Source organism: Ruegeria sp. S84, assembly GCF_056583445.1.
The window spans coordinates 115,343-230,685 of record NZ_JBWPVF010000001.1 but is presented as its reverse complement, the minus strand read 5'-3'; the positions used below and the strand labels follow the sequence as shown (position 1 = coordinate 230,685).

Here is a 115,343-nt window from a genome sequence, read left to right as displayed (position 1 = left end):
GGTGCATACGTGGGCCTTTGCCATTGGTGAAGGCCATATCATGCACCCCACCCTTGCGGTGCATCCACGCGGCCCACAGTTTCTTGCTGTCTTCGTCTTCCGTATACTCGGTCACGCGGAACCCGAAATCACTATAAAATGCGACACTGTCATCGACATTGGTCGAGAAGCAGTTGAAGTGATCGATCCGCAGCGGTTTCACACCACGATAGAGTGCGTATTTCTGATGGATCGGCTCCAGGCGATCCATCTTGTGATAGAACTCCAGCGGTATGCCCATATTGTCCGAGGTTAACAGAGTCCGGCCCTGATAGGGGCGATCAACCCATGAGGTCGGTCGGCCTTTGGATATAAAATACGCCTCGGCCCGATCTAAATCATCCTCGTCGAATGTTTTGAAGCCCATGACCTCGACAGTCGCCGGCTGATCGGATTTCTGCAGGATCACACAATGATGTCCACGTTCCTCCATAGCGCGCAGGTAGACATGTGTGTCGCTTTCGTCCGAGACCTGCAAACCCAGAATATCCGAGTAGAATTTGCGCGAAGCAACAAGATCGCTGACGTTCAGGCAAACATGGCTCAGCCGGATCGTGTTGAAGTCGGGGTACAGGTTGGGGGCTGGAACGGGCATTGAAACCTCCTGTTAAACGGGGAAGATGGCGTTGGTCTGACCAGTGCCGGAGCTTGGGAAATACTCGGTCACAACCTCGCATTTTTTGTCATAGGCGTCCCAACCCAACGCTCCGTAGAGCATCGACGTGTCATGCATCGAGCCTTCGCCGCAGCAGAAATAGGCATAGTCGCCCAGCATTTTCAGGAACGTGGCGTGGTCGCCGTTCTTCCACATCTCAAGCACATGCAAGTCCATCTGACGGTTGAATTCCGAGCTGATGGTGAAAGTGCCGTTATTGGCGGCATAATCCTTGTTCGCCCAGATCTTGTGCGACAACGAGCCTGACGCGACCAACAGCACCTTTTCATTGCTGGCCTCAACCGCTTCACGGATGGCCTCACCAATGACCCTGCTTTCGTCATGGCTATGCACCGTGGCCCAGGCCGCGACTGAGACGACTTTCATATCATGCTCGCGGCTCATGAAGCGCATCGGGACCAGCGTACCGTATTCCAGTTCGAGACTGTCCAAGTGATGCGCTAAAGTGTAGACGCCTTTGTCCGACGCGATCTTTGCGATGGCATCACCCATTTCAGGATTGCCCTCATAGGAATAGGGCAGGTCCTGAATGAATTGCGGGAACTCGTTCGACGTGAACAGGCCTTCGAACTTCTCATTGGCGTTGATGTGGAACCCGGCATTGATCACCCAATGGGTGTCACAGATGATCACCGTGGTCGCCCCCAGTGCTTTGGCGCGGCGCGCGATCTCGCGGTGGCCATCAATGGCGGGCTGACGTTTGCCTTTAACCGGGCCTTCCTGCTCAGACATGAGCAGAGTCGGTACATGGGTCATTTTGGCGGCAAGAACGATTTCTCCCATGGTCTCCTCCTGGAGTTAAGGTTTTTCGCGCGATTGTCGTTTGAGGGGCCGCTATAGCTTACCCAACTGCATGATTTTGTGCTGGCCTGTGGCAAAGCCGACATGCTTTTGTTCCATGTAGAACTCAAAGCTCCAGTCGCCGCCGTCGCGCCCGATGCCGGATGCTTTGACCCCGCCAAACGGTGTGGGCAGATGGCGCACGTTTTCCGAGTTCACCCAGATCATTCCGGCCTCAAGCTTGTCCGTGAAACGTAACGCGCGGGTCAGATCGTTGGTCCAGACATAGCCGGTCAGACCATATTGCGTGTCATTTGCGATCTGCAGCGCCTCCTCCTCAGTCGAGAACGGGATCACGGTCAGGACAGGGCCAAAGATTTCCTCGCGTGCGATGCGCATTTGATTGTTAGCGTTAGTAAACAGGGTGGGCCGTACAAAGTACCCCTCTTCGCCCACCTTGACGCCACCGGCCGCGACGGTCGCGCCGTCTTCTTTGGCGATGTCGAAATATGAGGTGACCTTGTTGTAATGCTCTTCCGTTACAAGCGGGCCAATCTCGGTTGCAGGGTCCAACGGGTGCCCGACCTTGATATTGTTCACGCGCTCGATCAGCTTGGCTTCGAACTCTTCCTTGATCGTATCCTGTACCAGCAGCCGCGAAGAAGACGTGCAGCGTTCGCCGTTGATCGAATAGATCATGAAGATCACCGCATCCAGCGCGCGATCCAAGTCGGCGTCGTCAAAGACGATGACCGGGTTCTTACCGCCCAACTCCAGATGCATCCGTTTAAGCGTATCTGCGCCTTGCTTGGTAATGATGCTGCCCGTACGGCTTTCACCGACAAAGGCAATGGCTTTGATCAATGGATGTTCGGTCAGCCGTTTACCGGCGTCTGGACCGAAACCGTTGACAGTGTTTAGCACACCCTTGGGCAGACCGGCTTCTTCCGCGATTTCGACCAATAGCCGCGCAGACAGCGGTGAATCTTCAGCTGGTTTGTGGACGACCGTACAGCCAGCGGCCAGTGCCGGAGCGATCTTCCATGTCGAAAGCATGAACGGGGTGTTCCACGGCGTGATGACACCAACGGGCCCGATTGGGACGCGGGTGGTTATGTTCATCAGTGTCGGTGATTTCAGGTGTTGACCATCCCGCGCCTGAACCACCTGATCGGCAAAATAGCGAAAATTCTCAGCCCCTCGCAAAGCGGCTTTGGACATAAAGCGCAGGGTCTGACCGGTATCCCAGCATTCGCACAGCGCGATCTCTTCGGCTCTTGCCGCAATGCCATCTGCAACTTTAAGCAATATCCGGCGGCGCTCAGTAGCGGGCATGTCGCGCCAGTCTGCAAAGGCATTATGCGCGGCCTGTGCCGCCGTATCGATATCTTCCGCCGTGCCATGGGCAACGTCGCAGATCACCGATTTATCCACCGGAGAGATCGACTGGAACACCCCTGCTGACCCATCTTGATCTTCTCCTGCGATCCGGTTCTTTATCCCAGTCCTCTTGAAACGGGCAAGGAAACCATCAAGCCGTTCAATATTCTTGTGCAGGTCACTCATGGTCAGGCCTCCAGATGGTCGCGGATCGTACCGGTTTTGGGGGAGAGGTCGGGATCGATGTCGCGCATCTCAAGCGACAGCGCGATGGAATGCTGGCTCATGGCGGATTCCAGATAGGTTCGTGCCGCCTCGAAGATGCGCTGCGTTGCGTCCTTCTTGACGGCCTGCGAACGACCGGCCCGCAGCCGGATCGAGATATCGATGAACCCATGCTTTGGATTTCCGTCTGCGATGGCATAGTGATCAACACGGATCGCTCGGACGCGAATGCCTGCTAGCGGAAAGGTGTCAATCTCAGCGGCCGTTGCACGGATGCAATCGCACAGACCGCCCATGTCGATCCTGTCTTCCAGATTCCCGGAATATTCGACGTGAAAATGCGGCATGATTCCTCCGTTATTAATTAACATGTTTAGCATTATGAGATTATGTCGTCAAGAAGTTGCGTTGTTAATCTTTGCATTTCCTAGGGCAGCACACTAGAAGGCGGCATGAACACTCAAAGCCATACCAAGAGCACCTCAAGGTCGCTTCCCATTGCATTATTGCGCGCCCGCGAAACGATCATGGCCCCCATCAGGGACATGCTGCAGGATATACAGATATCCGAGCAAAAATGGCGCGTCCTGCGCGTGCTGGATGAACTTGGCGAGGTCGAACAAAGCGCCATCGCCAAAGAAGCCTGTCTGTTGCTGCCCAGTCTGACCCGCATTTTGCGCAGTATGGAAGCCGATGGGCAGGTCACACGTCGTCAGGACAGCCAGGATAAAAGGCGGACGATGGTGATGATTACAGATGCGGGTCGGCAGATTTTGAAAGACAACCTTCAAGCGTCATTGGCCATTTCAAATAGTATTGAGGCGCAGATGGGGCGAGAGAAGCTTGATGAGCTACTGGACCTACTTGAAGAGCTGCAGGCTGTTAAGGTTTGACCCCGCCAGTTGGCAAGCGGGGTCTGCGCGACGACTACAAACTCGACAATCCTGTATCCAGCGCTGACAGGATCTTGGCAACATCGTCGGATGTGACAATCAGAGGTGGGGAAATGATGATGTTGTTGCCAGATACGCGCACCATCACACCATCCTCATAAGCTGCCTTTTGCACCTGTATTGGCAGTTGTTTGGCAATCGGTGCTTTGGTTGCGCGGTCCGAGACCAGTTCCAGCGCGCACATAAGGCCCTCGCCCCCTCGGACGTCACCGATCACCTCGTGCTTTTCAGCCAGTTTCTTCAAGCCCTCGAACAGCTCATCCCCGCGTGCTGCAGCGTTTTCCCAAATCCGCAGACGATTGATTTCTGAAAGAGCCGCCAGTGCCGCCGCCGCGCCGACGGGGTGACCGGAATAGGTGTATCCCTGATCAACGGATGCCAACCCGGTTGTGTCATTTTCAAATACCTCGGCAACTGCCCCCGAGATCATCGCGGCGCCAAACGGGAAATAACCATTGGTGATCGCCTTGGCCGTCGTCATGATGTCAGGCTGGACGCCCCAATGTCTCGCTCCGCTTTCACTACCGGTTCGACCAAACGCCGTGATGATTTCGTCTGAGATCAGCAGAATACCGTTCTTCGAACAAACCTCACGCACCATGGGCATAAAGCTTTTGTGCGGCGGAATTACGCCGCCTGCGCCCAAAATCGGCTCCATGATGAAGGCGGCAACCGTGTTGGCCCCCTGGAACGCAATCTCGGCTTCAAGCGCTTTGACGCAAAGCTGAGCCAGGCGTTCAGGGTCGGTTTCGTCAAACGGATTGCGATAGGTCCAAGGTGCGGGCACATGAAAGCAGCCGGGCATCATGGGTTCATACACGGCGCGGAACTTCTGATTGCCGTTAACCGAAGCGGCAGCGAAATGGGTGCCGTGGTATCCCTGCTTGAGACTAATGAACTTGGTGCGACCGGCCTCACCCCGAACTTTGTGGAACTGACGCGCAAGCTTTAGTGCGATTTCCACAGAATCCGATCCGCCCGAGGTGAAAAAGGCGCGTGTCAGCCCATCAGGAGCAAAGAACTGTGCCAACTCGTAAGACAGCTCGATCGCCTTGTCGTTGCTCGTACCCCGGAAGGTCGAATAATACGGCAGCGCATTTAGTTGATCAGTGATCGCCTGTTTCACCGGATCGCAGGAATAGCCCAGATTGACGTTCCAAAGGCCACCCACGGCGTCGATGGCCTTGTGCCCGTCCACATCGATGATGCTAACCCCTTCCCCACCGGTCAGAATGGTCGGAGGGTTGTTCCGGCTGTCGGCCGGGTGCGCCATCGGATGCCAGAAATGGCGGGCGTTGTTCTCCTTAAGAAAGTTGGAGTCTTTCATGTTGCGGTTCTCCGGGGGTTGTCCACTTTCGCTTATGGGTGGAACTCGGTTGGAAAGGCCTCGGGCATTTGGCCGCCGAAATTTGCGGTCAGATCGCGCGAGAGGGATTGAAGGGATTTCAAGATCAAGGGCAGGCGCTCATGAGTGGCTCTAATCTCGGGCACGGCGATCGAAATGGTTCCAAGGGCGATTTGATCGATGCCAAAGATTGGCGTTGCAAAACCAAAAACACCTTCTTCGTAGCTGCCGTTGCTGTTGGCCCAGCCAGCCCGCTGGATCAGAGCAACTTTTTCCTTGATCAGATCCGGGTCTGTCAGGGTGGATTCGGTGAAACGTACCTGCGCTTCCTGATCCAGACGATCCAGCAGGAAAGGTGGGCCAAAGCTGAGCATACATAGACCCGCCGCAGTCGCGTTGACCGGGATGATCTCGCTTGGATCAAGGCTGACGCGAACGCTGTGCTTGGTCGTCTCAACCACGATGGCGGTTTGCAGGCTGCCCTGTTCCAGCAGCGTTAGGTGCAGGCTTTCGCCAACCTCCTGCATGGCCAAGTGCATTTTCTGGCGCGCGCCTTCAAGGCCGGGTTTGGCAATCTCGCGCAGTGCCGCAAGCCGCAGCGCAGCCGGTCCGATGGTATAGGTTTTGGACTGCGGGTTTTGTTCGATCAACCCGAATTCTTCAAGCGCTCGTAGGTGACGCAGGGCTGTCGCCTTGTTCAATCCTGACAGGCGCGCGGCCTGACTCAGGCCGATTTCGGCCATCGTGTTTGAGAATAAGTCCAGCATTTTTAGCGCATTAAGTGCGGCACCCATGTGTTTTGCCTCCTTCCCCTGAGGTTATCCTTGACAGAATGAACTTAACAAAGCAAGATTATTATTGTTAACACGGTTCAAATAATGAACCATACACTGGGAGGTGTAAATGAAAAAGTTTATTGCGGCAGCCGTGATGGCCGCCTCTGCAACGGCCGCTTTGGCAGAATACCCCGAAAAGCCGGTATCCTTTGTGGTTCCTTGGCCTCCGGGTGATCTTGAAGATGTCCTGACCAGAATGATCGCAGATGAATTTCAGGCGATGTACGGGGTACCGGCAGCTGTTGTGAACAAGCCCGGCGGCGGTGGCGGTCCTTTCCCCGGCGCAGTTGAAGTCGCCACAGCACCGGCGGATGGCTATACGATCGGGTCGTTTGTGATTGGTGTTCCAGTCATCGGGCCCGAGATTGGTATTCCTGAATTGAACCCGAACCCGTTTGAACCGATCGGCATCTTCCTGACCTACCCGTTCGTAATCGCGTCGAGCAAAGACGCCCCGTTCCAAAGCTGGGATGAGTTGGTGGAACACGGCAAGTCAAACGACGTGGCACTCGGCCACTTTGGCTCGGTTCTGCCACCCACGCAGGTTACTTTTGCCGCCGCTGTCAGCAGCGGTTTCGACTTTGCCAGCGAAGCCGCGTTCGATGCGCTGGACTGCAACACCTTGGCGTCCGGTGACGTTGATGTCATCAACACCACGCTCCAGCTTATTCTGCCCTGTCTGGATGAAGTGAACGTGCTGGCCAGCATCGGCGGCGACCGGATCGCTCTGGTACCGGATACGCCGACAGTGGTTGAGCTTAACCCAGACCTGCCATTGGCACTGTGGAACGGATTGTTTGTTCACAAAGACACGCCGCCCGAGGCTCGCGAAAAAATCACCGCCGCAGCCCAAAAAGCACTGCAATCGGACAAGGCTAAAAAGCTTGCCGAAGAAACCGGTGCGCTGATCTATTGGCAGGATCCCGATGCTTCGAATGCCCAGATCGAGCAAGATAAAGCGTCATTCGCCAAAATAGAAGAGATTCTAGGCGAGTAACACCCCGGATCGAGGCGCGGGCAGTGATTTCCGCGCCTTCTTCATAGGGCTGGGAGGATGAAATGATCGCAAGAACGCTTCAGGACATGTTCAAACGGTATCGCCGTCCGGGTGATATTGTCTTTGCCGTATTGTTCCTGGCTTTCTCGGTGTTTCTGCTGTCTCAGCTTGGGGAGCAGACGCAGGTCGTCAAGCGGACCAAATGGTTTGCTCAACCCGGTCTGTGGCCCACCGTTGCCGTGTGGTGCATGGTCTTGTTCAGCTTTTTACATTGGCTCAGCTCTGCCTTATCCGATCGGATCGATGGTCGTTGGGCCGAGGTCGGGTTTTGGGTCCGGTCTCTGGAATATGTGGCTTATTTCCTGATTTATGTCCTACTGGTGCCACAGCTTGGCTATCTGCCGTCCACCATGTTGTTCGCGGTGTTTCTGACGCTGCGCTCAGGGTTTCGAGGCTCGGGCGCGATCGGCATCGCAGCCCTGTTCGGCTTCGTCGTCACCATCGTGTTCCGAGCGTTTCTGCAAGTCAAAATCCCGGCAGGGGCTGTCTATGAATACCTTCCCGACTCGATCCGCGCCTTTGCGCTGACATATTTGTAGGGAGGTACGTATGGATACCCTTCTGTCCGGTGTTTCAATCCTGCTGCAATGGCAGGTCATCGTGGCCTTGTTCATCGGCTCGATCGGTGGTGTCATCATCGGCGCGCTGCCCGGTGTGGGCGCTGCCGTTGCCATCGCCATCCTGTTGCCCGCAACCTTTGCCTTTGAGCCCATCGTCGGTCTGACCTTGTTGTTGGGGATTTACGGATCATCCATGTATGGCGGCGCGATCCCGGCCATCCTGATCAACACGCCCGGCACGGCGGTCAATGCGCTGACGACCTATGATGGCTATCCAATGACCAAGCGCGGCCAAGGCCACAGGGCGTTATCGCTGGCTTATTCAGCTTCATTCTTCGGGGGGTCTTTGCCATCATCTGCCTGATGGTCCTCTCGCCCGTGTTGGCCATGATCGCCCCGCATTTTGGCAGCCGCGAGATTTTTTTGGCCGCGTTGTTGGGTATAGTTCTGGTCGTTTTAGCCCATCGAGGACAGATCTTTGCAGCAGGTATGCTTGCTGCATTTGGCGTCTTTTTGAACACGGTCGGACTGGAGCCCGTCAAATATACGCGCCGCTATACATTCGATCAAAGTTGGCTGGCGTCAGGCGTTGACCTGATCGTGGTTGTGCTGGGCCTGTTTGCGCTCAGCCAGGCTTTTCTTTTGCTGTTGGAAAAGAACCACGCTCCAGAGGACACCCATGTCAGCGGGAATATCTTTGCCGGATTGAAGGAACTGTTGGGCCTAAAACGGATCGCCACCGTTTCTTCAAGCATCGGGGTATTTATGGGCATGGTGCCGGGAACAGGTGAGTTCACTTCGCAGTTTCTGTCCTACACTTATGCTCAGAAAAGCTCGAAAAATCCCGACAAATTCGGCGATGGCTCGCCCGAAGGGTTGGTGGCATCCGAAGCCGCGAACAACGCCGTGCCGGGGGCAGCGATGATCCCCCTACTCGCCCTCGGTATACCCGGCGAAGCGCTTACGGCGATGATGCTGTCGGTCTTCTATGTTCATAACGTGATCCCCGGCCCGCAACTGTTTGAGAACCAGATGGATTTCGTCATGGCCCTATATATGGCGCTGATCCTGCTGAATGTGATCGTTCTGGTCTTTCTGCTGTTTTCGACAAACCTGCTGTTAAAGATCATTCAAATCCCCACACGCTTCCTCGGCGTGATGATCCTGATCCTTGCTTTTGTCGGAGTATACAGCCTGCGCAATTCGATCACCGATTGCGCGATCGCTGCGGGGTTTGGCGTCTTTGGTCTGATCCTCAAACGGCTTGATCTGCCGATCGTCCCGATCATCCTGGGCATGGTACTGGGTGGAATCATGGAAACCAAGCTTCGCAGCGCAATGGCTCGGGTCAAGACGCCGCTGGACTTCATCGACCGGCCCATCGCAGCCATTCTGTTCGGCCTGATTGTGCTGATCCTGATCCTGCATTTCCGCACGCTGTACTACGAGTTCAAAAACAAGCTGCGCCCCGAACCCCATGTCCCAGCCGTGGATTCCGACCACCCGAACCAACAAGGATAGCTTTCATGGATCAGTCTTCCATCGATGCCTTGCGCGTGCAGGAGATTGCCACACGCGGACACTTTATCAATGGCGATTTCCGTGCCGGTGAAACTGGCGCCCTGCATGAGGTGCTGTCGCCCATCGACGGCCAGCCTCTCGCTCAAATCGCCGAGGGCAGCCCGGCGGATGTGAATGCAGCGGTGCGCGCCGCGCGGACCGCGTTTGAGGATGGCCGGTGGTCGCGCATGGCCCCTGCAGGACGCAAGAAGGTTCTGCTGAAACTGGCGGATCTAATCGAATCCCGTGCGCTTGAAATCGCGGTACTGGGTGTGCGTGACAATGGCACAGAGATTAACATGGCGTACAAGGCCGAAGCGCTCTCGGCTGCCGCCACCTTCCGGTATTATGCCGAAGCCATCGACAAGGTTTACGGTCAGGTTGCCCCGACCAGCCATGACGTTCTGGGCCTCGTGCATAATGCGCCTGTCGGTGTTGTCGGGGCGATTGTGCCTTGGAATTTCCCGCTGATGATCGGCAGTTGGAAAATCGCCCCTGCCCTTGCAGCGGGCAACTCCATCGTCTTGAAACCGGCAGAAAGCGCATCGCTCAGCCTGTTGAAAATCGCTGAACTGGCTGCCGAAGCCGGAGTTCCGGATGGCGTCTTCAACGTGGTGACCGGGCGTGGTTCGGTCGCGGGCGAAGCTTTGGCCTTGTCGATGGATGTGGACATCATGGTCTTCACGGGATCCGGCGCGACAGGTCGGCGACTGCTGGAATACTCGGCGCGGTCCAATCTGAAACGCTGCTATCTGGAATTGGGCGGCAAGTCTCCGAATATTGTTTTCGCTGACGCGCCCGATTTGGCGGAAGCTGCAAAGGTCTCGGCCGCCGGGATTTTCCGCAACTCCGGACAGGTCTGTATCGCGGGCTCGCGCCTGCTGGTGCAGCAGGACATCTACGAGGATTTTGTCGCCGAGATCACGCGCTACGCCGCAGCCTTTCGCGTTGGTGATCCGTTGAACCTGAACAGCCAGATTGGTGCCGTGCACAGCCTGCCCGAGTTAGAGGCCAATTTGGAGTTCGTTACCAAGGCCGAAGCTGAAGGTGCCGAACGTCGTACTGGCGGAAACCGCATTCTGCCCGAAACCGGGGGTTACTATATGTCCCCTACAGTAATGGCAGGTGTCAAAGAAACGGATCATCTGTTTCAGAACGAAGTCTTCGGCCCAGTCTTGGCCGTGACCCCGTTCAATGACGAAGCCGAGGCGATCCGGCTTGCCAATGCCACAGTCTATGGGCTCGCAGGCGCAGTCTGGACTTCAAACCTCAGTCGCGCGCATCGCATGGTGGCCGAAGTGCGGACCGGGGTCATGCATGTGAACACCTATGGCGGCTCGGACCTGACCGTTCCGCTTGGGGGCGTGGGTCAATCCGGGAACGGGCATGACAAATCTTTGCACGCGCTTGAGAAGTACTTTGCATTGAAAACCGCCTGGATAAAGCTCTGACTGCGGGGCGTCTGAACGACATGTCTTCACCGCTTTGTCTGGGGCCCATAGGTCGCATGAATAGGAGGAACCAATGACCACAAAGACAATCCTGCTGATTGGGACCTACGACACGAAAGAACCCGAGATGCGGTTCATCGAACAGGCGATCAAGGCGCAGGGCGCGGATGTGTTGACGATGGATGTCTCGGTATTGGGCGACCCTTTGGAGCCAACCGACATCTCCAAGCACGACGTCGCCCAAGCGGTTGGAATGACCATCGAAGATGTCATCGCACAAGGGGACGAGAACAAAGCCTTTCGCGTGATGTCAGACGGTGCCTCAAAGGCCGTTACCCAAGCCTATGCGGATGGGCGATTTGACGGGATGCTGGCGACCGGGGGCACTATGGGCACCGATCTGGCCCTGGACTGTGCACAGGCCTTGCCCATGGGGGTGCCTAAATACATCGTGTCGACCGTCAGTTTTTCTCCGCTGATCCCGCCGCACCGACTGGCTCCGGACATTCAGATGATCCTGTGGGCCGGGGGGCTCTACGGTATGAATTCGATCTGCCAATCTTCGCTTGCGCAAGCGGCCGGCGCTGTTGTTGGTGCCACAAAAGCTGCCACAATGCCGGATCGCAGCAAACCGCTGATCGGGATGACCAGCCTTGGGTCCTCGTGTCTGCGCTATATGAAAACGCTCAAACCAGCGCTGGAAGAGCGCGGGTTCGAGGTTGCCGTTTTTCATTCCACCGGAATGGGCGGCATGGCATTCGAAAAACTGGCGGGAGAAGGGGCGTTTGCCTGCGTCATGGACTTCTGCATGCAGGAATTCGGGAACCTGATGGCGGGTTCCGTGGTCTCCAGCGGTGAGGATCGCGTGACAAATGCCGGGCGTGTCGGCACGCCACAACTGGTCGCACCGGGTGCGTTGGATCTTTTGGATTTTGCCGGATGGCAGGACATCCCTGACCAGTATGCCGACCGTCCATTTCATGAACACAACCGCCTGATAAAAAGCTCGGTCTTCAATGGCGATGAACGCCGTGCCTGGGTGCGGGAGCTTACCAACCGATTGGAGGCCTCAACTGGCCCGGTTCACTTTTTTCTGCCCGTTCACGGGGTCGAAGCCTGGGACAAGGAGGGTGAAGAGGCGCATAATCCCGAAGCCCTGGCCGAGATGATGGATGAGGCCCGTAAAGTCATGCCCGGGCGCGTTCCGATGACCGAAATAGACGCACATATCAACGATGCCGCGTTTTGCGATCATGTATTGGCACAGTTCGACGAATGGGTCGCAGAAGGCGTGGTCGCAACATAAATTCAGGATTTACGCCCGTCTTTATGATATACACGCAGGTCAAACACAGCCTCGGTGGCGGTGAGTTCGGGCGCATTCTTCCACGTGCGGCCGACTTGCAGCTAGATGCATAGCCATCACCGCTTGGATACTTGTTAAAGACTATTTTTCGGCGGAATCGTGTCACCGGTTCAAGGTGGCCAAAGACCTGTGCAGTAAGTGAAGAATTGAACTCGACAAATGCCCAGGATTAGCGACCCGTTCCGCCGGTGACGTTGCCAATATTGAGCGGCAACCAAACCGTTGGACCCGCATTTAGACGATCGGTCCAACCCATGCAAGGAGCGAGGAAATGCTAACCACGATTGCGATTTGGTATCTGAACCCAGAAACCCGGTCCGAAGGTATTGCTGCACTCCGGCGGCTTGCTAGGGACGTCAAGAAAAACGAACCTGATACCTGGGGTTACCTTGTGCACTCAGGTGGCGCGGACTCGGTCCCGCCATGCGATGACGATAAGATTGTGTTCGTGGAAATCTACAAAAACGAAAAGGCATTTAAAAAACACCTGAGCAAAGGATCGGATTTTTCGAAGTTCCTGAAAAAAAGTGGTCACCTTTTTCTTTCTGCCCCAGGGAGCGAGAGCCCATTCTTTCAGGTCATGAACGTTGATCGCATTCAGGGATTCGTACGCCCCGAAGATGGGTCGAGCAACGGCTAAAGGTACGTCGGGCGATCCCGGCCGCCCCAAGGAAACCCTGTAATTTTGTTGATCCACGGGGCTTTGCGCCGGGTGAAGTTGCAGCCTGGTTCATCCATCAGGAATTGTTGGGCGACGCATTGTTGATATTATGTTATAAGAAGCCGTGATTTCGTTCTATCGTTTCTAATTTTGACCTGATCTATCTAAACTTACGAAGGCGACCATTTTGGTAAGTCCTGACGTTAATTGCCCAAATTGTGGTTCGGCCAATCCTGCCGGATCGAAATATTGCCAAAGCTGTGGAAACGCCCTGTCCCTTACGTGTACAGCGTGCGGAGCCCCAGCTTTGCAAAAGGCAAAGTTCTGCACGGCCTGCGGTGCGTCTGTGGTCGGATCAGCGCCGGTCAAAAAGTCAGAGCAAGACAATTCACCGCCACTAACGCCCGCACCTGAAAATGTTGCGGAACGGCGGCAACTGACCGTCATGTTCTGCGATCTGGTTGGTTCTACCGCGTTGTCCGAAAAATTTGATCCCGAAGACTATCGTGAGCTTATCACCCAATATCGCGATCTGGTCGGTAGCACGGTTGCGAAATTTGGCGGTGAGATCGCAAACTATGCAGGTGATGGTGTTGTGGCTGTCTTTGGTTACCCCGTCGCGCAAGAGGCGAGTCACTATTCGGCCGCGCTGTGCGCGCTTGAAATTACCCAGATGGCAGAGGGTATTGAAGTTGGATTTTCCAGCCAGCCGGTTGCGACCAACGTTCGCATCGGAATGCATACCGGACCCGTTGTTGTTGGCACCGCCAACAGCTCGTCATTGGACGAAAAGATGTGGCTGTTCGGAGACACACCGAACGTGGCGGCCCGTATTCAGTCCGTTGCCGAGGTCGGGCAAGTCGTGATCTCCGAGGTGACGCGACGCCTGATTGGTGAACGGCTCGACTTTGTGTCTTTGGGCGCGCCGCAATTGGCAGGGATTAGCGCTCCGCTAGAACTGTTTGAGGCCCGGCAGAAGGTTTTGGGGTTCGAAACGGGGCGCAAAGACTTTTCACACGACAAAACACCAACCATCGGTCGGACGGCGGAAATTGCCTTGGTCCGATCTCGGTGGGAGGGTGCGCTGGAAGGTGAAGGGCAAGTGCTGTTGCTGACCGGCGATGCGGGTGTCGGAAAATCTAAGATCGCCTTTGGGCTAAGCGATGACCTGGCCGAAGAAGATGCGTCGCAGTTCATTCTGTTCGGCTCACCGCTTCATCAAAGCAGCGCATTTTACCCGATAAAAAACGCGCTTACGGCGTTGACCGGAATGACACCTGATGAGACTCCAGAACAGAACCGGGCTAAGATCATCGGGTTTTTGTCTGAACTCGGTCTCGATGATCCTGACTGTGTTATGCCCATTCTGCGCCTAGTGGCGCTGGAAGACACTTCAATCCCGGCTGAACCAATGGCGCCTGAACGGGAAAAGGGTGCGTTGATCGAAGCGTTGCTGCGGCTTTGCGCAGGCTTAGAACAATCTTCACCGCTGATGTTGTTGCTAGACGACGTACATTGGTTCGATGCTTCCACGCTTGAGTTTGTCGACGGATGGGTTGAGCAACTGTCAAGTAGACGCTGCCTGGTCTTGATGACGGCCCGCAGTGAATTCCAGTCACCCTGGCGAAACCAGTCACATGTCACCACCTTGGAGCTGAACCGTCTGGTCCGGCGCGATATCTTCAAACTGGTTGAAAGCATTTCGGGAATCCGCCCTTCGGATGAGGTTCTGAGCCAGTTGGCAGACCGAACCGATGGCGTGCCGCTGTTTGTCGAAGAACTGACCAAAATGGCGATGGAATCCGGTCTGCTGGTAAGCCGGGGGCAAAGTAAGGCCGAGTTGTCCATGGCAATTCCGGAGTCTCTGCAGGATTCCTTGATGGCCCGGCTGGACCGTTTATCCGCCAGCCGCGAGATCGTGCAGGTCGCTGCTGCAATCGGGCGCAACTTTGAAAGAAACCTGCTTAGCCACGTTTTGAAATGGAGCGACCAGGAAATCACCAGAGCGCTGGAGCAGCTACTTGAAACAGAGTTGATTGTTCCCGCCGGGCTGAGAGGCGTGGAAGACACATATCGGTTCCGTCACGCCTTGGTACAGGATGCGGCGTATCAATCCATGCTGCGTTCGACGGCGTCCAGATGGCACGGTCAAATCGCGGCGGTTCTTGAAGAGAACTACAAGGAAATTGTTAAACACGAGCCAGAGATTCTGGGCCATCACTATTGGCGCGCCGGTGATTATTTGGCGGCCGAGCTCAACCTTATGCGGGCCGCGCGCCAGGCATTGGATCATTCTGCAAATGTTGAGGCCATCACCCATCTGCAACACGCCCTGGAATGTCTGCAGGAACTGCCTGCTTCGCAAGACCGCGACCGGCGCGAGATTGATCTGCAAATCACCATCGCGGTTCCGTTGGCGTTTGTACGAGGATACGCACACAATTCGGTCCTTTCCGCCTATGCCCGGGCACAAACCTTGTGTCGTGAATACGGCGAAACAGAGCGGTTGTTTAAAGTCGTCTATGGCCAGTTCCGATCGACAATGCTGGGGGGCGAATATGCTGTATCGAAACAGAATGCGGATCGCCTGGTGTCGCTTTGTCAGGATCTGAAAAGCCCTCTTGCTATTGTATCCGCCGAGAGATCACTTGGCTCGCTGCAGACATATCTTGGCCAGCCGCAGGACGCACTAACGCATTTGCAGGCAGGGATTGATGTCAATCTGTCGCTTGAGCACCGGTTCATGGGGCTGGATTTTGACGTCGTTGATCTATCCGTCGCGCTTCAGGGATATCGTGCGCTGTCTTGCTGGTTGTCAGGCGACACGAAAAGCGCTTTGGCCGCGATCGAAAAGGCCGTGCTTCACGCTGAAGAAACAGCGCATCCCTTCAGTCAATCCTTTGCAAATGCATTTCTGGGTTGGATCTCGCAGTTCCGCGGCGATGAAGACCTTGTACTGGAAAGCTCGGCCAATCTGATTGCGCTGTCAGAGGAGTACTCGTTTCAGTTCTGGCGTGGATGGGCGCGGATCATGAACGGATGGGCACGCCGGAACGAGTTGGGCGACGGCGCGCTGAAGGAAATCGAACTTGGTCTTCAGGAATGGCGGGATACCGGCTGCCGGCTGGGGTTGAGTTTCTTTCTGTATCTTTATGCAGACGCGGCCATCCTGCACGGACATCTCGAACTCGCAGAAGAGCTTTTGGACGAAGCCGAGCAGATCACGTTGGGTGGGGGGGAACAATTCTGGATTGTCGGTTTGACCCGGCTAAGAGGACGTCTGTCGCTTGCCCAAGGTCATGAAGAAGCGTGTATCGATCATTTCGAGCAGGCTGTCAGTTTGGCGCTGGACCGCGGGCATTTTGGTCCACTGCTGCGTACGATCAAAGAGCTGGCAAAGCTTGATCCAACCCCCGATTGCCTGAACCGGATCAAAAAAGCGGTTGAAGAAGTCGCCGGGTTCGATGGTCCGGATTTGGCCGAGACACGCGCTATTCTGAATAAACTTGGAACTGCAAAAACGGAGAGCTCATCACAGGACATTTGAAAAATACGAGATAGTCAAAGCCAGTCGGGAGGACATAGCCATTATGACTAAGAAGAAATCAAAAGGTGACCGCTGCCATCAGACGAATGTCACCGGTGTCATGCCAAAACTGCCCAAGCAGTTTGATACATTTCCCTTCTATTATGCCTCTCTGCAATGCCAATGGATGTATTGGTATACCTCAGTCGAAGCCGCCAAACCCTTCGTCAAGGGTACAGGATTGTGCGTGGCGGAGTTCCCCGATGAAAATGGAAAGAACAAAGCTGTCATTCTATTGAATTTTCAACGCTACACCGCCCACTATGACAATTCCTTGGGCTTTGTGAACGAGGTTGAATTTAACCTTCTGGCTTACCCTTCGAACCGGGTGCCCGGCGTTCCGAAGATGTCCCTGACCGAGTATCTGCACGGCCGCGATCAGACCAAAACCATCGGGCATCTGCGAATACACGTAGCTGCAGACAATGCGGTTGCAGTCAAGGCTGGGCGTCAGGCCTTTGGCGAGCCCAAGTTTCTGGGGCAGTTCAATTACAAAGTGCCGTCGCTGAACGCCAAAATGAAAGGAAATCCGCCAATCTCTCCGAAATCCTGGTGGATTCAATTGGTCAACCCCGACGACCCGCAAACCATCGTCTACGATTTGACCGCCGATTTGGGAAAGCTCAGCGGCAATCAGTGGACGACAACAAATTGCACTCCGATCCCGGAATTCGCGACCGGTCTTGGCCGCACTGTTTGGACCCGCTGGACAATCTCGGGCCTCTTCGAAACTGCAATGCTGGACAACAAGGACGGCAAGCGCATCGCCAAGACATTCAAACTGAAACTCGGCAACAACGATTTCCCAATGACACGGGACATGCATCGGTTGTTCACCGACTTCACCCCTGTCGCCGTACAGGTTTTTGAAAGCCCCCCGCCTGCTTCGAGCCGCGCGGGTTCTACGTGGATGCCATTGATGGAGACCGCCATGTCACAGCATGACAACAGTCCCGCCCATCAAGCCTTCCTGTCGGTCAGCGCGGCATTGACGGGTTACAATAGTGCCGAGTTGCAAGGGACCGGGTGCACCGGGGAATACTGGCATCAATTCCGACAGGTTCTACCAGAAGAGATTTTGAGCCGGTTTCTGTCTCACGCTCAATCCCTCGGGCAAGGGGACGATGATCAGATTATCCGCCAAACTTATCTGTCGGACAGGTGCCTTGGCCCGATTGCGCGTTCGCTGATTCAGCTTTGGTACACGGGTCAGTGGGTTCCGCTTTCGCAAGAATGGCGCGAAAGCTACGGCGCTTCTCGCTTTGATGTGGTCAAGATCATCTCGACACGCTCGTACAAGGAAGGGTTGGTCTGGGACGCCATCGGTGCCCATCCCATGGGGGCAAAGCAGCAGGGTTTTGGTGCTTGGGCGCTTGAACCTCCTCGGAAACGGGAGGCGGGCCAATGAACGCGATTACAGACGACGACAGAACCTATGATGTGGTCATTGTAGGGGCAGGATTTTCCGGTGCCATTCTGGCGAAAGAGCTTGTGTCAGCAGGGCACACTGTTCTGATCCTCGAGGCCGGTGCGGATCATGGCAAAACGTGGGAGACCTACCGATCCTATCTGGATCAGTACTACCTCTCGTTGGCGAAAACACCGAACTCACCCTATCCGGATCTGCCGACTTTGCCGTCACCCTCGGTGCTGGACATCACGGCGGTTCGCGGCACCGAACCGGACACAAACGGGTATTTTGTTCAGCGCGGGCCGCTGCCGTTTGGCAGCAACTATCTGCGTGCCTATGGCGGGACCTCCTTGCACTGGCTGGGCACCAGTCTTCGGATGATGCCCGCAGATTTCGAAATGCAGAGCAGGTTCGGCAAGGGGGTCGACTGGCCATTTGGCTACAAGGATATTCGATCCGACTATGAGAGGGCCGAATGGGAAATCGGCGTCTCAGCAGACGCCGAGGAACAGACACCCAGAGCATTGGGAATAAAGACCTCGGGCAAGCATGATAACCGGGGGTACTTTGCTAAAGGATATGACTTCCCCATGCACTCGATACCCTCGTCTTATATCGATGGGTTCTTTGCTCGGGCAGACGGCATGCCCATTGAAATTGGCGAAGACCCTAAAGACACGGTCAAACTGAAAGTCTCACGCACGCCGCAAGGCCGCAACTCAACCCCGCGTAAGCCAAAGAATGCCAATGGTATACCCGTGGGCCGCAAGATGCGGCATCAGTTTCGCCCGCGAGGATCGACCGGTCCATTTGCCTATATGGGCCAGCGGTGCGAGGGCAACTCAAGCTGCATTCCGATCTGCCCAATTCAGGCAAAATACAATGCGATGAAGACGCTGGAAGATGCCAAGCACATTCGCAAACATCACATGAAAACAATCACGCAAGCCGTGGCGTCCAAGGTCGAGCTTGCCGAAAGCGGTCGGGTTTCGGGTATCGTCTACAAGAAATACCCGTTCTCCGGTGTTGCGCAATACGAACTGCGCCGTGCCAAGGGCAAACAATACGTCCTTGCTGGTGGAGCGGTGGAAAACGTAACTCTTGCGCTGGCTTCCGAGATTTGTCGGACCAGCGGCGAACTGGGCCGCAACCTGATGGATCATCCCTACATGATGACGTGGGGTTCCGCGCCCGAGCCAGTTGGTCCGTTTCGTGGGCCGGGATCGACGTCAAGCTACGCCAATTTCCGGGACGGGACCTTTCGTGACAGAACTGCCGCCCATAGGCTCGAGATCGGAAACTGGGGCTGGAACTTTGCCACCGGGGCCCCAAACACGGATGTGGCGCGCTTTGTTGAACAGGAGAACCTCTTTGGCAAAGCGCTTCGTGACAAATTATATCACGATGTTCAAAGACAGGTTCGCATCGGCACGATGGTCGAACAACTGCCCCGCTCGACCAACCGAGTCACGATTGATCCCGCCTATCGCACACCGATGGGTGAATATCGCCCTGTGATCAGCTATGATCTGGATGACTATTCGCGGGCCGGTTTGGCGACGGCATACGACACCTGTACGCAGATTTTTCAGCGCCTGGGTATTCGAAACCACACGGCCTACAACCCATCTGACGCCGGATATTTCACCTATGACGGCCGGGGATACACGTTCTTTGGCGCAGGTCATCTTGTCGGAACCCATCGGATCGGAACGCACCCGCGCAATTCGGTGACTAATGACGTAATGCGAACCTGGGATCACGACAATTTGTGGATGGTAGGCGCCGGATCGATGCCAACAATCGCAACATCGAACCCGACACTCACGATGTCGGCAATGGCTTACCGAGCCTCCAGAGCAATATCGGATGCTGTTCGGAAAGGGGGGCAAAATGACCTCGAAAGACAAACTGGAGAAAGAGCGCGCGACACTGTGTAAACTGTTTCAGGACGCGCTTATTCTTGAACTCACTACCATTCCTCCCTATGCGACTGCGTGTTATTCGATCCTCGAACAAGGCCAGTATGACCGGTCTGAGCCAACAATCGTAAACGCCGAACCCATCGAAGTGATCCGGCAGGTTATGGTCGAAGAAATGCTCCACATGGTTCTTGCGGCGAATGTCATGAATTCGATTGGCGGAACTCCGGAGCTGAACAATCCTAAGCTGCTGCCCAAATACCCCCAGCCACTGCTAAACGGGCGCGGTCCAACTGTTTATCTGCGCAGGTTTACGCCAGACCAAATCAAGAGCTTTCGTGCGGTTGAAACGGCACCAAAAGATGAAAGAGCTGCGAAAAGCGGTGATTATCATACGATCGGAGGTTTTTACATCTACATCCGGGAAAGGTTGCGCAAAGCCTGTGATACTTATGGGGATGCCGCGATTTTTACTGGTAATGAGGCACGACAAATCACCGACGCCGACTATTTCGGTGCTGGAGGTGAGGTGATCGAGGTGATTGGCACCCCGTCGCAGCGCCGTAAGGCCGCGCTGAAGGCGATAAAGAAAATCATGGATGAAGGGGAAGGCGCAGACCTTGGTCACAGAGCTGGCGACAATGACATTATCCCTGGCCCTGATCACCGCGAGGATGTTGCGCACTATTTCAAATTCAACGAAATCCTGCACAGCCGGTATTATAAACCAGATGACAGCATAGACGGCCCGCCCACCGGTGGCGACCTCATCGTCGATTGGAGCGCGGTATCCCCGATGCGGGATGATCCGTCCGAAAAAGACTTCAAGAACGCGCCAGAGATCGAAGAAATATCTGCAGAATTTAACGCGGCCTGGTCCGGCCTGCTTGATGGTCTGCACATTGCGTTCAACACGGACAAGACTGCGCTAAGGTCACTGGTCCCAGCAATGTATGACATCAAGTCTCTGGCGCAGAAATTGATGCGTATTCCTTTGCCGGATGGATCAGGGGAAACCGCCGGGCCAACTTGGACGTATCTTGCAAAGACAAAGAGTTGATCGCTCGTTTCGTTGCAAGTCGATTAATACGCGGCAGCTATTTGGTCAAATTCGGAAAGCAATAATTTGCTGTATTAACAGCAGCATAGCGAAGTCCTGAATCGGCCAAAATGATCTGAAATAGCACTCGAATAGCGCTATTTATCGTGCGTTGTTTCTTGACTCACCCAGGATGCGTGAGGATTTGAATCCACGACGATGACTTCGGTCAATCGATATGAACCCACCGGGCGCGCATCACATGCCAGTTGGTGGTGAAACTGCGAAACTAACGCATCGCCGTCATCTCCCGTCAGCAATCGCTTTCAGAGACGCAAATGTGGGCACGCGAACGCAGAAGCGAAGACCTAGGGTGTTTTCTGGACCGTGTATAGCTCAATCTCCGAGGGACTGGACTTGCAAAGGTCCAGAAAACCTACCCTATTAACCGCAATCAGCCGCCGCTCAGTCGTAAGCTGCCGTCACGATCATTTCGACCTTCAATACATCACGGGCGAGCTTGGATTCTCCGCAGGCGCGGGCGGGCGCGTGGCCTTCAGGCACCCAAGCGTCCCAAACGGCATTCATCTCGGCAAAGTCTGCCATATCCGCCAACCAGATTTCGCATTTTAGGATGCGGGTCTTGTCGCTGCCTGCCTTTTGCAAAAGATCCTCAACCTTGGCCAGAATGTCCTGCGTCTGATCTGCCACGGTCGGCGCGTCCGAAGTCTGACCGCACAGGTAGGCAACGCCGTTGTGTTTGACGATCCGGCTCATGCGCTGACCGGTTTCGATGCGGGTGATTGTCATAACTTGTACTTTCTCATTGTTGAATTTAGCAGTGATTTGAGCTGCCCACGGCACAAGCGTTGAAATGCCAATGGGAGCCATAGATCAGAAGCCGGCATTCCGAGGCCGAGTTTCCTTCAAGTCAGATTGTCCGCCAGTTCATTTTGATATCCAAAAAGGGCCGGCAGCCCGCCGGTGTGCAGCAGAATGACCTTCTGACCCGGTTTAATCTTCTGGCTTTCAACCAGATGCATCAAACCGGCGAATGTCTTGGCGGAATAAACCGGGTCGAGGAAAACCCCTTCGGTCCGTGCCATTTTTTCCAGTGCGGCACGCGTTCTTGCGTTCACTTTGCCGTAACCTGGCGGCAATGCATCGTCATAGACATCGATCCGCGCCTGCAATAGAGCGGCATCAACATCCAGCAAGTTTGCAAGTTTCTGTAGAACGATCATCATGCGGGCGTGTTGCTTCTCGCGATCTCTGCGTACGCATATTCCAAATACCGGGGCCGTGCTGCCTTCCAGTGCTAGACCGGTTAGCAAACCGCCATGCGTAGCACCACTGCCTGACGGCACAACCACCGCATCGAAATTGGGCATCTGGGCACACAATTCCTGTCCGCCAACGACATAGCCCAACGCCCCCAGAGGTGGATGATTCAAGCCCAGATGAATGACGTATGGCGTGCGGCCTTGGGCCTTCAATTCGTCAGCACGCGCGTGCAATGCCGCGTCGGCCCCAGCTTCGTCTTCGCCCTCGGGATAGCTCATATGCTCGGCACCCAGAATCTGTGCCAAAAATACGTTCCCGGACCTGTAATACTCTTCGTCCATATCTGGGACACGCTCTTCTAATTGAAGCACGGATTGCATCCCCAGCTTAGCGGCCGCCGCGGCTGCAGATCGGACAAAATTGGACTGAACAGCACCGGTGATTAGAATGGTATCGGCACCTCGTTGCTGAGCATCGCCGAGGTAGAATTCGAGCTGCCGTGTTTTATTGCCGCCAAACACAAGCTCCGTCAGATCATCGCGCTTGAGCCAGAGGTCGATCCCCAATTCCGCCGACAACCTGTCTAACCGTTCCAGAGGTGTCGGGCCCGACAAAAGCCGGGCGCGAGGAAATCTCTCCAGATTGTCGTTTCGTTGCATCGTGCACCTCCCGGGATTATGCAATCATATAGGCGCGCTGGAACAAGACACAGCAAGCGATGAAAGAAACCACGCGGATCGCGGCTATGACGACCGACTGCGGCAAGTAAGGGCCCCCTGCCCGTCCAAGCAGGCTGCCTACCAGCGTGATTATGACAAAGCCGAGCAGTTGCGGCCCGTATGTGATGGCCTGCGTTTCGGACAGGCTGTGCAACAGGAATGCAATGCCATAAGCCACCAGCGCGATGGGTTGCACCAGCTTGGCCACCTCTTTGGCTGTACGGCCCTTTGCGATCAAACCAAACACCATAAGTGGGCCCGGTGTTGCCGCCCAGACGGTTGCAAGCCCGGACAGTCCTGTAATGGCTGAAAACCCAAAACGCCCGATTGTGCCGCGCAAGGGAAGCAGGGTGGTGATCAAGCCGATCAACAACAAGCAGGCCGTCAAGGCCAGAACAAACGCCTCGTTCAACAACGGATAAACAGTAAGACCGGCAGCTACACCGACACAACATGCGATGATCGCATTAAGAATGAGTGGCTTGTTGTTCTTTAGTACATGACGGTCCGTCGCGACTACCGACACAAGGGTATTCAGCAACAGCAATATGGGAACTGCCGTCGAGGTGCCGAGCAGGATCATCATCGGGGGACCCGCGATGATACTGAAACCGATGCCCACGCCAACCTGCAGCATTGCCCCGAGGCAAATGGCGGCCATCAAAATAGACAGATCAATGGTCACATAGCACTCCTGCAGCTTTGGCATTGTTGCAAGACCTCAGATATCCTGAGGTTACGGCCATGGTCCATGTCATTCCTTCATTCGAATTGATTGGCACGCACTAACGCTGCCGGGGCATCAATCCAGAGTATAGCTCGCGGGCCGCTACGGAATGTGCCATTTGCGCAAGTGTCGTCAGATCATACACGGGAAGGCACAGTTCTTCCTGAAGGCGCGATGCGTAGGGCGGCAGGTCTGTACACTCCAAAACCAGTGAGCGGATATCAGGGGCCTCAAGCATCAGGCTACGGGCTGCGTTCAGGACCTCGGCCTCGATCAGGTCTGTGTCCATACGGGTGCGGGTATTCCGCAAGATCACTTCTGCAAATTCACTAGTGTCCTCCAGTCCCTTCACCGCCACCGGAACACCGGCGGCACCGACGCCTTCAAAATGCCGGGCAGTCAAAGCAGAAGCGTCTGCAGTCAAAACACCCACCGGAGCGTTCGCGCCGGTCATGTGATAAGCCAGCGGCACCTGGATCAGGCTGGAAGCAAACACCGGAACTGAAACCGCTGCAGCCAGTTCTTTTTGAAACAGCGCAAGAAAGCCACAGCTGCCGGTAATGGCGCGCACGCCTTCGGCCTCAAGCCGTTTGGCACCTTCGATGAAGGGTTCAAGCAATTCCGGCGTTGGGTTGTTCAGAAGTGTCGGGACAGTCACCCCGTCGATCATTTCATACAGAACCGGAAATGGCAGGCTGGACGGGTTCTTGATATGGCCCGGTGGCTTTGGGAAATAGCTTTCAAGGCAAAGCACACCGATTGAGGCCCCGCAGATATTCTGGCCGCCTTGATAAATTGGCATTGTCATCAGGTCCTTTTTTGATTTGAAAGTTCAAAACCGGGTTGGTGTATACGGTGCTAGATCGATATTCGGGATGCGATCCGAGACGATATCCGCCACTAGCTCGCCGGTTTTCGGGGCCATCATCAGCCCGTAATGAGAATGCCCGAACGCTGCATAGAGTCCCTCTTGGTCTTTTACTTGCCCGATTGCGGGCAAGCTGTCCGGGAATGACGGGCGCCGACCCATCCAAAACCGCGCCTCACCTGTATCAAGCTCGGGCATCATGGCCTTGGCCTGTTGGGACAGGATTTGCTTCTTCCGTGGGTCAGCGGGTGCATCGGCGCTGCCGAATTCAGCCGTACCGGCGACCCTAAGCCCCCCAAGCATCGAACTTGCGACCACCTTTGCATCCACATCCATGACCGAGTTGTTCAGTTCGACCGCAGGGGTTGGGAATTCGACATGATAGCCCCTTTCGGCCACGAGAGGCATAGGCAATCCCAATGGTTTCAACAGGTCGGCAGACCATACGCCTGCCGCAAGAACAACATGGCTGGCGGTTAGCGTATCCTGCGCAGTTGCAATCTGCCAACCACCCTCTTCTGCGGGGGTAAGCTTGGTGACTTCGGTTTGCACAATTTCAGCACCTTGCACTTGCGCCTTTTCGGCCAAAACCGCTCCCACGCGTCCCGGAGCGGTTACACGCGCTTGCCCTTTGATCACAATCGCACCTTTGAACGCTTCGGACATAGCGGGCTCCAATCGGCGCAGTTCGTCACCGTCGACGCGTTCCAGATCGCCGCCTTTTTCTCGGCGGATAAGATATCCAAGCCCGTCCAGATTAGCCTGTTCTGGTCGGCGAAAGGCGTGGATGTAATAGCTATCGGTGATCAAGTTCTCGTGCCCGGTACCATGTAAATGACGCCGGTACAGATCGACGGAGGGGCGACAAAGAACCTCCATCGCGTCCGAGACTTCGCGAACAGTTTTTTCTCCTGAGTTTCCGAGAAATCGCAACCCCCAAGGAATCATTTTGGGCCAGAAGCTGGGCCTGACTGACAGCGCGCTCTTTGGGTCAAGCAGCATTTTGGGCAGCATTTTCCAGATACCGGGCATTGCTTGCGGAATGATCGACCAAGGCGAAACCACACCAGCATTCCCGAACGAGGTTTCCTGACCCGGCTCACCTCGATCGATCAGCCGAACCTGAATGCCCCGTTCCTGCAGCGACAAAGCGCAACAGATGCCGACGATTCCTGCGCCGATGATGGTCACTTGTTCTGTCATCAGTTCAGGCCGGAGATTGACTGCGGTTGCGCGCGATCAATTGGGTGACGATGACAGGCGAGGCAACGGCCAGCGCGATCAGGTCTGCCGTCAGGCTGGGCGCGACAAAGATAATCCCCGCAAGGGCCATCAGAATCCGCGCCGCAACATTCATCGGTTTCAGCCAGTAGCCCACAACCGCAGCCGACAGGGCGATAACCCCGGCGATACAGCTGGCGGCGGTGTAAGTGAACTCCCAGAAATTGAAGCCGGTTGAGGATACGAACAGCAGAACTGGCGCATATACGAAAGCCATCGGCGCAATCACCTTGCCCAATCCAAGAGTGAATGCCGACAGGCCAGTGCGGAACGGATTCGAGTTGGCAATTGCAGCAGCCGCGTAGGCCGACGTACAGACCGGTGGTGTGATTTCTGACACCACGCCGTAATAGAGCACGAACAGGTGGCTGGCGATGGGAGGAACGCCGAGCTGCGCCAAAGCAGGCTGTGCGACCGATACCAGCATGATGTACAACGCTGTGGTCGGGATACCCGCGCCCATCAGGATACAGACGATGGCTATGAAGACCAGTGAGATGAATAGCTGCAGGTCTTCCATGGCAAACAGCTGGAAGCTGCCGAACGAGATCATGTTGTAAATATCTGAAGCCAGATTGCCCGCGCCCTGTGTCACCATGAAGCCAATGCGAAAGCCGATGCCAGTGGTGTTGATCACTCCGACCACGATGCCAACCGCAGCCGCTGCGGCACCAACGGCCAGCGAGTACTTCACGCCCAGTTCGACCGCCTGCAGCATCTCGGGCACTTCAATCCGTTTCTGTGGATTCAGCGTGGCAATAACCGACAGGCCACAAAGGATTGCGGTCATCGTCAGGTCGAACCCGCCATCCGAGAATTTCCAAAGCACAAAAGCCAGGAAAGCCGCGGCATAGACCAGCGTTGGCGGCTGTTTGATCCGCGACATGCCCGCGATGACCGCCAGAGAAATACCGCAAAAAGCGGACATGAATGGCGTGTAGCCCGTAAACAGCACCACCAGCAGGCCGATCAGTGGCACGATATTGGCCCAGCCTTCCGCCCAAACGGCTTTGAGTTGCGGCAGCTGCTCTTTCGCCAGACCTTTCAGGTTCAGCTTGCGTGCCATCAAGTGCACCACAGCGAAGACGCCGACATAGTGCAGTATTGCTGGGAAGATCGCCGCGATCACAATGGTGGTGTAGGGGACCTCAAGGAACTCGGCCATGATGAAGGCTGCAGCGCCCATGATCGGCGGAGTGATTTGGCCACCAGCAGAAGACGCAGCCTCAACCCCGCCCGCAAAATGGCCAGGGTATCCGAGGCGCTTCATATTGGGGATAGTCAATGCTCCGGTCGATACGGTGTTGGCCACCGATGAGCCAGAGATCGTGCCAAAGAAAGCTGAGGACACCACTGATACCTTTGCCGGACCGCCAGTATAACGGCCCGCAAGTATAGTCGCGTTGTCGATGAACAGCTGCCCCAGACCGGTGCGTTGCGCGATGACGCCGAACAAAACAAAGTGAAAGACGATAGTCGAAACCACCCAGAGCGTGACGCCGTAGATACCTTCCTGCGGAAAATACATCGACGATACGAAGGTTTTGAAATTCACGCCGGGATGCTGCAGCAGTCCGGGGAAGTACGGCCCCAGCAGGGCGTATGAGATGAAAACACAGATGATAAGGGGCAGCACCCAGCCCAGCGTGCGCCGCGCAATGTCCAGCACCAAAAGGATGATGACGACGCCCAGAAATACATCATAGTTGTTGGGGTTGCCCATCCGGAACGTCTGTTCCTCGATCCCAAGGAACGGAATGCCGCGCCAGGCTACGCCAACATAGAGCGCGGCAACGATGCCAAGCGCCATGAAAACCAGATCATAGAGCGGGATGTTACCGATGCGGAACCGGCTGACCTTAAGGGCATAAAGGCTCTTTGCCCCAACAATCGGGATTGTGGCATAGACCAGAATGAACAGCAGGGCGAGGTAGATGCCCATGTGCCAGTGGTCTGCGGGCAGGCCGAATCCGGCCGTGAAGAATTCGTAGAACGCTAAAATCAGGGCCACAACACGGAGAACTTTTCCAGCGGTGGGCGTCACCTGCCGGACGGCGGCACCTTCATCGAACTGTTCCTCGATGGCCGCTAGTTCCTCGGCTGTCAATTCGTGGTCATCAAGTTTCTGGGTCTCGGACATGATGGCCTCCCGATTTCGCATAGTTCCAGTGTGCGGTGCCCCACATAGGGGCACCGACGATACAGTTCAGTCTGTTACGTTTACTGAAGAAGTCCGGCTTCTTTGTAGAACTTCTCGGCACCCGGATGCAGTGGAACACCCAGCGCCTCTACACCATCCAGCGCGGTATCGGGCGTGATCTGCTTACCCTTGGCATGGCCGTTGTCCAGTAGCTTGCGGGTGTTGTCGTTCCACAGGGCTTTGGTCAGCTGATAGACCAGATCTTCCGACAGATCCGAGGACACAACCAGCATAGCACTGACCGCAGGGGTCTTGGTTTCCGCATCTATGCCTTCATAGACACCACCCGGAATAGCCGAAGGGATATAGGCCGGAATGATCTCGTTGATCTTGGCCAGATCTTCATCGCTGAACGAATGCAGGTTCATGCCTTTGGTCGACGACAGTTGTACCATCGCGGCAACTGGCCAGCCCGCAGCGTAGAAATAGGCGTCTAACTGACCGTCAGCCAAACGCTCGGCGCTTTGACTGTTGTTCAGTTCGGCTTCATCCATATTGTCGCGGTTTACACCCCAGGCGTCGAGCATCTGCAGAACAGCAACCTGCGTACCCGATCCGGCCTGTGCGATACCGACGCGCTTGCCTTCCAGATCACCCAGGTCGTTGATCGTCTGACCGGCGGGCAGCACGAGATGCAGGTCCTCGGGGAACAGATTTGCTACGATGCGAAGGTTAGGATGAGGTTTACCCTCGAACTTGCCTTCGCCCAGATACATTGAACGGGTCACATCGGCTGCGGCCAGACCGGCCTCAAGCTCACCATTCTGCACTGCGGCATTGTTGAACACCGACGCTGTCGTGGATTGCGCGATTGCGATCAGGCCCGGGACGCCACATTGGCCACCTTCTTCGCACGGGCGAGATCCCGGAGGGGCAGAAATTCCGTTGGCGATGGTGCCGCCGATGGGGAAGTAGGTTCCGCCTGCGCCACCGGTCCCGATGCGGAAGAATGTTGGATCCTGCGCCAGCGCAGGGGCGGCAAGCGCGCCTGCCAAGGCCAGTCCGGTCAAACATTTCACGAATTTCATAATCATCTCCGTTGTTGGATCGCTGGATTCGGTTTTCCCGAATTCGATCTCCTCAGCGTAGAGACGATTCGCATAAATGCAAATTTTTTATACTTCACAAAACTAAGGTTTTATTTATACATTAACCATGAACCTTATGCAGCTCACAGTGTTTCGCGAAGTGATGGAGACCGGCTCTATCTCGCAAACTGCCAAGAAACTGAATCGCACTCAGCCGGCGATTAGCCTTGCGTTGAAAAACTTGGAAAAAACGCTGGGACTGACCCTGTTTGAACGCAAGGGAAGACGCCTGGTTCCGGTTCCTGAAGCGCACTACCTTCTGGCCGAAACCACAGGCATTCTGGACCGTCTCGCCACCATCTCCAGCACAATGGAAGGGTTGATCAAAGGGCATGCAGGCAGCCTGAACATCGCAACGATGCCCGGACCGTCCGCCTTTTTGTTCCCGCGTTTTATCAGCCAGTCGGTCGGAGAAAACCCCGATATTCGCATCACTCTTTCCACCCGCAGTTCACCTCAGATTATGGAGCTTGCAGGGACCCAGAACATCGACTTCGGATTTGCTGATTTCGAACATTCAGCGGGCAAAGAACCGCAGTACTCTGCCGAACTAATCAAAGCAGATTGCTTCTGTGCCATTGACCGCACCCACCCACTTGCTTCGCGTAAGAGCCTGACACTGTCTGATCTGAACGATACGCCCATGGGCGGCTTGCATGCGTCACACCCATTCCAGCGCAAAATCCGGCAGGAATTCGAGGAGGTCGGTGCTGAGTACAATCCGACAGTGACCTGCCAGTATTTTCAGCCGCTCATCCCCTTCGTCAGCTCCGGGCAATGTTGCAGCATCGTTGATCCGCTGACCGTCGTGACCGAGCAAGAATTGAACCTGTCCGACGGAAAGGTCGCTTTTTTGCCATTCAAGAAACCGCTCAGATATGAATACGCGATCCTTGAACCCAACCACCGGCCGCCGTCTCAACTGGCTTTAAAGATCAAAGCTGGATGGAAAGCCGAGGTCTTAAAAATGTTGGAAGACGTGAAGGCGAATCCTCACACAGAATGGATTTTCCAGGCCGGGCGTGAGTAAAACTGATCGGCCCCAATGAGTTGATCTCTTGATCGCTCGAAGCGATTTACAGCGTCAAGTTGATTTGAGAAGAAAGACGGCTGGTCGCAATTCACGGATTTAGAGTAACGCAGTTTTCGGTCGACACCGATGACGCACCAACCATCGAGTATTCATACGAATTGTTTCAAAGGAGCGTTTCAACCGTTTCAGATGGCTCAACAATTACCCCTTTTGGACACAATTTTGTCCCAAAATAAAATGTAATTGCACTCAATAGTTATCAATGTGGCATGATCATGATGCTTGTCGTCCAAATACCGGCGCTTAACGAGGAGGAAACCCTTGCCGAAGCGATCGCGGCAATTCCCCGATCGATTCCTGGCGTCAGTAAAGTTGAAGTACTGGTCATCGACGACGGCTCCACCGATCGGACCGTTGAAGTCGCCTGGGACGCCAAAGCTGATCACGTTCTGGAAATGAGCAGCCATGTCGGCCTCGCCCGTGCGTTCAGTGCCGGCATCGAGTATGCACTTTCATTGGGCGCGGATGTGATCGTCAACACCGATGCAGACAATCAGTATTGCGCTGACGACATTCCGGCCCTGATTGATCCGATACTGAAGCGTAAGGCACAAATCGTGGTCGGCGCTCGCCCGATCAGAGAGATCGAGGGCTTCTCGCCGTTGAAGAAAACCCTTCAACGGCTGGGCAGTTGGGTCGTGAGACTGGCAAGCAAGTCAGAAATCCCTGATGCGCCCAGCGGATTTCGCGCCTATTCCCGAGATGCCGCTGCCCGACTCTGTGTTGTCAACACTTATACCTACACTCTGGAAACCATCATTCAGGCCGGTCGCAAACATATCCCGATGACCTCGGTGCCTGTTCGGGTCAACAAGGTAACACGCCCGTCTCGTCTGTTCAGAGGTATCGGAGAGTATGTCATCCGCTCAGCAAGAACTATTCTGCGCGTTTTTGTGATCTACGCACCATTGAAGTTCTTCCTGACGCTTTCGGCAGTGTTCGCCTTGCCTGGCTTAATCGGGGTTGGGCGATTTCTCTATTATTACGCGACAGACGGGGGGGCCGGGCATGTTCAGTCGCTGGTTCTGTCCGGTGTGCTGCTGGCAATGGCCACGATACTGTTCGCCGTTGGTATCCTCGCCGATCTTATCGCCACCAACCGTAGTCTGCTGGAAGACATCCGGGCCCGAGAGTTACTGCGCGCGCCGATTAGACCTACTGAAGTAATTACCCTCGACCAGGTCAGGGCGGTAGAGAATGGATAATCCGGCGCTAGGCGATCAGCGAAACGCCGGATTGGTAGGGGCTATCACTCTTGATCGAGTGGTACGAGCGAGCATTGTCGTTGTCTTCGTGTTTATGCTGGTGCTGGCGTATACTCACAATGTGAATTGGGACGAATTCTATTTCCTGTCACATGTCCATGCCTTCCTCGACGGTCGATTGGACCGTCCAATGCAGACCTTCTTCGTGCATGGTTTCACATGGCTCGATGCGCTGCCGGGTCATGAGATGGAACAGATATTTGCAGCCCGGCTTGTGATGGTTGCATGCGTCGGGCTGACCACAATTTCTGTGCACCGTATCGCCCTGTATTTTACCGAACAGCGATTTGCCGATATCGCTGCTCTGGGTTTCCTGACTTCGGGCTACGTTTTGGCCTATGGCGCCAGTTTCCGTGCCGATCCCATTGCTGCGGCATTACTGACTTCTTCGATTGCAATCTTGCTGACCAAGCGCCTGTCTGTCTGGCAAACACTGGCGGCAGCGCTTCTGAGCGCTCTAGCCGTACTGGTTACGATCAAATCGGCACTCTATCTGCCCGCATTTCTGGCCGTGCTGATATGGAGGATCGAAGATCGAATAGCGGTACGGCGCATCATTATCACGGGTATATTGGCGGCTGGCATTTGCGTGTCATTCTACCTCTGGCATGCGTCTGGCCTCCGCGTCGCCGAAGGCAACCAGACGGCAAACAATGCAAAGGACGCGCTGAATACGACGCTTTTAAGAAGCGGCATATTCCCACGATCAACTGAATTCATGAGTTGGGCTATGCTCAGTCTCCCACAGATCATTCTTGTGGGGATCGGACTGTGTGCCGGTCGGAATGCTCGGCGGGTTCTGTTGATTGCGCTCTTTGCTGCACCGCTCCTCTCGGTGGTGATCTATCGCAATGCCTTTGTCTATTTTTACCCCTTCGCTACCCCACTCCTGATGGTAGCCGTCGCGATCGGAGCACAGAGGCTTGGATCATCACGACGCTCGGCACAACTGGCGATGGTGATGCTTGCGGGGCTTTTTGTCCAGGCAGCCCTAGCACTGCAAGATCGTGCAGGAAACCAACGCGCCACTATTGCGGAAATTCATCGCCTGTTCCCAGATCAGGTCGCCTATATTGATGACAGCCACATGATCGCAAGTTTCCCGAATCCTGGTTTCTTCATGTCAGGCTGGGGCGTTGCACGCTATCAGGCGGCGGGCCAGCCCGTATTTGCCAGAATCATCGCAGAACAGCAGCCACCTCTACTTATCGCCAACAAAACTGCTCTGACGCTGACGATGGACCCAAGTTCGGCCAATGGAGCCGAGCCTGTGCTGCTGCCTGAGGACCACAAGATATTACGCGAGTCATATGTGCACTATTCGGGATCGATCTGGCTTGCCGGAGGATCAGTGACGCTGACCGGCGAACCGGTTGAATTGGCACTTCCGTTCCCCGGGAGGTATCGGGTCGAAACCAGCCAGCCAGTACAGATTGACACAAGTGCCGTCGCATCTGGAGACATTCTCAGCATTGGGGCAGAAGCAGTAACAATCAACGGACCGAAAGGTGTTGCTGTCAGGCTGATCTGGGATACTGGTGTGGCGCCGGTCGCACCAGAAAGCTTGGATCGAGAGGTTTATACCGGCTTCCGGGTGCTTTCGCTATGAATACCGATATGCCTCTTTCCCCTCCGGTGGTCAGCACCACTCCGATACCATCTGAGCCCGGCAACAAGCGGGTGATTTTTTGGGGAACATATGATCTTAGCAAACCCCGTACTCGAATTCTCCGAACTGGATTGCAAGAGCTCGGCGTAGAAGTAATTGAAATCCACGCAGAGATTTGGCCCAAACACGCGGATAAAAGCCAGTTGAACATGGCTGTGATGATCCGAGTGTTGTTCAGCGCGCTCTTGGCCTATCCGCTTCTGATCCTGCATTATTTGCGTGCGCCTCGTCATGATGCAGTGATGGTTCCCTATCTTGGCGCGCTCGATACATTGGTGTTGTGGCCCTTTGCCCTGCTACGTCGGCGGCAGATCACCTGGGACATGTTCCTTTCGCTTTACGACACTGTCGTTAACGATCGAAGTATGGTTGGGGCCAAGTCACTGCCGGGCCGGATGCTTTGGGTCACTGAATGGCTGGCCTGTCGGGCAGCGCATCATGTCTTGCTCGATACAAAGGCGCATGCCGAGCATATTGCACGGATCTTCAATTTGCCTGAATCCAGGATTGGAGCAGTGCCGGTGGGAGCTGAGCCGGGATCCTTCCAGCGTCTGCCTCCTCCTGCGCGCCACGACGGTCCCACTAGAGTGTTGTTTTATGGACAGCTCATCCCGCTGCATGGGCTTAAAACGATATTGACGGCAGCTACCTCGGATCAAGGTCGCGATATCAATTGGCACCTGATTGGCACCGGGCAAGAGTGCCTATTGCTCGAGACAGCTCTGGTGGATGCGGAGCATAATCATATCTCCTGGCAGAAGTGGGTTCCCTATGAGGAACTGACCGAGGCAATTTCAAATGCCGACATCTGCCTCGGCATTTTTGGCGCCTCTGGCAAGGCTGCGTCAGTAGTGCCGAACAAGGTTTATCAGGCGCTGTTGTCAGGGCGTTCAGTGATCACCCGGAGCTCACCTGCCATGATCGAAACATTCGGCACCGAAGCTCTCGGGGTGAAGCTTATCCCTCATTCAAATCCCGAAGCGCTGCTGGATGCCATCGCTGAATTGAGGCACGAGGGCTATCCGGTAATGCCTGAAGACAAACTGAAAATGGCCCAGCCCCAGGAGATCGCGCGGACTCTTTGCGGATACCTGTTTCGCTGTGCACCTCAAGCCGGATAAAACTGTGGTCGACATGAAAGAATCCCGCCGCAATACTAAGACCCATTACGGTACCGTAATCAGGCATAGGCATTTCGGCCTGGCTATTCCGGCTCTTCAATGGGTGCCGGCCCCGCGTTACTTAATGCGGAGAAATGTTATTCTTGGACTGGCCCAAAGGCTGATGCCCGGACGACTTCTAGAAATCGGATGTGGGGCTGGTGCATTGCTAGACGACTTGGCGGGAATGGGGTTTTCATCGGTTGGTGTGGATAAGTCTACTTCGGCCCGACGTATTGCCACGGCAATTTTGGATGGAACCAGAGAAGTAGAGATTCGCGAAACTTGTCAGGGGCTAGCGCTGGAAAGCTTTGATCATCTAGTCGCTTTCGAAGTACTGGAACATATTGAGGACGACTCAGCGGCGCTTATCGAATGGGCACGCTATTTGAAACAAGACGGTCATTTGATGGTTTCTGTCCCAGCACATCCCGAACGCTGGAACCCAGCCGATGTCTGGGCAGGTCATTACCGGCGATACCGGCGGAAGGATCTTGTTGACTTGGTTGAAATGGCTGGCTTCAAGATTGAGCTAGTCCAGTGCTACGGCTTTCCTCTGGCAAATATTATGGAACGGCTGATCGCTCGGGTCTATGCCAAACAGACCCAGAAACGCGGCGAAAAGATGAACCAAGACGACCGCACTAGCGCTAGCGGTTCGGATCGCAACCTACTGACGCTTATCTGGCCTTTCTACAGCTCGTTGCTCGGAACGCTGACAATGCGGCTAGTCTGGAAAGTTCAAAAGGTGTTCCTTAACGGTGATCGTGGCATTGGATACATCATCGTCGCGCGTAAGTACTAAACATGGCTACCGCCCTGCGCTATATCGGCACCGCTGCTGCCCTGATCTTCATCGGAATCATTCTGGTTCGACACGCAGGAGACATTGCAGTGCTCGACCTCGGGTCAGGCCGCGCCCGTTATGCACTGCTAGGTGGGTTTACCCTTTATGTGCTGTCGCAGCTCGTAGGTGCTGTGGCTTGGGGGGTGACGCTAAACATCTATGACGTTGCCCTACCGCGCACACGCGCTGAAAGTCAGTTAATGGTATCGCAGATCGGGAAATACATCCCCGGCAATGTTGCCCACCTTTTGGGACGTTTCGCCCTCGCACGGAGTGATGGAGTGCCATCCGCAATTATTGCGTCATCTCTTTTGCTCGAGATCGGTTTTCTGCTCGCCAGCGGTGCTCTGGTCGTCGGAATTGTGCTCCTGACCATGCCCGATCTTGTCGCCGCAGTAATTGCAGACCTTCCAGGATCCTGGCTCGATGGACAGATGACAATCATCTTCTTCGGAATTCTGGCCTGCATCATGATTGGCCAGATTGTAATCTGGCGCAAAGCGGGAAAACCGAAACTTAAATTTTCAAAATGCTTGATCCTGTTGTTTCTGCATAGCTTCAACTTTTTGATGCTGGGTTTGTCACTTTGGTGTGTCGCACGGGCGATCTACCCTCAGGGTGGTGCCGGTATATTGCAATGCATCGCAATCTTTTCGACAGCCTGGGTCATCGGTTTTCTGATGCCGGGCGCACCCGGTGGTATCGGTATTCGAGACGGAATTATAGCTATCGGACTTGGCCTTTTCACTGATCAGGGAGTCGGTCTAAGCGCTGCGATCGCGCATCGCGCGATCTCGGTTCTGGGGGATGTAGCTGTGTTTGGGCTTGGCCTAACCCTGCGCCGATATCTAAGCAGTAGTGAGCACGAAGCTGTATAAGTTTCAAAATTTGGATCAGGTCAGCCAGACAATTTGCAGCGGAGTCTATCGTATCTGAAGGTCGCCATGCGCTGTCTCAGGCGCTAGGGTGCCGTCTTCTATTCGTTTCCAAACATAGTGCGACTTCTGGTGCGTACTACATTCCTTGAGCGCACCCAGCATCGCCCAAAGCCAGGGTTGAGGTCGTTCAAGTTTGACCCAAACCTATCGTGAGTTTTGAGCAGGCAACCGATCAATGTGCTTTTTCACAACATCGTTCGAGAGGGTCGCGTTCAGTCGCCACTCACCTAACGGGATGACCGGCTTGTTTGCGGCCTGTGCATCAGGTTCAAAAGTAACAACAATGGTTTCACGCTTGTCACTTTCATCAAGATCAAGCTGGATCATGAGCCGTGTAACGCCTGAATTCGGATTCTGCATCGCACATTCAGAATTGAATGCCGTTTCGCAAGGATTGGCTGAAAGTTGAGAGAAGGTGGCGTTTGGCGGCGACAGTATGCGTGCGGTTAGTTCTTTCCCATCCTGACGCAATGTGGCTTTGGAGCCATCAACTGTTAACTGCGCTTCGGTATGCATTGCCCACGCCACCCGCCCCCGTTGATCAGAGCTAATTTCATCCTGAACCAACACTGTCGTTCCGTCGACAAGAGCTATGCCTCGTCTGACCGTTCCCTTGGGCTTTCCATAGGCGTCTGAAAGATCGGCGATTGCAAAATCGAAACCCGGAAACTGCGCCAACTCCTCAACATAGGCCCGCCCCGTTTCGATTTGATTTGCCATGTCAAAGGTCAGTGTATTCTGCCCGATCGTGGCCGTTCGATAATAGTCAAAACGTTTGTCAGTAAAGTAGCCGGGCAATTGGTAATTTCCGAGCCCAAGATCCACCCCCCAACGTACACCGTCGGCTTCAAGCACAAAGGTGCCCGCATCAAGGTCATTGTGATGGCTGCTAAGCGGCCCAGCCTTGAGGCCGATATAGCTGGCCTTAGGGTCATTCCAACCAGACCGCATGGTTACGATCCCAAGCCCTCCAGACCAATAGGATGTTGATCGAGCAGTGGTTGGTTCACTATTGCGTCGCTGCTGCCAGATCAGCTCGAATGCTGGATGGGAAGACCCCATTTTGCTATTCATCTTAAGGTCGTAGCCCGGACGATTGAACCGCGACGCCAGCCAGGTCAATACAACAAGGTCAGTGCTTGTATCGCTGTCTCCAAAGTTAAACAGCATGCCAGTTGGCCCAGATGCATGGATCAGGAACTCCCCAAAATCTTCCAACCCTACCATTTTAGAGAGATCAAAATCATGCCCGAGGACGGAAACAAGCGCATCAAACGCCACCGCCGCGTCCCGGGCGGACAAAGCCCCGTACATCGGTCCTTCTGGCCAAGCCCCATCCGGAGCGAACATTGCCAACCCATTTCTAAGTGAAACCTGCGCTTGCTCAATAATATGATCAGCCAGTTCCGGTTCTGTTTCTGACACAACCAGAGCGGCGACGATCATTCCTGCATTGCAAACGATGTTCCAGTTGAAGGAAGCAACGGGCCAGGCGATATCCGCAGTAGCCGTCCCATCAGGAAGCGACGCGGGAACAGACACTGGGTTCACCCAGTGTTGGGGGGCGACCCAACCCTTGTCATAATAGAGCGTATCCAGATCGTAGATTTTTGCGACTTCTTTCAGCCCCTTCTCAACAAGTGCCGATCGAATAGTCTGATGATCCTCTTCGTCCAGATTGTCACTAATCCAACTGTATCCGAGCGACACCGCCAATGTGACACGGCTTAATCCCAGAAAGTGTGCGGACTGCCATGTTTCCAGTTCCGAAAACTGCAAGAGCTCGGTTCTGGCGCGATCAACATATCGACTGTCACCAGTCAATCGCCAAGCCAAAGCCAGTGTGGTGAGGCGTTCGACCGGACGTTGTCCAAATCCACGAAAAGCTTCGTGAAGTTGACCATCTCCATTCCGAACTGCCTCAACAATAGTAGGCGACCGCAAATGCGCTTCTGCACTCTCAATCAATGCCTGATAGTCAGCCGCGAACACCTGATCGGCTGCGCGCTGTGTTTCTATGCGCTGGACGATCTCATCCGTTAGAACGACTTGCGGCACTGAGTTTTGGGACAAAGCGCTTGTAGCGCAAAAACAAGCGAAGGACAAAACGAACAAAAAGAAGGCTTTAATCGGATTCACACTTCTAACGGTCGCGATCATGGACTTCTTCCGCATTGGAAACACCTGCAACCCGACTCTGCAGCGGTGGCCAAATTCTGTCAAAGACATCCGATTAGTTCGGCTTAGCAAATTGATATGCTAAACGCCCCGTCCAGCAGCCTATTGGAGTAGTGTTTAAGTAGAGCCGGAAGGACAAACGATAAGAAAGCCAGCCACGAGAACCTAGCGCAAGCGATCCGAGCATTAATATTATGGTCGCATGGCTTGATCACGGAACCGAACCGGAAACGAGGCCAGTGCCCATCGATTTTCATGTGTTTGTTTTCGTTCCCGGCCTAGCGCAGACCGGGAACCACTTATTGGAGTGCCTCAGGCGATGGACATGCCGAGCGCTTCAAGTTGGTCTGTCAGGGCGCTTTCTGCTTCGGCAACACTGTTCCAGTCATCAGCCGTCAGGTTGCCAAGATCCAGATCCTCGGCCTGAACATCCTGAAGTGTAACGGTATGGCCGCCATTTCCGATAACTTCAAAGATAAGATCGCCATCAATTTCGGTGACCGACACATCGCTTTCGCTCAAAGCGTTGAAATCGATGATATCATCATCGGCATTAAAACCGATAATCTGGGTCTTTACCCCCCAGTTCCAGGTAAGCTCTGCCACATCCACTTCAGCGCCGAAGGTCACAACTCCTGGGGTTTGGCTGTTTCCGGGTTCGTTGGTTCCACTACCGATATCTGGTTGGGTCGATCCCCCTGTCAGATCTCCGACCCGTGTCTGATAACCGTCTGTCGTCGCCCCGACAGGAGCCTGTGGGGTCAGCAGTATGGTGCGAGCAACCAACGTCACATCGTTCTGGTCAAAGCCAAATGGTACCTCGAGATTGTCTTCCATCACCTGATCAAAATGGAATTCGACCAGACCCGGGATCAGGTCAGCCTTGGTCACGCCGGTCAGCGTGATGCTTTGTCCGGTCGGCAAGGATGAGATCACCAGACCATCGCTACTGTCCTCGACGCTAAGCCGCTCGCGGGTTCCGAAATACAGGAAGCTGATCTTCATCGTTGAAGGATCAAAGCCGTCAATAACTTCGTGCACGCCATATTCGTGGCTACGAACATAGACTGTGTCAGCATCGCGAGGTCCTACGCCCTGCTCCCAACTAAGAACGCCGCCCATATCCTGACGGAGGTGTTCGTTGCCGACCACACCAAAGCTGTCGATGGTCACGTCCTGGAAGGTGACACCTTGCACGATTTGCGCCGCGTCCGACGATGGGCTGTCGATAACAATCTCGCCGGCCTTGGATTTGGTGACGATCATGCCGTGAACCGACGTACCGCCAAAGTCCAACTCGTCCACACCGGGGCGGAATCCGGTTATGTCGTCAGCGTTGCTATCGGCCCGGTATTTCACCCCGCCCGTGTCTGTATTGCCGGTGATAGCGGGCGGGTTTGACCCGTCTGCATCATAACTGAGGTCATAGCCCTCTCCGTCTCCCGGCGAGACGATAACTTGCCCCAAAGCTGTGGACACTTCGTTCAACACCGTCTGATCCGTGATAGAGAAATTGCTGAGCGAAAGATCGGACAGGCCAAAGCCAGTGAATACGATCTGCTTGGTTACATTGCCCGAGGTCAGCTCAATTCTAACGGTCTGCCCCAGAGCGTCCCCACTCTCTTCGAAAATCGAGAAGTTATCAGTCCCAATGTCCGGTCCGATTTCAATGACATCTCCCATCGCGGGCAGGAAGCCTTCGACCGTCTGTGCCTCGCTGGCAAGGCCCAGCATGACGTGCATATGTTGGTGGCTATGGCCACCGCCACCACCATCTCCGCCACCATCGCCACCGCTGGTCGGCATTGAACCATCAGTGCCTATCAGCCCAAGCACTTCAGCTGCGGCGGTATTGTCCAGAATAGCGAAGTTTGCCCGGCTCAGCTCAGCAAGTGTCACACCGCTGAGGGTCGTGGCCTGGTTGTTGGACGGGATCGAGAACACAACCGCGCCATCAACCTCGGCAACCTCCAACGCGTCGGCACCGACCCATGCGATGAAGATCGTATCTGTCGTAGGGTCGAAATCCGGGATCGTTGCATTCGTGCCCCAAGCCCAGTTAATCACCACATCCGCAGTATCTTCTGTGGTGTCAGCAGTCCCGTTGCCGGTCGGTTCCGTGGGTTCCGGATGTATAACCGGTGGGACAACGGGCGGCGACGTATTCCCGTTATCGGTGCCGCCATTTGTATCCGTGGGCAAGACACCGTCGGTGTATACCTTGATAGCGTCTTCGATACTCGGCGCGTCATAACCGCCGAATTGCGAGACATACCGCAGGATCGAAGTACCGTATTCATCGGTGGATACACTTCCACCCTGAAGCAGAGCCAACGTACCCCATGCCCCCCGCAGGTGCGCGGCGGCCATTATGCCAGTAAGACTGAGCGTGACAGAGACGGCCTGGCCATTTTCCAGATAAGTGCGTGTCGTGCCGAGATAGTCGGACAGGCTCTCTCCCTGATAGCCCAGCCCGGTTTCGATGACTTGAAGATTGTAGCCAAAAGCTTCTTGAATCGCGCGCTCCTGCGCTTCGGCGGTTGTGAACTCTGCCAGCGAATTCACCCCGTTCTTACCGGTCCATGTGCCATCCCAGGTGTTCGAAGCCGCGCCATTCCCATAATAGACATCATCGGTGTAATACCCGAGGTCAATTAACAGCGCCTCGCCGAACTGATATCCAACAAAACCAAGCGAGTTCATCGAGCGATAGGACATCGCGTCCCATTCATCACTGCTTAGATCAGACCAGCTGGAATAGCTTGGATAGAAGTCGGCAACGGCCCCTCCCGCCCATTGGTTCAGCTGCCAATCCTGAATGATTCCTGCGTCGTATCGATCTCGATCCCAACCAGATTCAAATGCACGCAAAGCGTCGCGAAATTCTTCATATGTTCCATTACTCATCTTGAAACAGACTCCCATCTTGTCGTTGTTTCAGCCCAAGTATTTCGGCTTTATTAGCCCGATGAATTCAGGCCCAACTTGCGTAACAAGTCAGAAGTTTAGGACACGTTAAGAGTTCATTAACGAATTAATCTGAGCGGATGCGGGCCTAGGCCAACCTTTTGATGCGCTAAAAAACGCTGTAGGTCAGTGGGTTATGGCGGGGTTTGAGCAAAAGATCGGTGCAGTTGCGCGAGTCTTCGCCAAATTTGGAATGTCGCAATAATTAACTTTGCATTATTGCCAGATCGAACTGTTAAGAAAGCCTCAGCCGATCCAGACCGGCTGAAGCTTTTTTGGTAATCAGGTGATGATCAGAGACCCCAATCCTGTGATTGCTGAGCCGTCAGCTCGCTGATGTGCTGCATGACATCGAAATGCTCATCAACACCCTGTACGCTGATCACCTTTTGGCCATTTGCCGTGACCCAGTGAGTGCTGGAACGCCATTCGATCTGAAGTTGATCCAGAGACGAGATCCCGAACCCTTCCAGATCAATAACAATCGAGTCGTCAGCCTCAAAATCCCGGATCACCTGACCACCATACTGGCTGCCCGGGCCGGTGATGACAAAAGTATCGCTGCCTTCGCCACCGAACATATTGGCAAACCCGGCTTCTGAAGACTGGTCTGCATCAAGGATGATGACGTCGTCGCCGTCTCCACCATTTGCATTGGTGATCATCGCGCCTTTGCGGATCACGATGGTGTCATTGCCGTCGCCGCCGTTCAGAGTAGCGAACTGATTGAGCGCACCGCCAACAATGTAGTCATCACCAGCACCACCATTCAGGGTCAATCCACCACTGCCGGTGTCGCCGATCATGTAGTCCCAACTATCGGTGCCATCTACGTTAACGAGCTCTTCGCCGACCTCGGCATCAATCCGGTTGCCATACTTCTCGAACCACTCCAGCGTGTTTGCACCAAAGGGCGGTTCGTAGACAACCAGATAGCCTTCTTCATCGTTGCCAACCAAGCTGCGCAGGTCGATGTATGACGGGTCAAATCCGTTCCCGTCATCGTCATAGCGCACGATGATCTCGTCTGTCAGCTTGTTCAACAGCACGATCTGGCCGTTTTCAATGCGGTGATCCAGATCGAACCAGCCGGTCATCCCGTAGGCGTCGAGGTCAATCTCGATACGGTCGCCTTCATTGGCATCGAAATCGGTGATCGTGTTCTCGCCGCCGTTCAAAATGAAGGTGTCAGCTCCTCCGTTACCGGTCAGCACGTCTTTGCCATCACCCGAGGTGAAGACGTTATCACCGTCGTCGCCGATGATCACATCATCATGGTCGCTGCCATAGATGTTCTCGACGCTCCAGAGCAGATCATAGCCTTCCTTGTCGCGAATCTCGTCATTGAGATCGAACGGATTGGCGCTGTTGCCATGCCAGGCCCAGTAATACTCACCGCTGGCATCTTCCGCCTTGTTGTTCATGTCGACATAGATGCCGCTCAGACTGTCACCATACCAGGCCGTGTCATTGCCTTCTCCACCATACAGCTTATTAAAGCCGCCACCGCCAGCCATGATATCGTCACCGCCAAAGCCGTAGAGAACATCATTGCCGTCATTGCGGATTTCGGCCTCGTTTCCGCCGTGGGTATCGCGCTCGGACGTATAGGCTTGCAGAACGTCGTTGTGGTTTGTTCCCAACTGACGATCCTCGTCATGAAAGCCGACCATCGAAACACCGCCGAACGCCCCGAATGTGACGAACTTGCTGGTTCCAAGACCTGCAAGGTCTTCACTGCTCAGGCCAAGGTCGATCTTTTGGCCCAAGCCATAATGCGCACCATCCGGCCCCGTGATCAGAGCAGTTTCTTTCAACCGTTGAATGAAGGCATCTGTGTTCTGCTGCGAGATACTTGTTGCGCCCGGAAAGATGTTCGACGCCTCATCCCAATAGAAGGTTGTAATCACCTTGAACTTGTTGTCGGCCGGATCAAGCGCGACCAGATCGAATGCCGCGCCATCAACGATCGATGCCTGCAGGTCCAGCGTTACTGGCCCCTCCACGTTGACTGGTACAATGATCTTGTCTTCAAGCGGGTTGAAGTCGAGGATCTCGACCAGAGACACCTTCGGCGGGTTGACGGTTTCGACAACCTGCTCCTCGGTCTTGAACATGTTCTTGATCCCGTCGATCAGGCCTCTGGCAAGGTTGATGAACAGCTTCGCGCCCGGCAGCATCTTGGCGAGTGCCAGATTACCTGCCTCTTCCAGCCACTCTTCGCCCAGACCATTCGATTGGTTATGGTTGGGATCATGAGTTGTTGGTTCAGGCACAGAGCCAATAACGAACGTGTCGGCCCCTTTTCCACCGTAAAGCGTGTCGGCAGAGGTTTCGTCGATATGCCCGGTAAACAGGACATCATCACCGTCACCGCCGACAAGAAGGTCGTTACCAGTACCACCGTACAGTTTGTCGCCTTCATTCCCAGCAATCAGGATGTCATCGCCTTCGCCGCCAACAAGGATGTTCTTGCCTCCGCCGCCAATGATCTTGTCGTTGCCGGATTCGCCGAACAGCTGATCATCACCTTCACCTCCATCGATGTAGTCGTGGCCACCGCCACCATAGATGACATCATTACCGCCATCACCGAACAACTGGTCGTTCCCACGGTAGGCGATGATGATGTCATCTCCGTCACCGCCCGAGATATTGTCGCGGTGATGATAATTAGAATAGTAGTTCTTGATCGAGGTGCCGCCATCATAGTTATCCCAGTTTTCGGGGTTCCAACCGTGGATGACGTTATCCCCTTCATTCCCTTCGATACGGGTGTAAAGATATGTCCCCTTGCTTTGCCCACTTGAGAGACGGTGCATCAGGTTTTCAAAGCTCACCTCACCATCGGCCATATTGTATTCACCACGGGCTTTGACATCGCGGCCGACATAGGTGCCGCTGGTGTCATGCAGATGGGTCCCATATTTATCCCACCAACCGCTGTGGCCATCGCCAGGTGATTTACCACCGGTCCAGACGGGAATATCAGGTTTGTTGCTGGCCACAGTCTCGTCGTCCGAGGCTGAATCTTCCCAGACGTAGTCCTGCAATTCGCTGCTTTCTTCCGACAGCAGACTAACCGGCGTGATCACGATAGGATCGTCATCCGTTTCACCAAGACCAACCGATAGGTTGAGCGTGCTCGCCGAGTTGGGCTGGAATTTTGATTTGCTAACATGTTTCATGTCTTTCCTCCTGTTTCCTGGATGGTCGACACCCGAGGTTCGGGCCCATACGCATCACAGATCATAGGAAAGATGTGGTTTTTCAGGCTGTTGATCTCAACAGGTGAAAGCCAGTTAAGTTGTTACAAAGTATGACAAAAATGGAATCCACGGCCTGAGAAAACCAGCAATCCGGCTGGCGCCTGTTTCAGGCCCCAGCCGGTGAGTTTGGTTTTCCCTCTGTTTGCCCGGGCGTCCGTTTCAACAGGAACTAAGACGCCCGGATTTTGGTTGTGCAGCGATAGATGATCGCTGAGTTTTCGCCCCACTTAGGCAACCATATCGACAAAGAAGCTGTCGGTCGGAACGGGGGTTCCGCAGATGTCTTCGCCGCCTGCAGTCGGTACGATTTCGCACAGCGGCGGAGGCGCCATTTCCGTCAGGTCATACTCATCCTCCGGTACTTCGGTGCCGCATTTGGGCAGCGGCAGGATCGGGGGTACAGCGATGACGTCATCACCCTGATCCAGAACGATCGGATCAAAGGGCAGCGGGTTCACTGCAACCAGATCTTCACCGTCCTGAGGCACTTCGGTGCCGCAACGGGGATCAGGCATGATCGGCGAAACTGCGGTCACATCGTCACCTTCACCAGCAGGAACCGCACCATAAGGCAGCGGGGCTACTGCGATCAGGTCTTCACCATCCTGCGGAACCTCGGTACCACACCGGGGGTCAGGCATGATCGGGGAAACTGCGGTGAGGTCGTCACCTTCCCCGGCAGGAACCGCACCAAAAGGCAGCGGGTTCACGGCAACCAGATCTTCGATGGGATCGGCAACCAGCGGATCAATTGGCAACGGATTTACAGCCACCAGGTCTTCACCATCATTTGGCACCTCGGTTCCGCACTTTGGATAAGGCTGAATCGGGGGCACGGCGATGACATCGTCGTTGGCTTTCTCGAAGCTCGTAGTGGTTACATGTTTCATTGTATTTCTCCTTGTTACACACTTTGTTTAGCACCCAAAAAATCTTAGAAACTTCCTCCTCGGGTATAACAAAAAGGTGGTTATCCGGCCCCTTCATTACAACGCGAAAAAGGGGGCTAAATTGTTACAAAGTATGACAAAAATAGGCTCCCAAGCCGGACATCATCTCTTTTCACACAGGAGCGCCTCCAAGATGTGAACCAGCACCCGCTCAGGTACCACCAACGCCCCTCCTCGCCTTCAGGATCGAAAAAACCAGCGCCATTTCTGGCGCTGGTTTTAGCTGTTTCTTCCTATTGGGCAGCTCACATCATGCGGTCGATCAGACCTCCCGGAACGTGGTCCGGATTTGCTTACTGAGAGGATCAAGAAGGTACTGTAACAGGGTCCGTTCGCCGGTTTCGATGAAGACGTCAGCCGGCATACCCGGCAGCAGGCTCAACTGGCGGTCAGACAAAAGTCCGACAGCCTCCTCGCTTAGAGCAACCCGCGCCTCGTAGTAGGGTAAGCCAGTCATCTGATCTGTTTTCAAATCAGCCGAGACAAACTCAACGTGCCCATCCAAGCGAGGGGCAACATGTTGATCGAACGCCCCGATCATAACGCTCGCAGCCTGGCCCAAGGCGACATTGTTGATGTCCTGTGGCATGACACTAGCGGTCACCACCAACCCGTCATCCTCGGGCACAATCTGCATCAGCGTTTCGCCCGGAGACACCACGCCGCCGATTGTATGTACACCCAATTCATGCACGATGCCATCCGCCGGAGCCCGAAGGTCAACCCGCGCCAACTGCAACGCGGCCGCGCTCCGACGTTCTTTCAAGCCATCCAGTTCGACCTCCAGCGAGGAGATCTCGTTCATCACCTGCTCGCGGAAGGTCTTTTCCAGTTGCAGGATATGGATACGCGTCTCGCTGATACGACCACGGGCGACTGCGATCCGAGAGGTCAGGCCGCCACTATTACCGACAAGACTGCTTCTTTGACGCTGCAAAGTCGTCACCCGGGTACCAGGTACTAAACCCTTTTCAAAGAGCTGCGTCAGACCCTCCAATTCGCTGTCGATCAGTTTGATCTCTTCTTCGGAAGCTTCGCGCTGCGCCTCCAGGCCCACAATTTCCTGCTCTGCCTGTTCAATTTTCTCTTCCAAGGCCGCGACCTCACCATCCTGCGATAGACGACGTGCTTCCATCACCGCGCGCTGCGTTGCGAGTGCGCGGTCAACTTTGTCTTCGTCTTTTCGGGCCGCAAGCTCCTCGGACAGTACGAGATCGTCCAGACCATCGCGCTCGGCCGTCAGACGAACTAACTGCGCTTCAAGCGCCACGAGCCTGTCATCGACCAAGGCTTGGCTGCCTGACAACAGCTGATCATCAAGTGTCAGAACAACATCGCCAGCCTCAACCCTATCTCCGTTTTTGACGTGAATGGCGCCGACAATACCTCCGTCGGGATGTTGCACAGCTCTGAGGTCGGACGAGACCACCACGCTACCAGCCGTCACGACCGCCCCGGACATCGGGGCTTTCATCGCCCAACCACCGAATCCTATGGCGAGCGCTGCAATTGCGACCAGACCAAAGCCGATGGATCGGGCAGAACGATCCCTAAACCCTTCGGTCTTCGTGTTGGAATTCTTGTTGGTATTCATGACTTCCTCCATTCATTCTGTTTACAGCGCCGGCCTGGGTCAACCCGTGGCGGCAACGATTTCTGTTTGTTGGGGTTGTTCGACGGTCTTCTGTTCAGCGGCAGGCTGTGCAGCTCCGGCGGCGGCCTGATTGCGTTGACGCAACCGCTCCATCACTTCTGTTCGAGGACCAAAATCTCCGGCGCGACCGTCTTCCATGATCAGAATCTTGTCGACTGAACCCAGCACGCTCGCCCGGTGCGCGATGACGATCACAATCGCCCCGCGTGCCTTGGCGGCGAGAATGGCATGGTTCAGTGCGGCCTCACCCACGGCATCCAGATTCGAGTTGGGCTCGTCCAGAACCACCAGAAATGGATCACCATAAAGCGCTCGTGCAAGGGCAACACGCTGTCGCTGACCACCGGACAAGGCCGCGCCACGCTCGCCAACCGAGGTGGCATAGCCGTCTTTGAAACTAGCGATCAGTTCGTGAACACCCGCTGCCTTGGCGGCGGCAATCACCATCTCGTCCGTCGCCTCGGGATCAAAACGCGCGATGTTCTGGGCGATCGTTCCGTCAAAGAGCTCAACATCCTGCGGCAGAAAACCGATCTGGGGGCCAAGCTCCTCAGGCAGGTACTGGTCAATCGGCACACCGTCGAGACTGATGCTGCCTTTGGCCGCCGACCATGCACCAACAAGTGTGCGCGCCAAGGTTGATTTTCCGCTGCCGGTCGTCCCAATCACAGCCAGTGCCTCGCCTGCTTTCATATCGAAACCAACACCTTTGAGAACAGCGGCAGTGGCCATCGGAGGGGCAGCGATCAGGCCGTCAACGGTCAGCGACTTCTGTGCCTTTGGCATGGAAATACGACGGTCAGCTTCGTCACCAGAAAGAGTTTGCTTCAGCTGAGCCCATGCTTGCCGGGCAGCAACCAGATTGCGCCAACTGCCGACCAGAGTCTCGATAGGCTGCAAGCCACGGGACATGATGACCGATGCCGCAACGATTGAGCCAGCCGATATATGTCCATGGATGGCAAGATAAGCGGCGACCGCAAGAACGGCGGACTGAAGTGCCAGGCGGAACACCTTGGTAAAGCTACCAGACACTCCGACAGTAGTGGCCGCCTTAGCACTCGCACCAAGGTGGAGATCATTCACATCTTGCCAGGTCTTGCCCAGATTGGACTGCATCCCCATCGCGCGAACCATTTCGGCATTCCGGCGGCTGGCTTCTGCCAGACGGTTGCGCTTGGCCGAATGCTCAGACTGAACGCACGCGGCAGCGCGGACTTTGATATCCGTAACGATGGCAATGGCAACCAATGCCAGCGCGCCAATTACACCGACCATACCCAGCCACATGTGCATGGCAAAAACCAATCCCAGATAGACCGGGATCCACGGCAGATCGAACAAAGCTCCGGCACCCTGACCCGACAGGAAACCGCGAATTTTTTCGACATCTTGAATTGCCGCCGCAGGGTTGCCACCCGGACGGTTGCGCGACGGCTCGGACAAAGTGCAATCAAACGCTGTTCGGGTGAGCCTTTGTTCAAAGCGATGCCCCATGGCAACCAGCACACGGGTCCGCGCGCCGTCAATCAAGGCCATGAACAGGTACAGACCGGCGACGAGTGTGCTGAGCGCGACGAGCGTATTCACGCTTTGGCTAGACATCACGCGATCATAGATCTGAAGCATGAAAATCGGCCCTGTCAGCATCAATAGGTTCACAACACCGCTGAAAACGCCGGTGGCAATCAGATTGCCCCTCAGCGCGCGCCGGGCGCTGGCAAGTTGTGGATGAACGGATGAATGCTTTGACATAGCTGGCTCCCAATAAAAACTCTGTGGGTGATACTTGGAGACCAGCCGCCGATGCCCCAAGGGCTTGTCACACTTTGATTCAATTGACGAATTTGGCCGGTTGTTTGCCGATCTGGCGAAACCGAGTGCCCCGAAATGCGGTACCGGTGGGTGAAACCCCTTTGCGTCATCAGCGGCATGGTGGTTGCAATTTCCGCTTGGGAATGCGGCGGTATTTGAATTAGCGTCCCAAGTGAGGGGGATGGGACAGGGAACTTACGCGCAATGCGCTGGAATGATCTGACACTTCGAACACAAGTTATGAGCATCGTGCTTATCAGCTGGACGATTGTCGGCGTGTTCTCGGTAGTCACCGACGTGGTCCAGATCCGAAACTCTCGCGCTGAAGAGATCCGAAACAGGGGCGATGCCTTTCTTGCGCAGGTGGTTTCAACCCTGGCCCGCGTGCCCCCTGACAGCCGCTCCGAAGCAGCGCTTGGTTTCTTTCCTGCAGAATGGAGTGTCAGGGTCGACACGCAGGATGCAGCAACCACTTTGGCCAATGGCCGCGACCGCCCGAATCTGGCTAACTGGCTGACGGCGCGGCTGGAACACCGTGGGATCGCCGTCGCGGAACTGTCCGTGGCAGACACGGTCGTTGACGCCAAACACGACCAAAGCGCGCTGTTGCAACTGTTCAAGAGCCACTCGGGCGAACCTATCGATGCAGAAAGCGTTGACGCGTTTCTGGTGAGCGTTTTTTCGGTCCGGCTCAAAGATGATGACGAATGGCTGAACTGCTATTTGCTCATGAAAAACAAGAACATTGTACCTTTGGTCATCGTTGGCTCAATCGACAGTCTGGTCGCGCTTACCCTGCTTTGCGCACTTGCGTTTCTTATTCAGAAAGTGATGCGACCGCTGAGCGCGATGGCCGTCAATGCCGAGTTGATCGGCCGGGGTGAAGAAGTCGGCCCACTCGTCGAGGCGGGTGCCATTGATATCCGCCACACAATTATTGCGTTCAATCGCATGGAAGCCCGGATTGTTCTGGCGCTTGAGTACAAGACAACCTTGCTTCGTAGCCTCGGGCATGACCTGAAGGGACCGATTGCACGGATGCACGATGCGATCCAGAAATTGGAACCAACAGCACCCAAAGAGCAACTGCTCAAGCGGTTGGAAACCATCAGCGATATTGTAAACTCCGTCACCAACCTCAACCGCGAAACGCATCACGATGGAGAGCTTGCACGCCTGGATTTGCGCTCACTGGTTGAGGCGCTTGTAGATGAACAGGTTGAGGCGGGTCGCGATGTGACCTGCACAATCGAACAATCTGCGGTGGTCAAAGGAAGACATAACGCGCTTACCCGGGTTCTTAGAAACTTGTTGGAGAATGCGGTCAAATACGGGGGTCGAACAAATGTCTCTTTGACCGCGTCGAACGATATGGCCGCAATTCACATAGACGATGAAGGACCAGGTATCCCAGCCGAACAACTTGAAACAGCGTTTGAGCCTTTCCAGAGACTTGGAGCCACCGAACCCGGCACAGGCCTCGGCCTTGCTATTGTCCGGGCGATTGTTGTCGATCAGGGGGGCACTGTTACGCTTGAAAACCGCCCTAGCGGGGGCCTTAGGGCTAATGTGCTTTTGCCGCTTGATTCCGGAGTTCAGCCTGGACGAAAGATGTAACCCTGCCCCCAGACCGTTCGAATATATTCCGGATTTGATGGATCGTTCTCGATCTTCGACCGCAACCGTTTGATCAGAGCATCAACGCTCCTGTCCCCTGCTCCGCCATGCTGCCGCGTTCGAGCGACGGCAAGTAGGTCTTCCCGGGTGCACAACACGTCCGGATTTTCAGCAAAAAACCGCATGACGCGCACTTCACTTGAGGTGAGGGTGATGAGCCGACCATCCTCGCTTTTGAGATGCCGCTCGTTTTCAACAAGCTCCCATTCTCCGAACCGGGTAACCCGGGATTTTCCCTGCGTTCCACCAGCACGCCTGCGCAGCACAGCACGCACGCGCGCGAGGAGTTCCAACTCGTTGAATGGTTTAATGATGTAATCATCCGCGCCCAGTTCCAGCAGGGAAATCCGCTCGGCGTCGTCATCAATCGAACTGATCATGATGATCCCGGCATCTATGCGCGAAGCGATCTCGTGACATAACACCTTACCACTAGTTCCTGGCATCACGAGGTCCAGCAGAAACAAGCTGTAGGTTTCATCAGCCATCATCAACCGCGCAGCGGGTACATCTTGCGCATGTTCGATTTTGTACCCTTTGTCAGTCAGAAATGCACAAACACCCTGAGCAAACTCGATGTCATCGTCACAAATCAGAATGTGCTCATCATAGCCAGCGGATTGATCCGCGACGTCTTGCATAGCTCTTCTCCTCGGGACGATGCCTGTCGTTACGATAACAACATTTGCTATTCGAAACTGTCAATGTTGCAGAGAACGATCAAACTGTCCGGTCCGCAGCGACCGCAATCACCACTCATGGCTAAACCAGACAATCATCCACCGGGGCATTCCGGACGATTGAAAAGTTTGTCACGCCAAACAGCAAATTCCTCCAACTTCCGCCACATTCCGCAGGTGGCTGCGCGCAACAAAGCAACCTTTGTCAGAGGCTTGGTAGCAGGCCTTGTATTTGGTGTATCGCGTGCGCCCCGACTTAAGTGCAGTTTTGATCACGACAGTAGGCTCTGAACAAGATTTGGGTGCTTCTGAAACCCTTAAACGTTACTGCTGCATCCACGCTACGAAAGAGGCTCCAAGTCCGACAGAGTAATATCGTAGTCAGTTTCCACCAGGGCTATCTACGGCCTTGCGGAAATCCGGCTTAGATTGCTTCGATTGTCTCCAGCCAGCGCAGCAGCGCCGCCGTGGTTTGCTGCGGTTGTTCCAGAGTTGGCAAATGGCCCGCGTGTTCGATGACTTCCAACCGGCTTTGCGGCAACAGGTCATGCATCAATTCGTGGCGTTCGACTGGGCATAACGCATCATGACGGCCGCAAAGGACCAGCGCAGATCCCTTGAAAGCGCGCAATGTGTGACTTTGATCCGGGCGATCTCGTAGGGCCTTGGATTGGTTAACAAAAATCTCCGGCCCCAAGGCCATAGCCATATCCATGCATAGGTCCAAAATTGCCTGTCGATCAGGGCCATCGGTCAGATAGTTGGGCTTCATTTCCTCGGCCATCACATCGCTTAGCCGACCGTTTCTAACCGCCTCTATCTGGGGCTCACGCCTTGCCTTAACCTGATCCACCTCTGCCAGCGGGTTGGTGTCCATCAACGCCATCCCCGCTACACGCCCCGGTGCTTGCCGCAGCATTTCCATCGCAACAATGCCTCCCATGGAAAGACCGGCCAATGCGAACCGGTCGGGCGCGTGTCTTAAAACCTCGGCGGCCAGAGCCCGCATCGTATCATGCGCACCAATGGGGGCGACAAATATCGGATATCTGCCAGACAATGCACCAATTTGCGGCGAGAATAGCCGAGCATCGCACATCATGCCCGGCAAAAGGACAAGTGGTGTCATTTGACCAGAGCAGCCCCTTCGGCCAGCGCACCCAGTTTGGCATAGGCGATATCAGGATCGACAGCGCCAAACCCCGCAAAAGTGCCAAAACCGCAATCCGATCCGCCAATCACCCGCTCCGCTCCCACGATGTTCACGAACCGCTCAAGACGTTGCACGACCAATTCAGGGTGTTCGACAAAGTTCGTGGTGGTATCGACCACGCCCGGCACAAGTACCTTGTCATCAGGTATCTCGGACTTGCGTTCGCGGAACACTGTCCACTCATGTGCATGGCGCGGGTTCGAGGTTTCAAACAGCACATAGCGCGACTTGGTTGACATCAAAGTCGAGAACACCTTGTCCATTCCGATATCGCAGCAATGCGGACCTTCGTAATTGCCCCAGCAGATGTGAACCCGAACCTTGTCGGCGGGCACATCCTGCAATGCATGGTTCAGCGCTTCGACATGCATTTCGGCAATATTAACAAATTCCTCGTCAGAAAGATCGGTGAACAGCATATGGCGCGACAGGGCAAGATCGGGACAATCCAATTGAATATCCAGGCCCGCCGCGACGATGGTTTCATATTCGGATTTCATCGCATCGGCCAGCGCGGCCAGATACGCCTCGCGCGTCGGGTAATAGTCGTTCTGCAGAAAAAGAGAGATCACACCCGGGCTGGCAGCATTCATAAATCCGCGCTCAATCCCGTGCTCAACCATGGCTCTTTTGAGGTTGTCGATATCCTTCTGCAACTCGCCCTGCCCTTTCGAGCGCACATCGCCTACGCACATGGGCCGCGCGTATTGCGGAGTTCCGCCATCATTCGCCAAACGTTGAAGAAAGCCCGGAAACATCTTCAGATCAGCCGGAGCGTTGCGCGGGCTGTCGCCTGCAAACCCGGTGTAGCGGTCCTTGACGTAGGTCGCGTAAGAGATTTTCGAGGTCTCGCCATCCGATACAATATCGATCCCCGCTGCAGCCTGTTTGCCTACGGTCTCGGACACCGCGTTCGTCATGCAGGCATCAAAATCTGTCTGATCGAACGGTTCCTCCCGCTCACGCGCGAAGATGAAATCGACGACTTCCTGACTACGCGGCAGACTTCCCACATGGGTGGTTGAAATTCGGGTCATCTTGTCATCTCCAATTCAATTACTTCCCTGTGCTGAGTCCAAAGTGAAGCACGGGTCACATACTGCGCGCCCCGAAAAAGATCGGAGCGCGCAACTTTGCCTTTATGCACCGGTCCAGGTAGCACCGGCGGGATCGTCCGTTGCCGTGATACGATACAGACCGGCCTCTCCGGTCATTGAGGGCACGATACTGTAGCTTTCACCTGACAGAACCAGCGCTGTATCGCCTGCGGACAAAGTTGTTTCATAGCCATCGACTGTAATCCGCCAATGACCACTCGCAGGCATGAGGACGACGGGCATATGCGCCGCGACGGGTTCGTTCAAACAAGAGCCGTGTCCGAGGAAATCGACCTCAAACCCCGGCTTATCCTTGATCAGGGCATCTTCGCCAATAACTTTGGCTGGCTTGTTAGCGGAAAGCGCCATCAGATCCCAATAGCGTGCCACATATTTGCCGATAACATCTTCGACCGGAACTTCCGGATAGCTCTTAAGCTCTTCTTCGGTCAGCAGCGGCATGGGGCGCACGTTGTGGGGCAGTTCCTGACCCTTCTTGCTGTCATACAGCACGCCATTGTCGCCCAGCATCAGCCCATGCGCCTGCGCGTCTTCGATCACCTGTGGTGCCCAGGTGACACCGCCACCCGCATCATCGCCGCCCAGGATCGACATGATCATCCCATAATCCTGCCCGACATTTTCGAAACCGCGAAAGATGCCAGTTGGAATGTTAAATATGTCACCTTCCTCGGCAATAAACTCACCCGCAGTGCCATAGCGACCCCAGAAGAACCGCCAACGTCCTTTGGCGACAAAGAACACCTCGGCCGTGGTGTGGCTGTGCAGCGAATTCCGGCATTTCGGAGGTTGTCCCGCCGCGCCAATATTGAAACCGATTTTGTCGTTGATGTGGACATGCTGATCGGGGCTTTCGGATACGCCACCGCCTACGATGGTAAAGTTTTCCTTCTGGTCCGAACCGGGCGTGTGCGCGTCAATAAATGCGGTTTTACAAGGCTGCAGTTCGCCGTAGCGGACAATGCGTTGTTGGATCGTGCTCATAATAGTCTCCGTTCATTGAATTGGTACAAGAGGTCTCGATCCTCATGCACCTGGAGGGCGATTATTCAGCCGCCGCGCCCGCAAGGACGCCCGGTGGCCGTGGTACCGCCGGGTTCCTTCACTGGCATCCAATGCGACGCGCGTTTGAGGCATCAGAGATCCCCGGTTTCCAACAGAAGCTGTTTCCAGACCGCGTTTTCATCGAACAAGGTCCATTCGCGTCGCAGCCTGATGTCGCCTCCAACCAACTCGCCCCATTCGGCATGGCTGATCCCCAGCACATACAACTCAGCACCTGTTGGTTTGCCGAACACGCCCCAACCGTCATGCTTGCCATGCAAGCTCCAGCGCAGGGCCGAGCGGGGCGGCATATTCGGATCATCGCGCCCGATCTGATGATGGATGGTGAACGTTGCGCTTGGCATGGCTGCACGCAAAGACATCCAGAACCGATCAGCCGAATCCCAGCCATGGCCCGTGACACCGCCGGGATATTCGGTATGCACGCCTCGGTCATACTCTCGTTCTATCGCGCCCATATCTGCATTCATTATCCGTGTCAGCAGATCCGCGTGGCGGTGTCCCCATTCATTGTCATTGCCGTACCCCTTGTAGGGGCCTTCGATGTCGTTCTTGGGTGACAGAGGCTTCACACTGGCCTCGGCCCCACCTTCACGCGCTATCAGATCGGCGGCATATTCCTTGGGATCCCAGCCCATTTGCCGGACAATCGCACCCTGATCTCGGATCAGCCATTCGTCATCGATCATGTTGTCGATGGCGTGGCAGTCGGCCAGAATTCGGTATCGCAAGCGTGTTCCGGTGGCTTTGCCGTAGACACCATTGCCCCGATGCGTGGCGGTCGACAGGATACGATGCGAGCTCAGCATGCCTTCTTCCGGGGTGCCCGACCAGATCACATCCTCGCCCAGCAGCTGACGGTCGGGGAACTCGGCCAACGTGGCCATTGTTGCACCAATGACATTCTGGTTACCCAACACAACCGAACCGGGCGAGCGGACGACGATGTCTGGGCTGTAATATTGATGCAGAGTCGCAATGCCACGGTCTTCCCAAATCTCTTTGGTGATGCCGATGATATAATCCGGGAAATCTTTGAATTTGGGATCAAATCCCTTCATGTCTTCCATCCTTCAGGTATGCGGGCGGAGCCGCGAACGATCAAAGGTCCGTCAATCTCGGTGCGGCGCGGCGCAGCAGCGGGATTTTCGATCTTGCTAAGTAGAATATCGACGGTTTCGGCAACCATCCGATTGGCAGGCTGACGAATAGTTGTCAGATTGTAGGCTGGCCAAGAGGCAACGGCGACATCGTCATATCCCAGAACCGAGACGTCGGCCGGAATTTGCAGGCCCAACTCGAACCGCAGCGTGTCCATCACAGAGATCGCCATGTGATCATTGGCCACGAACACAGCGTCCGGTGGATCGGACGCGAACATGCGTAGCGTTGCCTCACGCGCCTGTTCAGCGATGAAGTTCCCGGCTCCACGGGCGTGCAGTTTGACACCCGCCTCTTGCAGGGCCGCTACGAATCCCGCTTCGCGATCGCGTTGGGTCGAAGCGCCCTCCCATCCGGCGATATATCCGATCTTCTCATGACCGCCAGCCAGCAGAAACTCGGCTGCCTTTCGGCCACCGGCGACATTGTCGGATGTAACCGATGACATAGTGAGGTCATCCTGTGCCCGATTGAACAACACCATCGGTACACCCACGGTCCGACAACGTTCATACAAGGTCGACGACAGTGCCACCGATGCCGCGATTATGCCGTCGACTTGAAAGTCGAGCAATTCCTCGACCACGCTATCGACGTTTTCGGCTTGGTTCGACGCCATGAATATCATCACATGGTAGCCGCGCTCCTGCAGCGAATTCGTCAACCTTTCCAGTGCTTCAGGATAAAACTGATTATTCAGATACGCCACAACAAGCCCAATGATCCGGCTTTTGCCGGACACTACGGCACGCGCAAGGACGTTCGGCCGATAGCCCAGTTGCTTGGCGGCCTGACGCACCTTTTCAATCGTCTTCTTCGAGGCTGACGCCCCCGGAGTGAACACACGGCTAACGGCAGACTGGCTGACCCCGGCGAGGCGGGCGACCTCCATGGATGTAACTTTTTGCGCCGCCATCAGTCTGCTGTCCAACCTCCGTCTATCATCAACGCGGTGCCTGTCACCAAAGCCGATGCATTCGAGGCAAGATAAACCACTGCCCCCATGATGTCTTCGATCTCGCCCGGGCGGCCCAACTTGATCTTGTCCAATATCCATGCGCGCTTGTCCGGGTCATCAAAAGTCGACTTAGTCAAATCGGTCAGAATAAAAGTTGGGCAGATCGTGTTGACCCGAATTTTTGCAGGACCGAACTCCAGCGCCATCGCCTTGGAAAAGCCTTCGACTGCGAATTTTGACGCGCAATAGACTGCCCTTTCCCGCCCGCCTACATGGCCCATCTGGCTGGAGATGTTCATCAGCGATCCGGGGCGCCCAGCTTCTAACAATCCTTTTGCCACCGCTTGGGTCAGAAAATAGGCCCCCCGGACATTGACATCCATTACCGCATCAAAATCATCGGGCCGTGTGTCCACGGCCCTGCTGTGTCGGGCCAGACCGGCCGAGTTCAGCAGGATATCAAATGGCCCGTTTTGCGCCACCGCATCAGCAGTGCCTGCAACGTCAGAAACATCCAGTTCAAGTATGTTCGCCAACCATCCCCGAGCGGTCATCTCTGTTGCCAGATCCTGCAACGCATCCTTGCGCCGCGCCGCCAGTGTCACTTCGGCACCATGCTCTGCCAGCGCCACGGCACAGGCCATGCCGATACCGGACGACGCGCCCGCGACCAATGCGCGTTTGCCGTTAAGATTGAAACTTGGGGTGCTGGGAAATTGGGACATATCAGACCTCGCCAACCGGAAATGGAATGCGGCCCGGAGCGCGCGCCTTGTTGAACTCTCGCAAACGGGCAAAGACGTCAACACCAAGCTGGCGATAGGTATCCAGCAGATCAACTAAAACCCAGTTCTCGCGAATCTTGCCATTTTCAAGCCGCCAGAAATCGAGGCTGCGCAGCGTGATCTTCTTGCCCGACGGTGCGATCCCCATCCAGCCATCATTGGTGACAGTCTGGATCATGTTGGGCCAACCCGTAACAGCCGCATAGTCACCGTCGCCAAAGAAATGACAGGTGATGTCATCTACATCCTGCCCGCGATCCGGCATTGCGTTGAGGAATGGAATCTGATGCCAATTACGGAACCCCGCAATACCCCGCCCTGTGCCGATCCCCGAGGGGCCGTACCAGTTCATCCGAGGATGCCAGAACCGCTCCAACTCCATCACCTCCGGACCACCTTCTGCGGGATGTTTGGTCAGATGATCCAGCATGTCGACAATGTGCTGGCAGGTCTCTTTGCCCTTGGCCTTGTCATACGGGCCGGGCACCAGCCCGTCCTGCGTCGCTGGTCCCGGAACATGCCATTCCCGCCCCAAACCGGGTGCCATGGGCCAGGCCTGCGCTTGCATCATCACTTCGGGGATATCCCAAAGCGCCTGCACCTCGGCGACTTTGCCATTTTCGATCCGGTAAAACTCGTGAAACCGCATGGTGACCTGATGGCCTGTCGGCGGAATCTCCAGCCATGGCCCCGCGAAAGTGCCGGTATAGTACCCGCCGCATCCAACCCAATCAGCCCCGAATTCATCAGGTCCAGCCATGACGATATAATCGCGGCGCTCAAGATCGGGCCATGCGGTCAGAAGATCGCGATAGCAACAATCGTAATAAGCATTAATCCCTTTGGTGTCGCCAAACGGATAGCTCAGATGGAACACAGCGTCGGGAGAACAAATCTTATCCAACGCCTGCCGGACACCGGCTTCGGTAAAGTCATACATCGCAGCCCTGACCTGTGCGATCAGGGTCTTGTGCTCAGTATGCCTGTCACTCATTCTGCGGCGTCCCTGTAGGGTGCAGGCGCGCCGTAGGGGACATTGATGCCGCCGTAACGCCTTACGCGGACGTTACATTGCTCGGCGTGCCCCACAAAACCTTCGAGCATACATAGGCGCGAACCATATTCGCCGATCAAGGTTGCCGCCTCATCAGTCAGAACCTTTTGATAGCTATGTGTTTTCAGATATTTACCTACCCATAGACCACCAGTATAGCGGCCAGCTTTTTTGGTAGGTAGCGTGTGATTGGTGCCAATTACCTTATCACCGTTCGAGACATTGGTACGCGGTCCAAGGAACAATGCGCCATAACAAGTCATGTTCTCAAGGAACCAGTCGTCGCGATCGGTCATGACCTGCACATGTTCAGATGCAATGTCATCGGCGACCTGCAGCATCTCGTCATACGTATCGCAGACGATCACTTCGCCATATTCCTCCCACGACACTTTTGCAGTGCCCGCTGTCGGCAGAATGCCCAGCAGCCGGTCGACCTCGGCCATCGTGTCCTCGGCCAGTTTGCGCGAGTTGGTCAGCAAAACGCAGGGGCTGTTATAACCATGTTCGGCCTGACCCAGAAGATCGGTCGCGCATAGCTCGGCATCAGCGGCGGTCTCATCTGCGATTACCATGGTCTCGGTCGGGCCGGCGAACAGGTCGATACCGACGCGGCCGAAAAGCTGTCGCTTGGCTTCTGCGACAAACGCGTTGCCCGGACCGACAAGCATATGAACCGGATCAATCGTCTCGGTTCCCAACGCCATGGCGCCGATAGCCTGAATGCCGCCCATCACGTAAATCTCATGCGCCCCACCCAAATACATGGCGGCGATCACCGCTGCATTGGGTTTGCCCTGAAACGGAGGGGTGCAGGCGATGATGCGTGGTACGCCCGCCACCGAGGCGGTCGCCACCGACATATGCGCCGAGGCCACCATCGGGAATTTGCCACCGGGCACATAACAGCCCACCGATTGTACGGGGATGTTCTTGTGGCCCAAAATGACGCCCGGCAGAGTCTCAACTTCGATATCCAGCATCGAATCGCGCTGAGCTTGTGCAAAGTTGCGCACTTGCTCCTGCGCGAATTTGATGTCCGCCAGCTCTCGATCTGTTAGCTGATTGATCAGGTCGTCGATCTGGTCTTGAGACAACCGAAACGATGCTGGCGAATAGTTATCGAACTTCTCGCTTAGCTCGCGTACCGCAGCATCGCCACGTGTTTCGATGTCTTTCAGTGTCGCTTCGACGACAGCGCGTGTTTTGGCGTCATCCTCGGCTCGGTCAGCATCGGACTTACCACGTTTCAGATACTCGATTGTCATTGTCCTAATCCTTAGTTTCAGGCCGGGGCGGAGACTTCTCACCCCGGTCAAATGCTTCCCAGCCTTCGCCGTTAAACAGATCGACACCCAGCTGTGCCGCTACATGCGCGAAATCGACATTCACCCAATTGTCGACGATCTTGCCGTCGACCACTTTCCAGAAATCCATATATCGGATCTCGACCCGCTTTCCGGTGGGGGCGATCCCCAGGAACTCACCCGAATGGGTTGCTTCCTGTCGGCCAAACGCAGCCGCCCATTCGCCCATGTAAAGGCGCGCTTCGTCGATGCAGGTCTTGTCCGAAAAAGCCGCCTGAAACGGGCGTTGCCAATTGTCCTGAAACTCTTTCAGGCCAGTTTTTGTGCCACAGCCCTCATTGCCCATCCAGCGGAAGCCTTCCGAGAAGAATTCGCCGATGTCATCTATGCGGTGATCGTTCAGACCATCCACCATGGTTTCAATCACACGGCGGGTGTCTTCTGTTTTGTCGAGGTCCGTATCACGTGTCAGCACGGCCTGTTCCGGGCGGGAACCCTTCATCTTTCTCATCCTTGTATTGGTGCCAATAGAAATTCTGTCTTCATCGGGTAGCTCAATCAGCTGACAGAAAATCCCTCGGCATCCGGTTGAGCGCCGGGTGGCGGCCAACGGCGTTATGTCTTGCAGAGCTGCTCATGCGGCTTGCTCGGCGATGTCGGCAAAAAGGTCATATCCCAGCTGCAACAACACATGCGGGATGTCGACGAAAACCCAGTTTTCGACCAACAGATCGTCCTCTCGACGCCACCAGTCGCAGACCCGCATGAAGACGCGTTTTTCGCTTGCGGGCTGGTCGAGGAAGGGTTTCACCTGGACACCAGTCAAGGAAGGCCAGCCACCCGAGCATACGTAATTGCCTTCGCCGAAGCGGGTGAAATGCGCAGTCATGCCATTTCCCGCACTACCTCCGGACCAACCTTCGAAGGTGGCCTCGAAAGGCACCTGGAAGCTTGCAAAACTCTCGAGCCCGACGAAAGAACCGAAGGCGCCGGGGCCGTACCAGACCATGTTGTCATGCCAGAACGGGCGCCAGGCCTCGTTCTTGGTGGCAAGCTTGGCCAGCATTTCTGTGACCATACGATAGCTCTTGGCCCCCTCGACTGGGTCTTGCGGCGTGGTCAAGATGCCATCATGGCTTGCTGGACCCTGAATCATCCCGGTGAAGCCACGGGTCTTGCCCGGGCTATCGGTGATCGGCCATTGCCCTGCAGCCAGCATCAGTTCTGGGATATCGAAGAAGATATAGCTCTCCACCGCCTTGCCATCCTGCATACGGTGGAACTCGCCGAAGCGCAGATAGGCAAGCTCACCTATGGCGCGGATACCAAGCCAGTCGCGCGAGAACCGACCGACGAAATAGCCGGTGGCGCTGATCCAGCCCTGTCCTTCAAATACACCGGCCATGACGATATCATCGCGCCGAAAAAGCCCATCGAAGGAGGCTGCGAGCGGGGCGATGACGTGATCGTGCAGCCCGAGGCCACCCGCGACCTCGTTGAAAGGATGCACCACGTTGACATGTGCACCGGGGGCGAAGAATCCCTCATAGGCCGGCCGGAAATTGCCTGGATGGCGTTGCGCGGCGATGAAATTCAGAAAGGGTTTACGGTCGAGGCGTTCCATTAACTTTGTCTCTGTAGGATCTGTTCAAGGCGTCTGCGGAGAAACGCCCCGCAAGGCCCTGCGCGCATCAAAGCAAAAGGAATTCGCCCTGGTCGCCTTGCCCGGCACGCAGCCATATTCAGGCTGGCTGCGTGCGCATGGGCAAATACGGACTGAGGATGCGTGCGTCCCATCAGCGTCAGCCTTTCACAGCCCCGGCGGTCAAACCGCCCACAATCTGACGCTGGAAGAACATCACCAAGATGAACAGCGGAACCGTCGCAGAAACCACGGCCGCAACGGCGAACATTACGTTGCCCTCGGTTTGCGTTGTACCAAGGAACGCGGCGATGGCTGGAACCATTGTGCGGTTGCTTTCTGACAACAGCATCGCCCCAACGGCAAAGTCGTTATAGGCCAGAAGAAACGAGAACAGCCCCGTGGTGATCACACCCGGCCACATCACCGGAATGATCACGCGGCGGAAGGCCTGAAACTGGTTGCAGCCGTCGACCTTTGCGCTTTCGTCAAGCTCGCTGGGGATGTTCTTGAAGAAGGCGTGTAGCATCCACAGGGTGAACGGCTGGTTGATCGCGACAAGTACGATAATTGTCGTCGGAAGTATCCCCCAGATATTCCATTCAAAGAAGGGCAACAGATAACCCGAAACCAACGTGATCGGCGGCATCGCGCGGAAGATCAGCGCCGTGATCAAAAGCCAGAATGTGTAGTTATAGCTCGACCGCGAAAGCGCATAGCCCCCCAGCGTTCCGATGGTCAGCGAGATGGCGACCACAAAGACGCAAACGATCCCCGTGTTCAGAACATTCCGCCAAAATTCTTCCTGAATCCAAGCCCCTTCGTAACCGGTGGTGGTAAAGGGTGAGCCATAAACTGCCTCGGTCCGCGCGCCGGTTAAGGCGTTGGTCCAATCGGCGATCGAGAAGAAATCCAGCTCTACCTTGAACGACCCCCAAACCGTCCAGAGGAACGGGAAAGCGGCCAGGATGAACCAAAGGATCACAAAAAGCGTCGAAGCAATCCGAAGGCTTTTGGGCATTCTTTGCGCACGGCTGGCCATGTTATCTTGCTCCTTTGAAGTCACGCCAGGTGCGGACAAGCACGGGCGACAACAGAATGGCGACCCCGATAATCGTGATCACAGACGTAGCGGCTGCAGAGGACAGCTGTCGCGTTTCACCGCCGAGGTCGTTGAAGATGAAAGTACTGAGCGATTGCGCATGGGCACCGGCGCTGAAGCCAATTATCGGTTCAAACACCTTGAAATTATCCATCAACTGGATCAGCGCAACAAACGTAACCAGGGGCATGAGATGGGGAACAACCACGAATTTGACCTGTTGCCAGCGGGTTGCCCCATCGATCTGGGCCGCCTCGATCTGATCTTTGGGCAAAGTTTGCAAACCGGCATAGAACACCACGAAGGCAAAGGGGGCCGAACTCCAGACGCCATAAACCATCAGCGCCACCCACATCAGCCCGGTCGAAGCCTTTAGACTGAAATCCGGATCTCCAGCCAAGTTTACAAGGGCGTTGCCGATGACGCCACGACTGTCAATCATCCAAAACAGAATGAGCGAGCCGATCAGCGGTGTCACAATCATGGGCAAGAGCGAGAAGAAGATCATCAAACCCTTGAGGTGCCGATGCAGTGAGTTGACCGCCAGCGCAATCACCAGCCCCAGAATGATCGTGAGGGGTGTCACAATGAATGTGAAGGTCAGCGTAAAGGCCATGGCCCGATAGAAGGGCAGGTTTCCGACCTCTGAGAAAAGGTCGCCCCACGTATCGCTCGCCGCCCAGATTTCGCCAACCTCCTGTATCGCCAGGTGGCCGCGATCAAAGTAGATATCTAGCCCCACAAATCTGCCCAATGGTTGTTCGGCGCGAAGCGCTGCGGTGGCTTCCTGATCGATGGTGGTCTCGGTTGTGCACCCGACAAGCGGAGTACAGTTTTCGACTTCCACCAGAACCGCCGGGTGTGGGGCGTAAATGGATTGGATCACCACCGAGACGATGGGCATTGCAATGAACAGCAGCATTGCAAGTCCTGTGGGCAGGAAAAACCAAAGGAATGTCTTATGGCGCATGTCGCAATTCCCGTGTCGGCTTGATTGGGCGGGTGCCCGAATTGGGCACCCGCGAGGGGCGTTTTACTGTAGGAAGCCCTGTTCGATTGCCGCGGCGCGATAGGCGGCCTCGACATCGGCCAGCGCCTGTTCAGCGCTTTCCTTGCCCTGCATGAAATCGGCAAGTTCATTGCCAAGTGCGCTGTGCATCAAACCCATGTAGGGCAGCATCGGATAAGGCGTCGTGCCCATTTTGGCAGCGTCAAATACACCCTGCGCGTCGTCTGCGGGTTCGTACCCTTCGATCAACCAGACTGCCAGCGGCGTGGTTTCATCGTTCAACATTTCGGGGCGGACGCCATGCGTCATCGCGACAAAAGTCGCCTCAGCCTCTTCATCCGAGATGTTCTTGCCGACGGTCCATCCGTCCCACCAAAGGGTCGAGGCCGGAGTCGTGCCGCCACCCACGGTCAGCGGCGCTGCAATGGCATGGCCATCGATTACTTCCTGCAAGACACCTTCGGTTGTGGTCTGCTGTGACGCCCGTGACCCCCACATATTCATGATCGCCACATTGCCCGCGCGGTATTCCGCGTTAGTGGCATTGGAATCATGGGTTAGAAAGTCGGGGTTCATATACTCGGACAAAGCCTTCATCATGTTCAGCGCTTTGACACCGGCCTCGGTATTGACGTTGGGCTCTGCGCTGCCAGGCTTGAAATGAGTACCTCCATAGCCAAGGAACATGTTGTTGAATTCCTGCGCCAGATTCCATCCCGCAGCATAAGCACCGCCAACCGGGTTTTGCATGATGCCCTGCGCGCGAATGGCTTCGGCCGCCTCGAGCAGTTCTTCATACGTGGTCGGCACTTCGACGCCTGCCTGTTCCAGAACGTCCTTGCGGTACATCAGGTGCTGAGCGTTGGCCATGAAGGCGATGGCCATGATGTCATCGCCGATCTTGATCAACTGTCCCGGCTGCAGGTTCTGACCATGTTTTTCGACCAGGTCATTGAGCGGTCGGATAACGTCTTCATTCATCAACGCCACAATCGAGCTGTTGGCGATGATGGCTGAGGTGTATTCCGACGGATTGCCCGACAGACCGGCCACGTTGATGGTTTGGTGTTCGGATGTCAGGTTGGATTCAACAGTTGCGCCCGTGCATTCCTTTGCGGCGGCGGCCACAGCCTGAATGGCGGCAAACTCGTTGCCGACGATGTTGACCCGATCCGTGATCTCGCAGGCATAACCCGCGCTCGCAGCAAAGGCGGTCAGTGACCCGGCCAATGCGATTTTCTTTAGAAACATTTTGATTCCTCCCTAGGTGATTGGGTGCATCTTCGAAGCCTGCACCCGAGATTGTCCCGTCATTGCGGGATTGGTTTTCGTCTCTCAGATCTCAAGGCGCGCGCCGGTTTGCGCATCGAACAGGTGACAGTGATCGGTATGGATATGAATCGACACCTGATCGTCGATTTCAGCACGATAGGTTTTGTCGGCCTTGACCGAGACCAGCGCTCCGCCGATCCGAACCGAGACCATGGTGCTGTCCCCCAGCAATTCCTGCGTATAGATGGGCGCGTTAATCTCGCCCCCGCTTTCTACGACATTGGCGTCCTCGGCGCGGAAACCCAAAGTTATTGGGCCATCCGGAGCATTCAGACCATGCACTTCGGTATTCTGCGCGCGGAACACACCGCCCTGAACATCGCCATCAACCAGGTTCATCGCCGGGTTGCCGATAAAGCTGGCGACAAACGTGTTCGCAGGCTCGTCGTAGATCGCCGTCGGAGAGCCAACCTGTTGGACAACACCCTGCTTCATGATCACCACGCGATCGGCCAGTGTCATCGCCTCGATCTGGTCATGTGTCACATAAATCGTAGTCACGGCTAGTTCATGGCTGAGGTTCTTGATCTGCGCGCGAGTCGAAACACGCAGTTTTGCGTCAAGGTTGGACAACGGCTCATCCATCAGGAACACGTTGGGCTCGCGTACAATCGCACGCGCCAGAGCCACCCGTTGACGTTGCCCTCCTGACAGCTCTGCCGGCTTACGATGCAGAAAGTCGTCCAACTCTACCATCGCCGACGCACGGCGCACTTTTTCGTCATGGGTGGAAGCGTCGATGCCACGTACCCTCAGCGGGAAACGAATGTTCTCGTAGACATTCATGTTCGGATACAAAGCATAAGACTGGAACACCATTGCGACGTCGCGGTCTTTTGGCTCCATATCGTTGACGCGGGTACCGTCGATCAGAATATCACCCTCGCTTGCGTCTTCCAAACCTGCGATCATGCGCATCGTCGTGGTCTTGCCACAACCCGACGGGCCGAGAAGCACCAGAAATTCCTTGTCGGATATTGTCAGGTCGAAATTGTCCACTCCAACAAACGAACCCCAACGTTTTCCAACATTGCGCAGTTGAATCTCGGCCATACTGTCCTCCCAGTTGCACCTGAGTGCATACGTTTGCAAAAGCATAGACATCCAAAGGAACATCTGGCAAGTATTTTTTGCAAGCGAATGCAAAAGCGCCCGCAATCTTGCTAAAGACTGACGCTTCCCTCCGGGCAAAGCATTGAAAGTAAAAAATATGTCTTACGAAGCCGAGAAAGAAATCGTCCTGAAATTCTACAAAGCTCTGAGCGAAGCAGAGGAATCAGGCCTCTCTGATGTGATCTCTGAGTATTGCGCCGAGGACCTCCTGTGGCGCGGCTTTCACCCATTCAACGAGCAGCGTGGCGCTAGCAACGTGGCGCAAGAATTCTGGCAGCCGCTGAATCACAGCCTAACTAACTTGCAGCGTCGGATGGACGTTTTCATAGCTGGTCAAAATGAAATCGACGGGTTCAATTCAGTCTGGGTTGTTTCGATGGGCCATCTCATGGGGCTGTTCGACAAGGACTGGCTGGGCATTGCGCCAACCGGAAAAATGGCCTTACTGCGCTATTGCGAGTTCAACAGGGTTGAGAAAGGTAAGATTGTCGAAACCGCGATGTATTTCGACATCCCGCATTTCATGATGCAGGCTGGGTTGCGGCCCTTCCCGCCGCAGACCGCTGCAGAACTTGTCCAGCCCGGGCCCATGACCCATGATGGCCTGATGTTCACGCCTCAACCCGCCGAAGACGGCCAAAAGACATTGGCCGCTATCAACGCGATGATCTCCGATCTTGGGCGGTGGGACAGCGGGCTCAGCCTTGAAGATGAGTTGCGCCGCACATGGTGCGAAGACATGATCTGGTGGGGGCCATCCGGTATCGGTGCGACCTACACAATCGAACGGTACGCCAAACAACATGCTGGCCCGTTCCGTGCTGGGTTTGCCGACCGGTCAAAAACCAACCATATCTGCCGCATTGCCGAGGGCCACTATGGCGGCTTTTTCGGCTGGCCGAACTTTACCGCCCGACCAATCGGCGGGTTCATGGGGATGCCTGCCACTGACAAAGCCGGTGAGTTCCGGGTGATAGACATTTATCGTCGCAAAGGTGATAAACTGGCCGAGAACTGGATTTTCATCGATCTGCTTCATTTCTGGAAGCAACAGGGTGTCGATATTCTGGACCGCATGACCCACGGTGGTTCTTAGATCATAGGCAGGCCGATCATTTTGGTCGGAATACGGTAAACGGACGTGCTGGCAGTGATGTACAGCATGCTGAACTCGGCTCCACCAAAGCAGAAGTTGGTAGATTTCTGCGGCGTCAGAATGACACCAAGGCAGTGCGCTTGGGCATCAAACAGATGTACACCGCCGGGACCATTGCACAAAATCTGGCCGTCGCGGGTGCACTTCATACCGTCCGGTACCCCTGCCCCATCGCCAACAACATCGGCCCAGACCACCCCACCGGTCAGCGAGCCATCAGCGGCGACATCAAAGACGCGGACATGGCCACCCCAACTGTCATTGACAAACAGCCTTGTTTCGTCAGCTGACAAACACAACCCGTTGGGTTGCTGAAAATCATCCGCGACAAGGTGTAACGTGCCGTCGGGATCCAGCCGGAACACGCCTTGCACCGGCAGTTCCTGCTCTCTCAGAATGCCAAGATCCTCTCGGATACGACCAAAACTGGGATCAGTGAACCAAATCCGACCGTGCGAGTCGCAGATAACATCGTTGGGGCTGTTTAGTTCTTTGCCATCAAAATGCGTGGCGATCGAAGTAACCCGCTTGCCGCCGTGATCATGGCGTACCAAATGCGAACTGGCGTGCTCGCAAGAGATCACTGCCCCGCTTTTGTCGAAGCAATTTCCGTTTGCTTGGTTGGATGGGGTGCGAAAAACGCGAACTCCCTCACCCTCGCTCCACTTGTATTGATGGCTCTCCTGAATGTCCGAGAATACCAGCCAATGCTCTTCGGGGTGCCATATTGGCCCTTCGGTAAACCCCAGACCGCTAGCGATTTCTTCTAGTTGAGCGTCAGGGTGCACCAGATCTGTGAAGCATTTGGAACGGATATCGAATACCATGTGAACACCTTTTCAGAGTTGCGCCTGCCAACACTACCGGCAAGCCTCGACAAGAACAGCGTTTCGGGTGAAAACGCAATAACGACTGTTCGATAGTCTGGCCCTGCCAACGTCAATGCTCTACGCTATGGCCGATGTTTCCAAACCGCTTGGCTGCCAATTGCCATGTGCCGCCCAAACAAAACCGTCAGGACTTTCCCATGAATTTCAAACAACGCATGCTTTCTGGCGAGCCTTTCGTCGGAACGTTTCTCAAGACACCAGCCCATGAACTGGTCGAGATAATTGCCAAGTCAAAACTGGACTTCTTGTGCCTGGATGCGGAACACGCACCCTTTGACCGGGGTCGGTTGGATGTTTGCCTCGCCGTCGCCCGGGCTCTGGGGTTGCCGACGTTGGTGCGGGTGCCGACTGGGTCGGCGGACGAGATTCTCAAGGCGCTTGACAGTGGCGCGACAGGTATTGTTGTGCCGCATGTTGACAGCGCCGAAAAGGCCCGTCGCATTGCGCGCGAGGGTCGTTTTGGCCATGGTGGTCGCGGCTATGCCGGATCAACCCGGTGGGCAGGGTTTGCGACTCGATCCATGGCTGATGTCCTCAAGCAAAGCGAAGAAGAGACAATTATCATTGCCCAAATCGAAGAACCAGAAGGCGTCGCAGAAGTCGATGATATCGCCGCGACCGAGGGCATCGACGGGATTTTTGTAGGGCCTGCAGATCTTGCGGTGTGCTACGGCGTGACTGATCAGTCCGACCCACAGGTTCTTGATGCAATGCGACGCTCGGGCGATGCAGCCAAAGCACATGGCAAGACGCTGATGACCTTTGCAGCCAGCGCAGAAGCCGGACTCAAGCTGCGCGACTATGGGGTGACCATGATCTTCGTTGCTTCAGAACACGCCTTCATGCTTCGCGCTGCAAACGCGGAAGCAGAGAACTTCCATGGCGCCGCGAGGACGTGAAACGCACAGGGCTTTTTAGTGGAAAGGGCCTTGGGGTCGAAATATCCGCGGGCTGGTAAATGCTGCGACGACAGTACTTTCTTTGCTAGAAATGCGATGCGCGATTGCGGATTACTCGCATTGTATTGTCTTAGATTTCCAGCGTGGCACTCTACCTAAGGGGGCCAAAATCTCATACCGCAAAACCAGTATTGCTAGCTTATTGATTCAGAGTGGATCCTGTTAAACAGCATAAGGCCGGTGCGCCTGAGCGGCGACCGGCCTTCTCCAATCAGAAATGTGCCGAATTGGAATTTGCGGGCTTGGCGACCGGAGGTGCAAAGCGGGTCAAGTCGATCCCTTCGACAGCGGCCTTGTATTCCTCGATTTTCGGAGTTCGCCCGAGGATGGCAGAAAGTACAACTACCGGTGTGGAAGCCAGAAGGGATTCACCTTTCTTATCTTCCGAGTCCTCGACAACACGCCCTTGGAACAAGCGGGTAGATGTCGCCAGAACAGTATCACCTTTCTCAGCCTTTTCCTGATTACCCATGCAAAGATTGCAGCCCGGACGCTCAAGATACAGCGTATTTTCGTATTCGGTTCGCGCTGATGTCTTGGGGAAAAGATCGTCGAATTCGAAACCGGAATATTCCTGAAGAATGCTCCACTCACCTTCTTCCTTTAACTCATCAACGATGTTGTAGGTTGGTGCCGCGACGACCAGAGGGGCTTTGAATTCAATCTTGCCCTCCTTCTTCTCAAGGTTCTTAAGCATCTGCGATACGATGATCAGATCACCCTTGTGGACCATGCAAGACCCGACAAATCCCAGATCCACTTTCTTTTCCCCTTTGTAGTAGGAAACAGGCCTGATCGTATCGTGCGTATAACGCTTGGAGACATCCGCGTTGTTCACATCAGGGTCGGCGATCATGGGCTCGTTGATCTCGTCCAGATCAACGACCAGCTCGGCAAAATACTCGGCATTTTCATCCGGCCTCAGGGCTGGAACTGCGCCGGATCTGATCTCGGCAATGCGTGCGTCGGCTTTGTCGATCAGGCCTTGCAAGGTCCGCGCCTCATTTTCCATGCCCTTGTCGATCATGATCTGAATCCGACCTTTGGCGATTTCCAGTGACTCGATCAGGGTCTCGTCTTCGGAAATACAGATCGAAGCCTTCGCCTTCATCTCGGCCGTCCAGTCGGTGAAGGTAAAAGCCTGATCCGCCAGAAGGGTTCCGATATGAACTTCGATAATACGCCCTTGGAACACGTTATCGCCGAAAGCCTTCAGCATCTGAGCCTGTGTCGCGTGGACCACGTCGCGGAAATCCATGTGATCGGCCATTTTGCCTTTGAACGTCACCTTCACGGATTCCGGAATGGGCATGGTTGCTTCGCCCGTGGCCAGTGCCAAGGCAACGGTGCCCGAATCCGCCCCGAAAGCCACACCTCTGGACATGCGCGTGTGCGAGTCGCCCCCAATGATGATGGCGCGATCATCCACGGTGATATCGTTCAGAACCTTGTGGATCACGTCGGTCATCGAGTGATATTCACCCTTGGGATCGCGCCCTGTGATCAGGCCGAAATTGTTCATAAACGCCATCAGTTTTGGGATGTTGGCTTGCGCCTTCTTGTCCCAGACCGAGGCGGTGTGGCAACCGGACTGATACGCCCCATCGACGGTTGGAGAAATCACGGTCGCCGCCATCGCCTCAAGCTCTTGCGAGGTCATCAGACCAGTGGTGTCCTGCGATCCTACGATGTTGACCTTGACCCGTACGTCCGACCCGGCGTGCAAGACCGTGCCTTCCGCTACTCCCAAAGCGTTGCGGTTAAAGATCTTTTCGACCGCGGTCAGGCCCTGTCCATCTCGGCTGATCTCTTTCGACGGCGCAAATGCCGACTTCAGCTCGACTCCCAGTGTCTGTGCTGCAAATGTTTGCAACTTCTTGCCGAACACGATGGCGTAGGATCCGCCGGCCTTCATGAACTCCTGCTTTTGCGGAGTGAAGGACGAGGCAATATCAACAAGCTCTTTGGCGCCATCGGCGTCATAAAGCTTTTTGTCTTTCGTATTGATCGTGAGCACTGTCCCGGTTTCGACCGAGTACTTTTGCTCCAGGATAGGGCTGTCGTCATTGTTGAGGATCGGATTCCCCTCGGAATCGACTTTTTTGACCCAGTTTTTCAGGTCGATACCAATCCCGCCCGTCACACCAACGGTGGTCAGAAAGATCGGAGAGATACCGTTCGTGCCGGCCACGATCGGGGCAATGTTTACGAATGGCACATATGGGCTGGCCTGCTTGCCGGTCCAAAGCGCAACGTTGTTGACACCCGACATCCGGGACGAGCCAACGCCCATTGTCCCTTTCTCAGCAATCAGCATCACGCGTTTATCTGGGTGCTGGCGCTGTAATTCTTGAATCTTGTCTTGCGCTTGCTGCGAGATTAAGCACTTGCCATGCAGCTCCCGATCCGAGCGCGAGTGTGCTTGGTTGCCCGGCGACAGCAAGTCAGTCGAAATATCGCCCTCGGCAGCGATATACGTGACAACTTTGATCTCTTCCTCGATATCGGGCAGCTTGGTGAAGAACTCGGCCCGCGCATAGCTTTCAAGAATGTCGCGCGCGACCGGATTTCCGGCAGAAAACGCCTCCTTCAAACGATCCGTATCAGCCTCATACAGGAAGACCTGTGTTTTCAGCACTTCAGCCGCCTGCCTTGCGATCTCGGGATCACCACCCAAAGCCAGATCAAGAAGAACCTCAACCGAAGGACCGCCTTTCATGTGCGACAACAGTTCAAAGGCAAAGGGTACTGAAATTTCGTCAACCAGCGCTTCGCTCTGAATGATCTCTTTCAAAAAACGTGCCTTCTCGCCAGCGGCGCTGGTCGTGCCGGGCAGCGTATTATAGATGAAATAGTTTAGAGAATCCGCACGATGCGCATGATCGACGTCCTTGATCTGTGTAACAAGCTCTTTGACAAACGCGCCGTCATCAATCGGTTTCGGATGCAGACCCTGCGCTTTGCGGGCTTCAATTTCGTCGAGGTAGTTGGTGTAAAGGCTCATGGCTCGTTCCGGTATATGTGGCTCGATTAGCAGGGGCTCAAAGACGTTATGAACGCCCGAGGATCCTAATTGTATGCGGCGGTATACTAAATGACCGGAACTTGCAAGCCTTGCACCTGTGGCGCGATGTCCCGTCTAAAAGCAACACTTCACAAAGGATTTTGTGCCAGCCAATGACTTTCGATAAGTCCGCTATGTCCTTATCTGATCCCTGTTCCTGGACGATATGCATATAGACCGGCGAGGTAATGAATAGCCATAAGGCGTAAACCGCCCCTGCTTCGAATTGCGTCAGGCAGTTGCTCGGGTCAGATAATCCTGAACCATGTCGCCAAAACTCTGTTCAACCGCAAACTCAAAACCAGCCTCGCAGCGCATCACAAGTGCTTTTAGGCCAAACAACTCGGAATAGGTTACTGCGTCTTCATCAAAAGCAGTGACATGCAGATCAAGCGGGCAGGCAATAGCCATCACTTCAGCGGCTTGGGGTTCGGCGACACTAAAGAAGGTAAGGGTGTCCGATATCCGCACTATACTGATGTCCGCAGGGCAATCCGTTGGTTTGAGCTGAGCTTCCAGTGCCTCTTCCAGTTCCAGCGAAGCACGTACAATCCAGTGATTGCGTCCAATGTGATATACCTCAAACGCTTCCTGCATCGCCCTTGTGTTGGGGCGGTTTGGCAGAGAAAATTCGGCCCAATTTTGAACGACCTCGGGATCCCCTTTGAGGTCAAACAGCGCATTCAGGGTTTGGCGTTCGATCTTGACGTCGTAGCTCATCTCAGGACCTCAGGCGCTGACCCTCGGGGTCATGGAATACAGGCTTTGTGATGGTCACCGGGATCACCTCGTCTTTCAGCCGAACATGCGCGGTTTGCCCGTGTCGCTCCTGCCCGTTCTTCAGCAACGCCAGGCCAACCCAGCGATTGTTGACGACGCTCCAGACGCAGGCGGTAACCAATCCTTCGGTCGCTTCTTTGCGACCTTCAGGGGTTAGTGGCGCGCCTTCGGGCACTTGCTTGTCAGGGTCTTCGGGCAAGATGCCGACCAATTCCCGGCGTTCCCCTACCGCTTCACGGCGCAAGTGGACCGAGCGCTTGCCTAGGTAGTCGGGCTTTTTCTTCGACATTGCCCAACCCATGCCCAGGTCATAGGCGTCCACGGTACCGTCGACCTCGTGCCCCAGCGAAAGAAAGCCTTTTTCCACACGCAAGACATGGCTGGATTCCGATCCTACAGGCAGGATACCAAGGGGTGCACCAGCCTCCATCACCTTGTCCCACAAGGCGGCCATGTGGCGTGGGGCAACGTTGACCTCATAGGATAGCTCACCTGTGAAGCTGACGCGCACAACCCGCGCAGGGAACCCCGCAACCGTACCGTCCCGGAACGACATGAAGGGGAATGCCTCGGGCGACAGATCGATATCCGTACACAGCGCGAGCATGACATCGCGCGCGCGGGGTCCACAAATGGTGGCGTTGTTCCACTGGCTTGTCACAGTTGTGATCATGACTTGCCAGTCAGGAAACTCGGTCTGAAGCAGCTTTTCCATGTGCTGGTTGACGGCGTCTGCATGGCCCGTTGAGGTCGAGATCATCCAGCGGTGCTGATCCAGCCGAAAGGCCACCCCGTCATCTATGATCAGACCGTCATCCGACAACATAAGACCATAGCGACCATCGCCGGGCTTCAGGCTGGACATGATGTTCGAATACAGAAAATCCAGAAAGCGCGGAGCATCGCGCCCTTTAAGCTCGAACGTGCCGAGCGGCGAACCGTCGTATACGCCAACGCCTTCACGCACCGCGCGGCATTCCCGGTTCACCGCCTCTTGCAGGCCCTCACCTAGTTTGGGGAAAAACCCCGGACGACGCCATCGGGCACCAGCCTCATACATCACTGCGCCATAATCCTTGTTCCATTGGGTCACCGGCGTGTGCCGGTAGGGGAACAACACCGAGTCCTCACGCAGCCCCCCAATCGCACCGAATGAGACCGGCGTGTAGGGAGAGCGGAATGTCGTCGTGCCAACATCTTGCAATGGAACGCCCTTTTGCAAAGCAACGGTGCCAATAATGTTGATATTGCCCGTCTTGCCCTGATCTACGCCCATCCCGCCAGTGGTGTAGCGTTTGACATGTTCCACGTTGTCATATCCTTCACGCAGCGCCAGATGCACATCGCTGACCGCAACATCGTTCTGAATATCCAGGAATGCCTTTCCGCGTTGCCCTGGCACATCTACGCGCCATAGCGGTTCAATCGAATAAGGCAGCTCTGAACCGTCATCGATGATCCGATCCAGTGTGAGATCCCCCGCCGCCGCGCCGACGGCCCGACAGGATTGAATCGGTTGATCGGGCAAAAACGCAGCGAGTTCTTCATCAAACCGAAGTGTGCTGCGGGACTGAGACCACAGGTGCACCGTCGGATTCCAACCGCCGGAATGAGCCAGCAAGTCGCAGTCGATCCAGGTGCCTGCGCCCCCGGACTTGGGAACGGCCTTGACAGCACGGATGCTTTTGTACCCTCGGATATCGGCGGCTACTGTTCCGGCATGGACGGTTATCCCCGACACCAGATCAAGAGCTTCCCTTGGAACCGTGTCGCGGCTATCGAGGATCGCGTTAACCGTTACCTCAGCTGCGACCAGATCGGCGGCCACTGCGTAAGCGCTGTTGTTGTTGGTGAACAGAACCATACTCTGACCGGGTGTCACGCCCCAACGATTGACATAGGCCTGCACGGATGAGGCCAACATGACGCCCGGCCTGTCATTATTGGCAAACACCATCGACCGTTCCGTAGCCCCGGTGGCGATCACCACCTCAGCAACACGGACCCGCCAGTTGCGTTCTAGAATGCTGGCCTGATCCGGCTCGCGTTCATTGACGATCAGTAGGTTGTGTTCGCGATAGGCCCATACGGTCGCGTTCTGAAGATGGGTGACGTTTGCCATTTGGCTTAGTTCTTCAACCGCTTCGCCCACCCAATCCATCGCCGGACGCCCGCCAATGGTCAGGGTGCGGTTCAGGAGGCTGCCGCCCGCTTCGGTTCCCTCGTCTGCGAGGAAGACACGCTTGCCCGCCCGACCAGCCTCAAGTGCAGCTTGCAGGCCGGCGGGACCTGCACCTGCAATCAAGACATCTGCATGAGCGTAGCGCGCTTCGAAATGCCCCGATGAAGGCGGATGAGCAGGCGCTGCTGCCAGCCCCGCCGCCTTGCGGATGTATGGTTCAAACAGATGCCAGTTAGGCCATTTGAAAGTTTTGTAGTAGAAGCCCGCAGGAATAAAACGGCCAATCAATTGATTGATCCCGCCCAGATCAAACTCGGGCGATGGCCAGCAATTGACCGAGCTTGCGTTCAGCCCTTCGCGCAATGGAACCGTGGTCGCTGGACGGTTGCCCGAGGCGTCCTCGCCTTCCAGCTCCACAAGCGTTCCTGGCTCTTCGGGACCGTGTCCGACAATGCCGCGTGGGCGGTGGTACTTGAAACTACGGGCTGTTACTCGCACCCCGTTCGCCAGCAGGGCCGAGGCCAGAGTGTCCCCTTCGAACCCTTCGTAAGTTTTCCCATTGAACCGGAACGTCAGAGGGCGGCTTCGTTCAACACGACCACCCACTGCGCGGCGATTAATCTGAGCCATCGGGCACCTCCACAATGTCATGTTTCACGGTATCCCGCCAGATTGTCAGCCACTTGCCACAGCCCCGAGCGTGCCACCACCGCTCTTGCACAGGCCCCATCGGGTTGGGCGTAATGGTCAGGTATTCGACCCAATCAGCATCGCTGACGGCGTTGGCATCGGGTCGAGTAGCACCGACCGGGCCGCCATAGACGAACTCACTTTCATTGCGCTTGCCACAGAATGGGCAGGGGATGAGCATCATGATCCTGTCCCTTCCTATCTCGCCGTTGTGGTGCCGGCTTCCATCACAAATTCCAGATGGCGGAAGCGGTCTAAAGTGAACGAGGCCATCAGCGGATGCGGCTCGCCTTTGGCGACCAGATGCGCAAGCGTCAGTCCGCCCGCAGGAATGGCTTTGTATCCGCCCCACCATCCAGCGGTCACGAACAGCCCCGGTACCTCAGTCTGATCCATGATGGGCGAGGCATCATGGGCAATATCAAGATGCCCACCCCATTGGCGCATTAGTTTGAGTTTCTTGAAGCTCGGGAAAAGCGACAGCATCGCGGTCACAGTGTCTTCGAACACATGTTGCTTGATGTCGCGACGAAAGCTTTGCCCCATATCAGGAGCGCCGCCGATCACCATCTCGCCCTTGTCAGACTGGCTGAAATAAAACCCACTGTCCGGGCAATTTACGATGACATCCACCAAGGGCTTCACAGGCTCGGACACAAAGGCCGTCAGGTTCATCGTGCGCAATGGCAGCTTGAGCCCCGCTGTCTCGGTCAATGTCGTGGTATGGCCCGACACCGCCACCACAACCTTTTTCGCCCGTACGGTGCCGCGATTGGTCTCGACACCTTCGATGCGCCCATCAGGGCCACGCATCAATGCTTGCACTGCGGTCTGTTGGTGCATCTCCACCCCCATCGCATCCGCCGCGCGGGCATAGCCCCAGGCCACCGCATCATGACGGTTTACACCTGCATCCGTGTGGACCATTCCGCAGATGATCGGCAGGCGCGCATCTGGCCCACCGCCTGTCAGAGCAGGTATGCGTTTGCGCAATTCGTCTGTCGTGATCTGTTCATATGTCGAGCCATGAATGTCCATGACCAATTGCCGACGCCGCAACTCTCGCAGTTTGGGCCAGGTCTGCACCACATCCACCATGGTGCGCTTGGAATGCATCATGTTGAAGTTCAGCTCTTGCGTCAGCCTTTCGTACATCTCGACGGATTTGACGTAGAACGGGATCGACTCGTCACGCATGTAATTTGACCGGATCGTAACCGTGTTGCGCGCTATGTTTCCGCCACCCAACCAGCCCCGTTCCAGCACGGCGACGTCGGTTATGCCAAACTCTTTGGCCAGATAGTAAGACGTGGCCAGCCCGTGACCCCCTGCCCCGATCACCACCACCTCGTACCGGTCTTTGAGCGGCGGGCTCCGCCAGGCTCGGGACCAGTTCTTATGACCAGAAATCGCGTTACGGGCGAGTGAAAATGCCGAATATTTTTGCATAACAAGCACAATATTTATCAGAAAAAATATATCGTCAATAAATATATTTACCATTACGCAAAAGCTGCTTGGGCAATCAAAGGTCGGGGGCTACCATGGCGCATGACCTTCAAAATTGAACAGTTTCATCGGAATCTTGCTGGCAAATGGTCGGCCCGATCCCGCTGGCCCTGCTTCATCATAAACTGCCGCAGTTCACCCTCTATCTGACTCCATGCAGACCGTGGCGCTTTGCGCCTGAATTCAAACCCGCCGGGAAATGAGGCGGAAGCTATGGATGGAAGAACTATGATTAACACACCGGATACAGATACTGTTCAGCAAGCGTATGCGCGCGACGGCGTCGTTTTATTGAGAAACATCCTCAGGGACGATTGGTTAAACAAGTTGCGTGATGCCGTGGACGAAGAGGTTAAAAAGGGTGACCGGTATTTTGCCTATAAAAATATGCGTGAAAAACCGAGTGTCTTTCAGGACTATTGTCTGAACTCAGATATTGGAAAGCGAGTGGCCGAGGTGGCGGGCAGCCCCTGGACTTCGTTGATCTATGACCAAATTTTCGTGAAAGAACCTGGCACACGCACCCAGACCGGCTGGCATACAGATCAGCCCTATTGGCCTGTGGCCGGTCCCATCATGACAATGTGGATCGCACTTGATCCTGTCGACCCAGACAATGGAGCGCTGGAATTTGTCCGTGGCTCGCACGCTTGGGGCGCAAAATACCGGCCTTTCAAAACTGACCAGCTTGGCAAGTTTCTTCACTATCTGGAAGAGGATAACCCGGACTATATCGACATGCCCGATTTCGAGGCGGATCGCACTAAATATGACATATTCCATCATGAACAGATGGAACCTGGCGATGCCCTGGCCTTCGATGGAATGACTGTGCATTCGGCGATGGGCAACCGCACCTCGACCCGTCGCAGGCGTGGATATGCGGTACGTTTTGCCGTTGAAGGTGCCACCTATGAACCGCGCGATAGCGTTACTGAATGGCTGCATGATGACGACCTGAAACCGGGTGCTCCCTTTGCCGGTGGGCGCTTCCCTGTCATCTATAGCAACACCTAAGATAAGGGGCCGGGAACTGGCCCCTGTTCAGGTTTCAGGCGTGCCGAATTGCACCCTCTGGCACAGCGGCCTCGGCCTCGATCGCTCGATCGAGCACGCGTCGGTATGTTTTTGCCCCGGCATCCAAACCCAGATCAATATGCGGTGTCTGAGCATTTTTCATGCCCTTGTGCACTTTTTCCAGCACATCTTTGTCTTCAAGAAACGCCATCCGGGCACCGTCATTCATGAACTTTGAAACCTCGGCATTGTCCGGATCAGAGTTGCGATGCTGGAACCAGAAATACCTGGTCTGATCCTCGTTGATTGGCGTCATGAAGTTGTAAGAGATGTTGATGAATGTCTCATCGACAGGATCTTTGTCATATCCACCCGTGCCAACCGGAGTATAGATGGACTTATTCAGCCCGATTGCGGGCATGCACATTTCGTAATGCTGCAAACGGTCGCAATCGCCGTCGAACGAGACCAGTTTGGCATAGTAAGGCGATGGTGGTTTGTTTTCGATCCAGCGCGAGACAATCACGCCGCGATCTGTCTTTTTGACGTCCAGAGGCTCTTCATCCGTTCCCGCGCCGGCGAATGACGAGACATGTACCCAGGCCACATGGCTGGGATCAAGCAGGTTGTCGCAAACCCAAAGATAATGGCAATCGATATCCATCACCCCGCCATCGGTTAGGCCCCAGCTCGTGTCATCAAAGTTTTCGATTGGGAAAATCAGGTCCGGATCAGCCAGTTCAGGATCGCCCATCCAGATCCAGAGCAGGCGATAGCGGTCGACAACTGGATAAGACTTCACCACCGCGCGCCGAGGCGTCATCCCCCGCTGCGTTGGGCTGTCCGTACATTTGCCCGAACAATCGAATGTCAGCCCGTGGTAGCCGCATTCGACCAGATCCCCTTTCAGATTGCCATCGGATAGCGGGAGCTTGCGATGCGGGCAGGCATTCTCAAGCGCAACGGGCGTCCCATCCTGCTGACGATAGAGCACAATGTTCTCACCCAGATATGTCTCAGCCTTCAGTTCACGCCCGATATCCTTGCTCCAGGCGGCAACATACCAGCAATTTCTGAGGTACATGGTTTGCTCTCCAATTTGATCAGTTGGCTTAGCGCCATTATGGCAGCGTCAGTGCAATACACCATTCTGGATTTATAATGATACATATAAGGCAAGCTAATTCGGCAGCATTACCGACGGGGGCAGATCGGGCTGCGAAGCAACTTCGGCCTTGATCCAGTTCAGGAACTCGCTGACTTTTTGGCTGTCTTTGCTATCAGGGCGCCGGACGAGCCAATAGGAAAGTGGCGATTGAGTCAGTTGCTGAAACGGTCGCACCAGACGGCCATCGCACAACGCATCAATAACCAGCGGTTCGCGCCCAAGCGCCACCCCCAGCCCCTCAATCGCTGCCTGTATGACCATGTTTGATTGGCCCAATCGGCGCGTGCGCACTCCAGACGGCAATGTCAGATTGGATTGCCGCGCCCAGAACTCCCATGTTGGGCTGGACGTACCATGGTGCAGATTTTCATCTACCAGCAGTGTGTGCTGTGACAAATCTTCAATGCGCTTCAGTTCAGGCAACAGCGCGGGCGCGCAGACGGGAAACAGCCTTTCCCGCATAAGCAAATCCACTTCAAACCCGGGATATTCACCAAGACCATATCGAATGCCGATATCGGAATCTGCGCCGGAAAACGGATAGTATCCCGTATCCGTCGCGATCGAAATAGACAGGTCCGGGTGGGCCAAATCAAAGTGCAGAAGCCTTGGAAACAGCCAGTTGAATGCAAACCCCGGCAAGCATGAAATCACGATGGTCCGGTCCGCACGCGTTCGATCGCGAAGTTGCGCACACACCTCTGAAATGCGCCCCAACCCATCCGAGATTGCCTGCGCCAATTGCTCACCTTCGCGGGTAGGTCGCGATTGCCGCGCACCGCGCACCAGCAAATCCCGCCCAAGCCATTCCTCGAGCGATCTGACGTGCTGGCTGACGGCACTTTGGCTGACCCCCAGTTCCTCGGCGGCGGGTGAAAAGCCGGAGTGGCGTACAACTGCCTCAAAGGCTCGCAGCGCGGAGTATGGCAGATTCAAGATCATATTAGTCATCCTAATGTCAGCCATTATCACTTTCAAATGGATTGCCGGCGGCTCTAGGCCGTAAGTTGATAATGTCAAGTAATCAGGAGATGTCGATGTCCGACATGACGCCAGAGCGGGGCGCTTACAATCTGCTGGTCAATTGCGCCCGCGCGGCGGCGGGTGAAAGGCTGCTGATTGCCTATGAACCTGCAGAGTTTGGATATTTCGACGCCGACAGCGTAAATGTTGTCAGTCAGGCGGCCCGTAAACTTGGGCTGGGGGTCGACACGATTGATGTGGGCTTCAATCCGGACAATCCGCAATTATCGCCCGATCTGCTTGCCCGGTTCGAAGCGGCAGACATCATTCTATTTCTGGCCCGGCTTGGGGATCAGTTGCGGTTCTCGGACATGCCGCAGGGTAAGAAAGTCATCGTTAGCTTCGCTTTAACCAAAGAAATGCTGGGATCTGGTTTTTCCAACGGCCACCACGATGCGTTCATGGAGCTTAAGGCCGATATCAACGCGGTCTTGGACGCGGCCAGCGAGGTGCGGATCACTTGCCCTTTGGGCACTGATGTAAGCGGTCGTCCAGTGATGAACCTGCAACCCTCGGGCGACACCTCGATCCTGCGTTTTCCGATGTCAGTCTTTACCCCGGTTCCTGCCCACAGTTTCTCGGGCCGTGTGGCGATCAGTTTTCTGACGGGAACGGGGTCGAAGTATTACGATGACTACACCATCGAATTCGACCGCCCCGTCTTTGCTATGATGGAGAATGGGCGGCTGCAGCGTTTTGACGGCGATCCCGCCAACGCCGCACGGGCCGAGGCGCATTATGATCGGGTAGCCAATCAGTTGGGAATTGATCGCAATTTCGTGCACTCTTGGCACGCAGGTATCCATCCGGGCTGCGGCTACCCCTGGGATATGCGCGAAAACTATGAACGCTGGGGCGGCTCCGCTTTCGGAAATCCACGCATCCTGCATTTCCACACCTGCGGGGCGTACGCCCCCGGTGAAATCAGCTGGAATATTATTGATCCTTCCATCGAAATCGATGGCGTAACTTATTGGGACCGCGGTACATTCCATGCCGAACGGTTGCCTTGCGGTCAATCAATCCTGGATCGGCACCCCTGCGCGGCCGCCCTGTTCGCCCATCCCGATCCGGATATCGGTCTGCGTGCAGTTGGCTGATCAATAGCGGCTTGATCGAATCACAAGCTGTGGAAATACTCTTTGATAATAGGGTCTGTTCGAGTTGGCCCTATGGTGCGGAGCACTCCCGTCTCCGGTGCCGGAATATGCGCAGAGGGCAAGACCCCCGCTCCGGCAAAATCATGGAAATCACATGTCAAAAGCTATTGTTACGCCGCTGACTCAGGCTCTGGCCGAAGGAAAACTGACGCGCGAAGAACTCAAGGGATTCATGCAACGCTCGAACGCGCCAGGGTTACGTCATCTTGCAATGTGGGTTTCGGTGCTGACCTGCACGACAACATTGATCACCCTAGTCTGGAACAGTTGGCTGATTTGGCCCGCGATGTTTCTGCAAGGGGTCGTCTTGGTGCATCATTTCTCGCTTCAGCATGAGTGTGTGCACTATACCGTGTTTCGCACCCGGTGGTTGAATGATCTGGTTGGTCAGATTTGCGGGCTGATCATCATTCTGCCGCATCGGTTCTTCCGATACGAACATTGTGATCATCACACATATACGCAACTGAACGGAGAGGATCCCGAACTGATCCCGCTGCCCAAATCCCTTGGCGAGTACTTTTTGTACCTGTCAGCCCTGCCTTATTGGCGCGGTAAGTTCACTGAGCTGTTCCGACATGCCTTTGGGAAGCTCAGCAAGGCCGAGTTGAGTTTCATTCCCAAAGAGGAGCATCAGTCGGTCTATTGGGACGCGCGCCGCATGCTGGCCATTTACGCTTTGATCTTTCTGGCTATGGCCTTCACCGGATGGTGGGGATTGATCTGGTATTGGATCATACCCCTGTTTCTGGGTGAGCCGGTGATGCGATTCATACGAATGACCGAGCATGTCGGACGTCCCACCGTGGCGCAGATGTCAGAAAACACGCGCACCAATCTGGTGTCAAAGCCGATGTCATTTTTATGCTGGAATATGAACTATCATGCCGAACATCACTATGTCGCCTCAGTTCCCTTCCACGCTCTGCCCCGTCTGCATGAGAAGTTAAAGGATCATATCTTCGTCGAGAAAGGTGGATATCTGGCTGCGCATCGCGACATTCTACGGCAGATCATGCAACGCAAAGCCGAGGCCTGAGAGATGGTGGCAGACAAATCTTGGCGCGATGTGATCGAGGCATCGAAACTGGAAGAAAACTGGGTCACGCGGGTTCAGATCGGACCCAGATTGATTGCGGTATATGACACGCCCAGCGGTGTCTATGCCTCGCTGGCATTGTGCAACCATGGCGGGGCTGATCTGTGTGACGGCTATTTTGATGGGCATGTTATCGAATGCCCATTGCACCAGGGCGCATTCGATGTGCGTGATGGCAAGCCCGTTTCGGCGCCTGCGACCCGAGCAATGCGGGTTTTTGATACACGGATTCAGGATGGAATGGTTCAGGTCCGAATGTGACCTGAACCTAGCGCTTGTCAGATCGTTTCTCTAGCCGCGCAAAGATGCGGCTGAGGCCGAAGCAGACGACAAAATAGAATGCAGCCGTTGTGATCCATGCCTCAAAGATCATCCGGGACGAGGCGACCAGTTCGACGGTCTTGTAGGTCAGTTCCTGAACCGAGATCAGCGACAGGATCGAGCTGTCCTTGATTAATGAGATGAACTGATTGGCCAGCGGCGGCACGACCTTTTTCATCGCCTGCGGCAGCACGACATAGCGAAGCTCTTGCAAACGGCTCATCCCGATCGAGCGTGCAGCTTCACGCTGACCTTTGGGGATCGATTGAATACCGGCACGGACAATTTCGCCGACAAATGCGCTTTCAAACAGCGCCAGAACGATGACACCTGAGACAAGCGACGGAAAGCGCCGCATCTCACCAAAGAAAAATGTCCAGATCTGGTTGTCTTCTTGCCGCGCAATTCCACGTGCCCAGCGTTCAAGGTTTAGTGCGTCGATCAGTTGCTGCGACAGGAAGAAAAAGAAAATAAAGACAACAACAACCGGTGGCACATTACGCAGAAATTCAAGATAAGTGCGTGCCAGCATGCGTATGGTCAGGTTGGCAGAACAGCGCGCGATCCCCAGAATTGTACCCAGAATGAGCGCCAAAATGCCGGAATAGATGCTGATACGAACCGTCGCCACCAAGCCTTGCAGCAATAGATTGGCAAAATACTCTTCTCGCCCAGTATGCCAGCCGACGATGTAGCTGGGGATCAATTCCCACCGCCACTTATAGTTCAGCGTGCCTTCGATCGACAGCCAGATATATCCGAAGAAGGCGATCAATACCGCCACGATCAGATAATCCGGCCATCTGAGTTTTCTAAGAAATTCAGGCACCTGGGCGCTCCGCTTCAGGCCCGAGGGCGGCTGATCCGCCCCCGGCTAATTGGTTATTGGGCAACCTGGTCTGCCCACTCTTCAGTTGCGAACCAATAGTTGTGACGCTCTTCCAACCAACCCGACCGCCAGTTCTGAGCGATCCAATTGTTGAAAAAGTTCATGGCATCCGGATCGCCCTTGCGTACTCCGAACGCTTCGCCACGCGGATCATAGAGGTTATCGAACGGAACGGTCAGAGTTTCCGGATGGCGACCGGCCTCGCGGTTCGGCGTAGGTTGAGCCGCCATCGAAGCATGCGCGTTTCCGTTTAGCACTTCTTGCGTTGATGCACCGTCTTCATCAAACAACAGCAGCGTCGCGTTGGGGAAGTTTTCCGCGATCACCGTAGCTGGTGTCGCCCCGCGACGAGCGGCAAAGGTGACCTCAGGTTTATTGAAATCTTCCAAAGACATACCATCGGTCAACTGTTTGTTAGCCATAATAGCCAGGCCCGAATACGCGTAAGGATCGGTGAAGTTGATCGTCAAGTTTCGCTGCGCAGTCACCGACATGCCTGAGATGATCACGTCGAAATTGCCAGATACGAGCGCCGGGATGATGCCATCCCAGGCGGTCGGTACAAACTCGACCTCTACACCCATGTCCTCGGCCAGCTTGCGACCGACATCCAGTTCGAACCCGATCAGTTCACCATTCTTGTCGCGCATCGACCACGGCACGAACAGCGAAAGACCAATCCGGATTACCCCATCCTGTTTGATCGTTTCAATCACACTTTCGCGGGACAGTTCCTGAGTCGCACTTTGCGCCCAGCCTGAGGTCGCCATGCCTGTTGCCACGACCGCGCCCAGGGCCGCCCCGAGCATTCTGCGAGATAGCTTCATCTTGGTTCTCCTTGTTATCCGGTTAAGTTCTCGTGGTTATTGGTCGACGGCATATTTCTTCTCCAGATAGCTTACGCCAATCGACAGGATCAGGGTCACCACCAGATAGACCAGCGCGATAGTGAACCAGATTTCGAAACTCATATACGTGTCGGATATAATGTTGCGCCCGAAGGTGGTGAGTTCGGCCACGGCAATGACGCTGACAATGGCCGAGGATTTGATCAGATGAACGACCTCGCCCGTCATGGGCGGTAGCATAAAGCGAACAGATTGCGGCAGAATGATATATCTGTAGGTCTGATAGGGGGTCATACCGATAGACTTGGCCGCCTCCCACTGACCAGATGGGATGGCGTTGATCCCCGCCCGCAGGATCTCTGAAATCAAGGCCGAATGAAACACCGCCAAGGTCAAGATGCTGGCGGTATATCGATCAAACCCAAAGATTGGCCCTAGCACATAATAGAACAGGTAAAGCAGAACCAGCAGCGGGATATTGCGGATCAGTTCAAGGTAGGCAACCGCGACAGCCGTACCAACTACCAAGCCGGACAAGCGCAGTAACGCCACCAGCAACCCGATAGCTGTGGCCAGCAGAAACGAGGTAACTGACAGCTTGATCGTGGCAACCAGTCCGATGGGAATTTCGCCCCACTCGAACCCTATCTCGGTGTTGCGGTACAGGAATTGGGGCACGCGATACCACTGCCAATTATAGCCCATACCCTGCGCGCCAACATATGACCCGTAGGCGATCAACCCGACAATAACCGCATAGATCACGACGGACACTAACACCGAGCCAAAGAACCGCTTGTATAGTGGTGGCTTCGGCAGCGCTTGCCCGCGTCCTTGTGATATGCCCAGATCGGTCACGTTAGTGTTCCAATATCTGGTTCAGGAATAGACGGCAGCGCTCGCTTGACGGGTTGGTGAAGAACTGATCGGGCGGCGAGATTTCAACGATCTGCCCCGACTCCATAAAGACCATCGTGTCGGCGACCTTGCGCGCAAACCCCATCTCATGCGTGACAACCACCATGGTCATGCCCGTATCGGCCAGTTCAACCATCACATCCAGCACTTCATTGATCATTTCGGGATCAAGCGCGGATGTCGGTTCATCAAACAGCATGATCCGTGTTTCCATGCACAAGGACCGCGCGATAGCGACGCGCTGTTGCTGCCCCCCCGACAATTGCGCCGGGTACTTATCGGCCTGCTCAGGAATATGAACGCGGTCGAGATAATTGCGCGCGGTTTCCTCGGCCTGCGCCTTGGATAGCTTGCGCACCTTCATCGGTCCGATCATCAGGTTTTCAAGCACAGTCAGGTGCGGAAACAAGTTGAACTGCTGGAAGACCATGCCGACTTCCTGTCGCAGTTCACGGATTTCCTTGGCACCTTCATAGACTTCGATCCCATCGATCACGAGACGCCCGGAATTATGCCACTCTAACCCGTTGAAACAGCGGATCAGGGTGGACTTTCCCGATCCGGACGGGCCGCAGATTACCACCTTCTCGCCCTGATGAACGGTCAGATCGATGTTCTTGAGCGCATGGAAAGTCCCATAGAACTTATCCAGATTGGTCACTTCGATCATGGGGGAGAGCTGTGTCATACCGAACCTGTCAAGATGCGGATCAGCTGGCGCCGCTGATCTATGACGCTGTGGTAGTGCGATCGCAACATGAGGTCATGCACGCATGCGCACGAAGCCATTCGCGGCGATTCAGGCAGAGTGGAGAGATCTGGCAAAGCTTCAGAATCCTCAAATTCGTTGCGCGCTGTTCAATATGGTTGCTTAATGTGCAATATTCGTCAATAAAAAACTCAGCCGAACGGCACACGCCGCGAAAATAGAAACAGAAAACACGAGAGGAAACGTGAATGTCCGCCTGGATTCGGATGATATCTGACGAAGATGCCGACGAGCACCTGAGAGCGACTCTGGATCTGGCGCGCACACCACACGGGACCGTGGACAACGTGATGCGTGTGCATTCGCTGCGTCCCAACACCATGAAAGGTCACGTCATTCTGTATCGCGCGTGCCTGCATGATGAAGCCAATTCCATACCCATGTGGTTTCAGGAAGTCATCAGCTCTTACGTATCGACGTTGAACACCTGCCCCTATTCTTATGCCAACCACTGGGCAAACGCCCGACATCTGATCGGTGACGACGCACGCGCCGACGCAATCGAGGCCGCGTTAAAGGCCCATCGTCCGCAGGACGCATTTGAAGGTGCGCAGTTGGCCGCGCTGATCTATGCGCAAAAGCTGACCCTGTCGCCGGGTGCAATGGAGGAATCCGAAGTTCGCGCATTGAAAGATGCCGGCTGGGAAGACGGAGAGATTCTCGAGATCAACCAGATCGTCGGATATTTCAATTATGCCAACCGATTGCTGAATGGTCTGGGTGTCACAACGGAAGGGGACGTGGTGGGCTACTACGCCGAGGATTGACGGATTGAATCATGCACGATGACACGCCGGGAAGACAGATTGATCGCGCTATTGGTGCCTCGCTCAGGGAGCTGCGCCAAAGCCGCAAGCAATCCGCCCGTCGGTTGGCAGAACAGTCTGGTATCTCGGCTGCAATGGTCAGCCGTATCGAAAACGGGTTGGTCTCTCCGTCAATCGATACGCTGGCTGCACTTGCCGAAGCGTTAGAGGTACCAATCGTATCGCTGTTTCGCGAAGCACGGACAGACCACACCGACTATACGCTGGTTCGCCATGGCGAAGGGCTAAAGTCTACGCGACTGGCGGGCGGCCATTCGCACGAATACGTCAACCTTGCGCTGCATTCCCGGAAGGACCTGCGCTTTCAGGCCCGTCGTGTCACGTTGTTGCGCGACGAGGGGCAGCCACCCACTTATGTCGGCCATGGCGTCGTGTTTGTTCAGGTTCTCGAAGGGCAGGCCATCTATCGGTATGGCGAGGCCCGATTTACTCTTTCAGCAGGAGACAGCATCAGCGTCGATGCAGAGCTGAATCACGGCTTCGAAGAAGTCCTAACGCCAGAGTTCGTATTCCTGACCGTTCAGGCCGAACGTCCGTAGTGGCCAGTTGATATGGCCATCCCAACTGAAATTGATCTGACGCGCGGGCCAATCTCGACCCATTTCCGAACCCTGGCGATCCCGGGCGCAATCGGGATGTTGTTCAACACTCTCTACAACGTTGTCGACATGTTCTTCGCCGGCCTTCTCTCGACCAGCGCACAGGCTGGATTGGCATTAGGGTTTCAGGCTTTTTTCATTGCCATTTCGGTCGGGGTCGGGTTGGGTGCCGCGATGAGCGCGCTGGTCGGCAACGCGTTAGGCGCTGGAGACACTCGCGCAGCGCGGCGTTTTGCAGCACAGGGAATGATCTATGGTTTCATTGCAGCCTGTGTCCTGGCGGCGGCGGGTCTCTGGTACGGCCCTGCGCTGATAAATCTGGTTTCGGAACCGGGACCTTATCGCGATGCAGGTTTACGTTATTTCCACTGGCTCCTATTGGCCTTGCCCGGATTTCTTCTGGCCTTCGGTTGCAATGGCATTCTTCAGGCACATGGTGACGCGGTATCGATGCAACGCGCCCTCATGGTGGCGTTTTTTGCCAATATCGGTCTGAACCCCCTATTGATCTACGGCATTCCGGGCGTGATCCCGGGCATCGGATTTGATGGCCTCGCTGTATCGACGGTGATCAGCCAGACCGGTGTGATGGTGTTTCTGATCCGTCAGGTCCTCAGACGCCGCAGGATGAGGCGCATGCGCCCCCGAAACTTCATTCCGCGCCTACAGAAGTTCAAGGAGATCTCGGTTCAGGTACTTCCCACAGCGACATCTTTCTTCGTGATGCTGCTGTCAGGTTTCGTCATGCAGTTCGCCCTGAAAATCTTTGGAGAGCACGCAATCGCTGGCTTTGGCATTGCCATTCGGCTTGAGCAGATTTTGCTTTTGCCGGTGCTGGGGGTCACGGGGGCACTGCTACCCATCGCGTCCCAGAATTTCGGTGCCCGCGACTATGAAAGGGTACGCGAGGCACTGTTTTATTGCTGGAAAGTCGGGTTCATCATGACCGCCATCGCAGCCCCCATATTGTGGATTTTTGGCCGCCTTATGATGGGCTTTTTCACCGACGATCCCGAAGTGATCCGCGTCGGACTTAGCTATCTACGTGTCGATAGTCTGATCCTCCCGGTCTACATGATGCTTTTTTCCATCAACTCGCTATTGCAAGCCTTGAAGCGACCGATCTGGACCGTGTGGATCAGCCTATATCGTCAAGGATTTGGCGTCGCCTTTTTTGTCTGGATTTTCGTCGGCCTGCTCGGTTTTAACGAAATTGGTGTCTGGTTCGGCACCGCAGGTGCCGTGGTGACTGGCTGGATGATCGCATTGCTGATGACGTCCCATGTGGCTCAAAAAGAGCTGGGCGGGCTTTGGCTCAGGACGAGAACCGATCTGGGCTGAAGGCTTCTATATCGATGTCCGGTGATCTGCCAGCAATTACATCTGCGATTATCCGCGCCGTCGTCGCGCCTAGTGTCAGGCCAAGCTGTCCGTGACCCGTCGCAAAGGCGACGTTAGCCAGTCGCCTGCTGCGGCCAATGATCGGACGTGTGTCCGGTGTAAACGGGCGGCGACCCATCCGGCGTTCCGCACTATCGGTCTTCAAACCCGGTAATACGCGGCATGCACGCCTGACCAGCACATCGGCTCGGTTCCAATTCGGCTGCGCGTTCAGGTCGGCAAATTCTGCGGTACCAGCCACTGCCAGCGCCTGCTGATACGGTGTAATGCCAAACCCACCTTTGGCATAAAACACCGTGTGGCGGAGCTCGACCCCGCTATCTTTCAACGCAGTCGAATATCCGATCACCCCTTCCATCCTCAATTGAACACCCAGCGTCTTGGCCAAGATTCTAGACGGCGTTCCCGCAGCGATGACGAAATCATCTGCGCTGATCGATCGCCCATCGCTCAGCTTCACGCTTTTCACATGTTGTCCGTCCTGCGTAAAACCGATTGCTCTTCCTGCCACGACTGCCCCACCGCGGCTGCTAAAACTCTGCGTCAGCGTTTCAACCAATACCTTAGGGTCCGTCACAAAACTCCAGTCTCTAAGCAAAGCTGCATGTTTGAAATCAGATGCTATTGCAGGATCGATTTCATGCGCTTCCTGACCTGTAACTTGATCAATTGTGCAACCCAGCTCACGCGCTAGTTCAAAAGCTGCGCGCATGGTCGCAAGGTCATTGTCGTCGTCAAACAACTTGATTACCGGCCGTTCGACCAAAAGCTCAGGATGGCCTACATCTAAAAGCTGAGCCTTGAAATCCGCTGTTGCAGCAAACGTAAGTCTTGCCAGATCGGAGGCGATTGCACGCATTTTCGAGCGACGCGCATTGGCGGTAAACCGTGCAAACCACGGCAGCAGCTTCACTGCTGAAGCCGGGCGCAGTGTCAACGGGGCCTCGGCATCCAGCAACCAGCCCGGCACTTTCATCAGCATCCCCGGCTGCGACAACGGCACGATCTCACCCACTGCGATACACCCGCAGGAAGCCCAACTCGCGCCCTCACCAACCGGACCCGGTTCTACGACGGTGACCTCGTGGCCCTGCGACTGCAATGTCAGCGCACAGAATATTCCGACGATGCCGCCGCCAATTACAACCACCCGTGCCATTACTGGGACCCCTACAGAAGTTCGCGAAGTTGCTTCATCAAGTCCGCCGTGACGCGAACACCATCCGCTTCGGCGGCAGCACGGTTCTTCAAGCGGCCATCTCCGGGAACGCGGGCATCCCCGTTACCTTCAATCTCAGCGCAGATGCGTTGGACATAGCCTTCAAATGCGGCATTCCCGAAACGCGCCGGATCAATCGCGATCAACGTTGAACCGCCCTTGATATTCAAGGCACCGTGCGCTTCGCGGTTGGCATTGTCCACGGACAATGTTCCACTGGCCAGTGCCGCGCCAAGAACTTCGATCAGGAAGGCGATCGCCGCGCCTTTGTGCTCGCCAAACGGCAACAGACTGCGGGTCTCCAAAATCGCGTTGGGATCGCTGGTTGGCTGACCGTTCGGGTCAAGCCCCGCAGGGCGTGGCAATTCGTGCCCTTCGGCCGCGGCCATCCGGATGTCCATCAGCGCAACCATTGACGAGGCCTGATCCCATACAACCGGCGCACGACCCGGTCGCGGGCAAGCAAAGGACATCGGATTGGTGCCAAAAACAGGGCGGATGCCGCCTTGCGGCACCACCATCGAGAGCGAGTTCACAACACCTAGCGCTACCAGCCCAGCGTCCGCCAGCGGACCTGTATCGAAACGTAGTGCCCCCAGATGGTGGCAATTGGCACAAGTAAACGCGGCAATACCATTCGCGCGCGCCATTTCAATAAGCTCGTTTCGAGCTTTGGCGGCCACGATCTGGTAATAGCCATTGTCACCATCTCCGCGCAGAACCCCCGGTGCGATCCGTTCGACACTCGGGTCGGCCTCGGGGTTGGCATATCCCGAAGAAAAGCTCTGCGCATAAACAGGTAACATCCTTAACCCATGGCTACGCGGGCCGTCGCGCTCGCTCATCCGCACAAGCCCGGCCAGAACCGTGCTGCCATGTTCATCCATGCCTGCTGCCACAAGGACAGATTTTGCCAATTCCTCTACTTCGTCGAGTGAGAGAGCGATCGTCGAGTTATCGGCCATGTGCCTAATCCTGTCGTTGGTTGAGGAAACGGGCACATAAGTGCCCGCTTGCAGATCTGTTTAGGCGCTGTATTCCACCCGCTTCTTAGCGACGAATTCATCCAACGCCCCGCGCTGATCGTCCGGCATTGGTGGCTGGACGTAGGTGTTCAGCATACGCTGCGCCTCTTCCGTGCCAACGGTTTCTGCGGTTTTCGCACCTTCTGCCTCCCACTGTTCAAAACTGTCATTGTTTTGCAAGTGGTTCATATGCATTGGGTTTTCGCGCGTATGGTCAGTACCAAGGAAGTGCCCACCAGGTCCGATTTTGTCAATGTCGCCCAGCAACGTGTCCAGATTTTCCTCTTGCAGGCCGCTGAAGAAACGGTGGAAGTTTTCCAACTGCAACGCGTCCTGCACCCATTTAGAGTAGCTGACCCCAAGCGCGCCTTCAAGGAAGCCTGCTGAGTGTACGATGTAGTTTGCACCGCCCAGCAGTACCGGCCACATGGTGTTTGCGGTGTCGAACGCAGCCTGCATATCCGGGGATTTCGATCCGGTCCACATGGTACAGGTCCGCCATGGCACACCATAAAACCGTGCCATCTGACCCACCAGAAGGTTCATCAGCCCTGGTTCAGGCGAACCCATCATCGGTGCACCTGTCTTCATCGAAACGCCCATGATTGCCACCCCCAGCACCATCGGGGCTCCGCGCCGAATGATCTGGCTGTAGGCCATACCGGCCAGAGATTCTGCAATCAGCAGCGCGACACCACCCTGCGGGCTTGCAGGTGTGCTCGCCCCGGCAAGAACAAAGGGCGACAGCAGGCAGGGCTGGTTGGCAGCGGCATAGACGCGCAGGCTCTGCAACATGGTCTCATCCCAGACCAACGGTGTGTTGCAGTTCAGTAGGGCTGCCATCACCACATTGTTGTCAACAAATTCCTCACCAAACACGATGCGAGTCATCTCTACCGAATCCAACGCTGCCTGTTCGGATAGAACTGATCCCTTGATCGGTTTGTCGGTCAGCGTCAGCGCGGCATGAACCAGCTCCAAGTGGCGTTGCGGCACGGGGACATCCTGCGGCTCGACCGGCAAAATACCCGGTACCATCATCGACTGACTCATCTGACTGAGTTTGAAGAAGTTATGCGCATCCTCCAGCATCGAAGGGCGGCGCACACCATCCAGACCATAGACAAACGGCGCGCCATACGCATTGGCAAAGACCGAATGCCGATTGCCCACCCGCAGCGAGCGTTCCGGGTTGCGCGCGGCATAGCCCCATTCCGAGGGAACGGCCGAGATCAGGTCCATAAGCATCTCGCGTCCGATGCGCACCCGCTCACCCTGAACATCCGCACCGTACTTCTTCCAATCCGCTAAGGCCACCGGATCGCGGAACTCAATCCCTGTGGTTTCAAGTATAGTCATGGCCGCGTTGTGGATTTTCTCAACGCCTTCAGGACCAAGCAGATCAATCGGGCCAACTTTGCGGTTCAGCGTCGACAAGTAGACTGGGGGCGGGTTGGTGCGAGCCTTGACCCGCGCGGCACGTCCACCGCCACGGCCCGAGCGTGCTTTGACTTCTGCCATCTCAAATCCTCCGGATCAGGCGCGCGCGCGGGCGCTGGTGGGATCAACGGCGCAGGTATCGATCACTTCGGCCTCGCGCATTTCATTGTGAATGAGCACCTGCATTTTGGTGCCGGGTGCCGTCATCTCGTGTGGAACCAGCGCCATCGCAATGTCGTGGTTGCAGTAATACGAGAACCCGCCCGAAGTGACGCGTCCGATCAGCTTGCCATCGGCATAGACGCCTTCGTCAAACATCACCGAGGTGTCGCAGAACGGCAGCTTCAGTGTGACCAGTGTGTTGTATCCACCCTGCTCCTGCTGCTGTTGCAACGCGGCTTTGCCGATGAAATCACGTTCGGCCACCTGCCCGCCGATCTTCTCGGTCATTGCAACGAAACGGCCCAAATCGGCCTCATATGGGGTCAGGTCCTTGCAGATTTCGCGGTTGATTGCGCGATAGGATTTCTCAAGCCGCATCGACTCCAACGCTTCAAGCCCGAAAGGTTTCACACCCGATTTCAGCAGCAAATCAACGAGGTGGCGATTGTACCCGACCGGGTGGTGCAGTTCCCATCCCAACTCACCGGTGTAGGAGACGCGCAACAAGTGCACACCTTTGGCATAGCCCACCTCGCCCATCTGTGCCGACAGCCATGGGAATGCTTCGTTCGACAAATCATTATCGGTCAATGGTTGCAGGATGTCCCGTGCCTTGGGCCCGGCCAGTGCGATCACGCCCAGCTGTTCTGAGATATCCTCGATCACCACCGAGCCATCACCTGGCAGCACGCGCTGTAACTGATCCCAATTGTAGGCTCGCCAGTTCGGCGTCGATATCAGGTAGAAATCGTCGTCGGCATAGCGCACGATTGTGTACTCCGCATCCATGCCGCCCTTATCGTTCAACATCAGCGACAAGGTCATGCGGCCCACCTTGGGCAGCTTGTTGGCCATCAGGCTATCCAGCCATTTGGCGGCACCCGGCCCGCGCACTGTGAACTTGGTCATCGGCGACATTTCGATGAAGCCAGCCTCTTCACGGGTGGTGCGCACCTCTTCCTGAACACGCTCCATATGGTTGGTGCGGCGGAAACTGTGTTCGGGGATCGCCTCTTCGGGCGATTTGGCGAACCAGCGAGGAAATTCGTAGCCGTTAAAGCTGGTCCAAACCGCGCCCTGAGCAGTCAAAAGATCATATGACCCCATGGTCTTCATCGGGCGCGCATCCGGGAAGTCCTCACCCGGAACATGCGCATCCATATGGGTGCCCCATGTCTCGCGCACCTTATCCATGGTCCAACGTTTTGAGGCGTAGTCCGAGAATCGACGCGGGTCGAGCTCCGACATATCCATGCCCGGATCGCCATTGACGATCCATTTGGCCAAACGGTTTCCAACGGTGCCGCCCCAGAGGATGCCACCTGGCATGCCTTCGGCCAGCCAAAGGTTCTCATGCCCCGGTGCGGGTCCGGCCAGAGGCAGCTCGTCCGGGGTCATCTGGAACGGGCCACGGGTGTTGGCCTTGATCCCAACCTCACCCAAGGTCGGCACACGTTCGATGGCGCGTTCCCATTGGGTTTCCACGGCATCAAAATCCTCGGGCAACAGATCGGCTCCGAACTCGGGCGGGACACGATCCTCGGCGAATAGTTTGAGGTCTTTGGTGAATTCATACGGCCCGAACTGGATCCCGCCCACATCTTCGCGCAGATAAGCGCCGTAGTCCTCATCGCGCAGGATTGGGAATTCGGGCAAGCCTTGCGCCCGGCGCTCTTTCAACATCGGCACCGTCTCGGTCGTCCAATACTGGTGAACGATCGGGATACATGGCAGGTCCAGCCCCACGCGGCGCGCATTTTCGCGGGCGTAGTTTCCGGTGGCAAAGATCAGATGCTCGCAGGTGATCTCACCCTGATTGGTGGTCACTTTCCAGTGGCCATTGTCCAGCTTCTCATAAGCCTGCGCTTCGGTGTTCTGGTATACCTTGGCGCCGGCATCCCGCGCGAGCTTGGCCAATGCCATGGTAATGTCGGCGGGATTCACATAGCCGTCTTCCGTGTGCAGGATACCACCCCGAATATCCGGGCTTTGGTTCAGCAAGGGATGAACCTCAGCAATCTCCTCTGGCGTCAGCAGCTTACAAGGCACGCCGGCGGCTTCGGCGATCGAGATATAGGACTGGAACTCATCCCAGCGCTTTTCGGTATTAGCCACCCGCAGCTGTCCTACCTTACGCAGTCCGACCGAACTGCCCATCTTCTCTTCCACCTCGGTGTAGATGCGGATGGTTTCCATCGTCATCTTCGACACGTTGTGCGACCGCACAAAGGTCACTAGCAAACCAGCCGCATGCCACGTCGAACCCGAGGTCAGTGTGGTGCGCTCCAGCATAACGGCATCGGAACACCCATGTTCGGTCAGCCCATATAGAATTGACGCCCCGACGCATCCGCCACCGACAACCACGACTTTTGCATGTGACTGCATACTGCAACTCCTTCAACTTGTGCACGACCAACCGGGGGTCGCATTGCATGAGGAAAAATCGATATGAACGCCAAGGGTCTTGAGGACCTTTGATACATCCTTTGATCATGTCTCAAACGGTTGTCGCGAATTTTCACCGTGAACCGCTGGCGGGCAATTGCAAAAAGATTCACTTTGAATAAGATCAGCTAAGCCTAATCTTCGGATAGTGCTCATATAATATTGGACGTACAAACCATCACAGGTCAAATCACCTTGCTCAACCGGCCCTACGATCTTCCACCTGTAAGTTCGCTTATCAGCTTTGAGGCTGCTGCGCGGCATGTAAGCTTCAAGACCGCTGCAGAAGAGCTGAACGTCACGCCGGCCGCAATCAGCCATCAGGTCAAAGCGCTGGAAAACGAGCTGCAATGCGCGCTGTTTCTGCGCCATCATCGCGGCGTGGAACTTACTGAAAGCGGTGCTTATCTTCTTGTTGCCCTTCAACGTGGTCTGGAAGGCATCAGCGAAGCACTTGGGCAGTTGCGGCGTCAATATGACAGAAAAGGTGTGACGATCCGCTCAACCACGGCTGTCAGTTCACTTTGGCTCACCCCGCGCCTTGCGCAATTCTGGAAGCAATACGGACATGTTTCCGTGACGCAGGTCGTGACCGACCTCGGCATCGACACGTCAAAATGCGACCTAAGTATCCATTACGGCGATTCCAGTCGCGAAACGGGCATCTTCAAGACACTATTTCACGACAAGATCATGGCGCTTTGTAGCCCAAGGTTTGCGCAACAGAATCCCATCAAACGTGTTGAAGATATTGCCAGGGTCCCCCTAATTCATCTCGACGCTCCGGATACCGGCTGGACCGACTGGCGTGCCTGGACCCAGAAACTCGGCTATGAAGGCCCCCTGAATTCCGCGCATCGGGTCAACAATTACACGATCGCGCTTCAGGCCGCGCAGGACGATATGGGCGCGGTGCTGGGATGGGAGGGACTGACCTCGGAGCTGACCGCATCCGGAAAACTGGTCAGACTGTTGCCGCAAACCATCTCATCGCAACTGGATTTCTACGTGAAACTACACAACACCTCATCCGACCGCGCCAAGCTTGTGTTCAAGTGGCTCGGCCAAGCGGCTGACGGAAAGGTTTAAACTCGGCTCAGACCTGATCAGGACGAAATATCTTGTGAGCGAAGATCGAGGGCCTTACCGTTGATTTCTCGCAGTCCTGAATAAAAGCAAGAATACAAACACCGATCCGATTGAAGTTGTGACGATCCCCACCGGCAATTCCTGCGGAGCCAGCATAAGCCTGCTGAGAATGTCAGAGCCGGTCAACAAGGCAGCACCAACCATAGCGGCGGTAGGTAGAAGGTTTTTGTGCAGGGGACCTGCGATCCCGCGTGCAATATGCGGCACCATCAGACCGACAAAACCAATCACCCCGGCTACGGAAACAAACACGGCCGTTGCCAACGCTGCGGTGAAAAACATGCTGAACCGCAGACCCCGAACCGGCACACCCAGAGTAGCGGCAGTCAAATCCCCGGTCAGCAGCGCATCCAACCAGCGGCTGCGATAAAGCGAATAGCTCAGGATCAGCAGCAGACCGATGCACACCAGCGGGAACGTCTCCCAACGGGCCAGGCCCAGCCCCCCCAGCATCCAGAAGATGACAGAATGGGCGGCGCGGCTATCGCCGGCGAAAATCAGATAGTTGGTGATGGCCGAAAACAAAAATGACACAGCCAGACCCGCAAGGATCAGCTTTTCCGGTGCGCTGGTGCGAAGCCCATGAACCAGCGCCAGCACGATGCCCGACGCCACAAGACCGCCGCAAAAGGCAGCCAGAGGCAGAGTCCAGAAACCCAGAATATCTCCGGTCACGGTAATTACAAACACCGCCCCCGCTGCCGCGCCCGAGGACAGGCCGAACAGAAATGGATCGGCAAGGTCATTACGTGTGGTCGTTTGCAGCACCACGCCAACGATGCCCAGCCCGGCACCGATCACGGCTGCAAACAACGCGCGGGGCAATCGCAGGTCGAATACGATCCTATGCAGCGGCGACATCTCTCCGTCCTGCAACCCGGTACCGCGCAAGATCGCGGTGAAGGTCTCGGACAAAGGTATCGAGGTTGTGCCGTAGATTGTGGAAATCAGCAAAAGGGCGGCCAGAACGACCGCCCCCAGCAACAACGTCAGGCCCAATCGGCCCATATCAGCTCTGACCCGGATGCATCGCGCGCGCCATCTTCGAGATCGCTTCGATATTTGCCGGTCCGGGCGTCAGCTCTTCGTAGCGCAATCCGATCCAGCGTTCGTTCTTGACGGCATCAGTCTGCGACATGACGGGATGTTCCTGCAGGAACTTGAAGGTGTCCTCGGCGCCATTGCCGGTCTGATAATCCAACAAAACCAGGAATTCCGGGTTCGATGCGGCAACGGCCTCCCACGAAGTGCGGCCCCAGCTCGTGTCCATGTCATGAGTGACGTTTTCACCACCAGCGGCTGTGATCATCGCATCGGGAATCGCGAATTTACCGGCGGTAAACGGAGCATCTGCAGGACCATCCAGAAGAAAGACGCGGGGCTTGGGCAGTTCAGCAGTCTTGGCATCGATCGCTGCCAGCTGCTCTTTCCAGCCCGAGACCAGAGCCTCGGCCTTGTCTTCGACTTGCATCACCTTGCCCAAGCGCAACACATCGCCAAACAGAAGATCCATGCTGGCTTCGGGGCGATCCTTGTCCAGATGGACACAGCTTTCCGTTAGAACCAAGGTCTTGATTCCGAACGGTTCCAATGTATCTGGGGTCACATCACCACCCGGCTTCATGCCATAGTACCAACCTGCAAAGAACAGGTCGGGTTCAACCGCCACCAGGTTTTCGACGATCGGATATTTCGGCGCAAGCTCGGGGATGTCGCCGCGCAGAGCATCAAAATCAGGGCTGGTCTTGTACCAGCCGGTGATGCCGGTCAGGCCGACGATCTTGTCCTGCAGACCCAATGCAAAGGCCATATCGGTCATGTTCATGTCATGCACAACCAGGCGCTCGGGCGCGGTATCAAAAACCAGCGGTTCGCCGCAGTTGTCTACGGTGACTTCTTGCGCAGCAGCACCGCTTGCCATGGCGGTGGCCAACGCCACGGGCCAGATGTATTTCATCTCAGTGTGTTCCTTCGACTAAGTTGAGATTGTGGTTCTTCGAATATCAAGCGCCGGGATCACGCGGCCTTCGTGGAGAAAGCAGAGGAAATCAACGCCAAAAGTTTCGCGGACTCTTTCGGGTGTCAGCACCTTGTCCACCGATCCAAACTCGATCATGCGGGTCGATTTCATCAGCGCCACGTGTGTGGCGAATTCGGGGATCATGACCAGATCGTGTACGATCATGACCACGGTGATCCCAAGCTCGGCGACCAAAGACAGCATCCGCCCTTTTGCATCAGGATCCAGATGGTTGGTCGGTTCGTCCAGAAACAGCAACGAAGGGTTCTGCGCCAAAGCACGTGCGATATGGGCACGCTGACGTTCGCCTCCGGACAGTTGGGCCATGCGCTTGTCCGCGAGATTGGCGAGACCGGTCAGGTCTAAAATCCGGTCCAGCTCTTGCGCGTGGCCTTCGGCAGAGCGGTCCGCACGGATGGGTATTTGCCCCAGCGCAACATAATCGCGCAACGCCAAGCGTCCATCGGGCAGTTCCTGCTGACCTACCACTGCAATCATGCGCGCACGCTCTTTGGCGGAGAGCTGTTTCAGACTGCGTCCTTTGATCCGAACATCGCCAAGTGCCAGCGGCTCAGCGCCGCACAACAGATTGAGAAGCGTCGTTTTCCCCGCCCCGTTCGGGCCGGCGATAGCTAGAATGGAACCCTCGTCCAACTCGAACGAGACGCCCTGCAACAGGACATCTCCGTTAAGGGCATAATACTCAAGGTTTTCGGCAATCAGAAAGGGTGGCAACGTCATTGCGATGCCCCCTGTTCGATCTGCGGCATGCGCGAGAGGGTTTTATTGAACAACGCCTGCGGGCGATCAGTGGCATTTGTCCAGCCATTCGGGCTTTCACGATACTGCGCTGCAAACTCAGCCAGCGCCTGCACCTCATCCGCGGTCTGAATGCCACCAAAAAGGTATTGCGCCTTTCCTACGGCCTGGAACCCAACCGTTCTGGGACTATCGCAGCCTGCCATGCAAGACGACGCGCGGATCGCAAAACTGCGAGGTAATTTCCCAGTCAACGCATCGCAAATTTCATCAAGGGGCAGCCCTTCAGTGCAGCTTTCGCAGACTAGAATGAAATGATCAGGCGTATCTGGCATGGTCCACTCCACTTGTTTCCAAGCGCATGCGGAAGCTGCCGACAATGTAAACACGCGATTGACGCGCCATCAAAGCCTCCTTCCAGGACGCCCCGCCCCGGGTTGGTTGAACATCTGATGGCAGGTCTCCTGACTTGCGGGTCCGCGCTCGGCCAACCTTCCCGACCCTGTGGACCAGTGGCTGTTTGGCCTTGCTCACCGCTTACAGTTGCGGGGGCAGTTACGGAATTGGCACCTTTTGGCAAACCTCACCGTATTCCCTTTTCATCCCGCGGCAACACCACCGGGAACCATCAATCGACTGAGTGCCCGAGAACACCGGACACGTCAATGATAAAGTCGAAGGCACCCAACTCTGGTCGAGGATCGAGCGCCGGCAACTACGTGTCCGAAGCACCAACCGAATAGCTTGGGCTGCGCGCCGAATTTGTCTGGCTGCGGCCGTCCATAGTTGGTGTGTTTGGAAATTAGACAATCTGAGGTAAGCTGAACAAATTTAGAGGTTTAGCTTTGTCAGCACCTTACCCCTGTTTGATCATTGCCTGGGTTTATCCAAGGAGACGGTTCTTTGACACATGTTTCGCAAAACGCATTGCCGCCGGATATTGTTGATGATGTCATTGACCACAATCTCGAGGCCGTTGCACGGTGGAAAGGCCATCGCTTAAGGGCTCAGCATGGGCGCAGTCACGGGTGCGTGGCTGCAACATTCACTGTCAGAAACGATCTACCAGAACAGTTCCGTCACGGCCTGTTTGAACAGCCCGCTGCCTATTCAGCCGCACTTCGCTTTTCCAACGGCGCGCATCTGGATGACCGGAAATCGGATGCCCACGGGATGGCGATCAAGCTTTTTGACGTGCCAGGCCCCAAGCTGATCGACGCCGAGGCACTTGCGCATCTGGGGACCACACAACTCAGCGACGAGTTCGATTTCGTATTGGTCGATCAGGATGTGTTTCCCAGCTACGTCCCCGATGAATATGAGCGATTGGGCAGGCTTGTCGCCACATTACAAGCGGTCCAGCACGCGATCAAAGGGCGACGAAAATGGAGCCTTAGGTTGATCACCAAAGGGCTGCGCGCAGGATTTCGCGCCTTCCTCACTCGTGAAGGCAAGCGTCAGTTTCGCGTCGCGAGTGATTTTGCCTCGAACTATATGCACTCGCCTTTTGAGGTCCATTTCTGGTCGACAACACCGTATCGGCTGGGCCCCGATCTAACGGTCAGATACTTGGCCCGCAGCGCGAAACCAAAAATTCCGGCACATCCGGTAGACGACCCAGATGGGATCGGGCAGTGTTTGCGGCAAGACGTGGCCGATGGAGATAATCACTTCGAGCTGTGTGTGATTGAGCCCCCGCGCCCGGCCGACGAATTCGATGTGCTCGACAATCGCATCCGGTGGGCATGCGACCCGCAACCAGATGCACCTCTTGATCCGTACCATCATACCGTCACGCCCGTGGCGGATATCACGATTCCCAAAGGTGCAGAATTTGATCCGCAGAATGGAGACGCGATGAGCTTCTCGCCCTGGCGTGTCACGGCAGATCACGAACCTTTAGGACCGATTAATGCGATCCGGCTCAGAACCTATCTGAGCTTGGCCCGCGCCCGGTTCCCGAATCGATGACCAAACGGAGATGTATTGATGCTGGACGTTGATGATCTGATCAAACTCGGATTCAAGATCTCCCCACCCGTTACGAGCTATTTAGCCGCGATCAGGCTTGCAAACGCCGCGAAGATCCACCGACCGCGGCCCTATACGATGGGCGCAGACTACACGACATGGCCCGGCGTGTTTTCCCATCGCTGGATCGGTCGGCATACAACGCCAGAAGACCTCTCACCCGTCCTGCCGTCGGAAAGCGAAGTTGCTGATCTCTTTCGCCGACGGACACAAATGGATGGCAGCCCGCTTACCTTGATGTGCCCGCAAGGATCGACACTTTTGTTTATCTCGGCCGCACAATGGTTTACCGACAGTTTCCTGCGCACCTTTGGGGCGAAAGGACCGGTTGATCAGACGGATTCGAACCACGAGGTCGATCTGTGCCAAATCTACGGGCTGAACGATTTTCAGACCGACATGCTGCGCGAACGCGATCCCGATACCAATGAATTAACCCACCGGTTGGCCTTTCGTCTGGATACACAAGGCGAGATGTGGGCCCCGAAGCTGTTTCAAAAGAACCAATCCGGTGGTGTTAAGCTTGCGCCCCCCTTTGATGGCAGTCTTGCCACTGGCGAGAATTACGGAAAGCCCCTGCACGATCCATGCAAGCTGTGGAATGCGGTGAAACGGGCGCATCCGGGTCTCAGCGATCACGCGATTGACCAGCTACTGCTCGATTTTCATGCAACCGGGCTCGATAATGGCAATGGTACCATAGGTTATATCGCGATCAATACACTGATGTTGCGCGCCCATAACACCTTTGCCGATCTGTTGTGGCGCGAAAAGCGCGGCATATCAGGCTGGGATAAAGAGCGTGTGTTCCAGACTACACGCTGCACCTTGATCGCATTGCTGATCAAGCTTGTGCTTGAGGACTACATCGCCCACATCGCCAATATGCCTTTCAAACTACCCGTTGGCGTCAATCGCTGGCAACCGTGGCATCATTCCAACCAGATCGCGATTGAGTTCAATTTGCTCTACCGCTGGCATTCGATGATCCCCGAGCGATTCATAATCGACGGCGCACAGGTTGGCCCGGAGGGGTTCAGATTCAATCCACGACTGGTCGAACAAACAGGCTTGGCGGAAATGATCCGATCATTGTCGCGCCAACCTGCGGCCCGCATGTCGCTGCGCAACACGCCCGATTTCCTGTTCCAAAGGCCTGCGCCCGGTGCTCCTGCCCCTGTCGAAGCTACAATTGCCCTGACGCGTAAGGCGCGTCTTCCGTCGCTGAACACTTATCGTCATCATTTCTGCCGCAAACCGCATTCAAGCTTTACTGAGATGGTTGGTGATCAGCCGTTTGCGGACGAATTGATTGCCGACCTGAGCCGGCTTTATTGCGACGTCAATAGGGTCGAGTTGTTCCCTGGTCTCTTTGCGGAACAGCACAAGGGCGATGTGATCATGGGCGATCTGATGACATCGATGGTGGCGTATGACGCAATCACGCAGCTTATGAACAACCCGATGGTGTCCAAAAACTTGTACTCGGCTGAAACTTTTTCAGAGAAAGGTTTTCAGTTGTTGAAGAAAACTTCGTCATTCTCGCAGGTGGCGCGTTTTGTTGGCTTGGACCTGCAACCCGAAGACTGCACTTTAGGTCGACGTCCCGGCGGGACCTAAGACGCGACCGCGCGCTCTTCCAGCTCAGCAATCCGCGCGGCAACTTCCGTATCGGCTGGCCGGATGCAGGCAAGATCACTCAGCGCGCGCAATTCATACAGCGCCGCGCCCTGATCATTTGCCACGGCTATAGCTTCACGCAAAGCCGCCTCAGCCGCGTCGAACGGACTACCTTGTTCCAGTAGAAGAGCCGCCTTTATCCGGTGGATTTCAGCCTCATAGTTCCGCTCGTCAGTGTTTTCTGCACATGTCAGACCAGCCTCCACCGCATCCAACCCTTTCTGAATCTCACCCAGAGCAAGATAGCCCCGTGCGAGCTCGGCGTTGACGAGCACGCCAGCCGCCTCGGCACCCGTTGCGTGCATCCTTCCCCAAGCGGCCTGCAGCATGGCCACGCCCTCTGTGGCCTCGCCGGTTCTGATGGCAGCCCCGGCAAGATGGGCCGTCGCAACAGCTTGGTAATAAGGGCCGCCCTTGTCCTGAACAGCCGCGCTCAGCGCCTTGGCCATACGCGCATAATCCGGGTGGTCCATCTGCATGTGGATTTCGGTCAACCAATGCATTGCATTTGCGATGATCAAGGGCTGGCCCGACGCCATCGCGGCGTCAACTGCCCGCTTGGCTTTGGCGAGTGCCGCCTCAGTTTTGCCCTGAAAGCTGTCAACCAGCGCGCTCATACTCTCGATTTGTATCACGGCTGCAATATCGGGGCTGTTTCCAGCTTCGGCGCGATGCGCATCCGCATGAGACGCCGCTTGTTCCAGAGCTGCTGCCGCATCCTGAAACCGACCGCGCGGGGATAGCGCGGCCCCACAGATGTAGTTTCCGACCATTCGGGTGTGGTGATCGTCATACGCATCGATGATCGCTTGCCCCCATTGCTCGGCGTTCTGGTAATCACCTTTGACCATTGCAGCGGTAAACAGACCCCTGCCCGCGCGCACAAGAGTACGTCTGTCGCCCAGCTTTTCAGCCAGTTCAAAACTGCGCCCAAAGGCATCGATTGCGGGCTCGGCACCATAACCGACATGCACGCGTTCGGCAGCGGCCAGAAGGAATTGCAAGTTCAATTCAGCTTTATCGCGTTGGTCTGCGGGCAACTCGTCCAACAGCCGCAATCCGTTTCGGGCATGCTGAGCCCCTTCGCGATTTGCGTGGCGCCTCAGGTTCAGCCGCGCGGCCTCCGACCAGGCGGCCACCGCCTTCGTTGTTTCACCGGCCAGTTCCCAGTGCCGCGCTATTTGTTCAGGCTGTCGGGCGGCTTCCGGTTGGGCGGCAAGGGCTTCTGCCGTGCGTCGATGCAAATGAATGCGACGGTCCCGCACAAGGCTTTGATATGCCGCCTCACGCACCAATTCATGGCGGAACCGCCAGATCATTTCTGCGTCGTCATTCGCGCCGGGCAGATGTTGCAAAATACCCGTGGCGGCGAGCCCAAAGATAGCGTCTTCGGACTCGTCTTCAGTCAGTCCACTGATCTGAGCCAGCAAAGGTGCCCCAAAGGCACCACCAATAACAGCGGCCTCGATCGCGGCGCGTCGGAGTTCTCCGACCTCGTCCACCTGTTGCGCCAGGAGGTCATGCAACGTGGCGGGAATGTTGTCCACGATACGTTCAGGCGACGCAGCGATGGCGGCAGAGCACTCCTTGATGAAAAGGGGCACACCATTGCCGCGCGCCAAAATCTGCGCCGTGGTGCGGTCGTCAAGGCGCTCACCCGAGGCCGCCTTGGCCAGTTCTGACGATGTCGCATCATCGAGCGGTGGAAGCGACAATTGCTCAAGAGACGGTATGCTCTCTTTGATCGCTGATGGCGCCGGCATCCGCGAAACCATCAACATCAGGACGGGAAGTGATGTCAGATGCTCGGCCACGTCGCGCAGCACCGAAAGGGTCGATGGGTCGACCCATTGCATATCCTCAACCACGACAAGCACCGGCCCCTCTCGGCTGAGTTTTTGGTAGACGCGGATGAATATGTCACTCAGCTGCGCGCGCAGTTCGTCCTCACTGGTCGTCCCGCTGTCGCCGGGGCCCGGGGCAAGAATGAAATACAGCGTGCGAAGTTGCGCGTCGTCCAGAATATCGCTCAGATGTTCTGACAACCGGTTGCGACGCGCGGCAATATCGTCCTGATTGTGGATGCCGCACCACCGTTCGACCTGTGATATGAAGGGAAAGAACGGTGTGCTGACATGGAACGGGCTGCAGTGATAGGTCACCCATGCCTGCGGCCCGACCGACGAACGCAGATCACGGATCAGGTGCGATTTGCCAATCCCTGCCTCACCCAATATGTGAATCACCCGCCCTCTTCCAGCGTCCACATCTTTCCACGCGCGGCGGAGTTGTCCGCGTTCGGCTTTGCGGCCAAGCAACGGGGTGCGGTTATGGCGGCGTGCCTGATCCTTGCCTTCACCGGTCAATCGATAAACTGGAACAGGCCGGTCGAACCCCGCGAGGTTCTGAACGCCTTGCGGCTCGAACTCCATTTGTTCGGCCCCAAGCGCTCGTGTTGCCGCAGAAACCATTGTTCCACCGGGGGTCGCCAACGACTGAAGACGTGCCGCAAGATTTAGCGTCGATCCAAAAATCGCGTCGGGCTGAATATTGGTCCCAAGCGCGATGTCCCCGACAAGAACCACGCCGGATGCGATCCCAATCCGACACCTGAGATCGAGCGGACCCGCCATTGCGGGCAGATCAGTGTGGATGCGCAGCGCCGCGCGTAGGGCGCGCTCGGCATTATTTTCAGACGCAGCAGGCCAACCAAAGGCGACGAGGATACCGTCGCCCACGATCTGCAGCACCCTGCCCCCGAACTCATCGGCAATTTGTTCGACCAGTTTATGATAACGTAATGTCGTAGACAGCAAATCTTCGGGCTCAAGCATTTGAGCCAATACCGTGGACTCGACAAGATCCACCATCATGACAGTCAGATGGCGGTGCTCCATCGCGCCAAGATCAGTTTCCGGGCCGGTGGGGTGCAGCACCATCAGCGCGCTCCGCGACCGGCGCTCATGCGGCGTGGAGATTTAAGGCCAACGCCTTCCCCGGAACCCAAAAACGAGAACATGCCCCCCATCGCGAAGCCTTAAAATAATTAACAGATTGCTCGCACCGCCGCTCGACACCACGAAAACTGATTGTGAGACTATATGAAGCTTCGCATTCTGGCTATGCCCAACGCCTGCTGAAGCGAAGAAGTGCCTGATATTACGTTTAGGATTGAGAATGCGCGCCTGCGGTCGAACGAATGTCATCGTCGGAAATCCGATCTGGCAACGAATCTTGATCGTAACACGCCGTTCTTCGCCGAGACCAGATAGCCAGTTCAACGCAAGCCACGAACAGCACTTGAACAATTCACCACAACAAGCATATTCGGTCGCCAAGAAACAGTCTGATGATTTTGCCCTATCGCCCGCAACACCTCAGAAGTGCCGAGCTGTTGTTGAAAGCAAGCCGGCAATGCCTAAGCGGTTGTAACTATCGAGCCCTAAAAGCTCTCAATTCAGCGGTTGAAAGAGACCATGAAATACGCCACTGGCGAAACCCAAAGGAAGGAATTCGATAAATGCGCATTGCGATGATTGGCACGGGATATGTCGGTTTGGTGTCCGGGGTTTGCTTTTCGGACTTTGGCCATGATGTGATTTGCGTCGATAAATCCGATCGCAAGATCAAGATGCTTCAGGATGGAGAGGTGCCGATTTACGAGCCGGGCCTTGATGTGCTCATGACTAAGAACGTGGCTGCTGGCCGCCTGACCTTTACCACCGACCTGGCCGCTGCGGTCGACGGCGCGGACGCGGTGTTCATCGCTGTGGGCACACCTACGAGACGCGGGGACGGGCACGCTGATCTGACTTATGTGATGGCCGCCGCCGAAGAAATCGCTCATTCCATCACCGGATATACGGTTGTCGTAACCAAATCGACTGTCCCGGTCGGCACCAACCGCAAGGTTCATGAAGTTGTCTCGGGTGCAAATCCGAAGGCGGAATTCGACGTCGCATCGAACCCCGAATTCCTGCGCGAGGGCGCTGCAATTGATGATTTTATGCGCCCGGATCGTGTTGTCGTAGGGGTCGAAAGCGAACGAGCGGCGGATGTCATGGCCGAGATTTACCGCCCGCTTTATCTGCGTGACTTTCCGATCCTGACCACTGATCTAGAAAGCGCCGAGATGATCAAATACGCGGCGAACGCATTCCTGGCGACCAAAATCACGTTCATCAATGAAATCGCCGGTCTTTGCGAGCGGGCAGGCGGCGATGTCAAAGAGGTGGCGCGCGGTATTGGTCTGGATGGGCGGATCGGCAACAAGTTTCTGCACGCAGGCCCTGGCTATGGCGGCTCGTGTTTTCCGAAAGACACCGCTGCACTTGCCCGGATCGGACAGGATTTTGCCCACCCGATGCAGATCACCGAAACCGTCATTCGTGTGAACGATGAGGTCAAGAAGCGGATGATCGAGAAGATCCGGGATGCCTGCGATGACAGCTTCAATGGCAAGACCGTGGCGGTTCTGGGTGTGACTTTCAAGCCCAACACCGATGATATGCGCGACGCACCTTCCCTGACTATCGTTCCCGCCCTGATCGGTGGCGGTGCCCAGGTCCGCGTTGTCGATCCGCAAGGCCGTGCCGAGGGGGAAGCGCTGCTTCCTGGCGTCAAGTGGATGGATGATCCCTACGCCGCGGCCAAAGATGCGGACGTTGTTGTCTTGCTGACAGAATGGAACGAGTTCCGCGCCCTGAACCTGAGCGAGCTGGCGGAGACGATGAAATCGCCCCGCATGGTCGACTTGCGCAATATCTACTCGTCGACGATGGTTCTGGGATCGGGATTTGAGACCTATGTCGGCGTCGGGGTTGGGGATCAGCGTTAGGGCTGGCACCGCCAATGCCTCTCACCCAAATCAACTGGTTGTGGCAGCCGTCTGATACAGTCGGCGCATGATCAGCGGCGTCAGATACATCGGTATCTGATAGGCCCCGATGAACACCATGATCGGCGCGGTCACTTCAGGTGGCAGTGCCACGAAGAATATCGCGATGTTCCGGTTTCCGGCGATCAGAGACACCGCCGTAGCCTCGGCCCCGGGCATTCGAGTTCGTGTGAATTGGAATGAGACAACCTGAGCCCCAAAGTTGATCAGACAGGCAAACGCGATCCAGAACAGCGCGACACGCGGGTCCACAAGTGCGGTTGCGCTCAATGATGGCATCAGGCCAACAACGAAAACGGACAGAGTAATCGTTGCCGCACCTTCTACGTTCAAAAGCGTAGACTTTGAAGGTTGGCGCAGCACCGTGCGGCGCAATATGACAGCCGCGAGAATCGCTATTGTGATGGTAAGAAAAAGCCGAAGCGCGGTCATCAGGACCGCCCTGAGATCACCCAATTCCGGCATCAGCCAAAAGATCGGTAACGCGGTCAGTGGCAAAACAGCCGTTCCAACCACGACCAGTCGCATCGCCGGTTCCGCAGAATAGCCCATCATCAGGCACATATTGGGGCTGCCGGATATTGATGGGGCTGCAGCCATGACAAGCAATGCCAAAAAAACTGGCGAACCGGTCCATCCGCAGGCAATTCCAATCCCAACGACAGACAACGGCAAAACCAATTGAAAGGCGGCAATCGTTCCCGCAACTTTTCGCAGGTCAACCAGCGAACCCACAATGGCCCCCGGCTGCATTCGCAGCAGCGTCAAAAACAGCAGGAGCATGACCAAGGGCGGTAAGAGAGGCCGCATCGGTGCGGCCAGCCCCGGCAGCAGAAGGCCTGCGGCAAGGCCCGATACTAACACATATGGGCCGTGACGCGCCGCGAGGTGAAGCGGGTTCAACGGCGTCTACCCACCGGGGCTTTGACGCAGGTTTTCGGGCAGCCACGTCGCCAACTCGGGGAACCAGATCAGAACGAACACCATCAGCACCATGATCAGGAACATCGGGATCGCAGCGCGGGCGATATAGCTCATTTCATGGTTAGTCATGCCCTGCATCACGAACAGGTTGAAACCGATGGGCGGCGTGATCTGCGCCATCTCGACAACGACCACGATGAAGATCCCGAACCAGATCAGATCGATCCCGGCGTCCCGGATCATAGGCTCGACAACGGCCATAGTCAGCACAACCGAAGAAATCCCATCAAGGAAGCATCCCAGTATGACGTAAAAGACCAATAGAACCATCAGCAGTTCGAACCGGGTCAGTTCCCAGCCCGCGATCAAATCCGCAAGCCCGCGCGGCAGGCCGGTAAAGCCCATCGACAATGACAGGAACGCAGCACCCGCTAGGATCAGCGCAATCATCGCACTGGTGCGGGTCGCGCCCATCAAACTTTCAGTGAAGGTCTTCCAGTTCAACGATCCCTGCCCTGCTGCCAGTAGCAGTCCGCCAATCACACCGAAAGCCGCCGCCTCGGTCGCCGTAGCATAACCCAGATACATCGATCCGATTACCACCATGATCAGCAGGATCACTGGCAACAGAAAGCGAGAGTTCTTAACCTTTTCGGAAAAGGTCAACTTGCTCTCATCGTTGGGGTTCCAGTCTTTGCCAACTTTGGAATAGATGGCGACATAGCCCATGAACATGGCAGCCAGCACAAGACCGGGTAGGATGCCTGCAAAGAACAGCTTGGTGATGGACTCGTTGATCGTAACGCCGTACACGATCAAGGTCAGCGACGGCGGAATCATCAGGCCAAGCGTAGCCGCACCCGTCAGCGTGCCGATGACCATGCGTTCGGGGTAGTTGCGCTTTCGCAGTTCCGGGATCGACATCTTGCCAACCGTAGTCAGCGTCGCCGCCGAAGAACCCGAGACCGCAGCAAACACTGTACAGCCTACGATATTCGTGTGGACCAGCCCGCCGGGCAAAGGTGCCATCCACGGCGACAGGCCTTTGAACATGTCTTCGGACAATCGGGTTCGGTAGAGGATTTCGCCCATCCAAATGAACATAGGCAAGGCGGTCAGCGTCCAGGAAGAGGACGCCGACCAGATCGTCGTGATCATCACATCACCCACCGGGCGTGTCGTGAACAGCTCCATCCCGACCCAGGCGACGCCCATCAGGGCCAGCCCGACCCAGACACCGGTGCCCAGCAAGGTGAAAAGGACAAAGAGGAAGAGGATAATAACGGATATATTTTCCATGCTCTTACTCTCCGTGGCTCTGATCGGCCAGATCGCGGGTGATGCGGTGATCACCCTTGAACAGGACATGGAACAGGTGATCGGTCAGCGCGATGGCCAGAATGACCGCTCCGATCAGCATGGTAGATTGCGGTATCCAAAGGGCGGTTTTATCTTGCCCCTGGCTGATATCGTTGAACTTCCAGCTCCAGTACACAAAGCGATAGGCATACCAGCAGAAATACCACATGACCGCCGAACCAATCGCAAAGCACCAGATTTCCAGAATTCTGCGAAAGCCATCGGGAACCGCGTTCAGGAGAATGGAGACTCTAATATGGCTGCCTCGGTTCAGGGCGTTGGCGAAGGCCAGAAAAGACGCAGCGGCCATCGCATATCCAGCATAGTCTGGCGCGCCGGGAAACACCTCACCGGTCCAACGGGCCAGCATTTGCACAACAATCAACACCAGAATGGCAATCAGGCTGAGCGCCGCCAGAACCCCTGCTGCCAGATAAATGAAATCCAGTACGGACCTGAGCCCTCGCATTGCCGCCATGCTGTCCCCGCTGTGCTTTTTGTGGATTGGGAGCAGACGGCAGGATGAACTGCCGCCCGCATTCGAATGGTTACTGAGAGTTGAACGCGTCGACGATAGCTTTGCCTTCGTCTCCGGCGGCCTCAAGCCATTCGTTGGTCATGGTGACGCCGATTTCTTTCAGCTCATTCGTCATCTGTTCGGATGCAGGACCAACTGTCATGCCGCCATCGCGCAGACCCTGAAGCGTAAAGCCGGTATATTCCTTGGCGCGCCAGTTACCTGCATACTCGGCCAGTTCCGCACAGCCTTTGATGACGTTCTTGTTCGCATCCGAGACACCGGCCCAGACATCCGAGTTCACCATCACGTAGTTGCGCGGCAACCAGGCATCCACTTCATAGAAGTAGTTCAGACTTTCCCAGACCTTCCGGTCATAGCCGGTCGACCCGGATGATACCATGGAATCCGCTACTCCGGTGGCAAAGGCCTGGCTGATCTCAGCCGCCTCGATGGTGACGGGCAGCATACCAGTCAGTTCGGCCAGGCGTGAGGTGGCGTTGTTATAGGAGCGGAACTTGATCCCCTCCATGTCCGCAACCGAGTTCACTTCGTTCTTGAAATAAAGCCCTTGCGGAGGCCAAGGCACGGCGTAAAGCAGCGTCAGGTTCTGTTCAGCCAGCAGCTTTTCGATGGACGGCTTTGCCGCATCCCACAGCTTGGCGCTGTCGTCGAACGACGTTGCCAGGAATGGGATCGAGTCAAAGCCGAACAGCGCGTTTTCGTTCTGGTGCCCAGACAGCAGACGCTCACCAATCGGGGCTTGCCCGGTCTGGATCGCACGCTTGATGTCGGCACCTTTGAACAGCGAGCCGGACGGGTGTGTGACGATTTCAATCTCACCACCGGTTCCTGTGGTGACACATTTGGCGAACTCCGCGCCGGTGGCCGAATGGAAATTCGATGCCGAATAGGCCATCGGCATATCCCATTTCTCTGCCATTACTGGCGCTGCTGCGGCAGCCGTCAGAGCGGTTGCTGCCAGAAGGCTTGTCAGTTTTTTCATCATGTTTCTCCCTGTTGAGTTTTGAGACGCCGGCGTTCTTCGCCAGTCATTTCTATGTTGCGAAACGCGAGGGCGCGTAGACGCTCATGTCAGTGTTCGGTGTTCTGCCCGCAATTATCTGGGCCAGAAGTCGCCCCGTTTTCGGCCCGCCTGTCAGGCCAATGTGATGGTGCCCAAAGCCCATATACGCACCGCTAATCCCCGGAGCCTCACCGATAATCGGGATCGAGTCGGTTGGTGCTGGGCGGTGCCCCATCCATTCCACTTCCTCCTTCCATGTCAAACCCGGGAAGGCCATCCGGGCATTCTTGCGCATCAATTCAAACGGCGCGCGTGAGGGTGGCGCATCAAGACCGCCAAATTCCACGATGCCAGCCAAACGAATGCGGCCATCCATCGGTGTGGCGACAAATTTGCCGGAAACCACCATGACCGGACTGCGCGGCATGGCAGAAGGCTCCACCAATTCAAGATGATAGCCGCGTTCGGTTTCAAGGGGAACAGAAATGCCCAAAAGCTTAGCCAAAGGTCCCGACCAAACGCCCGCAGTTACAATTGCCGTATCACATGCGATGGTTTCGCCTGCCGCCCGTATACCGGTTACGCGACCATTTTCCTGAACCACGTCATCGACCGCTGCACGTAGGATTGTGCCCCCATGTGCCTCGACATACGCCGCCAGATCTTTGACGTACCGACCAGGATCCGTGATATGGCCATGATCCGAAAGTTTCGCCGCAAAACCGATATCTTCACTATAGACCGGGTCGTAGGCGTGAAAGCCCGGGCCTTCCAATTCTTCCCATGTGAATCCGTTCCTGCGCCGAATGTCCCAGCCAAACGCATCATCATTGAAATGCGCGCGGTCCTTGTACAGGAACAGATAGTCAGACGGCACGATCCATTTTTCAGCGCCTGTGCCCTCGGCCAGCGCTTTGTGGTCGTTCAGGCTATCGCCAACAATTGGCGTCAAAGCTGACGCGATGCGTTCCACATCTGATGCATTCGCATGACTCAGATATTTTGTTAGCCAAGGAATCAGCTTTGGAAGATACCCCCATCTCAGAAACAACGGTTGTGACGGGCTGAGCAGCATTTTGGGCGCCTTCCGGAGCAGCCCTGGAACAGTCACCGGAACAATCGAGCATGACGCCAATACGCCCCCATTGCCGTGCGAGGTGCCCTCTCCCGGTCCGGCCTTGTCGATCAGGATTACCTCGTGACCATCCCGCTGCAGCCAGATTGCGGCTGAAACGCCAACAATCCCAGCGCCGATGATCGCTATGGTCTTCTTCTCGCTCATGCCCCCACCGCCTTGGCCACTGCATAATCCTCAAGCTTGGTTACATCAGGCCTGTTGCCGAGCCCGGGTGCGTCAGGAACTACAACTTCGCCGCTGCTTACTTGGAAAGGGCTTTCCAGAATGTCTTCTTTCAGGAAGTAGGAGGCTTGATAGAACTCGCAGCCCAAAGTGATTTCAGGGGTTGCCGCGATCATATGCGTGCCTGCCAGATGCGCCAATCCGGCTTCGAACATATCACCACCATAGGCCATCAGACCATGTGCTGCAGCAATACGCGCGACGGTTTGCCCGCGCGTAAGGCCACCGGATTTCATGATTTTCACCGATATGCCATCGCAGATACCATCACGCGCGGCGCGCTCCATATCTTCGGGTCCAAAGACGCTCTCATCAGCAAGAAGTGGCACGTCGATCATCTGTCGCAACTTGCCCATCATGCCGAAATGGTGGGCGCGGACGGGTTGCTCGATGAAATCCGGGGCAAATTGCGCGACATCGCGAACCTGCGCCGGTGCGTCCTCGATACTGAGCCCCTGATTGTAATCTACACGAACCCTGAATTCCGGGTGGTTCTGTGCGAGATATTCCAATCGCATGATATCGAAGGCGTGATCCTTGAACCCGGTCTTGAGCTTTACAATCCGAACGCCATCGGCCTGCAATTGTGCCAGCAGCTCAACATCCTGAGCAAAATCCGGGTTCGCAATTGAGCAACTGAGTGGAATGGTTCCCCGGCACTTCCCACCCAGCAGAGACCAAACAGGAACCTTGCTGATTCTGCCCGCAAGATCCAGCAAAGCGGTTTCCAATGCAGCCTTTGCCTCGGTGCAATGAGCCACGGCATAAGCTGCCTGTGCCATGATCGCTGAACGGTCGCCCACTCTGGCCCCAACCACAAGTGGGCGCAAATAGCGATCAAGGGCTGCATAAGTGGCCTCTGGGGTGCCCGTGAAGACAGACCAGGGGGAGGCCTCTCCAAATCCTTCATTGCCGTCCTCGGATCTCAGCCGCAGGACGACGACTTCGCATGTTCCTTCGACGGACCCGATGCCATGATCACGGCGAGACGTCACGGGCAACTCAAGGTGCCAGAGATCATAGCCGATGATTTTCTGTGTCAGATCGCCCATTGCACCCCCTGCCAATGGCCGAAGCCTGCCTTGACGGGGATATCATTTCAAATACTATATTATCTAGAGGTCATCAGGAAAAATGATACTATAGCGATGTCCCTGCGATTTCGTCAGCTACAGGCTTTTCACGCTATCATGGAAACCGGCACTGTCACGGGTGCGGCCTCGGTGCTTGGGATTTCACAGCCCGGGATCAGCAATCTGTTAGCACAGCTAGAGCGCGAAGCTCGTTTGCCGCTGTTTGAACGCAACAAAGGCCGGTTGCTGCCTACGCCAGAAGCTGAACTTCTATACCGCGAGGTTGATACGGTTGTTCGGGGGCTGGATCACGTGGCGCAGGCGGTCACGGATCTGCAGAACAAGCATCCGGGTCAATTGCAGATCGCCGCACCACATCTGCTATCCTTCGGCTTCATGCCGCGTGAGATCGCTCGCTTCGCAGAAAGCCGCCCGAACCTGTCGGTGAGTTTTCAGTCGCAGTATTCCTCGAAGATTCAAGAATGGGTAATCTCTGGCCTGTTTGAGATCGGCATTGTCGAGATGCCCATTCTGCATGACACACTGAACTATCAGGTCTTTGAGTTCGAAACGCTGGCGACCTTTCCGGAAACCAGCCCTTTGGCAGAATATGATGAGCTCACACCTGAAATTCTTGAAAACGAACCATTCATCGTGATGGGGCCAGAGCATCAAACCCACCGACGAACTCGGGACATCTTCCAATCAGCGGGGCGCAACTGGCGGACCCAGATTCACACCCATCTGTCAGAAAACCTGCTAAGTTTCGTCAAGCAGGGCATGGGGGTCGCGATGATCGATCCCTTCACTGTCACCTTTGACGACGAGAGCGGGTATCAAACCCGCCCCTTCCGACCGGCTGTGATGCTTGATCTGGCCATTATCACCGCGAAAGGGCGACCCCTATCAACGATTGCACAGGATTTTCTGGCTCAGCTAACCCCTTCGA

Annotated in this window: 92 protein-coding genes, 2 pseudogenes and 1 riboswitch (2 of these 95 running past the window's edge); of the genes and pseudogenes, 33 read left to right on the top strand and 61 right to left on the bottom strand. The window is 55.6% G+C overall.

What is annotated here, in order from left to right; translation table 11 throughout:
• The 4 genes in view from hpaD (AC1DFB_RS19750) to AC1DFB_RS19735 are tightly spaced (at most 51 nt apart) and all read right to left on the bottom strand, a layout consistent with a single transcriptional unit that may run on beyond the window.
• On the bottom strand, positions 1-634 hold the 5' portion of the coding sequence (hpaD, locus tag AC1DFB_RS19750) for a 3,4-dihydroxyphenylacetate 2,3-dioxygenase (RefSeq protein WP_480568199.1). Its footprint begins 350 nt before the window's first position; only the first 634 of its 984 coding nucleotides appear in the window; the start codon lies at positions 632-634; its stop codon lies beyond the left edge, outside the window.
• A gap of 12 nt (positions 635-646) precedes the next feature.
• Positions 647-1,498: a 3,4-dihydroxyphenylacetate 2,3-dioxygenase gene (gene hpaD, locus AC1DFB_RS19745; protein WP_480922831.1), complete on the bottom strand. Its 852-nt coding sequence runs from the start codon at positions 1,496-1,498 to the stop codon at positions 647-649.
• A gap of 51 nt (positions 1,499-1,549) precedes the next feature.
• The gene (hpaE, locus tag AC1DFB_RS19740) at positions 1,550-3,061 is read right to left on the bottom strand and encodes a 5-carboxymethyl-2-hydroxymuconate semialdehyde dehydrogenase (RefSeq protein WP_480922830.1); all 1,512 of its coding nucleotides are present in this window, start codon (positions 3,059-3,061) and stop codon (positions 1,550-1,552) included.
• A gap of 2 nt (positions 3,062-3,063) precedes the next feature.
• A complete protein-coding gene (locus AC1DFB_RS19735) occupies positions 3,064-3,447 on the bottom strand; it encodes a 5-carboxymethyl-2-hydroxymuconate Delta-isomerase (protein WP_170511801.1) in 384 nt (127 codons plus the stop codon).
• A gap of 180 nt (positions 3,448-3,627) precedes the next feature.
• Between AC1DFB_RS19735 and AC1DFB_RS19730 the strand changes: the two genes are divergently transcribed.
• Positions 3,628-3,993, top strand: a complete 366-nt coding sequence (locus AC1DFB_RS19730; RefSeq protein WP_480922829.1) for a MarR family transcriptional regulator — start codon at positions 3,628-3,630, stop codon at positions 3,991-3,993.
• A gap of 34 nt (positions 3,994-4,027) precedes the next feature.
• Here AC1DFB_RS19730 and AC1DFB_RS19725 read toward each other — a convergent pair whose 3' ends face one another.
• Positions 4,028-5,380, bottom strand: a complete 1,353-nt coding sequence (locus AC1DFB_RS19725; RefSeq protein WP_480922828.1) for an aminotransferase class III-fold pyridoxal phosphate-dependent enzyme — start codon at positions 5,378-5,380, stop codon at positions 4,028-4,030.
• 32 nt (positions 5,381-5,412) lie between these two features.
• Entirely contained in the window at positions 5,413-6,192 is a 780-nt protein-coding gene (locus tag AC1DFB_RS19720) for an IclR family transcriptional regulator (RefSeq protein ID WP_170511797.1), read from the bottom strand.
• 109 nt (positions 6,193-6,301) lie between these two features.
• Between AC1DFB_RS19720 and AC1DFB_RS19715 the strand changes: the two genes are divergently transcribed.
• From AC1DFB_RS19715 to AC1DFB_RS19665, 11 genes and pseudogenes are all read left to right on the top strand, one after another.
• On the top strand, positions 6,302-7,231 hold the full coding sequence (locus AC1DFB_RS19715) for a tripartite tricarboxylate transporter substrate binding protein (protein WP_170394012.1): 930 nt from the start codon (positions 6,302-6,304) through the stop codon (positions 7,229-7,231).
• Positions 7,232-7,293: 62 nt separating this feature from the next.
• On the top strand, positions 7,294-7,830 hold the full coding sequence (locus AC1DFB_RS19710) for a tripartite tricarboxylate transporter TctB family protein (RefSeq protein ID WP_170394014.1): 537 nt from the start codon (positions 7,294-7,296) through the stop codon (positions 7,828-7,830).
• 10 nt (positions 7,831-7,840) lie between these two features.
• Positions 7,841-9,372 (top strand): annotated as a pseudogene (locus tag AC1DFB_RS19705) (tripartite tricarboxylate transporter permease).
• Positions 9,373-9,377: 5 nt separating this feature from the next.
• The gene (locus tag AC1DFB_RS19700) at positions 9,378-10,862 is read left to right on the top strand and encodes an aldehyde dehydrogenase (RefSeq protein WP_170736129.1); all 1,485 of its coding nucleotides are present in this window, start codon (positions 9,378-9,380) and stop codon (positions 10,860-10,862) included.
• A gap of 73 nt (positions 10,863-10,935) precedes the next feature.
• Complete coding sequence (locus AC1DFB_RS19695) at positions 10,936-12,168, top strand: Tm-1-like ATP-binding domain-containing protein (RefSeq protein ID WP_480922827.1); 1,233 nt, start codon at positions 10,936-10,938, stop codon at positions 12,166-12,168.
• A 331-nt stretch (positions 12,169-12,499) separates the two neighbouring features.
• A complete protein-coding gene (locus AC1DFB_RS19690) occupies positions 12,500-12,868 on the top strand; it encodes a putative quinol monooxygenase (protein ID WP_480922826.1) in 369 nt (122 codons plus the stop codon).
• A gap of 208 nt (positions 12,869-13,076) precedes the next feature.
• A pseudogene (locus AC1DFB_RS19685) lies at positions 13,077-13,169 on the top strand (zinc-ribbon domain-containing protein); the annotation flags it as partial.
• A gap of 27 nt (positions 13,170-13,196) precedes the next feature.
• On the top strand, positions 13,197-16,436 hold the full coding sequence (locus AC1DFB_RS19680) for an adenylate/guanylate cyclase domain-containing protein (protein WP_480922840.1): 3,240 nt from the start codon (positions 13,197-13,199) through the stop codon (positions 16,434-16,436).
• Positions 16,437-16,479: 43 nt separating this feature from the next.
• Positions 16,480-17,883, top strand: a complete 1,404-nt coding sequence (locus tag AC1DFB_RS19675; RefSeq protein ID WP_480922825.1) for a hypothetical protein — start codon at positions 16,480-16,482, stop codon at positions 17,881-17,883.
• A complete protein-coding gene (locus tag AC1DFB_RS19670; RefSeq protein ID WP_480922824.1) occupies positions 17,880-19,826 on the top strand; it encodes a GMC family oxidoreductase in 1,947 nt (648 codons plus the stop codon). The genes AC1DFB_RS19675 and AC1DFB_RS19670 overlap by 4 nt, the downstream gene beginning before the upstream one ends.
• Complete coding sequence (locus tag AC1DFB_RS19665) at positions 19,780-20,868, top strand: ferritin-like domain-containing protein (protein ID WP_480568229.1); 1,089 nt, start codon at positions 19,780-19,782, stop codon at positions 20,866-20,868. Before AC1DFB_RS19670 ends, AC1DFB_RS19665 begins: the two co-directional genes overlap by 47 nt.
• 444 nt (positions 20,869-21,312) lie before the next feature.
• Here AC1DFB_RS19665 and AC1DFB_RS19660 read toward each other — a convergent pair whose 3' ends face one another.
• The 7 genes from AC1DFB_RS19660 to AC1DFB_RS19630 form a co-directional block, all read right to left on the bottom strand.
• A complete protein-coding gene (locus AC1DFB_RS19660; protein ID WP_170394035.1) occupies positions 21,313-21,657 on the bottom strand; it encodes a RidA family protein in 345 nt (114 codons plus the stop codon).
• Positions 21,658-21,773: 116 nt separating this feature from the next.
• Entirely contained in the window at positions 21,774-22,790 is a 1,017-nt protein-coding gene (locus AC1DFB_RS19655) for a D-cysteine desulfhydrase family protein (RefSeq protein ID WP_480922823.1), read from the bottom strand.
• Positions 22,791-22,806: 16 nt separating this feature from the next.
• The gene (locus AC1DFB_RS19650; RefSeq protein WP_480922822.1) at positions 22,807-23,535 is read right to left on the bottom strand and encodes a hypothetical protein; all 729 of its coding nucleotides are present in this window, start codon (positions 23,533-23,535) and stop codon (positions 22,807-22,809) included.
• Between the two features lie 100 nt (positions 23,536-23,635).
• Entirely contained in the window at positions 23,636-24,385 is a 750-nt protein-coding gene (locus AC1DFB_RS19645) for an aspartate/glutamate racemase family protein (RefSeq protein ID WP_480886628.1), read from the bottom strand.
• 24 nt (positions 24,386-24,409) lie between these two features.
• Positions 24,410-25,648 (bottom strand): NAD(P)/FAD-dependent oxidoreductase, encoded by a 1,239-nt coding sequence (locus AC1DFB_RS19640; RefSeq protein ID WP_480922821.1) that lies wholly within the window; start codon positions 25,646-25,648, stop codon positions 24,410-24,412.
• A 4-nt stretch (positions 25,649-25,652) separates the two neighbouring features.
• Positions 25,653-27,866, bottom strand: a complete 2,214-nt coding sequence (locus AC1DFB_RS19635; RefSeq protein WP_170407117.1) for a TRAP transporter fused permease subunit — start codon at positions 27,864-27,866, stop codon at positions 25,653-25,655.
• An 80-nt stretch (positions 27,867-27,946) separates the two neighbouring features.
• On the bottom strand, positions 27,947-28,954 hold the full coding sequence (locus AC1DFB_RS19630) for a TAXI family TRAP transporter solute-binding subunit (protein WP_170394045.1): 1,008 nt from the start codon (positions 28,952-28,954) through the stop codon (positions 27,947-27,949).
• Between the two features lie 148 nt (positions 28,955-29,102).
• On the opposite strand from AC1DFB_RS19630, the gene AC1DFB_RS19625 reads away from it, so the two are divergent.
• From AC1DFB_RS19625 to AC1DFB_RS19600, 6 genes are all read left to right on the top strand, one after another.
• Positions 29,103-30,044: a LysR family transcriptional regulator gene (locus tag AC1DFB_RS19625; protein WP_480502950.1), complete on the top strand. Its 942-nt coding sequence runs from the start codon at positions 29,103-29,105 to the stop codon at positions 30,042-30,044.
• A gap of 278 nt (positions 30,045-30,322) precedes the next feature.
• Positions 30,323-31,312 (top strand): glycosyltransferase family 2 protein, encoded by a 990-nt coding sequence (locus AC1DFB_RS19620; RefSeq protein WP_170818299.1) that lies wholly within the window; start codon positions 30,323-30,325, stop codon positions 31,310-31,312.
• The gene (locus tag AC1DFB_RS19615) at positions 31,305-32,981 is read left to right on the top strand and encodes a hypothetical protein (RefSeq protein ID WP_480922820.1); all 1,677 of its coding nucleotides are present in this window, start codon (positions 31,305-31,307) and stop codon (positions 32,979-32,981) included. Before AC1DFB_RS19620 ends, AC1DFB_RS19615 begins: the two co-directional genes overlap by 8 nt.
• A 209-nt stretch (positions 32,982-33,190) precedes the next feature.
• The gene (locus AC1DFB_RS19610) at positions 33,191-34,162 is read left to right on the top strand and encodes a glycosyltransferase (protein WP_480886630.1); all 972 of its coding nucleotides are present in this window, start codon (positions 33,191-33,193) and stop codon (positions 34,160-34,162) included.
• A gap of 13 nt (positions 34,163-34,175) precedes the next feature.
• Positions 34,176-35,006 (top strand): class I SAM-dependent methyltransferase, encoded by an 831-nt coding sequence (locus AC1DFB_RS19605; RefSeq protein ID WP_170736161.1) that lies wholly within the window; start codon positions 34,176-34,178, stop codon positions 35,004-35,006.
• A 2-nt stretch (positions 35,007-35,008) separates the two neighbouring features.
• Positions 35,009-35,926 carry a hypothetical protein gene (locus AC1DFB_RS19600; RefSeq protein WP_480922819.1) on the top strand — a complete coding sequence of 306 codons (918 nt, stop codon included), beginning with the start codon at positions 35,009-35,011 and terminating at the stop codon, positions 35,924-35,926.
• A 204-nt stretch (positions 35,927-36,130) separates the two neighbouring features.
• Here AC1DFB_RS19600 and AC1DFB_RS19595 read toward each other — a convergent pair whose 3' ends face one another.
• The 6 genes from AC1DFB_RS19595 to AC1DFB_RS19570 all read right to left on the bottom strand — a co-directional run bounded on the left by AC1DFB_RS19595 (position 36,131) and on the right by AC1DFB_RS19570 (position 48,759).
• Positions 36,131-37,432: a heparinase II/III domain-containing protein gene (locus tag AC1DFB_RS19595; RefSeq protein WP_480922818.1), complete on the bottom strand. Its 1,302-nt coding sequence runs from the start codon at positions 37,430-37,432 to the stop codon at positions 36,131-36,133.
• 1,044 nt (positions 37,433-38,476) lie between these two features.
• On the bottom strand, positions 38,477-41,071 hold the full coding sequence (locus AC1DFB_RS19590) for a hypothetical protein (RefSeq protein ID WP_480922817.1): 2,595 nt from the start codon (positions 41,069-41,071) through the stop codon (positions 38,477-38,479).
• Positions 41,072-41,424: 353 nt separating this feature from the next.
• Positions 41,425-44,319, bottom strand: a complete 2,895-nt coding sequence (locus AC1DFB_RS19585) for a calcium-binding protein (protein WP_480922816.1) — start codon at positions 44,317-44,319, stop codon at positions 41,425-41,427.
• Positions 44,320-44,627: 308 nt separating this feature from the next.
• On the bottom strand, positions 44,628-45,290 hold the full coding sequence (locus tag AC1DFB_RS19580; protein WP_480922815.1) for a hypothetical protein: 663 nt from the start codon (positions 45,288-45,290) through the stop codon (positions 44,628-44,630).
• A gap of 322 nt (positions 45,291-45,612) precedes the next feature.
• The gene (locus AC1DFB_RS19575) at positions 45,613-46,944 is read right to left on the bottom strand and encodes an HlyD family type I secretion periplasmic adaptor subunit (protein WP_480922814.1); all 1,332 of its coding nucleotides are present in this window, start codon (positions 46,942-46,944) and stop codon (positions 45,613-45,615) included.
• Positions 46,945-46,983: 39 nt separating this feature from the next.
• A complete protein-coding gene (locus tag AC1DFB_RS19570) occupies positions 46,984-48,759 on the bottom strand; it encodes a type I secretion system permease/ATPase (protein ID WP_480922813.1) in 1,776 nt (591 codons plus the stop codon).
• A gap of 300 nt (positions 48,760-49,059) precedes the next feature.
• Here AC1DFB_RS19570 and AC1DFB_RS19565 point away from each other — a divergent pair, with 300 nt between their 5' ends.
• A complete protein-coding gene (locus AC1DFB_RS19565; RefSeq protein ID WP_480922812.1) occupies positions 49,060-50,436 on the top strand; it encodes a sensor histidine kinase in 1,377 nt (458 codons plus the stop codon).
• On the opposite strand, the gene AC1DFB_RS19560 is transcribed toward AC1DFB_RS19565, so the two are convergent.
• From AC1DFB_RS19560 to AC1DFB_RS19490, 15 genes are all read right to left on the bottom strand, one after another.
• Complete coding sequence (locus AC1DFB_RS19560; RefSeq protein ID WP_170561885.1) at positions 50,415-51,137, bottom strand: response regulator; 723 nt, start codon at positions 51,135-51,137, stop codon at positions 50,415-50,417. The genes AC1DFB_RS19565 and AC1DFB_RS19560 overlap by 22 nt on opposite strands.
• 463 nt (positions 51,138-51,600) lie before the next feature.
• Positions 51,601-52,305 (bottom strand): alpha/beta fold hydrolase, encoded by a 705-nt coding sequence (locus AC1DFB_RS19555; protein ID WP_170801597.1) that lies wholly within the window; start codon positions 52,303-52,305, stop codon positions 51,601-51,603.
• Entirely contained in the window at positions 52,302-53,426 is a 1,125-nt protein-coding gene (locus tag AC1DFB_RS19550; RefSeq protein WP_170801596.1) for a cobalamin-independent methionine synthase II family protein, read from the bottom strand. Before AC1DFB_RS19550 ends, AC1DFB_RS19555 begins: the two co-directional genes overlap by 4 nt.
• Before the next feature lie 102 nt (positions 53,427-53,528).
• On the bottom strand, positions 53,529-54,491 hold the full coding sequence (locus tag AC1DFB_RS19545) for a cupin domain-containing protein (RefSeq protein WP_480922811.1): 963 nt from the start codon (positions 54,489-54,491) through the stop codon (positions 53,529-53,531).
• 152 nt (positions 54,492-54,643) lie between these two features.
• Positions 54,644-55,633 carry a nuclear transport factor 2 family protein gene (locus AC1DFB_RS19540; RefSeq protein ID WP_480922810.1) on the bottom strand — a complete coding sequence of 330 codons (990 nt, stop codon included), beginning with the start codon at positions 55,631-55,633 and terminating at the stop codon, positions 54,644-54,646.
• Positions 55,630-56,649, bottom strand: a complete 1,020-nt coding sequence (locus AC1DFB_RS19535; RefSeq protein WP_170596428.1) for a LacI family DNA-binding transcriptional regulator — start codon at positions 56,647-56,649, stop codon at positions 55,630-55,632. Before AC1DFB_RS19535 ends, AC1DFB_RS19540 begins: the two co-directional genes overlap by 4 nt.
• Positions 56,649-57,416, bottom strand: coding sequence for an SDR family NAD(P)-dependent oxidoreductase (locus tag AC1DFB_RS19530; protein ID WP_480922809.1), 768 nt, complete (start codon positions 57,414-57,416; stop codon positions 56,649-56,651). Before AC1DFB_RS19530 ends, AC1DFB_RS19535 begins: the two co-directional genes overlap by 1 nt.
• Position 57,417: 1 nt before the next feature.
• Positions 57,418-58,470: an ester cyclase gene (locus tag AC1DFB_RS19525; RefSeq protein WP_480586047.1), complete on the bottom strand. Its 1,053-nt coding sequence runs from the start codon at positions 58,468-58,470 to the stop codon at positions 57,418-57,420.
• Positions 58,467-59,798 (bottom strand): histidinol dehydrogenase, encoded by a 1,332-nt coding sequence (gene hisD / locus AC1DFB_RS19520; protein WP_170394087.1) that lies wholly within the window; start codon positions 59,796-59,798, stop codon positions 58,467-58,469. The genes AC1DFB_RS19525 and hisD overlap by 4 nt, the downstream gene beginning before the upstream one ends.
• Positions 59,799-59,802: 4 nt before the next feature.
• Positions 59,803-60,339 carry an ester cyclase gene (locus tag AC1DFB_RS19515; RefSeq protein WP_170394089.1) on the bottom strand — a complete coding sequence of 179 codons (537 nt, stop codon included), beginning with the start codon at positions 60,337-60,339 and terminating at the stop codon, positions 59,803-59,805.
• Positions 60,340-60,471: 132 nt separating this feature from the next.
• Positions 60,472-61,461, bottom strand: coding sequence for a nuclear transport factor 2 family protein (locus AC1DFB_RS19510; RefSeq protein WP_480922808.1), 990 nt, complete (start codon positions 61,459-61,461; stop codon positions 60,472-60,474).
• 178 nt (positions 61,462-61,639) lie between these two features.
• Positions 61,640-62,521, bottom strand: a complete 882-nt coding sequence (locus AC1DFB_RS19505; protein ID WP_170801591.1) for a carbohydrate ABC transporter permease — start codon at positions 62,519-62,521, stop codon at positions 61,640-61,642.
• Position 62,522: 1 nt separating this feature from the next.
• Positions 62,523-63,551, bottom strand: coding sequence for a carbohydrate ABC transporter permease (locus AC1DFB_RS19500; protein ID WP_170394095.1), 1,029 nt, complete (start codon positions 63,549-63,551; stop codon positions 62,523-62,525).
• Positions 63,552-63,614: 63 nt separating this feature from the next.
• Positions 63,615-64,841, bottom strand: coding sequence for an extracellular solute-binding protein (locus AC1DFB_RS19495; protein WP_170801589.1), 1,227 nt, complete (start codon positions 64,839-64,841; stop codon positions 63,615-63,617).
• A gap of 84 nt (positions 64,842-64,925) precedes the next feature.
• Positions 64,926-65,975 carry an ABC transporter ATP-binding protein gene (locus AC1DFB_RS19490; protein WP_170394099.1) on the bottom strand — a complete coding sequence of 350 codons (1,050 nt, stop codon included), beginning with the start codon at positions 65,973-65,975 and terminating at the stop codon, positions 64,926-64,928.
• Between the two features lie 157 nt (positions 65,976-66,132).
• On the opposite strand from AC1DFB_RS19490, the gene AC1DFB_RS19485 reads away from it, so the two are divergent.
• Positions 66,133-67,131 carry an ester cyclase gene (locus tag AC1DFB_RS19485; RefSeq protein WP_480922807.1) on the top strand — a complete coding sequence of 333 codons (999 nt, stop codon included), beginning with the start codon at positions 66,133-66,135 and terminating at the stop codon, positions 67,129-67,131.
• Here AC1DFB_RS19485 and AC1DFB_RS19480 read toward each other — a convergent pair.
• On the bottom strand, positions 67,128-68,018 hold the full coding sequence (locus tag AC1DFB_RS19480; protein WP_170801587.1) for an SMP-30/gluconolactonase/LRE family protein: 891 nt from the start codon (positions 68,016-68,018) through the stop codon (positions 67,128-67,130). The genes AC1DFB_RS19485 and AC1DFB_RS19480 overlap by 4 nt on opposite strands.
• A gap of 200 nt (positions 68,019-68,218) precedes the next feature.
• Between AC1DFB_RS19480 and AC1DFB_RS19475 the strand changes: the two genes are divergently transcribed.
• Positions 68,219-68,980, top strand: a complete 762-nt coding sequence (locus tag AC1DFB_RS19475) for an aldolase/citrate lyase family protein (RefSeq protein WP_170801586.1) — start codon at positions 68,219-68,221, stop codon at positions 68,978-68,980.
• A 271-nt stretch (positions 68,981-69,251) separates the two neighbouring features.
• Here the strand turns inward: AC1DFB_RS19475 and AC1DFB_RS19470 are convergent, their stop codons facing one another.
• The 5 genes from AC1DFB_RS19470 to AC1DFB_RS19450 all read right to left on the bottom strand — a co-directional run bounded on the left by AC1DFB_RS19470 (position 69,252) and on the right by AC1DFB_RS19450 (position 77,205).
• Entirely contained in the window at positions 69,252-72,044 is a 2,793-nt protein-coding gene (locus AC1DFB_RS19470; RefSeq protein WP_480922806.1) for a bifunctional aconitate hydratase 2/2-methylisocitrate dehydratase, read from the bottom strand.
• Positions 72,045-72,335: 291 nt separating this feature from the next.
• Positions 72,336-72,824: a sarcosine oxidase subunit gamma gene (locus tag AC1DFB_RS19465; RefSeq protein ID WP_480922805.1), complete on the bottom strand. Its 489-nt coding sequence runs from the start codon at positions 72,822-72,824 to the stop codon at positions 72,336-72,338.
• Between the two features lies 1 nt (position 72,825).
• A complete protein-coding gene (locus AC1DFB_RS19460; protein ID WP_480922804.1) occupies positions 72,826-75,696 on the bottom strand; it encodes a 2Fe-2S iron-sulfur cluster-binding protein in 2,871 nt (956 codons plus the stop codon).
• Positions 75,683-75,940 carry a sarcosine oxidase subunit delta gene (locus AC1DFB_RS19455; RefSeq protein ID WP_480922803.1) on the bottom strand — a complete coding sequence of 86 codons (258 nt, stop codon included), beginning with the start codon at positions 75,938-75,940 and terminating at the stop codon, positions 75,683-75,685. The genes AC1DFB_RS19460 and AC1DFB_RS19455 overlap by 14 nt, the downstream gene beginning before the upstream one ends.
• A gap of 14 nt (positions 75,941-75,954) precedes the next feature.
• Entirely contained in the window at positions 75,955-77,205 is a 1,251-nt protein-coding gene (locus AC1DFB_RS19450; protein ID WP_480922802.1) for an FAD-dependent oxidoreductase, read from the bottom strand.
• A 273-nt stretch (positions 77,206-77,478) separates the two neighbouring features.
• Here AC1DFB_RS19450 and AC1DFB_RS19445 point away from each other — a divergent pair, with 273 nt between their 5' ends.
• Positions 77,479-78,282, top strand: coding sequence for a phytanoyl-CoA dioxygenase family protein (locus AC1DFB_RS19445; protein ID WP_480735147.1), 804 nt, complete (start codon positions 77,479-77,481; stop codon positions 78,280-78,282).
• A gap of 34 nt (positions 78,283-78,316) precedes the next feature.
• Here the strand turns inward: AC1DFB_RS19445 and AC1DFB_RS19440 are convergent, their stop codons facing one another.
• Both AC1DFB_RS19440 and AC1DFB_RS19435 read right to left on the bottom strand, forming a co-directional pair.
• Entirely contained in the window at positions 78,317-79,366 is a 1,050-nt protein-coding gene (locus tag AC1DFB_RS19440; RefSeq protein ID WP_170736186.1) for an aromatic ring-hydroxylating oxygenase subunit alpha, read from the bottom strand.
• 96 nt (positions 79,367-79,462) lie between these two features.
• Positions 79,463-80,392, bottom strand: coding sequence for a LysR substrate-binding domain-containing protein (locus AC1DFB_RS19435; protein ID WP_480922801.1), 930 nt, complete (start codon positions 80,390-80,392; stop codon positions 79,463-79,465).
• Positions 80,393-80,487: 95 nt separating this feature from the next.
• Between AC1DFB_RS19435 and AC1DFB_RS19430 the strand changes: the two genes are divergently transcribed.
• From AC1DFB_RS19430 to AC1DFB_RS19420, 3 genes are all read left to right on the top strand, one after another.
• A complete protein-coding gene (locus AC1DFB_RS19430; protein ID WP_480922800.1) occupies positions 80,488-81,573 on the top strand; it encodes a hypothetical protein in 1,086 nt (361 codons plus the stop codon).
• 154 nt (positions 81,574-81,727) lie between these two features.
• Positions 81,728-82,672, top strand: a complete 945-nt coding sequence (locus AC1DFB_RS19425) for a fatty acid desaturase family protein (protein WP_480922799.1) — start codon at positions 81,728-81,730, stop codon at positions 82,670-82,672.
• A 3-nt stretch (positions 82,673-82,675) separates the two neighbouring features.
• Positions 82,676-82,993 carry a non-heme iron oxygenase ferredoxin subunit gene (locus AC1DFB_RS19420; RefSeq protein ID WP_480751666.1) on the top strand — a complete coding sequence of 106 codons (318 nt, stop codon included), beginning with the start codon at positions 82,676-82,678 and terminating at the stop codon, positions 82,991-82,993.
• Positions 82,994-83,000: 7 nt separating this feature from the next.
• Here AC1DFB_RS19420 and AC1DFB_RS19415 read toward each other — a convergent pair whose 3' ends face one another.
• From AC1DFB_RS19415 to AC1DFB_RS19400, 4 genes are read right to left on the bottom strand one after another with little or no spacing between them, the layout of a single operon-like run.
• Positions 83,001-83,882, bottom strand: coding sequence for an amino acid ABC transporter permease (locus AC1DFB_RS19415; protein ID WP_170562105.1), 882 nt, complete (start codon positions 83,880-83,882; stop codon positions 83,001-83,003).
• A gap of 53 nt (positions 83,883-83,935) precedes the next feature.
• Positions 83,936-84,769: a transporter substrate-binding domain-containing protein gene (locus tag AC1DFB_RS19410; RefSeq protein WP_480922798.1), complete on the bottom strand. Its 834-nt coding sequence runs from the start codon at positions 84,767-84,769 to the stop codon at positions 83,936-83,938.
• Between the two features lie 36 nt (positions 84,770-84,805).
• Positions 84,806-85,648, bottom strand: a complete 843-nt coding sequence (locus AC1DFB_RS19405) for an amino acid ABC transporter permease (protein WP_170393841.1) — start codon at positions 85,646-85,648, stop codon at positions 84,806-84,808.
• Position 85,649: 1 nt separating this feature from the next.
• Positions 85,650-86,396 carry an amino acid ABC transporter ATP-binding protein gene (locus AC1DFB_RS19400; protein WP_480459463.1) on the bottom strand — a complete coding sequence of 249 codons (747 nt, stop codon included), beginning with the start codon at positions 86,394-86,396 and terminating at the stop codon, positions 85,650-85,652.
• Between the two features lie 269 nt (positions 86,397-86,665).
• On the opposite strand from AC1DFB_RS19400, the gene AC1DFB_RS19395 reads away from it, so the two are divergent.
• Genes AC1DFB_RS19395 through AC1DFB_RS19385 form a run of 3 tightly spaced genes read left to right on the top strand, consistent with a single transcriptional unit; the run spans position 86,666 to position 89,244 of the window.
• The gene (locus AC1DFB_RS19395; protein ID WP_170393839.1) at positions 86,666-87,244 is read left to right on the top strand and encodes a carboxymuconolactone decarboxylase family protein; all 579 of its coding nucleotides are present in this window, start codon (positions 86,666-86,668) and stop codon (positions 87,242-87,244) included.
• A gap of 11 nt (positions 87,245-87,255) precedes the next feature.
• Positions 87,256-87,843, top strand: coding sequence for a helix-turn-helix transcriptional regulator (locus AC1DFB_RS19390; RefSeq protein WP_170393837.1), 588 nt, complete (start codon positions 87,256-87,258; stop codon positions 87,841-87,843).
• Positions 87,844-87,855: 12 nt separating this feature from the next.
• Complete coding sequence (locus AC1DFB_RS19385) at positions 87,856-89,244, top strand: MATE family efflux transporter (RefSeq protein WP_170407006.1); 1,389 nt, start codon at positions 87,856-87,858, stop codon at positions 89,242-89,244.
• On the opposite strand, the gene AC1DFB_RS19380 is transcribed toward AC1DFB_RS19385, so the two are convergent.
• The 4 genes from AC1DFB_RS19380 to AC1DFB_RS19365 are packed head-to-tail and all read right to left on the bottom strand — an operon-like array spanning position 89,219 to position 95,538.
• On the bottom strand, positions 89,219-90,463 hold the full coding sequence (locus AC1DFB_RS19380; RefSeq protein ID WP_480922797.1) for an NAD(P)/FAD-dependent oxidoreductase: 1,245 nt from the start codon (positions 90,461-90,463) through the stop codon (positions 89,219-89,221). The genes AC1DFB_RS19385 and AC1DFB_RS19380 overlap by 26 nt on opposite strands.
• An 11-nt stretch (positions 90,464-90,474) precedes the next feature.
• Positions 90,475-91,488: an Ldh family oxidoreductase gene (locus AC1DFB_RS19375; protein WP_480922796.1), complete on the bottom strand. Its 1,014-nt coding sequence runs from the start codon at positions 91,486-91,488 to the stop codon at positions 90,475-90,477.
• 60 nt (positions 91,489-91,548) lie between these two features.
• Positions 91,549-93,069, bottom strand: coding sequence for a trimethylamine methyltransferase family protein (locus AC1DFB_RS19370; RefSeq protein WP_170393827.1), 1,521 nt, complete (start codon positions 93,067-93,069; stop codon positions 91,549-91,551).
• 15 nt (positions 93,070-93,084) lie between these two features.
• A complete protein-coding gene (locus AC1DFB_RS19365; protein ID WP_480922795.1) occupies positions 93,085-95,538 on the bottom strand; it encodes a GcvT family protein in 2,454 nt (817 codons plus the stop codon).
• A gap of 255 nt (positions 95,539-95,793) precedes the next feature.
• Here AC1DFB_RS19365 and AC1DFB_RS19360 point away from each other — a divergent pair, with 255 nt between their 5' ends.
• Complete coding sequence (locus AC1DFB_RS19360) at positions 95,794-96,687, top strand: LysR substrate-binding domain-containing protein (RefSeq protein ID WP_170393823.1); 894 nt, start codon at positions 95,794-95,796, stop codon at positions 96,685-96,687.
• Between the two features lie 54 nt (positions 96,688-96,741).
• Here the strand turns inward: AC1DFB_RS19360 and AC1DFB_RS19355 are convergent, their stop codons facing one another.
• From AC1DFB_RS19355 to AC1DFB_RS19340, 4 genes are read right to left on the bottom strand one after another with little or no spacing between them, the layout of a single operon-like run.
• Positions 96,742-97,755: a FecCD family ABC transporter permease gene (locus AC1DFB_RS19355; protein ID WP_480922794.1), complete on the bottom strand. Its 1,014-nt coding sequence runs from the start codon at positions 97,753-97,755 to the stop codon at positions 96,742-96,744.
• Position 97,756: 1 nt separating this feature from the next.
• The gene (locus AC1DFB_RS19350) at positions 97,757-98,704 is read right to left on the bottom strand and encodes an ABC transporter substrate-binding protein (RefSeq protein ID WP_480922793.1); all 948 of its coding nucleotides are present in this window, start codon (positions 98,702-98,704) and stop codon (positions 97,757-97,759) included.
• An 18-nt stretch (positions 98,705-98,722) separates the two neighbouring features.
• Positions 98,723-99,508, bottom strand: coding sequence for an ABC transporter ATP-binding protein (locus tag AC1DFB_RS19345; protein ID WP_480436385.1), 786 nt, complete (start codon positions 99,506-99,508; stop codon positions 98,723-98,725).
• Positions 99,505-99,861, bottom strand: a complete 357-nt coding sequence (locus tag AC1DFB_RS19340; protein ID WP_480922792.1) for a DUF1636 family protein — start codon at positions 99,859-99,861, stop codon at positions 99,505-99,507. Before AC1DFB_RS19340 ends, AC1DFB_RS19345 begins: the two co-directional genes overlap by 4 nt.
• A gap of 102 nt (positions 99,862-99,963) precedes the next feature.
• Positions 99,964-100,171: riboswitch (cobalamin riboswitch) on the bottom strand.
• A gap of 258 nt (positions 100,172-100,429) precedes the next feature.
• Here AC1DFB_RS19340 and AC1DFB_RS19335 point away from each other — a divergent pair.
• Both AC1DFB_RS19335 and AC1DFB_RS19330 read left to right on the top strand, forming a co-directional pair.
• Complete coding sequence (locus tag AC1DFB_RS19335) at positions 100,430-101,497, top strand: catalase family protein (RefSeq protein ID WP_170562132.1); 1,068 nt, start codon at positions 100,430-100,432, stop codon at positions 101,495-101,497.
• 18 nt (positions 101,498-101,515) lie between these two features.
• Positions 101,516-103,177, top strand: coding sequence for a peroxidase family protein (locus tag AC1DFB_RS19330; protein WP_170406975.1), 1,662 nt, complete (start codon positions 101,516-101,518; stop codon positions 103,175-103,177).
• On the opposite strand, the gene AC1DFB_RS19325 is transcribed toward AC1DFB_RS19330, so the two are convergent.
• The gene (locus tag AC1DFB_RS19325) at positions 103,174-106,176 is read right to left on the bottom strand and encodes an ATP-binding protein (RefSeq protein WP_480922791.1); all 3,003 of its coding nucleotides are present in this window, start codon (positions 106,174-106,176) and stop codon (positions 103,174-103,176) included. The genes AC1DFB_RS19330 and AC1DFB_RS19325 overlap by 4 nt on opposite strands.
• A gap of 581 nt (positions 106,177-106,757) precedes the next feature.
• Between AC1DFB_RS19325 and AC1DFB_RS19320 the strand changes: the two genes are divergently transcribed.
• On the top strand, positions 106,758-108,074 hold the full coding sequence (locus tag AC1DFB_RS19320; RefSeq protein ID WP_170406968.1) for a UDP-glucose dehydrogenase family protein: 1,317 nt from the start codon (positions 106,758-106,760) through the stop codon (positions 108,072-108,074).
• Positions 108,075-108,104: 30 nt separating this feature from the next.
• Here AC1DFB_RS19320 and AC1DFB_RS19315 read toward each other — a convergent pair whose 3' ends face one another.
• From AC1DFB_RS19315 to AC1DFB_RS19290, 6 genes are all read right to left on the bottom strand, one after another.
• Positions 108,105-109,037, bottom strand: a complete 933-nt coding sequence (locus tag AC1DFB_RS19315; RefSeq protein ID WP_170646813.1) for a hypothetical protein — start codon at positions 109,035-109,037, stop codon at positions 108,105-108,107.
• Between the two features lie 6 nt (positions 109,038-109,043).
• Positions 109,044-110,357: a TRAP transporter large permease subunit gene (locus tag AC1DFB_RS19310; protein WP_170393803.1), complete on the bottom strand. Its 1,314-nt coding sequence runs from the start codon at positions 110,355-110,357 to the stop codon at positions 109,044-109,046.
• Between the two features lie 4 nt (positions 110,358-110,361).
• Entirely contained in the window at positions 110,362-110,895 is a 534-nt protein-coding gene (locus AC1DFB_RS19305; RefSeq protein WP_170406962.1) for a TRAP transporter small permease, read from the bottom strand.
• A 70-nt stretch (positions 110,896-110,965) separates the two neighbouring features.
• Positions 110,966-111,940 (bottom strand): TRAP transporter substrate-binding protein, encoded by a 975-nt coding sequence (locus tag AC1DFB_RS19300; RefSeq protein ID WP_170393799.1) that lies wholly within the window; start codon positions 111,938-111,940, stop codon positions 110,966-110,968.
• A gap of 52 nt (positions 111,941-111,992) precedes the next feature.
• Entirely contained in the window at positions 111,993-113,243 is a 1,251-nt protein-coding gene (locus AC1DFB_RS19295) for an NAD(P)/FAD-dependent oxidoreductase (RefSeq protein ID WP_480922790.1), read from the bottom strand.
• The gene (locus AC1DFB_RS19290) at positions 113,240-114,373 is read right to left on the bottom strand and encodes an enolase C-terminal domain-like protein (protein ID WP_480922789.1); all 1,134 of its coding nucleotides are present in this window, start codon (positions 114,371-114,373) and stop codon (positions 113,240-113,242) included. The genes AC1DFB_RS19295 and AC1DFB_RS19290 overlap by 4 nt, the downstream gene beginning before the upstream one ends.
• Positions 114,374-114,469: 96 nt before the next feature.
• Between AC1DFB_RS19290 and AC1DFB_RS19285 the strand changes: the two genes are divergently transcribed.
• Positions 114,470-115,343 carry the 5' portion of a LysR family transcriptional regulator gene (locus AC1DFB_RS19285; RefSeq protein ID WP_480922788.1) on the top strand. The gene runs 47 nt beyond the window's last position, so the window shows 874 of its 921 coding nt (coding positions 1-874); its start codon is at positions 114,470-114,472; its stop codon lies off the right edge, out of view.

Excerpts from the sequence above, each read along its gene's own strand:
- AC1DFB_RS19725 (WP_480922828.1), bottom strand. The coding sequence starts at position 5,380 with ATGAAAGACTCCAACTTTCTTAAGGAGAACAACGCCCGCCATTTCTGG.
- AC1DFB_RS19585 (WP_480922816.1), bottom strand. The coding sequence starts at position 44,319 with ATGAAACATGTTAGCAAATCAAAATTCCAGCCCAACTCGGCGAGCACG.
- AC1DFB_RS19605 (WP_170736161.1), top strand. The coding sequence starts at position 34,176 with ATGAAAGAATCCCGCCGCAATACTAAGACCCATTACGGTACCGTAATC.
- AC1DFB_RS19645 (WP_480886628.1), bottom strand. The coding sequence starts at position 24,385 with ATGACAATGCCAATTTATCAAGGCGGCCAGAATATCTGCGGGGCCTCA.
- AC1DFB_RS19305 (WP_170406962.1), bottom strand. The coding sequence starts at position 110,895 with ATGGCGGCAATGCGAGGGCTCAGGTCCGTACTGGATTTCATTTATCTG.
- AC1DFB_RS19480 (WP_170801587.1), bottom strand. The coding sequence starts at position 68,018 with ATGGTATTCGATATCCGTTCCAAATGCTTCACAGATCTGGTGCACCCT.
- AC1DFB_RS19420 (WP_480751666.1), top strand. The coding sequence starts at position 82,676 with ATGGTGGCAGACAAATCTTGGCGCGATGTGATCGAGGCATCGAAACTG.
- AC1DFB_RS19300 (WP_170393799.1), bottom strand. The coding sequence starts at position 111,940 with ATGAAAAAACTGACAAGCCTTCTGGCAGCAACCGCTCTGACGGCTGCC.
- AC1DFB_RS19355 (WP_480922794.1), bottom strand. The coding sequence starts at position 97,755 with ATGGGCCGATTGGGCCTGACGTTGTTGCTGGGGGCGGTCGTTCTGGCC.
- AC1DFB_RS19710 (WP_170394014.1), top strand. The coding sequence starts at position 7,294 with ATGATCGCAAGAACGCTTCAGGACATGTTCAAACGGTATCGCCGTCCG.
- AC1DFB_RS19400 (WP_480459463.1), bottom strand. The coding sequence starts at position 86,396 with ATGACACAGCTCTCCCCCATGATCGAAGTGACCAATCTGGATAAGTTC.
- AC1DFB_RS19540 (WP_480922810.1), bottom strand. The coding sequence starts at position 55,633 with ATGAAGGGATTTGATCCCAAATTCAAAGATTTCCCGGATTATATCATC.
- AC1DFB_RS19525 (WP_480586047.1), bottom strand. The coding sequence starts at position 58,470 with ATGAGTGACAGGCATACTGAGCACAAGACCCTGATCGCACAGGTCAGG.
- AC1DFB_RS19345 (WP_480436385.1), bottom strand. The coding sequence starts at position 99,508 with ATGACGTTGCCACCCTTTCTGATTGCCGAAAACCTTGAGTATTATGCC.
- AC1DFB_RS19320 (WP_170406968.1), top strand. The coding sequence starts at position 106,758 with ATGCGCATTGCGATGATTGGCACGGGATATGTCGGTTTGGTGTCCGGG.
- AC1DFB_RS19700 (WP_170736129.1), top strand. The coding sequence starts at position 9,378 with ATGGATCAGTCTTCCATCGATGCCTTGCGCGTGCAGGAGATTGCCACA.
- AC1DFB_RS19570 (WP_480922813.1), bottom strand. The coding sequence starts at position 48,759 with ATGTCAAAGCATTCATCCGTTCATCCACAACTTGCCAGCGCCCGGCGC.
- AC1DFB_RS19720 (WP_170511797.1), bottom strand. The coding sequence starts at position 6,192 with ATGGGTGCCGCACTTAATGCGCTAAAAATGCTGGACTTATTCTCAAAC.
- AC1DFB_RS19735 (WP_170511801.1), bottom strand. The coding sequence starts at position 3,447 with ATGCCGCATTTTCACGTCGAATATTCCGGGAATCTGGAAGACAGGATC.
- AC1DFB_RS19350 (WP_480922793.1), bottom strand. The coding sequence starts at position 98,704 with ATGAAATACATCTGGCCCGTGGCGTTGGCCACCGCCATGGCAAGCGGT.
- AC1DFB_RS19370 (WP_170393827.1), bottom strand. The coding sequence starts at position 93,069 with ATGGCAGAAGTCAAAGCACGCTCGGGCCGTGGCGGTGGACGTGCCGCG.
- AC1DFB_RS19575 (WP_480922814.1), bottom strand. The coding sequence starts at position 46,944 with ATGAATACCAACAAGAATTCCAACACGAAGACCGAAGGGTTTAGGGAT.
- AC1DFB_RS19475 (WP_170801586.1), top strand. The coding sequence starts at position 68,219 with ATGAATTTCAAACAACGCATGCTTTCTGGCGAGCCTTTCGTCGGAACG.
- AC1DFB_RS19510 (WP_480922808.1), bottom strand. The coding sequence starts at position 61,461 with ATGGAACGCCTCGACCGTAAACCCTTTCTGAATTTCATCGCCGCGCAA.
- AC1DFB_RS19385 (WP_170407006.1), top strand. The coding sequence starts at position 87,856 with ATGGCCATCCCAACTGAAATTGATCTGACGCGCGGGCCAATCTCGACC.
- AC1DFB_RS19455 (WP_480922803.1), bottom strand. The coding sequence starts at position 75,940 with ATGATGCTCATCCCCTGCCCATTCTGTGGCAAGCGCAATGAAAGTGAG.
- AC1DFB_RS19435 (WP_480922801.1), bottom strand. The coding sequence starts at position 80,392 with ATGATCTTGAATCTGCCATACTCCGCGCTGCGAGCCTTTGAGGCAGTT.
- AC1DFB_RS19535 (WP_170596428.1), bottom strand. The coding sequence starts at position 56,649 with ATGGCGGCGCAAAAAGTTACATCCATGGAGGTCGCCCGCCTCGCCGGG.
- AC1DFB_RS19440 (WP_170736186.1), bottom strand. The coding sequence starts at position 79,366 with ATGTACCTCAGAAATTGCTGGTATGTTGCCGCCTGGAGCAAGGATATC.
- AC1DFB_RS19465 (WP_480922805.1), bottom strand. The coding sequence starts at position 72,824 with ATGAGCTACGACGTCAAGATCGAACGCCAAACCCTGAATGCGCTGTTT.
- AC1DFB_RS19495 (WP_170801589.1), bottom strand. The coding sequence starts at position 64,841 with ATGTTTCTAAAGAAAATCGCATTGGCCGGGTCACTGACCGCCTTTGCT.
- hisD (WP_170394087.1), bottom strand. The coding sequence starts at position 59,798 with ATGACAATCGAGTATCTGAAACGTGGTAAGTCCGATGCTGACCGAGCC.
- AC1DFB_RS19530 (WP_480922809.1), bottom strand. The coding sequence starts at position 57,416 with ATGTCCCAATTTCCCAGCACCCCAAGTTTCAATCTTAACGGCAAACGC.
- AC1DFB_RS19445 (WP_480735147.1), top strand. The coding sequence starts at position 77,479 with ATGGATGGAAGAACTATGATTAACACACCGGATACAGATACTGTTCAG.
- AC1DFB_RS19550 (WP_170801596.1), bottom strand. The coding sequence starts at position 53,426 with ATGACCCGAATTTCAACCACCCATGTGGGAAGTCTGCCGCGTAGTCAG.
- AC1DFB_RS19485 (WP_480922807.1), top strand. The coding sequence starts at position 66,133 with ATGTCTTACGAAGCCGAGAAAGAAATCGTCCTGAAATTCTACAAAGCT.
- AC1DFB_RS19500 (WP_170394095.1), bottom strand. The coding sequence starts at position 63,551 with ATGCGCCATAAGACATTCCTTTGGTTTTTCCTGCCCACAGGACTTGCA.
- AC1DFB_RS19595 (WP_480922818.1), bottom strand. The coding sequence starts at position 37,432 with ATGATCGTCGCCGCTCTGGTTGTGTCAGAAACAGAACCGGAACTGGCT.
- AC1DFB_RS19490 (WP_170394099.1), bottom strand. The coding sequence starts at position 65,975 with ATGGCCGAGATTCAACTGCGCAATGTTGGAAAACGTTGGGGTTCGTTT.
- AC1DFB_RS19555 (WP_170801597.1), bottom strand. The coding sequence starts at position 52,305 with ATGACACCACTTGTCCTTTTGCCGGGCATGATGTGCGATGCTCGGCTA.
- hpaD (WP_480922831.1), bottom strand. The coding sequence starts at position 1,498 with ATGGGAGAAATCGTTCTTGCCGCCAAAATGACCCATGTACCGACTCTG.
- AC1DFB_RS19690 (WP_480922826.1), top strand. The coding sequence starts at position 12,500 with ATGCTAACCACGATTGCGATTTGGTATCTGAACCCAGAAACCCGGTCC.
- AC1DFB_RS19340 (WP_480922792.1), bottom strand. The coding sequence starts at position 99,861 with ATGCCAGATACGCCTGATCATTTCATTCTAGTCTGCGAAAGCTGCACT.
- AC1DFB_RS19470 (WP_480922806.1), bottom strand. The coding sequence starts at position 72,044 with ATGAGCCTTTACACCAACTACCTCGACGAAATTGAAGCCCGCAAAGCG.
- AC1DFB_RS19505 (WP_170801591.1), bottom strand. The coding sequence starts at position 62,521 with ATGGCCAGCCGTGCGCAAAGAATGCCCAAAAGCCTTCGGATTGCTTCG.
- AC1DFB_RS19675 (WP_480922825.1), top strand. The coding sequence starts at position 16,480 with ATGACTAAGAAGAAATCAAAAGGTGACCGCTGCCATCAGACGAATGTC.
- AC1DFB_RS19730 (WP_480922829.1), top strand. The coding sequence starts at position 3,628 with ATGGCCCCCATCAGGGACATGCTGCAGGATATACAGATATCCGAGCAA.
- AC1DFB_RS19410 (WP_480922798.1), bottom strand. The coding sequence starts at position 84,769 with ATGAAGCTATCTCGCAGAATGCTCGGGGCGGCCCTGGGCGCGGTCGTG.
- AC1DFB_RS19330 (WP_170406975.1), top strand. The coding sequence starts at position 101,516 with ATGCTGGACGTTGATGATCTGATCAAACTCGGATTCAAGATCTCCCCA.
- AC1DFB_RS19640 (WP_480922821.1), bottom strand. The coding sequence starts at position 25,648 with ATGACAGAACAAGTGACCATCATCGGCGCAGGAATCGTCGGCATCTGT.
- AC1DFB_RS19390 (WP_170393837.1), top strand. The coding sequence starts at position 87,256 with ATGCACGATGACACGCCGGGAAGACAGATTGATCGCGCTATTGGTGCC.
- AC1DFB_RS19660 (WP_170394035.1), bottom strand. The coding sequence starts at position 21,657 with ATGACAATCACCCGCATCGAAACCGGTCAGCGCATGAGCCGGATCGTC.
- AC1DFB_RS19610 (WP_480886630.1), top strand. The coding sequence starts at position 33,191 with ATGGCTGTGATGATCCGAGTGTTGTTCAGCGCGCTCTTGGCCTATCCG.
- AC1DFB_RS19365 (WP_480922795.1), bottom strand. The coding sequence starts at position 95,538 with ATGCAGTCACATGCAAAAGTCGTGGTTGTCGGTGGCGGATGCGTCGGG.
- AC1DFB_RS19635 (WP_170407117.1), bottom strand. The coding sequence starts at position 27,866 with ATGTCCGAGACCCAGAAACTTGATGACCACGAATTGACAGCCGAGGAA.
- AC1DFB_RS19310 (WP_170393803.1), bottom strand. The coding sequence starts at position 110,357 with ATGGAAAATATATCCGTTATTATCCTCTTCCTCTTTGTCCTTTTCACC.
- AC1DFB_RS19290 (WP_480922789.1), bottom strand. The coding sequence starts at position 114,373 with ATGGGCGATCTGACACAGAAAATCATCGGCTATGATCTCTGGCACCTT.
- AC1DFB_RS19460 (WP_480922804.1), bottom strand. The coding sequence starts at position 75,696 with ATGGCTCAGATTAATCGCCGCGCAGTGGGTGGTCGTGTTGAACGAAGC.
- AC1DFB_RS19395 (WP_170393839.1), top strand. The coding sequence starts at position 86,666 with ATGTCCGCCTGGATTCGGATGATATCTGACGAAGATGCCGACGAGCAC.
- AC1DFB_RS19560 (WP_170561885.1), bottom strand. The coding sequence starts at position 51,137 with ATGCAAGACGTCGCGGATCAATCCGCTGGCTATGATGAGCACATTCTG.
- AC1DFB_RS19695 (WP_480922827.1), top strand. The coding sequence starts at position 10,936 with ATGACCACAAAGACAATCCTGCTGATTGGGACCTACGACACGAAAGAA.
- AC1DFB_RS19620 (WP_170818299.1), top strand. The coding sequence starts at position 30,323 with ATGATGCTTGTCGTCCAAATACCGGCGCTTAACGAGGAGGAAACCCTT.
- AC1DFB_RS19375 (WP_480922796.1), bottom strand. The coding sequence starts at position 91,488 with ATGGCCGATAACTCGACGATCGCTCTCTCACTCGACGAAGTAGAGGAA.
- hpaE (WP_480922830.1), bottom strand. The coding sequence starts at position 3,061 with ATGAGTGACCTGCACAAGAATATTGAACGGCTTGATGGTTTCCTTGCC.
- AC1DFB_RS19515 (WP_170394089.1), bottom strand. The coding sequence starts at position 60,339 with ATGAAGGGTTCCCGCCCGGAACAGGCCGTGCTGACACGTGATACGGAC.
- AC1DFB_RS19615 (WP_480922820.1), top strand. The coding sequence starts at position 31,305 with ATGGATAATCCGGCGCTAGGCGATCAGCGAAACGCCGGATTGGTAGGG.
- AC1DFB_RS19380 (WP_480922797.1), bottom strand. The coding sequence starts at position 90,463 with ATGGCACGGGTGGTTGTAATTGGCGGCGGCATCGTCGGAATATTCTGT.
- AC1DFB_RS19450 (WP_480922802.1), bottom strand. The coding sequence starts at position 77,205 with ATGCAAAAATATTCGGCATTTTCACTCGCCCGTAACGCGATTTCTGGT.
- AC1DFB_RS19630 (WP_170394045.1), bottom strand. The coding sequence starts at position 28,954 with ATGAAATTCGTGAAATGTTTGACCGGACTGGCCTTGGCAGGCGCGCTT.
- AC1DFB_RS19670 (WP_480922824.1), top strand. The coding sequence starts at position 17,880 with ATGAACGCGATTACAGACGACGACAGAACCTATGATGTGGTCATTGTA.
- AC1DFB_RS19325 (WP_480922791.1), bottom strand. The coding sequence starts at position 106,176 with ATGGTGCTGCACCCCACCGGCCCGGAAACTGATCTTGGCGCGATGGAG.
- AC1DFB_RS19295 (WP_480922790.1), bottom strand. The coding sequence starts at position 113,243 with ATGAGCGAGAAGAAGACCATAGCGATCATCGGCGCTGGGATTGTTGGC.
- AC1DFB_RS19600 (WP_480922819.1), top strand. The coding sequence starts at position 35,009 with ATGGCTACCGCCCTGCGCTATATCGGCACCGCTGCTGCCCTGATCTTC.
- AC1DFB_RS19565 (WP_480922812.1), top strand. The coding sequence starts at position 49,060 with ATGAGCATCGTGCTTATCAGCTGGACGATTGTCGGCGTGTTCTCGGTA.
- AC1DFB_RS19590 (WP_480922817.1), bottom strand. The coding sequence starts at position 41,071 with ATGAGTAATGGAACATATGAAGAATTTCGCGACGCTTTGCGTGCATTT.
- AC1DFB_RS19545 (WP_480922811.1), bottom strand. The coding sequence starts at position 54,491 with ATGAGCACGATCCAACAACGCATTGTCCGCTACGGCGAACTGCAGCCT.
- AC1DFB_RS19665 (WP_480568229.1), top strand. The coding sequence starts at position 19,780 with ATGACCTCGAAAGACAAACTGGAGAAAGAGCGCGCGACACTGTGTAAA.
- AC1DFB_RS19580 (WP_480922815.1), bottom strand. The coding sequence starts at position 45,290 with ATGAAACATGTAACCACTACGAGCTTCGAGAAAGCCAACGACGATGTC.
- AC1DFB_RS19655 (WP_480922823.1), bottom strand. The coding sequence starts at position 22,790 with ATGCAACGAAACGACAATCTGGAGAGATTTCCTCGCGCCCGGCTTTTG.
- AC1DFB_RS19715 (WP_170394012.1), top strand. The coding sequence starts at position 6,302 with ATGAAAAAGTTTATTGCGGCAGCCGTGATGGCCGCCTCTGCAACGGCC.
- AC1DFB_RS19430 (WP_480922800.1), top strand. The coding sequence starts at position 80,488 with ATGTCCGACATGACGCCAGAGCGGGGCGCTTACAATCTGCTGGTCAAT.
- AC1DFB_RS19425 (WP_480922799.1), top strand. The coding sequence starts at position 81,728 with ATGTCAAAAGCTATTGTTACGCCGCTGACTCAGGCTCTGGCCGAAGGA.